This is a genomic window from Aliidiomarina taiwanensis, assembly GCF_003987015.1.
In the GTDB taxonomy this organism is placed as follows: Bacteria; Pseudomonadota; Gammaproteobacteria; order Enterobacterales; family Alteromonadaceae; genus Aliidiomarina; species Aliidiomarina taiwanensis.
The window spans coordinates 346,028-461,370 of record NZ_PIPQ01000001.1 but is presented as its reverse complement, the minus strand read 5'-3'; the positions used below and the strand labels follow the sequence as shown (position 1 = coordinate 461,370).

Genomic DNA, 115,343 nt, shown 5'->3' with positions numbered 1-115,343 from the left:
CATCCATTCAATTGTTTCGCGGCGTACAGAATATCGCCCCAAGTATTGGCTTGAGTGGCTAGTGGCATAATTAAGTCGCCCAAGGCGAGCACGGTAATTGGCAACATCACAGCCACAGGACCTGACAGTTGCTGCTCCTGCCATAGGTTTACACTCACAACCGCCGTTAACAGTACCGCAACTTGATGCAACACTTGCATCACACTCTGACAAATATGCATACGCTGTAACCGTTGCTGGCGTACCTGATGGAATAATTTTTGCTGGGCTAAAAGCCGCTCTTGGTACTGCTGGCCTAAACCCCAAGCAACCAACTCAGGAAGGCCGTCAACAAAGTCCAGCGCAATATGCCGCGTCATTTCATCGGCATGTTGCTCTTTTTGGGCATAACGTAACGACACACGTAACGGCAGTACCACGCCAAATAGCCCGATAAGTAGCAACAAGAACACTAAGCCAAGCGCCAGCATTGGTGTCCAAATAGCAACAAATATAACCACCGCCGAAGTCAGTAATACTGCAGAAGCTAAGGGAGTGAGGAAACGTAACCAAAGCATATCGAGAACATCTAGGTTACGAGTTAGCCGATGAATCAGCAGACTTGTTTGCTGGCCATGTAACCAACGTACATCTCGTTGACTCAGTTGGCTAAATAGTTTCACCCGCCATAATGTTTGTATTTTTAGCACGGCATCGTGTTGTATTAATCGTTCTAGGTAACGCCCAACTGTACGTGTGACTGCAAACAACCGTATGCCAGCACCCGGCGTATATATGTTTACTAATACACCAAAACCCAACACACCAGCGAACGCCGATGCAGTAATAAACCAACCACTTAACGCAAGTAAACCGATTCCCGAAAAAGCGGCTAACAGGCTAAATAAAAAGCCCAACACAAGTTTTTTGCGGGCGGGCTGTAAAGCCTGTAACCAGGGTTTAAGCAGCTGCCAACTATGCTTCATGTAGCTGCCCCTCTTTCAATTCAAACGCCTGTGCTGCCCAATCAGCTAACAAGGCATCATGACTGGCCACAATGACAGTACGATTAGCTTCCAATAAACAGTTTATTGCGTGCATAACCTCAAGAGCACTTTCCTCGTCTAAGCCTGCTGTGGGCTCATCTAATAAAACCAATTGCGCCTTACTCAGCAACACTCGTGCTATCGCAACTCGGCGACCCTCACCACCTGACAAAGCCGTACCTTGCGTGCCAACAAATGTGCCTAAACCCTCCGGCAACTCTTGTAACAAATAGTTTAAACCCACTTGGTTTAACACATCTTCTAGTTGACTATCGGTTGCTTGAGGTGCCGCTAGCCTTAAATTATCAGCCAAACGTTGATTCCCTATAAAAGGGGTTTGCGCTAAATAAGCAACGGCTTGCTCTGTCATCATTCGACCACGGAACTGTAGGTCACGAGTCAATTCTGCTTCTACTTCTAGCAAACCAGCCAAGCTTTTAAGTAGCGTAGACTTGCCCGCACCGGACGCACCTGAAATCCAAATAAGCTGGCCTGGCTTTGCCGTGAAGCTCACATTCTTTAAAACGATCCCACGCCCCTCATACCGGACCGTAAGCTCTGTGACGACCAGTTGACCATCCACTTGCAGAGGGCGAAGCTCCTGCTTGCTGTCGACTTCATTTAGTTGCAGCCCAAAACGAGCAAGCTCTGCGGCAGCGCCAACAGCCGCTGCTCGATCATGATAATAAGAGGACAGCGTACGAAGTGGCTGAAAGAACTCGGGGGCAAGCATGAGTACCGTTAAACCAGTAAACCAGGTCATACGGCTAGCAGGACCTATTTGGTAATAGCCAAGAAGGGCGAAGCCGACGTAAATTGCCACAGCCGCAATAGCAACCGCAGTAAAAAACTCCAGTACAGCAGACGACAAAAAAGCGACACGAAGGGTCTTCATATTTAACTGGTGCGACTTTTCACTAGCCCGCCGTACTTCATCTTGGGCTTGTTCTGTTTGATTGAACAGCTTGAGTACAGTTACATTTCGAAGCCTATCAATAAATAAGCCTGAAATACGTCGCATTAATGCAAAGTGCTGTTGATTCACACGATCCGCTCCCATGCCAACTAATGCCATAAACACAGGGATAAGAGGAGCTGATAGTAATAAAAACGTGCCGGCTATCCAGTCGAGGTAAAAAACAACGGATAAAATAATAAGAGGGACAATAACAGCGAGGCTTAATTGGGGTCTGTAGCGAGAAAAGTATGGGCCAAGCACTTGCATTGGTTCACCTACGAGGCTGGCTTGATCACGTACAACCCCTCGCCCAGCAGCATATTGCCAGCCTTGCGCTAACCAACTTAAGGCTTGCTGCTCACTTTTCAGCGCTAGCTGCAGAGCGCATTTTTCTTGTTGGTAAAAGCTAAGTCCCCTCACAACCAATGTCGCTATCAGTCCGAAAGCAAGCCAGATTAATTCAGATGGAGTAGCCGCCGAGCCTATAGTTGAACTGAGTAAGGCTGCTAGTAACACCACATAAGTAACCGTCATCAAGCCTTGCAGTAACGCCCAGAAGGTCACCCGACGCACATCTTTCTTTAAAACAAATAGCAAGCGCGCCAATAATAGGCGCGCTTGCTCTCTTTCTACTTCTACTTGTTTCAAAATAACTCAACTTATTTGATTAATGGTAGCCTTCGCCTTTTTTTACTTTACCTCGGAACACCCAGTAGGTCCAAGCTGTATACATCAGCACAAAAGGAATCACAAAGAGCAAGCCGAGCAACAAGAACAACTGGCTTTCGTGTGCAGACGCGGCATCCCAGAGAGTATATGTCGGTGGCACCACATAAGGAAACTTAGAGGCAAGCAAACCAAAATAGGTCATAACAAACAAACCGAGCGTCGCTACAAAAGGTTTGCCGTCTTGCTGCTTACGGACTGCGTTAAATAGCCACCAGGCAAAGCCCAAAGTAATCACCGGCAGCAACCAAAGTGGTGTTACACCGCCAAACCAGCGCTGGTATACAAAGTCGTCCACAAAGGGGGTCCACACACCGATCAGCCCAAACACAACAAGTACAGCCATTAGCAGTACGAGAGACACTTTATAAGCCCACGCTTGCAGCTCGCCTTGCGACTTCAAAATAAGCCAAGTTGAACCCAGCAGCCCATAACCGGCGACAATGCCTAACCCGGTTAGTACCGAAAAAGGGGTTAGCCAGTCAAAGGCTCCGCCCGCGTATACGCCATCGACCACATGAAAACCCTGAATATAACTGCCTACCACAGCTCCTTGGGCAAAAGCCACCACAATGGAACCAATCGAAAAGGCCCAGTTCCACAAATAACGCGAGCGTTTCGCTTTAAAGCGGAATTCAAAGGCAACACCGCGGAAAATAAAGCCTGCTAGCATAAGAAACACGCCAATATACAAGGCGGGCAGCAAAATGGTATACACCCGCGGGAAAGCAGCTAACAGCCCTGCGCCCCCGAGAATCAGCCAGGTGCCGTTGCCGTCCCATACAGGAGCTACGGAGTTCATCATAACGTCACGAGACTCGTCGTTTGGAGCAAACATAAACAAAATACCTTGCCCTAATACAAACCCGTCCATCATGACATACATAATAACACCAAAGGCAATAATCATGGCCCAGATAATAGTTAAGTCAAATACAGGTTCCATCATTATTTAGCCTCCTCTATTTCCCAGCTGGCTTCCGCAGCTGACATAGGTCGTTTTGCCTTGCGGTTAAGTTGTTCACGCTCCACAGCTTCATTACTTGGTGCTCCTGTGTAAAGCACACGCATGAGGTAATACACGCCCGCAGTAAAAATAATGCCGTATACAATGACGTAACCTATTAAAGTGAATAACGCCATTCCTCCAGTAAGAGAAGGTGTAACGCCTTGTGCCTGTGTCATTTGTCCATACACAAGCCAAGGTGAACGACCAATTTCGGTGACAAACCAACCTGCTAGTACCGCGATAAAGGGAGACAGGCTCATCCACCTTAGGCCATGCAGGAATGGTTTTGAAGTAGCAAAGGCACTATTGCGGCGGAGAACAAGACCAGCAATAGCAAACAGGACCATTAACACACCTATTCCAACCATAATGCGAAACGACCAAAATACAATTGCTACAGGTGGTTGTTCATCCACAGGAACGTCTTTCAAGCCAGGTACTTCACCATCCATATCGTGCGTTAGAATTAAACTGGCTAACTTAGGTATACCTATTTCAAAGTGGTTTGTCTGATTCTTTTGATCAGGAATAGCAAATAAAAGGAGAGGAACCCCCTTACTTCGCTCCCAGTTTCCTTCCATCGCTGCAACTTTTGTTGGCTGGTGTTCCAATGTATTCAGGCCATGGAAGTCACCAACAACGACTTGTGCTGGGGCAGCGAATAAAATAAGCCATAAGGACATGGACAAGGTTTTTTTATGTAGTGCAGTATCTTTTTTGCGCAATAAAAACCAAGCACTAACGCCTGAAACAACAAAAGCTCCCGTTAAAAAAGAAGCTAGTATCATGTGCAAAAAGCGGTATTGCAGTGAAGCGTTAAAGATAGCTTCACTCCAGCTTTTCACATAGTAAAGCCCTTCATTCATTTCCACGCCAGCCGGGGTTTGCATCCAGCTATTGGCGGAGAGAATCCAAAATGCTGAAATAAAGGTTCCTACCGCAACCATAACAGCAGACATAAAATGAATACCTTGTGGTACTCGGTCGCGGCCAAATAAAAGCACACCTAAAAATGCAGCTTCAAGGAAAAAAGCAGTAATGACTTCATAGCTTAGTATAGGTCCTAAGAAGTTTGAGGTAACCATTGAAAAGTTACTCCAGTTTGTTCCAAACTGGAATGCCATTACAATGCCAGACACCACGCCCATACCAAACACTACAGCGAATACTTGAATCCAAAAACGCGATAACCTTTCCCACGCGGGGTTACCGGTTTTAAGAGACAAGCCTTCAAGTACTGCTATAAAAGAAGCAAGACCAATAGTGAACACTGGAAAAATAGCGTGAAATGAGACAACAAATGCGAACTGTAGTCGCGATATGAGTACAGGATCGAACTCCATAAGACTCTCCTATATTATTGATACCTAATATAGAGTAGCTCAAATTACTCAACGTTACTTAATTTTGATCAATCTTTTATAAAAAAAGCCTACATTATAAAAATAAACTGTAGGCTTTCCTTTACACGTGCATAAAATGCACGCTTTTAATCCATTGGGTTTAACTCTGAAATATGCAACGTAGCAGGAACTATGTCGCCACTACCGTACACACCCACCCAAATGTCATACTGGCCGCCGTCTGGCTGCTCAAAAATAATCATAGGGTTCAGGCCCATGGCATCATCATTACAATGCCAACGACCGTCTGGCCCACTCACTACGAGAGTTGTGTCTTCATTTGAAGTCACATATAAGTGCAAGTCGAGTATGCTGCCACCTTCATAGATTAAGGTCACATCTGGTGCGCTGTTATTAATATAACCAGAACACTCATCGCCCAAGCGCGTTGCTTGGTTTTGTCCACCGGCTTGTAAGTCATAGGACCAAGGGTCTGGCGTAAAGCCTTCGCTTAGGGTGACCGTTTCAAACAAAGCATCGGCCCGCCAGTTCGGCTGGCTCGACGCTACTCGGGTTTGGCTAAATGCCGCACCACTTACCAACACCCCGGCCAAGACAAGCGAGAATGCTGTTTGATTAAACTTAGTCATGTTGTTCTCCATGCTAATTTTTGAAGTTGGAATGACACATCGTTTTCTCAGTAAACAACATTTCGCAAGAATCAGATGCCTTTTATATTTGTATGGTATTTATCACTTTTTTTCCAGTGCTTTTTAACCAAAACTCCAAACCTGTTTCATCACACGCGTGCTTGCGAGGGCAATATTCGCAGTCCTTCATCACCTTCTCTGGCCAGGTGCTTTTATCGGCTTGAGTAAAACCTAAGCGAACAAAGAACCGGGGCTGGCGGGTTAGAACAATCACTCGCTGTATGCCAAGTTGCCGTGCTTGGTTCAGTGAAAACTGGACAAGCTCTGCGCCTAGTCCCTTACCCGTTTGCTCTGGCTTTAATCCAAGCGAACGGATCTCAGCTAGGCCTGTACCGTACACGTACAAAGCACCGCAACCAACCACTTCACCGTCACATTCGGCCACAGCAAAGGTGTGTATGGCCTGCATAATGTCTTCCGTTTTACGGGGTAAATGCTCTCCTTTGTCAGCCCAATAACGGATCAAGTCCACAATGGCAGGCACATCACTTAAATTTGCTTGCCGAACACAAGTAAAGCCTGCACGTTTCCCCTGAAAACGTAACTTTGCTTGACGTAAAGCTTCGCTAACTTGTTTTGGTGCTGTGCCCCCAAGTACATTTCGACGGGCCAAGGATGCTTCTAAGCTGAGGGCTTGGTACACGTCTTCTTGAATGAGTTGGCTCCCTTTTTGTAGCTTCTCGAGGCTTAGTTCCTCCAAAGCCACGCCTTCTTGAATGGCGGCCATCACCAGTTGACCACTTACTTCATGAGCATCACGAAAAGCCATTCCACGGTCTACTAGGTAGTCGGCTAAATCAGTGGCATTGCTATACCCTAAGCGGGCTGCGCTTTCTGCCTTAGCAGCGTCCACAGAAAGCTCAGGGATAACGTAGGCAAGAATGCTTAAACATTGGTGCCACTCCTGCAATGCGTCAAAAAAACCTTCTTTGTCCTCTTGCATATCTTTGTTGTACGCAAGCGGTAACCCCTTCAGCGTTATGAGCATAGCTTGTAAATGACCAATAACCCGTCCACATTTACCGCGAACCAGCTCAAACACATCGGGGTTTTTCTTTTGGGGCATCAAAGACGAGCCGCTAGCAACCGCGTCGCTGACAGTAAAAAACCCCGCCTCGCCAGAGGCATAAAAAATAACGTCTTCCGATATGCGCGACAAATGCACCATGGAAAGGCTGGCAACACTGAGCAGCTCCACCACAAAGTCGCGGTCTGAAACGGCGTCTAAGCTGTTGCGGCAGGCCCGTGAAAAACCGAGCGCATGCGCTAACTCTGTGCGGTTAATAGCAATACCCGAGCCGGCCAAAGCCCCGCTCCCTAACGGCGAAATATTCATGCGCGTGCTGGCTTCTTGCAGCCGCTGGAAGTCACGCTCCAACATTTCCACGTAGGCAAGAGCCCAATGGGCAACCAAAACCGGCTGCGCCCGTTGTAAATGCGTATAACCCGGCATCACCTGATGTTCATAACGCTCAGCAAAGTGCAGCAGCGACTCTATCACACCGAGCAGGGCCGTCCCTGCCTGCAGCGAAGCCGACAAGGCATATAAACGCAAGTCGGTGGCCACCAAGTCGTTACGGCTACGGCCCGTGTGGAGTTTCCTTGCTACTAAGCCAATCCGTTGTTCCAAAATAGACTCAACCCAGCCGTGAATATCTTCTGCACCCAAAGCCAGTGGCAGCTCAGGATTTGCCGCAATATCTGTTTGCAGCTGGGCCAACCCTTGATGTAACAATTCCATCTCATCGACGCTCAGTACCTGCTGTTCATGCAACACGTCTACCCAGGCCTGACAACACTGCAACTCGAAAGGCGCTAGCTTATAGTCGAAGCGCAGCGAGTCATTAAAGTTGCGGAATTCTTGCGCGGTCACGCCCGAAAACCGCCCTCCCCACATGGTCATATTAGTCTCCTTGTGTGAGTGCGCGAATCCGCGACGGCAGACTAAATAACCGAATGAAGCCTGCGGCGTCTTTCTGGTCGTACACATCGTCGGCCTCGAATGTTGCAAAGGCTTCTGAGTACAAGCTAAATGGCGACTGACGACCTTCGACACTCACCTGGCCTTTGTAAAGCTTTAAGCGCACTTCGCCTGTCATGACGGTGGCTAAGCTTTGCACACCCGCTAGCATCGCCGCGCGTACGGGTGTAAACCACTGGCCGTCATACAACAAGTCGGCCAACTTCACACCCAGCTCTTGCCGAAAACGCAAAGAGGCGCGGTCTAAAACCAGCTGCTCAAGCCCCCGCAAGGCGGTATACCAAATGGTGCCTCCCGGTGTTTCATAGCAACCGCGAGATTTCATGCCAACTAAGCGGTTTTCCACAATATCGATACGGCCAACCCCATGTTTGCTACCCAGTGCATTGAGTTGTTCTAAGGCTGCCACCGCAGACATCTCTTCACCGTCAACATGGGTTAAAGATCCGCCCTGAAAGCCTAAGGTAACCCATTCGGCAGCATCCGGCGCTTGCTCCGGGGCTGTACTCATTGTCCATACCTGATCGCTCGGAGCTTGCCACGGATCTTCCAGTTCCCCCCCTTCATGGGAAATATGCCACACGTTCGCATCGCGGCTATAAATTTTAGTCAAAGACGCCGTTGTCGGGACGTTTTTACTGGCTAAGTAATTTAATAAATCCTCTCGCGAATGCATATCCCACTCACGCCAAGGAGCAATAATCGTTAATTCGGGTGCAAGTGCAGCCACGGTACTTTCAAAACGCACCTGGTCGTTGCCTTTCCCCGTGCAACCATGGGCAATCGCATCAGCTCCTAGTTTCATAGCGAGTTCCACTTGCGCTTTGGCAATCACAGGGCGTGCTAAGGCCGTACCCATTAAGTATTCGCCCTCATACAAGACACCTGCTTGCATGGCTGGGGTAATGACGTCGTTCACCATTTCTTCTTGTAGGTCCACCACATAGCAAGCAGAAGCACCCGACTGAATGGCTTTTTCTTCAACGCCCTCAAGCTCTTCAGCGCCTTGCCCAACATCGGCCACGAACGCGATGACTTCGCAGTCATAGTTGTCTTTTAGCCAAGGCACAATGGCCGAGGTGTCAAGGCCACCGGAGTAAGCCAAAACGACTTTATTGATAGAGGTATTCTTTGGCTGGCTCATTGGTTTTTCTCCTTGAACATGGTGTGTAAAACGGCCTTTTGTACATATAATCTATTTTCTGCTTGTTGCAAGACGGTACTTATTGGACCATCGAGCACTTCGTCTGTTACTTCATGGTTTCTGTGTGCTGGTAGGCAGTGCAGCACTGTTGTGGCCTGCAGCCGCTCGACTAACGCTTGATTTACCTGGTACGGCATAAATATTTCGAGGGTTTCTGCTTCTGAGCGGGTGTCACCCATTGAAATCCATGTGTCTGTGTACACCACGTCCGCATGCTGTACTGCGTCTAAATCAGTACCTAATTGAATACCGTGCTCAGGGTAGTGTTTATTTAGCTCCGCCATAAATTCTGCACGTGGCGCAAACCCCGGGGGGGTTATCACCGTGAGTTTAAGGCCTAAAGCAGCCGCTCCAACCATCAGGCTTTGGCATACATTATTTCCTTCGCCCAAATACAAAATATCAACTACACGCAAGTCAACCGGGTAACGTTCTTGAATGGTGAGCAGGTCCGCTAAGGACTGACACGGGTGGTGCTGGTCACACAGTGCGTTAACCACAGGCAAGTTCGCCGCCGTCAGTTGCTTTAAGGTGTTGTGCTTAAACACCCGGGCAACAATAGCGTCGGTCCAGCAACTTAAATTACGAGCAATATCTTCGACACTTTCACGCTGGCCTGGCTCGATCATCTGGGCGTCTAAGTAAATGGCTTGGCCACCGAGCTGTTGAATACCTACTTCAAAACTAACGCGTGTACGTAAGCTTGGTTTTTCAAAAACCATAGCCACTGACCGCCCTTTTAAGCATTCAGTGTAGCCTTCAGGGTGTGCTTTTATTGCACTGGCCGTTTTCAGCAGCTGTTTTATTTGCGCTGCGGATACATCAAATAACGACAATAAATTCATGGTTTTACCTAATTAAGAAAGAATACGGGTTCCAATTGACTGACCTTGTAATAAAGCGACCACTTGTTGCGGGTTTTCCCAGCTGGTGATCGCGGTGGTTCGTCGACAACGGGAAGCCGCTTCTAGCGCAGCCTGTAGCTTGATGTACATGCCACCTTGGACAAAGTCTTGGGCGAGTAAGGCGTGGCCCTGGCTATAAGTAATATCTCCGATGGGCTGGCCCTCAGCATCTAACACAGCGGCTACATCACTCAATAAAACCAGCTCTGCTTCCAACACAAAGGCAATAGCCGCGGCAGCTAAGTCCGCATTGACATTGACTAACTGGCCATCGGCTAAACCACCTATCGAACTCACGACAGGCGTTAATTTCCCGGCAAGTAGAACTTGCAAACGCTGCGCATACATGGCTTGTTGATCAGCTATTTTTTGCCAATCAGGAGTCCCTACTTGACCCAGTTCATGCACGGGTAACAGTGGCACACAGGCAGCGTCGAGCAAGCTTAAACCAAGAGCGTCGATTCCCGCTGTTTGCGCGACACTTACCAGTGCTTTATTGCTGTATCCGGCCAATGCACCAGTCACGACAGGCATTTGTTCTGCGGGTGTGACCCGTTGCCCATGGCGTTTCTCGGTGGAGCAGCCCATATTGCATAACCATTCATCCACCAAGGCACCGCCACCATGCACTAGTACCCAGGGCCGCTGCCCTAAGGCTGCCTGTACCTGCTCCAACAAGCTCAGCAAGGTGCTTGGTTGTGCAAGAGCAGCACCACCTAACTTAATAACAGTAGGCTTTTCTTGCGCTTTGTTCATGGCAGTAGCCCTGCATAAGCATTCAAACCAAACACTTGGTTTGCAGCCTGCATAGCTTGCCCTGCTGCCCCCATCACTAAATTATCGATGGCTACGGTAATGACGGCTGTCGATTCTTTTTGGGCCACATGGAGATGGGCAAAAGGTGTATGCGCAACATGGTTCACAGCAGGTGGTGCAGGCACAACTTGCACCAACACATGCTCAGCGTATTGAGCTTGAAAATGGGCCTGTAAGTTTGTTACTGCGCCCTGCTCTGTAAGGGTTACCGTGCAGACCGCCAAAATACCCCGGGCATAGGGCCCAAGCACAGGCGTAAAGACAACGTCGCAACCCAGTTGCTGGCTTATTTCCGGCTGATGCCGGTGCTGCAACACACCATAAGCTTTCATGCTCACTTCACAAAAAGACGTAGCAGGGTTAGCACCTCTGCCTGCACCACTCACGCCACTAATGGCTGTGATTACAGGAGTGCCTTGAATAAAGCCCGCATCTACGAGTGGTTTCAACGCTAATAAAGACGCAGTGGGATAACACCCTGGAATGGCATACACAGAGTGTTCTGCTTGCGCGCTATACCAGGGCATCAGCATGTATTGAGCTTGGGCTAAAAGCGTTGGCGCAGGGTGTTCAAAGCCATAAGCTTGCGCAAAGTCACACGCATTGTGGAAACGAAAAGCCCCCGAAAGGTCGAATACCTGGATACCACGGGCAAGTAAGGCAGGCGCAATGTCTGCGCTTGCAGCATGAGGTAATGCTAGGAAAGCAGCCTGCACCGACACATGGTCCAGCTGGGCCATGTCCCAAGGCTCTATCATTAAAGAGGAATGTGCAGCTAGCTGTGGTGCAAGTTCGCGCCAGCGAATAGCTTCACGTTCAGCCGAGCCAAACGCTTTCACTACAGAGAAATGTGGATTTTTATGCAAAAGCGCTAATAACTCAGAGCCTGCATAACCGGTTGCACCAAGTACAACACATTGAATAACACCTGAACTCACAAAAACAGCCTTTCGTTACCTTTACTGGAATAAGCAAAGAATAACGAAAAGCTGGAATCACCGCAATAGAAAAATGCGTATTTATGCGATTATTTTGAATTATTAAATAACCCGTTAGTCAGCGTAGCCCCAAGGTGTTGGTGGAGTAGCTACCGGCTTCGTTAAGTCGAACTCCACGCGAAACTCACGCCCTTCACGAATAAGACGGTAGGTAAACACCTCGGGATAGATATACATTTGCCACACATTTGTATTAGACACAGCTAAGCCCAACTCAACAAAGTGTTCCTTTGAATAGGCATCGGCCGGGAAGGACTGCACGCGATCGTAACCAGCATCCACCGTATGCCCGCCGTACATCGTCAGCGCGTCATAGGTTCCATCAGCATTTCTATGGTCGTGCTTTAAGCTAATACCCGAACCCGTTTTGGTTAAAATCCAGGTGCGTGAGTGGTTATCTCCCACATGAAATGGAATTTGTAGCTCCGTTTCTGAACACTTGCGCACGTGCATAATCAAAGGCCCTTCAAAGCCAGACGAAGCTGGGTTGTTCATCGCAACCTTACCTTCGTAAGACTTTCCGCAGTGCGCCCGCAGGTGATCAAAGAAAGCGTCGTGGGTTTTAATAGAAACCTGTGGTGCAGGTAGCACAACACTAGCCTGTACAGGCGCTGTCGCACCTGCCATGAAAGCAAGCGTTCCCGCTACCAATACAACTGCCTTTTTCATTTTTACTCTCCTCATCTGCACGCCTCAGTGCATTGTTATAAAGTAATGCTCTCTAGTTTAGCTTCTCGTTCTCGCCAGTCTGGGAGCATTTTTTCTACCCAAGTGTAAAAACGCTTATTGTGATAGCGCTCATGTAGGTGCACCAGCTCATGCACTACCACATACTCTAAAAGCGCATCATCTAAAGCGCCCAACACTAAATTTAAGTTTATTCGGCCCGTTTTGATATTACAGCTGCCCCACCGAGTTTTCATTTTTCGCACTCGCCAGCCCGTGCAAACCACCCCTAACTGCGTTTGCCAATATGCAATGAGTGCAGGCACGCGTGTAGTTAAAATGGCACGGCAAGCGGCTTCATCTATTTCCAAAGGTGGGGGTAATTGTTCTATACGAGCTTGCTGCTGGCACACCCAGTCGGCCTTGTCGGCAACAAAGGCCTCGATAAAATGCAACGGCACCCCGTGGGGTGCCGACACTTTTACTACGCCATGGGGCGGAACCACCCGCAAACGAATCGACTTCATGCGTTTACGGGTTAATTCAAACCGAACAGCTGTCATAACGTGCTAATTTATTCAGTGGTCAGCTGGTTATAGCCCATGTTGTAGAGGCTAAAGCTGAGAATATCGGCGGCTCTGTCTATAAGCATAGACGTAGGCATACCGGCACCATGTCCCGCATTCACATCAATCCGAATAAGCTGTGGGTGAACGCCTGCGTCTTTGGCCTGGAGCTCCGCAGCAAACTTGAAAGAATGTGCTGGTACCACTCGGTCATCGTGGTCTGCTGTGGTTATCATGGTGGCTGGGTAAGCCACGCCCTCTTTCACATTATGAACCGGCGAGTAGTTTAGTAAGTATTTAAACATATCTTCACTTTGTTCCGAGGTGCCGTAGTCAAAGGCCCAGCCTGCACCGGCAGTAAAGGTGTGGTAACGCAGCATATCCAGCACCCCTACAGCAGGTAAAGCAACGCGAGCTAAGTCTGGTCGCTGGGTCATCACAGCACCCACCAGCAAGCCACCGTTGGAGCCACCACGCAGGGCCAACTTGTCACTGCTGGTATACCCTTCGGCAATCAGGTATTCACCTGCTGCAATAAAGTCGTCAAACACATTTTGCTTGTTCTGCTGTGTCCCTGCTTCGTGCCAAGCGCGACCATATTCGCCACCGCCACGAATATTAGGCACCGCATACACCCCTCCAAGTTCCATCCAAACCGCATTCACGACACTGAAGGAAGGCGTTAAACTCACGTTAAAGCCACCGTAACCATATAAAATAGTCGGGTTCGAGCCGTCGCGCTCAAGCCCTTTTTTGTAGCTGATAATCATGGGCACTTGGGTGCCGTCTTTTGAGGTGTAAAAAACCTGCTCTGAAACGAAGTCGTCGGCATTAAACTGCGCACCCGACTTAAAGTATAAGCTCGACTCGCCCGCGTCTGGGTCGAACGCATAAATGCTCGACGCATTAATGTAGTTGGTAAAAGAGAAGTATAAGGTGTCTGCGTCTTTCTTACCGCTAAAGCCACTGACAGTCCCTACCCCTGGTAGCTCAATATCACGCACTAATTCGCCTGCGTAACTGTATTGCTTCACTTGCGAGATAGCGTCTTTCATATAGCGAGCAAATAAGTAGCCAGCACCATAGCTTACGTTTAGAACCTGTTCTGTTTCCGCAATCACGTCTTTCCAGTTCTCTGGCTGCGGAGCTGCTGCATCCACTTGAATTAAGCGGCGATTCGGCGCATCCAGGTTAGTGGCTAACAATAAGGTGCTACCTTGATTGGTTACCGGCGTAGTGGACGAGTCTTCATTGTCGACTATTGCTACAAAGGAGCTGTCGCTTACGGTTAAGTCTTTTATGAATAGCTTATTACCAGAGGTTGTGTTCGCAGCTGAAACAAACAAATACTTGTCGTCATCTGACACGCCAGCACCCACATAGCGATGCTTTTCACCTTCTGCAAGGCCAAACACCACCTGGTCTTCCGACTGCGGAGTTTCTAGCTTGTGGTAATACAGCTTATGTTGATCTGTCATTTCCGAGAGGTAGCTACCGTCTGGTCGGTCATAGCTGGAGTAATAAAAACCTTCGTTTTTATACCAGGAAATGCCACTAAACTTCACGTCGACCAAAGGCTCTCCAATCAGAGCTTTGGTTTCTACATCCATCACATACACAGTGCGCCAGTCGCTACCGCCTGTAGACGTTGCATAGGCCGCTAAGGAGCCATCTCGTGAAAAGCTGAGTGTTGCTAACGAGGTCGTGCCGTCGTCACTAAAAGTATTCGGATCTAAAAACACCTCAGGCTCGCCACCGTCTTTTTGTCGGTACACCACAAACTGGTTTTGTAGGCCATCGTTTTTATAAAAGTAGGTGTACTCTCCCTCCACAAAAGGAGCGCCTACCCGTTCAAAGTTCCAAGCTTGGGCAAGCTTTTCACGGATGTCCGCACGAAATGGTATTTGCTCTAAAAAGTCAAAGGTCACTTTATTTTGCGCTTGAACCCAAGCCGCTGTTTCTTGACTCGTGTCGTCTTCTAGCCAGCGGTATGGGTCCGCCACCTGTGTACCAAAGTAGGTGTCTACCTGGGTACCCTGTTTTGTTTCTGGGTAACTCACTTGTTCTCCATAGTGGGCTGTTTGGGCTGTTGTTGTGGGTTCGCTACTGCACGCTGTTACAAGCGCAAGTGCGGCAAGGGGTACTAAAACACGCATGCTTGCTTCCTTTGTTATTTTTTGAGATACAACCTGAAAAATACGAACTGCTAAGATACCGTTAAAATAGGTACTGCACAAACAAACTAGGCATTACACATTTTTATTGTGCTTCCCTGCGGGGTGCGGAGCACGTCAATTCGTTGTGGTAAACGCTCTTTTAACTCCCGCACATGGGAGATAATGCCAATGGTGCGGCCCGAGTCACGCAAGTGGGTCAGCACTTCAATGGCCGAGTCCAAGGCGTCTTCGTCAAGGCTACCGAAGCCTTCGTCAATAAACAGTGTGTCTAAACGAATCCCCCCGGCGTAACTTTGCACTACCTCCGACATGCCCAGCGCTAAAGCCATGGCAGCCATAAAGCTTTCACCTCCGGATAGTGTGTTTACAGGCCTTGAGCGCCCCGTATAGCTGTCATCAACCACGAGATCAAGCCCACCTGTTGCGCGTAAGTTGCTTTGCTCTTCCGCTCGACGCAGATTAAAGCGACTGCCTGACATTTTAACTAAACGATGAGAAGCCTCTTGCAGTACATCCTCTAACAACACACTGAGAACAAAGCGGTGCAAGCTCATACGCAACGGGTTGTCGCCTCGCACTGCGCTCGTTAAAGTACCCAGGGTTTTATGGCGCGTTAACACAGCTTCGCTTTGCTGGCTCATGTCGGTGATTTGTTGATGCGTGCTACGTAACGCTTCATATTCAGTGGTGAGCTTTTGCAGCTGCGCTAGGGCTTCATCTTCTGCTTTTTTAGCGAACGCCTCCGCTTCCTCTAGTGCCGCTAAGTCTGGCCGCACCTGCTCCTTTAGCTCAGCCTGCAGTGCTGTCCGTTGCTCTTGTACATGATGACACTCCGTTTCGTACTGCTGAACCTCTTGCTGCCAGTTTGGCAGCTGCTCGCCATTGGATGAGTCCACCAAAAAGTCTGCTTCCGTCGCAAAAGAGCTTTGTCGCAAACGTTGCTGCCACTCGTTGTCAGCACCTTGCAAGTCTTCTTGTGTCTGAGCCAGTTGAGCTTGCAACCCTTGTGCCTGCTCCTCCGCACGCGACACTCGCACATAGGCCGCTTGCATTGTCTCTTGGGCGGCCTTCAAATCGTCTTGGGCTTTCTGATAGTCAGTCTGTAGCGCTTTGTACTGGGCTGTAAGGGCTTCGACATCCGCCGGTTGCCCTGCTAGCTCACGTTGTTGCCGCTGCAGCGCTGCTTCGGCTACAGCCACTTGTTCTCGTATCGCACTGAAGGTCGCAAGTCGTTTTTGCTCCTGCTCTTGCAGCCCTTCCTGCTCTGTTTGCGCTTGTGTGTACTCTCGACGTAACTTTGTGAGCTGCTGCCGTTGCAGCTCCTGCTGATTTTGCTCCGCCGTTAGTTTGGCCAGTTGCGCTGTTATATCGGCTACGGTCCATGCCGCGGCTTCTGCTAACTCGCTTTGAAGATCTTGTACCTGGCTTTGAGTATACGCCAATGCCTGTTGCGCCTTCTGATATGCTACTTTTGCGTCTTGCTGGTTACTACGCAGTTTTTCTAGGTTATCTTCGGCAGCGGCTATTTCGTTATCACTCACAATGTCAAAATGGCCAGCTAAGTGAGCCGGCGCTGGGTGTTCTTTACTCCCACACACAACACAAGGCTGCTGCTCTTCTAGCTCTTGAGACAGCCGGTAGGCTTGCCCTAAATGCCACTGTTTGCGTAGCGCTTTAAAGGCTGTTTCTGCCTGCACATACTCGTCAACAGTGTGCTCTAACCGTTGCTTCTCCTTAGCTTCTTGCTCCTTTTGCACTTCCAACTGAGCGGTCAATTCTTCTACTTGTTGCAGCAGGCGTAATTGATTTTTCCGCGTAAAAAGAACTTGTTCCAGCGACTGGAAAGCATCCACTTGCTGTTGCAGTTGGTCAATTACTTTTGCCAGCTGTTGGGTCTTTGCCGTCGTGGCTTGAACACTGGTTTGTGCCTGTTCATAGGCTTGTTGGGCTTGCACTTGCTTCGTTTGTAATTGGTCGAACTGCCGTTGCTGTTGCTGTAATTCAGTAGCGGTTTTAATGGCATGCTCTAGTTTTGTCAGTTGCGCGGGCGCATCAGCGAAGCGGGTATGTGTTTGCTGGGCTTGGATTAAAGTTGCTTGGGCTTCATCACTCAAACGTTTATGCTCTGCAAGAGTCTTCTGAGCCTGTTCAAGCTGACCTTTAAGCTGTTCTGCCTGCTTTTGTAAACGTTTTCTTTCACGGAAGATTGGTGCTATAGCCATGGCTTCTTGCACGGAAACAATACGCTGTTTTAATGTAGCAATATGCTCTTCAGAAGCCTGTAACTGCTGCTGCTTTTGCTCGTAGGTAGCCAGCTGAGAAAACTTCTGCTGTACGTGTTTTCCCTGCGCACACGCAAGACTTGCTTGCTCCGCCCTTACACGGCTATGTTCATGTGCTTGCTTAGCTTCAGCAAGTGGCTCTTGCCGTTCCGCCATGGCCGAAGCCAACGCTTCTTCTGAGTCCAGCTGAACACGAGCCAGCGCGTCTGTAATGCGTTGCTGCAGCTGCTTGTAGCTCTGCTCCAAAGCTCTGTTTTGCTCTTTCAGCTTGTCTTCAATCAACTGATATCTTTCTGTTTTAAACAGGCTGGCCAGCACCTCTTCCCGCTCGTTTGACTTCGCTGTGAGCACGTCCCGGAACTTCCCCTGGGGTAGAACCACCACTTGTCGAAACTGTTTGTCATCTAGACCTATGAGGTGGCGAATGTAGGTGCTGATTTCTGAAACTCGGCGGGCTTCTATCAGTTTTTGGGGCCAGTCAACTGCAGGGACCCCCGCCTCTTTCGTTAACTCCCAGAGCTCACCCGTGGCTTGGCGTTTTACTAGGCCCTCGCCCCGTGCTTTCGCATTGAGCTGTGTCGGTAAGCGCAAAACACGATAATACCGCCCGGCCAATTCAAAGATAAATTCGACCTCTGTTTTGGTGTCTGGGTCTGCATGATCACAGCGCATACTTTCTGCGCCCCTATCCCCGGTTGTTTCCCCGTATAAAGCGAAACTGATGGCGTCAAGTAAGGTTGTTTTTCCTGCTCCAGTTGGCCCATTAATAAGAAATAACGGGTCTTGACCAAAAGCCGTGAAGTCCACTTTTTGTTCATCAGCAAAAGGACCAAAAGCTTGCATTCGAAGGTAAATAGGCTTCACTGTTGCTCCTCCTGATGGTTTAACTCAGATATCACTTGAAGAGCAATGTCACGTTGTTCTGTGGTTAATTCTTCCCCTGTCACTTGCTGGTAAAAGTCACTTAGCATATCAACTGGGGTGCGTTCTAAATGCTCGCGAGCGTTGGGCTTGTTTGCTCGCTCCTGGCTTTGAAAGCGCGCTTTATTAAGGTCCATCAAGTTTGGGTATACTTGCCGCAAACGGGCGAATGCATCAAGCACAGCTTCTGTGTTTGTGAGCTCCGCCATAATATAGTCATGGGCGGCTGGGTCTTGTTTACCTGCGGCCAATAGTTCTTGCATGGAGCCTGTCACCACCCGTACATTGCGCTTGGCCTGCAATGGCACCAAGCGAACACCCGCATAGCCCTTTTGATCAAGCTCCACTATGGTGACACTTTTCTTTTGTTGATGTTCAGAAAAGCTATATTTCAAAATCGAACCACTGTATCGAATCCACTCCTCTCCCTTATATTGCGGTTGATGCAAATGGCCAAGGGCAACATAATCAAAGGCACGAAACGTCATCGGGTCGACTTTGTCTGCCCCACCAATGGACAAGGGCCGCTCGGAGTCTGACTCAGCACCACCGTCTAAATAGCAATGGCTAACTAACACATGGCGCGCTTGCTCCAAACCTAGGGCCTGTTGTTGCTCTTGAATATCTTGCACCAAGCGCTCATGAGCGGTTTGGTAGTCTTTAATCGCTTCTCCATAAAAGTCTGCTACCTGAGCTGGGTCGTTATAAGGCATACACCAGATAGCTACAGGCCCATGCTGGTCTTCAAAAAGCACAGGCGTTTGCATTTGCTCGAACGAGGACACTATGGTTAAGCCTGCATTACGGAGCTGACGCGCCCCAAAACCCAGCCGTTCGGCACCATCATGATTACCAGAAATCATAATCACCGGAATACCATGTTCGCTTAGTAGCGTGTGAAGTGTTTCGTCCAATAAGCGCACGGCATCGGCAGGAGGAACCGAGCGGTCATAGACATCTCCGGCAACCACAATAGCATTGACCTGTTCGGCTGCCGCCGTCGCCACAATTTGCTTTAGAACATGCGCTTGATCAGGCAGTAATGAGTGCTGATGAAAATATCGGCCTAAATGCCAGTCGGATGTATGCAATAACTTCATAGCCGCCACTCCAAAATAAAAATAGTGCGCCAAGTATAACCATAGGGTGCGACAATAACTGTCGCACCCTATGGCGGATCTAATTGTTTAAAGGCTTTTAAGGAAGGTCGTTAAAGCGGCGTTAAACAGGTCGCTTTGCTCTAAATGAGGCGTATGTCCAGCCCCTTCAAATACCACAAAGTTCTGTTCGGACACATGAGCGTCGCGGCGCACAGCTTCATTTTGACTAAACGGAACTGTGGTGTCGGCGGTTCCCCATGCCAACCACACGGGCACCCCTGCGGCTGCAACTTCGCGGTAATACTGCGGGTGATTATCCGGGCTGAAGTGATACAAACTTGAAGTCAGAGCGCGGGTAAACCCACGAATTTGTTTCTGTTGCTGATAACTTTCTTGCAGGGCCTGCTTAGTACTCTCCGCAAAGTTATTTTCTTCCAAGGACTTAGCAATGGCCGGCACATAAAATGCTGAAAGCATATAGTAACCAAGGCCAGCTGGAATGCCTAAAGGAGGAATGGGTTGATGCAAAGGGGCCACGAGGCTTAAGCTATGAAACCGTTCCGGGTGATGGGCAACGGTTCGAGCAGCCACCGCCCCTCCCATAGACAAGCCAACCAAATGCACAGGCTGCTGTATGGATAAAGCGTCCAGTAGCTCTATGAGCTGTCCTTCAAATAAGGAACCAATATAAGGGACGTCCGGCCGCGCGGAATAACCACGCCCAAATAAATCGTATTGAATGACATAAAAACCTTCGGCTGCTAGGTAAGCGCCTGTTTCACCCCAAACGCTGGCGGGTATACTAAAACCATGCACTAACACCACCACAGGTGCACCTGGGCTGCCAAAGGCTTGGTAATGGGTTAAGCCTGCTTCAAGCTCCACATAGTGCCCAGGGGCTTGCGCTTGGACCTGCTCCGTTAGGCTGGTGTTTTCATCAAAGGAACTCCAATGCAACACGAGCACCCACAACATCACCCCAACCAGTAGGGTAAAAAGAATAATTGCTATCCAGCGAATTGCTTTCATTTATACCTAATCCTTAACCTTTAGTGCTCATCACTAGCCTAGTTTCATCACCACTTTCAGTGGCAAACGCTTCATTAAAAACCCCATTATAGTCCATGGCCAGCTTGGCACATAGGCTTGTGGCTTTTCCTTTTCTATGGCCCGCACCATAGCTTGTACACCTGGCACTGTGTCCACCATAAAAGGCGTGTTTTTTACTTTTTCATTCAATTCGGAACGGATAAACCCGGGCATAATGCAACTGACCTTAATGGGGCTTTTCGCCCGCAACAAGTCGGCTCGAATACCTTCCGTTAAATTCACCAAGCCCGCTTTACTGGCAGCATAAGCTGTCATAGCTCGGGGCATACCGCGCAGAGCACTCATGGAGGAGATGGTCACTAAATGCCCGCTCTGCTGTGCTCGGAAAATTTCTAAAGCCGCTTCACATTGAGCAAGCGCAGCCACCAAGTTGGTTTCTATGGTTGCCTTGTTGTATTGAAACAGCCCCGTGCCCAAAGAGCCTCCTTTACCCATGCCTGCGTTCACTATTACTCTGTCTAGGTGTTCAAACTCTTCTTTAAACGCTGCAAAGACACGAAATACAGCGTCGCTGTCCGTCACGTCTAAGGCCTTTAGGGTTACTTTTACGCTTGGGTTGCTGGCTTGAATATCACGCTTTAACTCTTCTAAACGTTCAACACGGCGCGCGCATAAGGCCAAGTTATACCCTTTTGCGGCAAATTGACGGGCCATCTCAGCACCTAGTCCAGAACTGGCTCCCGTAATTAAAATTGTCTTTGCCATCTTTCCTCCTTTCTTCAGGACCTTAAATATAACTCAGTAAATGCTCGTACTTACCGGCTAAGTGGCCATGCTCATTAAAGCTTAACAGCTGTCGTTGCTCTTGGTGTAAAGCAAAGCGCGTTATACTGGTGTTCACCACTTTTTGATTCAGTTGAATAAGCTGTTCTGCCCGGCAGTCGAGTGCCCGCATCACGGAAAGTGAAATAGGACCACCCGATGTAAACACCCACACCTTTCTATGCTGTGCTGTGAGCTTTGCTAATGTTTCCCAAGCAGCCTGCACTCGAGCAGAAAAACCAGCCCAGTTCTCATGGTAAAAAGAAGCATCTGCATGGGTTTGCCAGTAACGGACAGCTTTCACAAACACCGGCAAGAGCCGCTTCGGCTCTTTCGACAAGACATCCTCCAGAAACTCTGGGTACAGTGCCACAAACTGCTGTAAAACATCCCGATGATCAAACTCATTCCATTGGGCATCGGCAACCCGCTGTGGTTGTGTACCCAACCCCTGTGTAAAGGCGTCGAGGGACTGGATATGGCGTTTCAAGGTACCATGCACAACACAGTCAAGCTGCTCTTCCCGAGCCTGCACCAATTCACCCAATGCTTGCGCTTGCTGCGCGCCCAAGGGCGAGAGCTGGTCGTAGTCGTCGGCCGCAAAGGAAGCTTGGCCATGGCGTACTAAAGTGATCAGTGCCATTCATCGGGCCCCTTGCTTTATGCGGCGATTCGCCCGCCACTGTAAATAACGCACCACAAACCAAAAGTTCTTAAAAGCTGGGTTGCGGGTTTGCTTGTGGTAATAGCGATAGTAAATTTGTTGGGCAATGACCGACAAACGGAACAAACCAAATACCTCATAGAAGGTCATGTCCACATGGTCTTGTCCAGTTTTATCACAGTAATAATCAATCACCTGCTGCCGCGTAAGCATTCCCTTCAGGTGTGTTGGCTGGCGGCGTGTAGCACGGGCTATGCGGTCGTCATCGGCTTGTACCCAATAAGCCAACATGTTTCCGACTTCCATTAGGGGGTCGCCTATAGTCGCCAGTTCCCAATCGAGCACCGCCAGAATGTTTGTCGGGTCCTTTGGATCGAGAATGAGGTTATCAAAGCGAAAGTCATTATGAGTCATGCAAAGACTTTCTTGGCTTGGCATATGGTCTTCAAGCCAGTGCATTAAGCGCGTCGCCCGCGGTACATTCCACGTGCGTGATTGTTGGTAACGCTGATTCCACCCCGTCACTTGTCGGGCAACAAACCCGCTGCCTTTGCCTAAATGAGCCAGGTTTGCAGCCTCAATGTCCACTTGGTGCAATTGAATTAGGGTGTCCAGCATGTTTTCACACAGCCTGTGCACCTGGTTTTCAGCGAGCGTAACAGGGCGAGGAAAGTTTTTTCGAGGAATGATGCCAGCAATACGCTCCATGACATAAAAGTCTGTACCTATGAATGAAGTATCAGAACAATAGTCTACCATGGGTGGGATCGGGCTAAACTGAGGTTTCAGGGCTTGTTGAATACGAAATTCACGTTCCATATTGTGGGCCGACTTGGCTTTCGTGCCAAGCGGCGGGCGCCGCAGAATATAGTCTCCGTTGCTATAGGCTAAACGGTAGGTCCAGTTGGACGCACCCCCCGTAAATTGAGTCACCTCCGGGCTGCCTATTAACTCAGGATGACGCGCTTTGAGCCAAGTGTCTACCGCCGCTTCATCGAAACTCTCTGCTTCCCGAACAGGCTCACCAAGATCAATCCCCTGTGCTTTCCCTGCGGTCACACAGCACCTCCAGTGTACTTTCGGAGTTCTTGACGCAATACCGTGGCTTCATGCACTTCGTCTGGGCCATCGGCTAAACGAAGCGCCCGAGCAAGTGCAAACAACCCCGTAAGCGGGTGGTCGTTACTTAAGCCCGCTCCACCATGTATCTGTATTGCATCGTCTACCACTGCTTGCAACACATTCGGCACCACCACTTTAATACCGGCTATTTCACTGGCGGCACCCCGGGCCCCCGCCTCATCAATAAGGGCAGCAGTATGCAAGGTATACAAGCGAGCTTGATCAATCGCCATACGGTGTCGCGCAATCCGAGAACCGTTGTCGCCTAACTGCAAGAGCGGTTGGCCAAAGGCAATTCGCTCTTGGCTGCGTTGAATCAGAAGTTCCAAGGCCAACTCAGCGGCTCCAAGCGCGCGCATGCAATGATGCACACGCCCGGGTCCAAGTCGCCCTTGAGCAATGGCAAAGCCTGCACCTAAAGCTTGAATGACATTCTCTTTCGGTACCCGCACCTGGTCAAAACGAACTTGCCCGTGCCCATAGGGAGCATCGTACTCTGAAAACACCGGCAACATTCGCTCAATCGTCACCCCAGGGGTGTCTAAGGGCACCAGCACCATGGAGTGCCGCTCGTGCCGAGGGGCTTCTGGGTCCGATAAACCCATCACAATCGCCACCTGGGCTTCGGGGTGACCAAGACCTGTCGTCCACCACTTGCAACCATCAATCACCACGTCGTCACCGTCCGCTACAATGCGCGTTTCCATATTGGTTGCATCGGAGCTTGCCACGGCTGGCTCAGTCATAGCGAACACCGAGCGAATACGGCCTTCAAGCAAGGGCACAAGCCACTTCTTTTTTTGCTTATCGCTACCAAAGTAATGCAACACTTCCATATTGCCTGTGTCTGGCGCATTGCAGTTAAATATTTCTGGTGCGAGGAAGCTGCGTCCCATCTGCTCGGCTAGATGCGCATAAGCCGAGGTAGAAAGCCCTTTACCAAAGGTTTCATCGGGCAAAAAAAAGTTCCACAGACCTTCTGCTTTTGCCTGTTGCTTCAGTTCGGCAACATGGGGGTGTATTTGCCAAGACTGCCAGTTTTCATGGTGGTTCGTTTTACGATTCCATTGCTGGTACTCTGCTTCAAAGGGGGTAATATGCTCACGCATGAAGTGTTTAACACGCTCAAGCCAATGGCTCGCTCTTTCGGAAGGCTTCCACATATCAGTTACTCTTTATGGTTATTATTGTCAGTAGCTTCTTGGCCCGACGCCTCGGACGCTTCCCGTTCATTGCGTTTTGCCAAGCTCAGCTTGTGTTTTACCAAGTCTAAATTTAGCTGTTCAACGCGCTGTTGCAGGCCTTCTATCATTTTGTCTTTCACTAACTCGCGGGCATAAATGGGTAAGCGGCGAAACGTGTCTGCCGTAATACGCATGACAATTAGGTCGCTTGTTGCTAACACCGAGGCGGTTCGTTCTTCTCGGGTGACAAAAGCGACCTCGCCGACAAATTGGCCTGGCCCTACTTCACCTACCAAAATATCGTCTTTATACACGCGCGCTTGGCCACTCATAATGATGTAGATGCTATACTCAGGCTCCCCTTGCTCAATAAACAAGGTTCCTTCCCGAACCAAATGGAATAAGCCACGAACACGAGCAAACACGCCTTTGTCGTCGGTACTAAGAGATTTAAACAAAGGGACACGGCTTAGTAGCTCTACGGCTCTGAGCTCTGAAATTGAATTGATTGCTTGTGTTTTAGCCACTCTGTACCTCAGCTTGCTACTTGGTATAGGAGTTAACCTACGAACAGGTCTCCCCTCAAAACCATAACACAAGTTTTTAACAAGTACATACGCGCTAGAAGGAAAGGGCTATGCTTACCACCACGCCCAAAATAAGCCTGCTATTAATAACAGCAGAAACGCATGGATAAAAACAACGTTCAAACCCAAATAAGGCGTGAGCTTGAGAACGCTTCCTTTGTTTTTATAAATACCTGGCAAAAGCAGATATAGCAAAGGTGCACACAGAAATACCAATGTACTTTGCAGTGGGAGCCAGCTTAATAGTACCGCCACGCCAACCAATATGAAGCAGAGCACATAATGGAACGCTAATAGCACGGTGCAGCGCGCTTTCCCCCAAACAATAGGGAGCGTGCGACGACCTACTTTGAAGTCTGCATCTGCGTCTGGAAACTGGTTCAGCAAGAGCAAATTGTTCACCAGCAGGGCCACCACAGCGCCAAGCAACCAAGCACCGGGTGTCAACTGTTGGTAGAACACCCATATAGCACCTAAGGTCATAAAGAAGCCAAAGCCGATACCTGGAGCCATTAAACAAACAATGGGTAACCTATTTATATGCTGAGTATAGGTGTAGATAATCAGAACACCTGGCACCCCAATGAGTAACAAAGGCCACCCCATAATAGCTGTGAGCGCTAAGCCAGAGCAAACAACAACCAGCAAGCTCAGCCAAGCAAAAACATAGGCTATGCGTGCTTTTTCGGGCGCTTTTACTAGGGTCCCACTGCCACCGCTGAAGGGGGTTTTAGGCGTTATTTTGTCCAGCCCTGAACGAAAGTCGAAATACTCATTAAAGGCGTTTACACTCATATGAGCTCCAAAAGCCACCAAGCACACGAAGAGCAGTGGTAACAAGGCTACGCTGGCCCCTTGCTGTATGGCATAAGCCATCGCTAACAGTACACACAGTAAAGTGAGGGTGAGAAAGTTTAAGCGTGCAACACCCTTCATGGTTTTTAACACAAGAGAACCTCGTTAATGGAACGGTGGGCCTAATCGTCCACCGTTATAAACTTACCGATAATATCAAACAGGCCGAACTTAAAGCGGCCAATGCGCACGAGACAGCGCCACCCTAAGTAAGCCGCCAAGGCTGACTTCCAAAGTAGGTTAGCGTTCACATAAATAACGGTCACTACTTGCGCCCATTGAAAGCTTGTAACCAGAGCAGTAAAGTTCGGGTTGAAATCGAACATCACCGTGCCCGATAACGCCAAGACAACCCCAAAAAGAACGGCTTCTACAATCACAATATATAAAAACTTCGGGAAGGTACCAAAGCGCTCTATATCAATATTGAGGGAGCTATGCTTAAACTGGAATGCAAACTGTTTGAGCCGCGTAAATGTACGCCATGTTGCAAAAAGCACCACCCCTAGTTTAACAACAAGCGGTGCCGAAGCCCAAACTTGGCTAAGCATACCGACAAGTTGCAAGCCAGTCACTAACTCAAAGAATGGCGAGTTAAACCCAAGTAAGAAGCCCCCCAACAGGGTTAAGCCAATAAACGCGATGATCAACTCAACGGCCGCTACGTAGGCAATGCGTAATGGCAGTGGCCACAGGTGTTCTTTATTAAATGTAAATCGAAATAAAGGTTGTAGCTGCGCATGAGCCCACGTCTGTTGAAAGGCCTCGCTGTGACGCCAGCTAGCAGCACTCGGGTATTCTATAGTCTGCTCACCTTGGTGGTCGTTAATATTAAATACTTGGTCCCAGCCATACAGTACGTAACTTGCAGCATGTTTCACCAGCACAAAAAGCAACGGCAACACAATAAGAATAATTGCTAAGTACAATGGCAGTGTGTGCTTAAACAACGTGAAGGTCAGCGCAGAAAAGACCACTACAGCCACATAGTAAGCTGGAGACTTAGCCCCTGGTTTTATTTGGCGTATCCACACATTTTGAGTCTCTGCCTTGCTAGACCGACTCGCCCCAGGCGCAAACCGCTTGTCTCTGTCCCCTATTGCCTCAGAACAAAAAGCGAAAATAAAGTAACACAAGACAAACGTAAGGCCGGCGAGCACACTTGAGCCTTCAAAGGCCGCCACTATATTTGCAAATGTTAGTAAATTAACCAGGATCAACAAAACCTTTTCGGCCGGGCTAACCCCAGACCCTTGTGCCCATTCACTGAACCCAAGTTCACTGACATGACTCACTTGCGTCAGCAGCGAAATGACAAGTCCTACTAAAACAATATTGAGATAGTATTTTTTGAAAAAGCCCGTTAATTCATAACTAAAGTGTTCAGGCCGCACCTCACCGTCATACACATAAAGCATGAACCGGTTCAGTAACAATTGAACCACAGCTAATAAAAAGAAGGGCCAAGCGAGAAAAGAAAGGAAGTCTGTTATCCGAATACTAAGAAACTGCAACCAACCTGTGGTTTCGGGAATCAATGAAACGTAATGATTCTCTATCCAGAAAAAAAACAACACCCCACATACCAGTAAAATACGCCGGTTCAAGTGCGCTAAATATAAACGATATACATCCATCGTTCCCGCCTTTTTGCTATGTTAAGAAGTAGTAAAGAGCACACCTTTATACTCTGCTAAGCAACTGATTTCAAATTAAATAAAAAAGGCTCCCGAAGGAGCCTTTGTTGAAAATAAGCTGTACTTACCAGCCTGTCTTCTCACGTAATGCTTTGCCAATGTCAGCAAGGCTACGTACTGTTTTAACACCTGCGTCTTCAAGGGCTGCAAACTTCTCGTCCGCTGTACCTTGACCGCCAGAGATAATAGCACCGGCGTGGCCCATGCGCTTACCTGGAGGAGCAGTAACACCTGCAATGTAAGAAACAACCGGCTTGGTTACATTGTGTTTAATGTACTCAGCGGCTTCTTCTTCTGCAGTTCCACCAATTTCACCAATCATAACAATGGCTTCTGTTGCTGGGTCTTTTTCAAACAGCTCTAAAATATCAATAAAGCTTGAACCTGGAATTGGGTCGCCACCAATACCTACACAGGTCGACTGGCCAAAACCTTCGTCTGTGGTTTGCTTCACGGCTTCATAGGTCAAGGTACCTGAGCGCGAAACAATACCGACTTTACCCGGCTTATGAATATGACCAGGCATAATACCAATCTTACACTCACCCGGAGTAATAACACCTGGGCAGTTTGGACCAATCATGCGTACGCCTTTGTGCTCTAGGTATTCTTTCACAAAGAGCATGTCCATTGTTGGAATGCCTTCTGTGATACAAACGATAAGCTCAATACCCGCGTCTGCAGCTTCTACGATAGAGTCTTTACAGAAAGGTGCTGGCACGTAGATAACAGACGCTGTCGCACCTGTTGCTTCTACTGCTTCACGTACTGTGTTGAATACAGGCAAACCTAAATGCGTTTGGCCACCTTTACCTGGCGTTACACCGCCAACCATTTGTGTACCATACTCAATGGCTTGCTCTGAGTGGAACGTACCTTGACCGCCAGTAAAGCCCTGGCAGATTACTTTGGTGTTTTTATCGATCAAGATAGACATTATTGACCTCCTGCCGCAGCAACCACTTTATCAGCAGCGTCAGACAAGCTTTCTGCTGCAATAATGTTTAGGTCGCTTTCTTCTAGTTTCTGACGTCCTAGCTCTGCGTTGTTACCTTCGAGGCGCACAACCACAGGCACATTCACGCCAACTTCTTCAACTGCGCCGATAATACCTTCCGCAATCATGTCACAACGCACGATACCACCGAAGATATTCACTAAAACGGCTTTAACAGCAGTGTCAGACAAGATAATTTTAAATGCTTCCGTTACACGTTCTTTCGTAGCACCGCCACCAACGTCTAGGAAGTTTGCAGGGTCGCCACCGTGAAGTTTCACAATGTCCATGGTACCCATAGCTAAACCAGCACCATTCACCATGCAACCAATGTTACCGTCAAGAGCAACATAGTTTAGTTCAAACTGAGCAGCTTCAGCTTCACGCGCGTCTTCTTGTGACGGGTCGTGCATTTCTCTGATTTTTGGCTGACGGTATAGTGCGTTGCTGTCGATGTTGATCTTTCCATCAAGGCAGTGCAATTTACCTTCGTCCGTAATAACAAGCGGGTTGATTTCTAGTAGAGCGAAATCATACTGCTCAAACATGTTAGCTAAACCTAAGAAAATCTTAGTAAACTCTTTAACTTGAGTTGGGTTTAGACCAAGTTTGAACGCAAGCTCACGACCTTGGTATGGCTGAGGGCCAACCGTTGGGTCAATGATCGCTTTTAAAATTTTCTCTGGTGTTTCTTCAGCAACTTGCTCAATTTCAACACCACCTTCAGTGGACGCCATGAACACAATTTTACGTGTCGCACGGTCAACAACAGCACCTAGGTAAAGTTCTTGGGCAATGTCTGTGCAGCTTTCAACTAAAATTTTAGCAACCGGCTGGCCTTTTTCATCTGTTTGGTACGTGACTAAGTTTTTACCAACCCAGTTGTCTGCAAATGCACGTACTTCGTCTAGGCTCGAGACGAGCTTAACGCCACCAGCTTTACCGCGGCCACCTGCGTGTACCTGACATTTAACGACCCATTTGTCGCCACCAATTTTTTTAGCTGCTTCTACAGCCTCGTCAGCTGTGTCGACTGCGTATCCATCAGATACAGGCAGGCCGAACTCTCTGAAAAGCTGCTTTGCTTGATACTCATGCAAATTCATTATGCTTGTTCCATCTGTTCATTCAAAATGAAAGCAACCGTGGCTTTACACCCTAGCTACTTACCCGAATTTCGAGGCACATTATACGTTTTTATGCCTGAAAATGACAGCGGCAGACGAAATGCTGCCGCTGTACAAGTGCTGTTAGATATCCAACAACAAACGTTGTGGATCTTCGAGCAGGTTTTTCACGGTGACAAGGAAGCCAACCGATTCTTTTCCATCAATAATTCTATGGTCGTACGATAACGCCAAGTACATCATTGGTAGAACTTCAACCTTGCCATCAACAACCATGGCGCGGTCTTGGATTTTGTGCATACCTAAAATAGCACTTTGTGGTGGGTTCAAAATAGGCGTTGAAAGCAACGAACCAAAAACACCACCGTTGGTGATAGTAAAGTTACCACCTAACATTTCGTCTAAGGTTAACTTGCCGTCACGGCCTTTCAGTGCAAGCTCTTTAATGCCTGACTCAATTTCTGCAAGGCTTAGTGTGTCAGCGTCGCGCAGTACAGGTGTAACAAGACCACGCGGGGTTGAAACAGCAATACTCACGTCGAAATAGTTGTGATACACAATGTCGTCGCCGTCAATGGATGCATTGACTTCAGGGAAGCGTTTCAGGGCTTCAACAACGGCTTTCACGTAGAAGGACATAAAGCCTAAGCGTGTGCCATGACGCTCTTCAAATTCTTTTTGGTACGTTTTACGAAGATCCATAATAGGCTTCATGTTCACTTCGTTAAACGTCGTTAACATGGCCGTTGAGTTCTTCGCTTCAAGGAGACGTGTGGCAATTGTTTTACGTAATCGCGTCATAGGAACACGTTTTTGTGTACGGTTACCACTTACCGTTTGTGGCGCAGCAGCTGCTTCAGGAGCTGCCTTGCTTTGACCTGCAGACTTCACATGCTTCTCCACATCTTCTTTCGTAATACGACCGTCTTTACCTGTACCCTTCACATCACTTGCGTTAAGGCCATGCTCGGCAAGCAAACGACGCACAGAAGGAGAAACCGCGTCTGAGCTTTCTTTTTCTGCTGATTCAGTCGCTTCGCTTTCAGCAGCCTTCGCTGGTGCACTTGCACCTTTCACAAGCTTACCGATAACGTCGTGACCAACCACGTTGGCACCTTCGTCGTGAATAATTTCACCAAGCACACCATCCGCTTCGGCGACGACTTCAAGTACTACTTTATCGGTTTCTATGTCCACCAAGTTTTGGTCGCGGCTGACTGCTTCACCCGCTTTTACATGCCAAGTGGCAACCGTAGCTTCCGCAACCGACTCAGGCAGCTCTGGAACTTTTACGTCCACCTCTTCGCCACCCGATGTAGCGTCAGCTTCTTCACTTGCTGGTGCGTCGTCTTTTTCAGAGGACGCCTCTGCTGGCTTGCTTTCGCCTTTAGCGCCTGCTTCAAGCGTACCAATCACTTGTTGGCCTTCTACTGTGTCGCCTTCAGCTGCACTAATTTTACCAATCACACCATCAGCTTCTGCTACAACCTCTAAAACAACTTTATCGGTTTCAATATCCACCAGGTTTTGGTCGCGGCTTACAGTGTCGCCTTCTTTTACGTGCCAGGTCGCAACTGTGCCGTCGGCAACAGACTCTGGTAATTCAGGTACTTTAATTTCAATCGCCATGTGTTTTCTCACCTGTTAAATGCTTAGTGCTTCGTTGACAAGTTTATCTTGCTGTTCTTTATGAACCGATGCATATCCTACTGCTGGGGATGAAGACGCAGCACGGCCCGCATATGTCAAACGAGCACCGCTAGGAATTGCTTCTCGGAAATGGTGTTGGCTCGAATACCAAGCACCTTGGTTTTGTGGCTCTTCTTGACACCAAACAAAGTCTTCAACATGTTGATATTCTTTCAGAACCTCTGCCATTTCCGCATGTGGGAATGGGTACAGCTGTTCAACACGAACTATAGCAACATTGTCTTGTTTTGCTTTTCTGCGTGCAGCGACTAAGTCGTAGTACACCTTACCGCTACAAAATACAACGCGCTTCACCTTCTTCGAGTCAAGTGCGTCCGTTTCGCCGATGACATTATGGAACACCCCTTCTGCTAAATCTTCCAGAGAAGAAACAGCTTCAGGATGACGCAGCAATGACTTCGGTGTCATCACAATCAAAGGTCTGCGAACAGGACGTAATTGCTGACGACGAATCATATTAAATACTTGCGCCGGTGTGGTCGGAATACAGACTGACCAGTTATGGTCGGCTGAAAGCTGTAAAAAACGTTCCAGACGTGCTGAGCTGTGTTCTGGACCTTGCCCTTCATAACCATGAGGTAGCAATAGCGTTAAACCACAGAGGCGGCCCCACTTTTGCTCTCCCGAGCTTAGGAACTGGTCAATAACAACCTGAGCACCGTTGGCAAAGTCACCAAACTGAGCTTCCCACATCACCAAAGTGTGCGGTTCAGCGGTGGCATAACCATATTCAAACGCCATGACAGCTGCTTCAGAAAGCACTGAGTCATAAATTTCAGCGGGAGCTTGGTCGTCTGCAACATGTTGCAGCGGCGTGTAGGTTTCTGCATCTGTTTGGTTGTGCAGTACCGCATGACGGTGGAAGAATGTTCCTCGACCACAGTCTTGACCGGTTAAGCGAATGGCTTGGCCTGCCTTTACTAACGAAGCATACGCTAAGGTTTCACCCATACCCCAGTCGAGGTCGCGCTCGCCAGCCGCCATTTTAACTCGCTCGTCGTAAGCACGGTTCACACGACTATTCAGTTTAAAACCTTCCGGCAAGGTAGTCACTTTCTTGCCTAGTTCCTTTAGTTCATCAACTGTAATCGATGCGTCGTACTCTGCGTCCCAGTCTTTATCAATAAAAGAAGCCCAGTCCGAAGAATGAGACTCCATCGGACGCCACTCATCGACAACGCACTCACCTACATCAAGTGCGTCACGGTAATGACTGACCAGTTCTTTTACGTCGCTTTCTTTTACAATGTTTTGTGAAATCAAGCGCTGTGCATAAATTTCACGCGGCACCGGGTGCTTCTTGATTTTCTGATACATTAACGGTTGCGTTGCATTCGGCTCGTCTGCTTCGTTATGTCCGTGACGACGGTAACAAACAAGGTCAATCACAACGTCACGCTTAAAGGTATTGCGGTAGTCCACCGCAAGTTGTGCAACAAACAGAACGGCTTCAGGATCATCAGCGTTCACGTGGAAAATAGGCGCTTGGACCATTTTCGCAATGTCAGTACAGTACTGTGTAGAGCGCGCATCTTCTTGCTTAGACGTCGTAAAGCCAACTTGGTTATTGACTACCACACGCACACTACCGCCTACACCGTAAGCGCGAGTTTGAGACAAGTTAAATGTTTCTTGAACAATACCCTGGCCGGCAATGGCTGCGTCACCATGAATGGTAATGGGTAAGGCTAAGCTACCATCTTTACAACCACGGCGGTCCATGCGCGCGCGCACAGAGCCCATCACCACGGGGTTTACAATTTCTAAATGCGACGGGTTAAAAGCCAATGCTAAGTGCACATTGCCACCGTCGGTTTCAAAGTCTGACGAGAAGCCCATATGGTACTTCACATCACCCGCTTTGTCCGTGGAGCTCTTTCCTGCGAACTCGTCGAACAGCTCTTTCGGCTGTTTACCCAGCACGTTAACCAGCACGTTCAAACGACCACGGTGCGCCATACCAATCACGACTTCTTTCGAGCCCGCTTCACCAGCACGGCGAATAAGCGACTTCAAAAGTGGCACTAAGGCGTCGCCGCCTTCAAGTGAGAACCGCTTCGCACCTGGGAACTTAGAGCCTAAGTACTTTTCAAGGCCATCTGCAGCTACAAGCTCTTTTAACGCACGCTTACGCTCCTCGGCGCTAAAGCTTGGCTTTCCAAGTTGCGTTTCAAGACGTTGCTGAATCCAACGCTTCTCTTTGGTGGAAACAATATGCATATACTCTGCACCAATTGAACCGCAGTAAATGGACTCAAGGGCAGCATGGATTTCACTTAACTTGGCCGTTTCTTTGCCAATTTGCAGTGAACCCACATTAAATTCTTTGTCGAGGTCTTCTTTGCCTAAGTTATGGTGACTTAAAGACAAGTCCGCAACTGTTTCTTGCTTCCATAAACCAAGCGGGTCAAGGTTTGCATGCTGATGACCACGGAAACGATAGGCGTTAATAAGCTGCAGAACACGCACTTGCTTTTCTGCTTCTTCAGAAGTGAGCTCGCCACCACCGACCTGCTTATATTTTGCTTTGGCTGCAGCACGAAACTGTTCGCGAATTTCACTATGCTTTACGTCCGCGTCTTCACTAGCAGGCAGCTGTTGGAATAGTTCACGCCATTCGGCTGGAACAGAGTTAGGGTCATCAAGGAAAAGCTCAAACAGCTCTTCGACATAGGCCGCGTTACCTCCGGCCAGAGGAGAGGATTCAATCCAGGCTTGCATCGCGCCTTCTTGCATTGTATTTCCTTTCTTCACGTGAACTTAGATAGACAACCAGTGACTATAATGTTCATTTAGCAAAAATAGCCGTCCCCAAGAGGACAGCTATTTTTAACATATTAGTCACAACTATTGATGAGTTGCACGATCATTCTTTATACCGCACGACTCAATAACATTGACTTAATTTGTCCAATCGCTTTGGTTGGGTTCAGTCCTTTTGGACATACCTGAACACAGTTCATAATGCCGTGGCAGCGGAATACGCTAAAGGCATCATCGAGGTCTGCTAGACGCTCTTCCGTTGCTGTGTCACGGCTGTCTGCTAGGAACCGGTACGCATTCAGAAGACCTGCCGGACCAATAAACTTGTCTGGGTTCCACCAGAACGAAGGACATGACGTTGAACAGCATGCACACAGTATACACTCATAAAGACCATCTAGTTTTGCGCGGTCTTCCGGGCTTTGTAGACGTTCACGTGCAGGCGGCTGCTTGTCGTCGTTCATTAAGTATGGCTTCACTTTTTCGTATTGTTCAAAGAACTGAGCCATATCAACAATTAAGTCACGAATAACTGGCAAACCCGGTAATGGGCGAATCACTACTTTCTTGCCTTTTAATGAAGACAAAGGCGTAATACAAGCCAGTCCATTCGTACCGTTCATATTTAAACCATCCGAGCCACATACTCCTTCACGACACGAACGGCGGAACGCTAATGTAGGGTCTTGCTCTTTTAAGAGTAGCAGAGCATCGAGAACCATCATATCGCGTTCTTTATCAACTTCTAGCGTGTATTCCTGCATACGTGGTTTCGTGTCCACTTCAGGATTATAACGATAGATTGAAAAGTTAATTTTTTTCATCGCTTTAAGACCCTCTTAATAAGTACGTGCAACGGGCGGGAACGCGTCACGCTCTTTCGGTGACATATTCACGTCGCGCGTACTCATTGATTCGTCTGTTGGGTTATACACAGTATGCACTAACCAGTTTTCGTCATCACGCTCTGGGAAGTCTGCACGGCTATGTGCACCACGGCTTTCCGTACGATAGTTAGCAGCTACTGCTGTGGAATACGCTGTTTCCATCAGGTTGTCTAACTCTAAGCACTCAATGCGCTGCGTGTTAAAGTCACTGCTGGTATCTGTTAAGCGTGCATTCTTCAGACGCTCACGTATTTCACTTAGCTCTTTCAGCCCTTCAGCCATCGCTTCACCTTCACGGAATACCGAGAAGTTTAACTGCATGCACTGTTGTAGGTCTTTACGAATTTGTACTGGGTCTTCACCTTTTTGTGTAGTGTTCCAGCGGTTTAGACGTGTCAACGCTGCTTCTAGGTCTGAATCGCTGGCTTGACGGGCTTCAAAGTTACCATCAAGGGTTTCGCCTAGCTGCTTACCAACAGCGCGACCAAACACAACCAGGTCAAGCAATGAGTTACCACCTAAGCGGTTGGCACCGTGTACCGACACGTTCGCAATTTCACCACAAGCGAATAATCCTGGAATTGGTTTGGTTTCGCCTTTTGCGTCAACATAGATAGCCTGACCTGTAACATCTGTTGGTACCCCACCCATCATATAGTGACACGTTGGGATAACTGGAATCGGCTCTTCTGCTGGGTCTACATGAGCAAAGGTTTTTGCTAAATCACATACACCGGGTAGGCGGCTTTCAAGTACTTCACGGCCTAAGTGGTCTAGTTTTAATAGACAGTGCGGGCCTAATGGGCCGTCTAAGCCACGGCCTTCACGTATTTCTGTCATCATGGAACGGGCGACCACGTCACGGGACGCTAAGTCTTTCGCATTTGGAGCATATCGCTCCATGAAACGCTCGCCGTCTTTATTTAGTAGGTAACCACCTTCACCGCGGCACCCTTCTGTTACAAGCGTACCTGCACCAGCAATACCCGTTGGGTGGAACTGCCACATTTCCATGTCCTGTAGCGGTACGCCTGCACGTAGCGCCATACCAATACCGTCACCTGTGTTAATGTGAGCGTTCGTGGTCGAGGCATAAATACGCCCTGCTCCACCCGTCGCTAACACCACAGCTTTCGACTTGATGTACGCGGTTTCACCGGTTTCAATGTCAATAGCGGTCACACCAACAATGGCGCCGTCTTGGTTTTTCACTAAGTCGAGTACAAACCACTCAGAGAAAATTGTGGTTTTGTTCTTCACGTTTTGTTGGTACAGCAAGTGAAGCATAGCGTGACCTGTACGGTCTGCTGCTGCGGCCGTACGAGCCGCTTGCTCACCGCCAAACTCTTTGGATTGACCACCAAACGGACGCTGGTACACTTTTCCGTTTTCAAAACGCGAGAAAGGTAAACCCATGTTTTCTAGTTCTAAAATAGCCTCAGGGCCACTCTTACACATGTATTCGATCGCGTCTTGGTCACCGATATAGTCGGAACCTTTGACCGTATCGAACATGTGCCACTGCCAATCGTCCTCGTGTGCATTACCAAGTGCAACGGTAATACCACCCTGCGCCGACACTGTATGCGAGCGAGTTGGGAAAACTTTGGACATCAGCGCACAGGTCATACCCTGTTGCGAAATCTGTAATGCTGCGCGCATTCCTGCGCCACCAGCGCCAATAACTACGGCGTCAAATTCAAGTACTTTCATGCTGCTCACTTAGACACCCCACAATACGAATAAGCCGGTGAACCAATAAACCCCTAGAGCAAGCACAACTATGTATTGTAAAAGCACACGTAAACGTGAACATTTAACGTAGTCGGTTAACACCTGCCAAATTCCAATCCAGCCATGCATGAGCAAGCCTGTTAGGGTTAACAAAGTAAAAACTTTCATGCCAAGGCCGCTGTATAATGCCACCCAACCGGCGTAATCAACACCTGGGTTGCAGGCAAGCCATGCCACTAAAAAAATTGCATACGCAGCCATAACTAATGCGCTGGCACGTATTAAAATAAAGTCGTGTGAACCACTACGACCTAAAGTTGCTGCTGCGTTTACCATAACCACACTCCTGCTACGATGGCCCACACTACACCAAGCACAATACTTAGACGCCCGGTTAGTTGGCCCGTTCCTTTTGTCACGCCAAATCCTAGGTCCATTATTAAATGGCGAACGCCAGCAATAATGTGATAACCCAGCGCCGTTAGGAAGCCCCATATGACGAAACGTGCCACAGGGTGAGCCATAACAGACTTAGCTTCAGCGAAACCTTCTGGTCCAGACAGAGATGTAGCTAACAACCAAACCATGAACCCAATGAGAACAAGCATAATAACGCCTGAAACACGGTGCAAAATGGAGGCAGTAGCCGCGGGTGGTAAACTGATAGTACTCAGTTCTAAATTTACAGGTCTTTGTTTTTTCACCACTGTTGCCTTCTTAAAACGCAATGGATGTCGGTGCCGTAAGTATATCGGCCGAAACAGCCAAATACAATGCAGAAAAGGGGGTTTACCCCCCACCAACTTAAGTAGAACCGCTCGTTGTCGGTTAATTATTCGTCAGACTCGGCTAAATAAGTCACCAAGTGCTAATACTTTAGCTTAAAAATATAAGCTTAAGTACAAACCCCATAGAAAATATAACGCTTAGGGCCATATGTCCACCCTCAATATGGCAATATACCCCCAGAATTCTCGTAAAACACAGCGAATACCCCTTACGTAAAATTGACAAACACTGGTCGGATCAAGTACAACTAGCGCACATTTAATTCACCCGAGATGCAACGAAAGCAAGGAGAATCTATGGCTGACCGAAAGGCCACTTTGCAAGTCGATGGCAATTCAATTGAGCTGCCAATACTTACAGGTACGGCAGGATACGATGTAATTGACGTCCGGACACTGGGCAAACACGGTTATTTCACGTTTGACCCTGGTTTCCTCGCCACTGGCTCTTGTGAGTCGAAAATCACCTATATTGACGGTGACAAGGGCGTTTTATTACACCGTGGCTACCCTATTGAACAGCTTGCAACCGATGCAGACTACCTTGAAGTTTGCTACATGCTTATTCATGGTGAAGCACCTACTAAAGAAGAGTATGAGTCTTTCCGTAGTACCATTACAAACCATACTATGGTGCATCAGGGGCTACATAATTTCTTCAATGGTTTCCGTCGTGACTCTCACCCGATGGCCATGCTTTGTGCTGTTACTGGCGCCTTGTCCTCTTTTTACCATGACGACCTAGACATTAATGTTCCAGAACAGCGTGTTCGCAGCGCGTACCGCTTAATTGCGAAAATGCCCACCATAGCGGCCATGTGCTACAAGCACAGTATTGGCCAGCCTTTCGTGTACCCACGTAACAACTTAAGCTACTCAGAAAACTTCTTAAATATGATGTTCTCTGTACCGGCTGAAGACTATGTGGTGAACCCGACAGTGGCAAAAGCCATGGACCGCATTTTCACATTGCACGCAGACCACGAGCAAAACGCTTCCACATCGACAGTCCGCCTAGCGGGTTCATCGGGTGCGAACCCTTACGCTTGTATTGCTGCTGGTGTTGCTTCCCTGTGGGGACCTGCACATGGTGGCGCAAACGAAGCCTGCTTGAAAATGCTAGCTGAAATTGGTTCAGTCGACCGTATTCCTGAATATATCGCCAAAGCGAAAGACAAAAACGACTCGTTCCGCCTCATGGGCTTTGGTCACCGGGTTTATAAAAACTTCGACCCACGAGCCACCGTCATGCGTGAAACCTGCCATGAAGTTCTAAAAGAACTAAACGTGAAGGACCCACTACTTGATGTCGCTATGGAGCTTGAGCGAATTGCCTTAGAAGACGACTACTTCATTGAGCGTAAGCTTTACCCGAACGTGGACTTCTACTCAGGTATTATTCTGAAAGCCATTGGCATTCCAACCAGTATGTTCACGGTTATTTTTGCCATGTCGCGTACCGTTGGTTGGATTTCACATTGGCATGAAATGCTGAGTGAAGAGAGTCAGCGTATTGGCCGTCCGCGCCAGCTATACACAGGTGAGTCTCAGCGCGATTTCACACCTATTAAAAAGTAAGCTCATTCCTTTGTAGCTTCTTCCCAAACCAAAAGGCCGCTCCACAAGAGCGGCCTTTTCTTTACCTCAACTTGGTGTCATTCGGCATAAAGCCGCGCACCCTTCCCCTCAATTCTTTTATACCTTGAACTTCAAACTAATACACAGGTCCATTAATTGTTAGCGTAATGCACTAATAAATAGTGTGAAAATGAATTGTTACACTTAAGAAATAGCATCTTGACATAAATATATTAAAATATAATCAGTATGTTACACCTCTTTTCTAATATTGGCATAGTAGCTGCATAACTCTGCGCAGAATAAAACATTATATTGAGGCTCTTATGAAACAACCAACAAGCACCCACTTTATTGTCACCTCTGCGATAGCAGCTATGCTTATCATCCTCACCGGTTGCGGGAATATGGACCCGAACCGAGCGGAAACAGCACAAGCAGAAAACGACGAGCCTGGCGTTCCTGTTGAAACACTCTTAGTAGAGCAAGGCAACATACGCGCTTCATTCAATGCCAGTGCAATACTCGAAGCCGAGGAAAGCACCGATGTAGTTCCTCGTGTAAACGGCATTATTGAAGAAATTTTTGTTGAAGAAGGCGACTTTGTCAGCAAAGGGCAAGTATTAGCTAAACTTGAGTCCAGTCGCTACGCATTAGCCGTAAGCCAAATAGAAGCCGAATTACGCAACGTACGCCAAGAGTTGGAACGAAACCAACAGCTGGCCGCCAGTCAGCTCGTCAGTGCCGACGCTGTGAGCCGCCTCCAGTCGCAACTTGACAGTTTAACAGCACGTCTTGAACTTGCTAAAATTGATTTAGACGAGACCACTGTTCGCGCACCGATTAGCGGCCATATCTCTCGCCGTTACGCCCGCACAGGTCGCTTAATCCAAGCCTGGCAGCCTGAAAGCATGTTCCATATTGTGGACAGTTCTCTGCTACGCGCCACGGTTCATTTACCCGAACACGCACTTACCTATATTCGCCCGGGCCTGCCTGCTGACCTGCAGTTGCAAGCACTACCTGGCGAGCAAATCACAGCAACCGTTACCCGTGTCAGCCCTGTCATAGACTCAGGCTCTGGTACTTTCCGTACTGTCCTTTCTATTGAAAACGACGACTTCAAGCTTCGCGCTGGTATGTTCGCCCGCATTCAAGTGCATTATGCAGAGCGTAGTCAGGTGGTTCGCATTCCGCAAGATGCGCTGATACGTATCGACAACCAGTCGCATGTATTTGTGGTGAGTGAAAACGAAGCAAAACGCGTCGAAGTGGTAACCGGTTTACAAGACGGAAACTGGTTTGAAGTGGTCGCTGGACTCGAGCGTGGTGACGAGCTCATCATTACCGGTCAAAATAACTTACGTGATGGTGCTAAAGTGGAGGCAATTACCCAATGAAACTTCCACAGATAGCAGTTAACCGCCCTGTTACTATTGTGATGTTCACCCTTGCCATCGTGCTCTTTGGCATGGTGGCCTTAGGCCGTTTGCCCGTTACTTTATTGCCAGACTTAAGCTATCCAAGCCTGACCATTCGAACCGCTTACCCTGGCGCCGCTCCAGCGGAAGTCGAGCAACTGATCAACCGACCCATTGAAGAGTCCCTTGGTACCGTCCGTGGCATTCGAGAAATTACTTCCTATGCCCGTGCCAACCAATCCGATATTGTGATGGAATTCGCATGGGGTACCAATATGGATATGGCCGCCATTGAAGTCCGTGAAAAACTCGACATGGTGCCTATTCCCCTCGATATAGAAAAACCTATTATTCTGCGCTTCAACCCCAATATGGAGCCCATGATGCGATTCGCAGTAAGCGGTGACGAGAACCTTCAACGCTTGCGTCGCTACGCTGATGAGGAGTTAAAACGGAGCTTTGAAAGTATTGAAGGTGTCGCGGCTGTCCGTACCGGCGGTGGCTTAGAAGATGAAGTACATATTTTAATTGACGAAGCCCTAACCAGTCAGCTCAATATTAGCCCAGAGCTTATTGTGCAACGATTACGCGCTGAGAACATCAATCAGGCGGGTGGCCGTGTACAAAGTGGTCGCCTCGAATTCTTAGTGCGTACTATCAACCAGTTTAAAAGCTTAGAGGATATGCGCAATATTTATATCACCAGTATTAATGGCAACCCCATTCAACTAGGTGACTTGGCTGAAGTGCGCATGGGCTTTAAAGACCGTACGTCCATTAGTCGTGTGAATGGTGAGGAAGCTATTGAGCTGAACCTCTACCGGGAAGGAGACGCAAACACAGTCGCCGTTGCCGACACTGTCTATGCGCAATTACAACGCATTCGTAGTCAATTGCCTGAAGGTTATGAAATTGGCTTACTCAGCGACCAGTCTCAATTCATTCGCAATGCCATCGGCTCGGTTAAAAGCAATGCGGTCATAGGTGGGTTTTTAGCCATGCTGGTTATTTTGTTATTTCTCCGCCAGTTAAAGCCCACGCTTATTATTTCCATTGCCATACCAATTTCTGTAGTCGCCACTTTCTTCCTCATGTATTCAGCTAATTTAAGCTTGAATATTATGTCGCTAGGGGGCGTTGCACTGGCTGTTGGTTTACTTGTTGACAACGCCATTGTGGTGCTGGAAAACATTGCGCGGCGCCAAGACCAAGGAGATGGCACGAAAACGGCTGCGGTCGAAGGTACCCGTGAAGTCGCAAGCGCTGTAACAGCCTCAACCCTCACCACGCTTGCTGTTTTCATTCCTCTCGTGTTTGTTAGCGGCCTTGCTGGTCAGTTGTTTGTCGACCAAGCCCTCACGGTCACCTTTGCGCTGATAGCCTCTTTATTAGTCGCTCTCACATTGATCCCCATGCTGGCATCGCGAGGTGCTAACAAAAAGCAAAGCACTGAAATTATCACTTACACAGCACCTAAAGCAGGCAAAGGCTGGCGTAAACTATTCTGGCCATTTGCGTTACTTCGCTACACCCTTTTGGTGTGGATCCCAAGTGGTATCATCCGCACGTTGCGCATGCTTGGCCGGGTTATTACTGCCGTTACTGTCTTTTTAACCCGTCCTATTTTAAACGGATTTAACCACCTTCTTGAAGGCATACGCAAACTACACGCAACCAGCTTGAAGCGGATGCAGCTGAAGCCCCGCCGCTTTTTCTTTCTTTTCGTACTCATTACTGGCGCTTCATTTTGGCTTGCCCCTGCTCTTAAAACTCAGCTAATACCGACCATGGAACAACAAGAGTTCTATGTGGACGTTGAAATGCCTCGGGGGACCCATATCACCAATACAGATGCGACTCTCGCAGCTATTGCACGTACTTTTCTAGACGACGAGCGGGTAGAAAGAACGTACTCGGTGGCCGGCATTGGTAGCTTGATGCAAATTTCCGCCAGCCAAGGTGGCGACTACTGGGGTCGGTTGCATATTATTACGAAAAAGTCGCTCAGTACCGAAGAGCGGCAAAACGTCATAGAAGCTGCTCGAATGCGTATGGCACAAAGCCCGGGAGTTGAAAGCCGTATTGACTACCCCACACTGATTAATATTGACATGCCTTTGCTTATTGAAGTGCAAGGACACGACTTAGTGCGCGTTCGCGAAACGGTGCAACACATTGTTGGCATTCTCGAAAATGAGCCCAACTTTGTTGATGTGCGTGCCGGCATTGCCAGTGGACAACCCGAATTAAGCATTCGTTTTGATCATGCGCGTCTTGCCTTTGCTGGCCTAACAGCTCCTGACGTGGCGCAGGTTATTTCCACAAAGATAGGTGGACAAGTAGCAAGTAAATACAACCTTGAAGACCGCCAAATTGATATAAGGGTGCGCTTACCGGACATCCGCCGACAGGACCCTCAGTCTATTGCCGACCTCATTGTTAACCCGGGCGCGGAACACGAATTACCCTTGTCAGCCGTGGCCAGCATACAAATGCAAACAGGCCCAGGCGAAATTACCCGCATGAGCCAACAGCGAGTCGCCTTAGTCTCTATGACGGTGGCCGACGGTAACATTCGTGAAGCAGGTGAACACTTAACGCAACTACTCGAGCCCATACAAGTTCCACCCGGTGTAGACATGCGTATTGGCGGACAAAGTGAGATGCTCGACGACTCCTTCCGTTCGCTGCTGTTTGCACTAATGCTTGCCGTATTCTTGGTGTACCTTGTCATGGCCTCGCAATTTGAAAGCTTTGGTCACCCATTGTTGATCATGTTTTCAGTACCGCTGGCTGCATCTGGCTCGGTACTAGGGTTATATTTAACGCAAACACCGCTGAGTGTAGTGGTGTTTATCGGTTTAATTATGCTCAGTGGTATTGTCGTGAATAACGCCATTGTTCTACTCGACCGTATTAATCAGCTGCGCACAGAAGGCGTTGACAAACTAACCGCCATTCAAGAAGCCTCCTCTCAGCGGCTGCGTCCTATTTTAATGACGACTCTGACGACGGTTCTTGGGCTGGTGCCTCTTGCGCTCGGCATAGGTGAAGGTGCCGAGCTAACAAGCCCCATGGCTGTCACGGTTATTAGCGGCTTGTTATTTGCCACGCTGCTGACCCTATTGTTTATCCCCTTGGTGTACCAATTGTTTGACCGGAAAAAATTTGAGCAGGTAAGCAGCCATGAGTAATTTACAGCATTCCCATGATGCGCCGAAGTATTCGGCGCCCTTTGCTCGCTTTGCTTTACGTCGCCCTGTCACCATTTGGATGATGTTCTGTGCCATGCTGGTGCTTGGACTGGCTTCTTCAAAGTTACTGCCGCTCGAGAAGTTTCCCGGTATTGACATACCCCAGTTGGTGGTGAGTGCGCCCTACCCGAATGCTACGCCTGCAGAGGTAGAACGCTTGATTGTGCGTCCCCTTGAGGAAGCCTTAGCGACTGTTTCCGGCATTAAAGAAATACGCTCTTCTTCACGCTCCAACGAAGGTGTCGTCGTGCTGATGTTCGACTGGGAAGAAGACATTGGCTCCAGAAGTATTGAAATTCGAGAGCAGGTTGAAAGTATCCGACATACGTTACCTAGCGATTTAGAGCGCATTTACGTCATGCATTTCAATACGGACGATATGCCCGTATTGCAAATCCGCATTTCCAGTGAACGCGACCTCAAAATGTCTTGGGACCTGCTCAACAAACAACTAAAGCAGCCGCTAGAACGCGCCGAAGGCGTGTCCAAAGTGGATTTATATGGCGTCGACCCGCGTGAAATCATGATCCGTTTAAACCCAGAAGCTATTATTGCTTCAGGCTTAAGCGACCGTGATGTACTCAATACACTGCGAACAGCTAACTTCACACTCTCAGCAGGGTATATGGAAACGGATCGAGCGCGAGTTCGCTTGGTTGCCTCCGACGAATTTCGTAATTTAGCGGATATTGAAACCCTACCCATTACCCCTTATCTAACCATTGCTGATGTGGCTGAGGTGTCCTACGAATTACCCCGTCGCCGTGATGGTCGTCACTTTAACCAACGTTATGCCATTGGCTTAAGTATTTTCAAAGACTCGAGCGCCAACCTAGTAGAGGTTGCACGCAATGTCGTGAGTATTATTGAAGAAGCAGCACAAACACCTGAGTTTAATGATATAGAACTCATGATGATGGATAACCTAGCAGAAAGTGTTACCGACTCATTACGCGACTTACTGCTGGCTGGGTTAATTGGTGCATTTCTCTCGGTCACGGTGCTCTACTTGTTTCTCAGGGAATGGCGACTTACCTTGGTTATTGTGCTGTCGGTTCCAGCAGCTATCTGCCTTACTCTCGGCGCCATGTACCTACTTGGTTATAGTTTAAACGTATTGTCCATGATGGGACTAATGCTTGCTGTTGGTATGCTTATCGACAATGCGGTGGTTGTCAGTGAAAGTGTGCGACAAGAGCAGGAACTTGCCATTGCTGAAAACAAGCCTATTAACGAGACGACGGTGGAGCTTGGGGCCGCTCGGGTTTCCTTGGCTATTATTGCCGGTACCTTGACTACAGCCATTGTTTTCTTACCTAACATTTTTGGCAAGAAAGAGATGATGACCGTGTTCCTCGAGCATGTGGCCATTGCCATTTGTATTTCTTTGCTGGCCTCTTTGCTGATTGCTCAAACCCTTATTCCTTTGCTATTGAGCAAACTAAAAGTGACCACGAAAAAGAAAGTCAAAGCCTCTTCACGGGTGAAGCAAACCTACTTGCGTTCCTTACGTTGGAGCCACCACCACCCGCGGACAACCACCTTTTTTGTGCTACTTTTATTAGCCAGCACTGCCCTGCCTTTTTCACAGCTCGGGAGCAATGGGTCTGACACCGCTTTTAACGACCGCTTGTATATGAATTACAACTTAAAGGGCCAGTACGCACTAGAGGAAGTTGAGGCTGAAGTCACCCGCCTTGAAAACTATTTATACGCCCATGAGGATGAATTTGAGTTAGAAAACGTTTATAGCTATTACACCACAAACTTTGCTAGCTCTACCTTGCTGCTTAAACCAAAACGACAACTTTCGGTGCCTGAAATTCAAGAGCGCATTCGCAGCAATATGCCGGCCTTAGCCCGTAGTAATGTGCAGTTTGGGTTCCAGGGCGGCGACAATGAGGGGGTACAAATCACCCTCAGTGGCCGTTCGACCGACCGCCTGCAAGAACTTGCAAGGGACATTATTCCGTTACTGAGCCGCATAGAAGGTTTAACCGATGTGCAAACGGACACGGGTGAAGCAGGCGATGAAATGCAAATGCATATTTCGCGTACCCAGGCGGAACGCTATGGATTAACCACACAAGCTTTAGCTAGCCAAGTGTCCACGGCCCTACGGGGGAGCAATTTACGGTCATTCCGACATAACCCAGAAGGCGATGTGCGTATTCGTGCTGCTTACCCTGAGCCGTATGAACTCGACTTTAACTTATTGCAGAATGTCGTTGTTGCTCGGGACGACAGCGCTTTAATTCGGCTCGATCAAGTGGCTCAATTTGAACGCCAGCCAAACTTGTCGCAAATTCGTCGCTTTAATCGCCAAACGGCCATTCGTATCAATGCGAACTTGCATGACATGGACCTGAGCGAAGCACGTAAAGCATTAGAGCAAACCCTCAATAAAATAGAGTTGCCGCCTGGTTACAATTGGTCTCTCGACGGCGGCTTCCGCCAACAACAAGAGCAAAATAAAGCCATGGCTGTGAATATGCTGCTTGCCCTCTGCTTGGTTTATATGGTGATGGCAGCCTTGTTCGAGTCTCTCCTGCTTCCAACCGCAGTTATTGGCTCACTGATTCTGGCTATCACAGGTGGTTTCTGGGGGCTTTGGTTAACAGGTAACAGCATAGAACTGATGGCCATGATAGGCATGCTTATTCTTATGGGGGTTGTGGTCAACAACGGCATTGTTTTAGTCGACCAAGTAAACCAACTGCGTGAAGAAGGGTTTGGCATTGAAGAGGCCATTATAGAAGGCACTTCCCGTCGCTTACGCCCTATCCTTATGACAGTCGCAACAACCATGCTAGGGCTGCTGCCTCTTGCTCTTGGTAGTACACAAGTCGGTGGCGATGGACCTTCCTACTCACCTATGGCAATTACCATTATTTCCGGCTTGTTGTTTTCAACAGTGACCAGCTTGTACTTTGTCCCTCATGCCTACAGCCGCTTACTGCATTGGCATAGCCATTGGGTCAGTGTTGCTCAGCGAAGCAACAAAAAAGCCATCGTATGATGGCTTTTTTGTTTCCGGCTTTTACTGAATTAGTCTTGTAAAAAATTCAGCTTTTCTTGGCCCCAACCAATGAGCTCGCCGCCTTTAAATACCAGTGGAGTACACTCATCTTTCGTAGTTAAGCCGTCTTTATGTACCCGTTGTGTACGATAGTAAAGCACACGATAATGAACGCCCTCTTTACTTAGACTTTCATCAAAGTCAGGTGTGCCCATAAGTGACAACACACTGGCAGGTTGGCTGCCCAAAGAAAGGCCAGCTATTGTTGCGCGATTGGTTTTTTCTCGTTCACTTGAGGACATTTCAGTAGATACTTTTTTATCTCCATCGACCACCACCACACAGCCACTCAACAAGCTCGTGCTAAGTGTTGCTGTAAGAATAAGCGCCCCGCATAATGCCACGGGTGTTAAGCGCTTCTTTGTAGACTGACGTGTTGTTATACTCATAGTGTAAACCTTATATACGTTGTTATCGGTTGATTGTGTTGGATGATACCCATGAACATAAGCAAATTCTTTGCCAACTTATCAACCCCTTATTATTCAACAGCTTACCAGCATGCCTTGCCTGGCGCATTGTGAGAACCCCTAAATACTATTATATTTCACTACTTTGTTCACAGAAAAGGATTCCCCCATGCCCCTATTAATTCTCGTTACCCTTGTTTGGGCATTCAGTTTTTCTCTTATTGGTGAGTTTCTTGCCGCACAGGTAGACGCCTATATTGCAGTATTTATACGCATGCTATTAGCATTTGTGGCACTCTCTCCTTTTCTTCGAATACGCCAAACCAGCAAACCAATGCGCTTTTATATGATGGCCATAGGTGGGGTGCAAATCGGCCTGATGTACATTTTGCTTTATCATGCATTTTTATTTTTAAATGTTGCCGAAGTGCTTTTGTTTACTATTTTTACTCCCTTGTATATCGCCCTTATCGACGAGCGGCTGTTAAATAATAAGCAACTTCCCAGCCGCTGGTGGCTTGCAGCAACCCTCTCTGTTCTTGGTGCAGGTATCATTCGCTATAAAGGCATCGACAGCCAGTTCCTCACCGGCTTTCTTTTAATCCAAGGAGCAAACCTCTGTTTTGCTGCTGGGCAAGTGGCATACAAACGGCTGCAACTCCACACCGCGAAGGCTCAAGTGGAACATTATGCTTTGTTCTTTTTAGGTGCTGCTCTGGTAAGTGGTTTGGGCATGCTTTTCTTTGCTGACTTTACTCGTTTACCAAGCTCAAGCACCCACTGGGCGGTGCTTATATGGCTTGGTTTAGGTGCTTCAGGAGGCGGGTATTTATTATGGAGCATGGCCAGCAAGCAAGTGAATATTGGCCAACTGGCCACCATGAATAATGCCTTGGTTCCTGCCGGGTTGCTGGTCAACTTCCTTATTTGGGGGCAAAACGTGCCATGGGGCCAACTCTGGGTTGGAGGGCTTATTATTCTATACGCTGTATGGCTTTGCCGCCCGAAAAGTCAACCATATTAAGAAGGCGATGGCGTCGCTTGTGGGTACACAACAACTTTATTTCGCCCTTCCCGTTTCCCCACATACAGCATTTCGTCGGCCCGGGTAATCAGTAGTTCTAAGTCTTCATCTTCAATGCTCGCTTCGGTCAGACCTATGGTCACCGTTATGCCTAATGCATTCAGCTCCTCCGTGAACTGGACTGCGGCAATACTCTCTTTCAAGCGTTGAGCAACTAGTGCAGCATACTCTGCACTGGTATCAGGCAGTGCTATCACAAATTCTTCACCACCATACCGGCCCACGAGGTCTTCAGGGCGCAATGAGGCGTGGCACACCTCCGCCACTTTGGCTAGCACTTGATCACCTCGTACATGGCCCAGGTGTCATTAATTTTCTTGAAGTGGTCCACATCAAGCATGACCAAACAAAAAGGCTGATTATTAAAGTGAGCACGTTGCAATAGTGCGTTCGCCCGCTGCATAAAGTAGCTTCGACTTAAAACCCCTGTGAGCGAATCTCGCTCCGCAATTCTTCTCAATTTACGCTCAAGAGACTTGCGATGATTTATCTCACTCGTTAACTGCACATTTTGGTCACGTTCTTCATGCAATAATGCAAACTGTTTGCGCTGCAATACCTCTAAACGCAGCAACGCTGTATAGCCAACTAGGTTTGTCATAATAAGTAAGAGGCTAAGGCGAATAATGTCTGCTGTTGATATGCCAGCATATACTACGGCGGCGATAACAAAACCAACACTTAGGTATGCACTTGCGTAGGCAGCAACTTTCAATAGATTAGGAATTAACAGATAGAACGCCATAATAGAGACAACAACAGCGGTAATTTGCGTCAGGAGACTGTCGGGTCGCATAGGAACAATCAGTATTATACCTGTTGCCAAAATCCATAATGGCAACGCGTGCAACCAGGCTCGTCGTGTCAGGTTGCCGTACTGGCCTATTGCCCAAGCCAGCACAAGGCAACTTGCAACCACTGTTACACGCATGGCAAGCATAATCTGGTATTCAGGGCTCCAGCCTAAAAGGTTATAGTCGGTTATATTGAACATGGCGAAAATAACCGACACCACAAAGAGTGCCGTGCGTGAACTAGAGCGCACTCCTACTTCACTGGACATTCTGAATCTCATTTCACTCGTGGGATTCACGAATTTCCCAGTGAGCGCATGGATTTTTTGCTCTTCTTTTTCTGTTTGCTGTGCTTGTTGTGCTGACAAGTGCTTTTTTCCACGTGTTTATTGTATTTAGAGTCGTCTTATACGGCTAAGTGTACGCAGGGTTTAAAAAGCACACAAGATGAGCTTGATGTTTATTTAACCAAGTTTTGCTCTCTGGCCATGGCGAAAGCAGCTTTTGGTCCCGCCCATAAAGACGGCAACAAAATAAAAGAAACGGGCGTAGCGGTAATTACTATAAACTGCTGCAGCACTCCTATTTGGCCTTCCCCCATATACAAAAGAATGCCCGCCATAATAGCCATAGCACCACCCCAAAACGCTCGAATTAAGAAGTGCGGTGCGTCATGTCCAGCGCCAACCACTGCAATAGAGTAGCTCATAGAGTCACCTGTGGTGGCGACAAAAATGGTGGTGAGAAGCAACACAGCTGCTGCCATCCATGTACCGCCAGGTAAGGCTTGTGCAACAGCGAGTGTCGCCACATCAAAGGAAAAGTTTTCAAGACTTGTAGCTAAGTCCACGACCCCCGTAAGCTCAAAGTAAATACCTGAGCCACCAATAAGCGTAAACCAAACAGTCGTTGCAATAGGCGCCAGCACCGCAACAGCTGTAATCATTTCCCGTATTGTGCGGCCACGAGAAATGCGTGCTACAAAAATAGCCATTAAAGGCGCGTAACCAATAAACCAGGCAAAAAAGAACACCGTCCACCACTGCATCCACCAGTCTGGCGCTGTTTCCGAGGTCATGGTTGCCATTTCAAAAAAAGACGAGGTGTATTCTCCTAGCGACTGCAGGTACACATTGATTAGAAACTGGGTTGGCCCGAAGAGGAATATAACCGCACCAATGGCTAAAGCAAGAAACACATTAAAGCGGCTTAGCACTTGAATGCCCTTATGAATGCCTGTCATGGCAGACACTATATACACGGTTGCCAATAGCATAAGTATACATAGCTGAGTAGTGAACCCATTCGACAGCCCAAACAGCACATGAAGGCCGTAGCTCATTTGGGTCGCTAAGAAACCAATAGGCCCAACAGTACCTGCTACTATAGCTATCACGCATAATGCGTCTACGACTGAGCCGACCCAACTGGTCAGTATTTTTTCACCAAACACTGGGTAAAGAAGTGTGCGAGGTTGTAATGGCTTTCCTTTATTATAGTGGGCATAGGCCAATACAATGGCCGTTAGCGAGCCTAACACAGCCCAAGCTAAGAACCCCCAATGCATGAACGACTGAGCCAACGCAGGGGCAACAGCCTCAGCTGTACCACTTTCCACATCGAAGGCTGGTGGGGTCACCACAAAGTGATAGATAGGCTCGCCTGCGGCGAAAAACACCCCTCCACCGGCTAGCAAAGTACACATCACCATCGACAACCACCGAAACGTGCTTATTTCTGGCTTCTCAAGATTGCCAATTTTCGCCTGACCCGCACGTGACAAAGCCACCCCTATCGCTATAAAAAAGGTCGCCAGTAACATCAACTGAAAAAAAGACCCCATATATTCCGCTGTCCAACCAAAGCCACGTCCAATGAAGGCAGTTAGCTGTGTCGTGTCATATATGGCAGAACCAATGAACAAAGCAATAAAGCCCATACTGATCGTGAGTATAATGGGGTCACCAATGCGATTTGATAGTGTATGAAGGGCAGGTTCAGGGCTTACAGATTGAGATTCTTTTGCAGAGTGCGGCATGCGTTCCAACATTTTTGAAAAATAGGCCGCGCATTGTACAGAGAAGCAACCTCGATGTAAAAAGCGCTTCTCTGTTAATAGGGTTGCCTGTTATTTTTCTTTGGCACTTTCTTGAGCTGATAGTGTTTGCTCACGGAAGTCTTCAATACCCTGCTTAATTAAATCGTATGTTTCATTGGCATCGCTTTCCACTTGACCTTTAAAAACTTGCAACCCAGTGAGCAAGTCTTTCGCTTCTGCGAAGCCTCTGTCTACCCCACTCATTATTTCATTAATAAAGCTCGTCAGGGTTTCCTCATCTGTCTCACCCGGGTTTGCTTCTTTATATAGCTCATAAAAGTTGGTAGCGAAAGAAACAATACGCTCTGCGGTCGCTTCCGGCGATGTGTCCACGTTCGAGTCAAACACCTTCTGCGCCGCATTTTTCCCCATGGTCGGTTCTAATACTTCATTAATGCCTTCTATAGCGGCTTTGTAAAGTAACTTCAACGACTCGTTGTCGCTGTTAAGAGACACCTTTTCATGGGCCTGCAAAATAGCCATATTTTGAGCTTGCTTTGCTTCTTCTTTATTCGTTGTAGCGGGTTGTTTCGTTTCAATTTTCGTTGCGTTTTGCTTCGATAGATCTGTGTTTGTATAGCCTGGAATCGTCGACATTATCATGCTCCTACATAACCGTATGTAAAGTACAAATGGTTTACCTCTTAACTATGTATCGACCGGTTCTGAGTAAAATTTAATCACTTTTATTTGGGTGACAGTTCAGCTTTTGAATATCATGTAACCAACCCTCTATTACTTCCCGCTCTAATGGCAAAATCTCAGCCAACTCACCAGCAAATGTTTGCCATGCGTCAAGGTACTTTTCACTCACCAAAGTGAGTACGGGTATACCCGCGCTTATTAATTCTGCAAACTCACTGCTTAAGCCCTTCCCTTGTGTTTCACCATGACCAAAGCGATTAATAAAGACTAAGTCGGGCACACTGCCGTTTTCAGCATCATTCAAGACATTGCGCAGTACTTTGCCTGCTTCGGAAAGCCCACCTAAGTCGAGGCTACACCCACGGGCGTCGCGGCCTCGGTACTGAGAAATAACAAACACTTCACCGCTTTGTATGTCCCGCAAAGCCATGGGCTTCTTGCTGGTCATATCTTTGCCTTGTTCTGTTAGTAAACCTTGTATACACCAGCCTTGCTGTTGGTACTGCTGAATAATACTGGCTAAAAGAGCATCGCCCTCGCCGTCGCCCTTATGCAAAACTGCCGCTGCAGGTAGCACCATGTCCATACTCCTTACACTTCTGAACATACCATTTATAGCGAGCATCATGACGCATAAATCCACTGTACATCAATACACAAAAGGGGTTAGCTTGCTTATTTATTAGAAACATGGCTACTATCTAACCACTATGCATAACCTAAAACGAGTCAATATTTTATGCCGGAAGACTTAACACTGTACCAAGCCATTATGTTGCTTTCTCTTTGTGAAGAGAAAGGAACCATGAACGGCATGTATGTAGAATATGCAACAGCCGGAGCGCTCGCCGCCGAGCTGCTGTTGCTTGGTCGCATTCAAGTTCAGGAAGACAATAAAAATAGGGTAGCAGTCGTAACAGAGTCTTCTACGGGTGACGCCCTACTCGACGAGGCGCTTGCGCTTATTGCAAAAAGCAAACGACCCAAAAAGTTAAAAGACTGGATTTTCAAGCTAGGTGGTATCAAAGACTTAAAACATAAAGTCGCCAACTCGTTGGCCGAGTCAGGCATTGTGTCTGCCGACAAGGAAAAAATTCTATGGCTGTTTGAACGCCGAGTTTATCCTGAAATCAACCCAATACCCGAACAACAGCTGCGACAAGCTATGCGCCAATTGGTGCTTGATGAAAACCAAGAAGTCGACTCCCGCACAGCTATCGTTACCGCTTTGGCCAATAGTGCCAAGCTATTACCTCAAGTATTTAGCAAACAAGAGTTAAGGCAACATAAGAAGCGCATACAACAGCTTGAACGCGGAGAGTTAGTGTCGCAAGCCGCTAAGGAAACGGTGCAGGCAATTCAAGCGGCTATTATGATTACAGTCATGCTGCCTGCTATAACAGCAGCAACAACAAGCAGCACCACTTCGAGTTCCTGCTAAGTTATAAACAAACCCTGTCTCGGCCCTGCTCTTTTGCTTGGTACATCGCATCATCAGCACGGGCCAGCAGGCTTTCAATGGTATCACCTGGTTCAAGCTTGGCTATGCCTGCGCTGAGCGTTAAGCGAATAGGCTCTTTGTCAGCAACCTCAACTTGCACGTCTGCTAACCGCTCCCGTAGCCTATTCCCAAACTCTTGGGCCGCGGCCTTATCTGCTCCCGGCAAAACAAACACAAATTCTTCACCACCAATACGGCCGCAAAAGTCCACTTTACGCCCCACCTGATTGGCTACTCGGGCAAAGGCAACCAAAGCTAAGTCGCCCCCTGCATGTCCCCAGGTGTCGTTAATATTTTTGAAGTGATCAATATCAATAGAAAGAACACTCAAAGGCAAACCTGTACGACTTGCTTGTTCTATATTTTCAGTTAAGCGCTCCCAGGTAGCGCGGCGGTTTGGTAAGCCTGTTAGTTCATCGATCCGCGCTAACGCAGCCATTTCCTCTTCAGCAAGTTTTTTAAACAGCAAGTAGCTCACCGTATCTGCCAGTAACTCAATTAAAATATAATCGTCTTTATTAAACGGCTCTACCGGCGAAGGACTGGAGAAGTTAAGCGTCCCGTATACCTTGTCGTCAAACATAATAGGGCAGCCAATATACGACTCAAGCTGGAAGTTTTGATAGCATGGGTGGTCTTTAATCTCACTTTCTCGCACATAATGAAAGCCCACCGGCTTTCCCTCTGTCAGCGTATGTACGCAGTAAGTGCCGCTTAAATCAAAAACAGTTAAAGGCTCTAGCTGCTCGTTATAATCAACACAGCTGTCTACCGTGTACTTGGAGTCTTCAATATGCGAAACAATGCCTATTTCTAAGCCAAAGTGGTTCAATCCAACGCGCAATAAAGCATCGAGCTTTTCTTCGTGGCTTAGTTTTACATTCGCTGTAATAGTATTCACTTTTTGCAGTGCATCGAGTGACTGCTCTGCTGAACGAGCGGGCCGAATAACCCCCATAAAACCGCTCACCTGATCGTCCATGTTACGCATAACAGCGCCTGTTGTTTTCCCTAAGAACTCCCTGCCGTCAGCTCTACGGTAAACGATTCGGTAGTTTTCTGGGCCTTTTCTACTGTCCACATTAAACCGTTTATTTCCTTGTTCTGCATAGTCCCTTTCTTCAGCGTAAAGTACCTTGGTTTCCTTCCCGTATAAGTCTTCCTTGTTATATCCAAACAGGTTTTCTACGGCAGAGTTTACGTATACGATACGCCGATTCACATCCGCCACGACGACGGCCTCTTCATAGCTTTGAAATATTTCAGCTAATAAAACGGGAGATACTGCCTGCTGGCCACTCTCGCCGGCTAAAGCTATCTCTATATTTTTCTGGTTAGGCGTGCTCATATATTTACCTTCTGCTTCGCATGCTAACTGCCACATCTTCCATTGAAGATAAAACGGTTGCCAGCAATAGGCAAGACATACCTCATACTAACTCTTTGGTTTTTGTGCCAATAAAGTCGCAAACTGCAATTGTGCGCCATTATGCATAGTGCCAAGGTCTTCGTTATATTTAATTAGCTCCCAGCCAGCGTAGGCTTCCTTTAATTCCTTTTCTTCAAAGGTGAAGGGAAAAGGCATAGGGCACGGGTGTTGCGAAGTGTTCATAGCGCACACAATTAAGTTATAGCCACCTTCAAAAGTACTGTCTTGCATGTTACGAATGACCGCCTGGACCCGGTTTGGGTTAAGAAACATCAGGGTTACAGTGCACACAACAAAGCCAAAAGGCCCTTTTAACTGCGCCTCATGAAGGTCGTAAACCTCTGTCTGAATCGTGCTTATTTGTTCTTCTTGGATAATTTGTTCAAGCATATTTACCGCGCTTGGGTTGTTATCCACGGCAGTTACCTGGAAACCTTGTTGGCTCAGGTAAAGGGCGTTACGCCCGTTAGAGCAGCCCATGTCGAGCGCGTGGCATGGTTCAATGTGTGAGCAAGCGTCTACCACTTCACTGTGGGCGGGGTTTAAGCCATAACGGCTATTTAAATCGAAGGTCATAAAAGCCACTGTTTTATTTAACGGTTTCATTGTGGCTCTAGTTTACTACGTCTCATGCATTGGCGAGGGGCTAACTGCCAGTCTTTTAGGGCTACTCCTTTTAGGGTAGCCCTGTTGTTTCAGACGGTTAGTTTACTTTATACAACCACTCGTCCGTTAAATACTTTTCCTCTACAAGGCGCTTTCCTGCAGCTAGCTCTTCTGGTAAATAGTCGCCCGCTTGGCTTGTATATGTACTCGAAAAGTACGCAATAAAAGCGTCTATAATGGCCTCTCGAGACAGGCCTGTTTGACTTCGCATCGGGTCTACGCGCTTGTTCGCACTTTTAGTGCCTTTGTCAGACAGTTTTTCCCGACCTATACGAAGTACCTGTAACATTTTATCGGCGTCTATGTCATAAGCCATCGTGGCATGATGAACCAAGACGCCATTGGCAAAGCGCTTCTGGGCTGCTCCCCCTATTTTTCCCTGTTCCGAGCTAATGTCGTTCAGGGGTTTGTAGTGGGCTTTTATTCCCACCTCACCAAGCGCAGCAAGCACCCATGCGTCCAAGAACTGATAGGACTGTTCAATGCTCATGCCATCCACTATCGAGGTAGGCACAGTGAGTGAATAGGTTATACAGTTGCCAGGTTGCATAAACATAGCGCCACCACCGGTTGCACGACGCACCACTTGCACCCCTTCTTGTGCCGCAGCCTCCATATCCACCTCGTTTCGTACCGACTGGAAGCAGCCAATAACAACAACCGAGTCGTCCCAGTCCCAAAAGCGTAAGGTGGGTCCGCGCACCCCCTGTGCAACCGAGTTTGCTATCACCTCGTCTAACGCTGCATGCTGAGCTGCTGGTAAAGTGACAGGCGGAATAACCGTAAATTCATGATCAAGCCAGCTACTGGCTTGCCCCAACGCTCGGCGTACTGCTGTTGCCACTGCTTCTGCTGAAAAACCAAACATCATCACGTCGTCGCCAAGGGCTTCTTGAATTGCGGTACTTAAGGTTTTATGGCTGGCGGACACAGGCAAACCATTCAAGGCTTCATTAATGTGTGTTAAAGCCGAGTCAGGCTCTAGGAAGAAGTCTCCCGAAATACTGACATTCTGCAAGATTCCTTGGTGTACTTCCATATCAGCTACAACCAGCTTACCACCTGGTACTTTATACTCACCGTGCATTATTTCATGCTTCATCGTTACACCCTGCCCTCAAACCTCAAAAATAATGAGTCTCATTCTATGAGTCGAACCAAAGGCAATCAAGCGGAATACTGCTTAATAAGCTTTGCCTTCATGTTCATTTTAAGTAACATGAAATTCACACTTTCCAAGACAGGGAGCTAACCCCATGCGTGCTCATATTGTCGTATTTTGTATGATAGGTTTCTTTCATTCGTCCCTTTTTGCTTCAGAGTCTGATGAACTTCAACGGGCAGTCACCCAAATTCGCATTCACCAGGTGTCTCTACAGCAAATTGACGAAGCATGCGGAAGCCATATAGCCTTGAGTGAGTCCAAACTACAGGAGCTCGACCGATTAAGCATCGCCAAAACACACATGAGTTACCGTGAACTAACAGAACGATACACAAACCCAGACAATATTCGTGCAAAGGCGAACCTTTCCACGCAAGGACTGATTGACAGCGATTGTAACCCTGACTACCTAGACTATTTACACATGGTTATAACAGAAAGCCTGGCTGAACACCTAGAAGCACTGCGGCAATAACAGCGATGGGCCCATACACAAACCAAACTTCTCTACCGAATAGCACTGGCCAAATCCCACGTTTTCACTAAGTGCGACTTGTATTGTCGCACCTATTTGCTTTAATGGGCGCCACACCAACTATAAGGATGTTCTATGGCCTCGACACTTGCCCCATTGCAACCTGGGTTTATGCTTTTACAAGGCAACCGGCTTGAAGATCTCCGCGATCTGTTAAGCCATTGGATTGTTAGCCACCCTCTGCGTCCTCTAGAGCACGAGTGCATTCTGGTGCAAAGTAACGGGATAGCACAGTGGCTAAAAATGGCGCTCGCCCGCGACAAAGGGGGTTGCGGGATTGCCGCCGCCATGAATGTGGACCTACCGGGCCGCTTTTTATGGCAGGTGTATCGAAGCGTCTTTGATGAACTTCCAACTATTTCCCCCTACGACAAAGGGCCCCTCACGTGGCGCATATATCAATTATTACAAAACTGGGAAGGGCTTGAGGCACGTTTACAAGTTAGTGGTGAGTCCATCGAAGCACTCGAACCACTGCAAAGCTTTCTAGCGCAAGACGACGACCCGCGGCGGTTACACCAACTGGCTGCGAACCTAGCGGACTTATATGACCAATACCAGGTGTATCGAGCCGACTGGCTTGCTGCCTGGGAGCAACATGAAGACGTCATCATAACGGCTCAAATGCAACAGTTGCCTCTTGAACAAGCTGACCGCTGGCAAGCCATTGTGTGGCGCTTGCTCGTTACCGATGTGCAAAACGACCCGCACTTGGCAGAGTCGGAGTCTCCATGGGCACGGGCCAGCCGAGCAAGCATCCATCAAGCTGTTCTGGAAGCCTGCACCAATTTTTCTCCAGAGCACAGACCAAGTGGCTTGCCCCGCCGGGTGCTGGTGTTTGGTATTTCTTCATTACCACGGCAAACCCTCGACTTATTACATGCCATAGCACCCTTTACACAAGTGCTCGTGTTTGCCAGTAACCCGTGCCAGCATTACTGGGGCGATATTGTGGAAGGCAAAGAATTATTACGCCAAGAGTACAAGCGTATTCGTGCACGTAAAGTACCCGCCGACTTAAACCCAGAAGACTTACATTTAGCCGGGCACCCACTGCTTGCTTCCTGGGGAAAACAAGGCCGTGACTATTTACATTTACTGGACGAACAGGACACACCCGAAGAGTACCGAGAGCACCTTGCTGCATTACAAAAAAGTATTGATATCTATCGCGATCCTTTAGAAGACAACACCAGTCTCTTAGCTCAATTACAGTCTGATATATTCGACCTCCGGCCTTTGCAAGAACGAAAGGACATGGGCTGCACCATAGACCCTGAACAAGACCAAAGCTTGCAATTTATTGTCGCCCACAGTGCCCAGCGCGAGGTGGAAATTCTGCATGACCAACTGCTCAAAGAATTCGAACAAGCCCATGCACAAGGTGAGTCATTACCACCACGAGATGTGCTGGTTATGGTTCCCGACATTAATGATTATGCGCCTCATATTCAGGCTGTCTTCGGCCGTTATGCTGGCAGTGGCGACCAGCGGGACTCCCGCTTTTTACCTTTCCACATTGCCGACCAAGGCCAGCGAGGCCAAAATACCTTGCTTATCGCCTTTGAAAGCATTTTGGGCTTGCCCCACTCGCGCTTTATGGTCAGCGAACTATTAGACCTTCTTGATACGCCTGCGCTACGAGAGCGTTACCAACTTGCTGAGGCAGACTTGCCGCGACTCACTGAATGGATTCGTGGGGCCAATATACGCTGGGGGCTCGACGCCAAACAACGAGCTGAATTAGGCCTACCTGAAGAAGAGCAAAACACCTGGTTATTCGGCATGCGTCGCTTACTACTTGGTTTTGCCAGTGGCGCCAGCGGCCCTTGGTTAGGCATTGAACCTCACGATGAAGTTGCTGGTCTTGAAGCCGCTTTGCTTGGCCCCTTAACCCAGCTGCTAAACGACTTAGCGCATACGCGAGAACAATTACAAGCCCTGCATACGCCTAAAGTCTGGTTAGACATCATGCAGGAGATTACACAACGCTTTTTCTCGGAAGTAAGCCAAGCCGACAGCTGGGCCCTTTCAACGATAGAAACTCAATTTGAACAGCTTGAAACCACATGGCAGCACGGCGGTTTGGCAGAGCAAGCACTGCCCCTTCAAGTTGTGTCTGAAGAATTATTAAGTGCCTTAGACCAACCCACTCTCACGCAAAAATTTTTGGGTGGAGCCATAAATTTCGCAACGTTAATGCCCATGCGAGCCATCCCCTTTCAACAAGTGTGGTTACTGGGGATGAACGACGGTGACTACCCTCGCAGTGTCCGCCCAGCAGACTTTGACTTAATGTCAAAACACTACCGTCCAGGTGACCGTGGCCGCCGTGAAGACGACCGTTACCTGTTTTTGGAAGCCCTTTTGTCGGCACGGAAAAAGCTGGTTATTAGCTGGGTGGGACGAAGTATTCGTGACAACACAGAACGCCCACCGTCGGTTTTGGTGGGGCAATTACGAGACCATATTCAGGCGGGTTGGACGTTAACTAATAGTGACGAAAGCATATTAGCCGCGCTAACGACGGAGCACCCCCTACAAGCTTTTAGTCCAAGATACTTTGTAGAGCCAAACCCTGAAAGCAAAGAATACGCCAACGACAAGCGCCTACATACATTCGTTCACGAATGGCAGTCCATACTGCAGCAACCCCCTACAGAACAACTGCCCGTGGCAGAGTGGCCGCAGCTACCACCTTGGTACCCCGAAAGCACCTTGAGCTTGCGTCAGCTCAACGACTTTTTACGCTGTCCCACCGAGGCGCTTTATAAAGAACGTTTTCATGTGCATGCCCCCCATGAAGCAGACATCCCCCTTGATGTGGAAAGCTTTGAATTCAACGGCTTAGAAGCATGGAGTCTCAAGGACACGCTTATTTTAGACACCTTTCAGCTGGGGCTGTCATCTCAAGACTATGCGGCCAAGCTAGAGCAAGCTATTGCCACATTGGTGCGCCAAGGTACGCTCATTGAGGGGGCTTTAGGGGCACTCCAGGCCGATGATATGTCACAACTGTTACCCGACTTGTTTCGCGCCTGGCAGGGTATTTGCGAGGACTTCACCCCATTAAGCATGCCTGAAAGCCGAACGCATACAGTGAAAGTTCAAGGTCATGCACTCGCCATTGAATTAAACAGCCCATATTTAATGCGACATAATGAAAGCCACCAATACCAACAGGTGATTGTGCAAACAAGCGATATTGTAAAAGGTAAGAAATATACTTGGCGCAACTTAACGCGCCCTTGGCTGCAACACTTATTGACCCAGGTTCTCAAGGAACAGCCTGTGCCGACCCATGTGCTGTCGCCTAAGGGCACCATATGCATGCCCGGATTAACCTTGGCAACAGCACAAGAATTACTTGCACAGTTAGTTACTTGGTGGTGGCAAGGCATGCAAGCCCCCTTACCAACAGCCTTAAACCTTGGTATTCAATGGGTGGAAGCGAAAGCGGAAGGCAAGCCAGATAACGTTGCACTCGATAAAGCCCAAAAAGACTACAGCAGAGACGCCCAATACGCAGAACACTTTGCTGCCATCTATTCCGACTTTGACGCATTGGAAGCGCACCCAGACTTTATAGCGGTCACGGAAGCGCTTTACACTCCTCTGTACCACGCCATTAAAGTGGAGGCATCCGAATGAGCCAAGTATTAAGCCCGCTTCACTACCCATTGCAGGGCTCTGCATTGATAGAGGCCAGTGCGGGTACTGGTAAAACCTATACTCTGGCCATGCTGTATGTGCGCTTCGTGTTGCAGCAAGGGGGCAGCCTTGCGTATAAACAAGCTTTATTACCACCCAATATTCTAGTGGTCACTTTTACTCGGGCTGCAACTAAGGAACTACGAGAACGCATTCGGCAACGTTTGGTTGAAACTGCCATGCTTTTTCGCGCCGACCTCACCACCTTAAAAAGCCCAGACCCATTATTGGTGCAACTGCGCGACGCCGTGATTCAAGAAGGTTTAGCCGCAGGCCATACAGACCAACACACGCTTCTTATGAGCGCTGCCTATAAACTCGATATGGCAGCACAGTGGATGGATGAAGCGTCTATATCCACCATTCATGGCTGGTGCTACCGCATGTTAAAAGAGCATGCGTTTGACAGTGGGAACTTATTTCAACAAGAGTTAATTGAAAGTGAAACGGACCTGTTGCAGCAAGCGGCCGAAGACTATTGGCGACATTTTTATATGCACTTACCGTCAGAGGAATTAGAGCACGTACTGTCCTTTTTCCATTCGCCCCGGGACACGCACAAACAAGTATTGAACCTGCTAGAGCAACGTCATTTATTATCGAAGCCTACGCAGGCTCCTGCTGAGCTTATAGCAGCAACGAAGCAGCAAAAAGAAGCTGTGCTGACACCATTAAAAGAAGCATGGCGAAGTCAGTATTTACCAGCACTCCAAGCTGCCTTTGAGCAAGCGAACAAGGCAAAAGCTTATAAAGCTACGTCATTAAATAAACGCCATATTGGTGGGGTTGTGGACAAGCTCTTAGAGTGGACTGCAAACGAAGAGGATGCGCCGGATCTCGACTTTGACAAAAGCGCCTCTTTTAAACGCCTCGCTTTACTCGACACCAGTATATGGACCGATGAAACGGCTATCCCTTGGGCAAATGAAGGCTGTAAAGCACTGGCCGAGTTGCCACAGCAACTTGCGAGCTTACCCTGCCCTTTGAGTGACTTGCTAAGCCATGCCACGCATTGGATAGCTGCACGACTTGCTTTATTGAAAAAGCAACAAAGCATGATAAGCAACCAAGACTTACTCGATGCCTTGGACAAGGCACTCCACAGTGAACGTGGTGAGCGCTTAGCTGCTGCCATTCGGGAACAGTTTCCAGTCGCACTGGTCGATGAGTTCCAAGACACTGACCCCGTGCAATACCGTATTTTCAACCGTATTTATAATATTGCGGAGTCGAGCCCTGACCACGCATTTTTTATGATTGGCGATCCGAAGCAAGCTATTTATGCGTTTCGCGGGGCCGATATCTATACCTATTTAGAGGCCAAAAAAGCAACCGCTGGTCGCCATTATACGCTCGACCATAATTACCGTTCTGCACCGGCACTTATTCAGTCGGTGAACACTCTATTTGCACAAGCAGATAAACATGATCAAGGCGCTTTTCTGTTTAAACAAGGCAACGAAAATCCCATTCCTTTTGTGCAAGTCAAACCAGGGAAAAGTAATCACCTCTGGTTAGAACTTGACGGCACGCCCTATGCCCCCATGCTCGCTTGGGTCATGCCAGCGGCAGACGAAGGCACACTCACGAAAGGCGCTTTTGAAGAGACTATAAGCGAAGCGACCGCCACAGAAATAACCAAACTGCTGATTGCAGCCCAAGAAAAGCGGGCTTGGTTGGTGGAAGCCTGCCCTGAGGGCGAAGTGAAAGAGCGTCAGCAACTTGCACCCGCGGATATTGCCGTGCTTGTAAACAACCGTGGGGAAGCAGACAAGGTTCGCCAAGCCCTTCAAGACAAAGGGGTTGCAAGTGTTTACTTGTCAGAAAAAAACAGTGTGTTTCAGTCCGACGCTGCGACTCTTTTGCTGCATTTATTGCGTGCCGTCGCCGAGCCATATAACGACACCTTATTGCGCAAAGCCCTTTCGCTGCCAGCACTTGGCTTAGACCTACAGCAATTAGACGCCTTAAACCGCGATGAGTTGGTTTGGGAACGCCGTGTGCAACAATTTGTGCAGTACCATTGGGACTGGCAACAAAAAGGCAGCCTCGCAGTGGTTCACCTTTTTATTAAAGACTTCAAGCTGGCCGAACGTTTATTGCAACAGCCCGGTGGTGAGCGCCAAATGTCTGATTTGCTCCATTTAGCGGAATTACTGCAAAAGGCATCGGCTGAACTCGACGGCGAACAAGCACTCATTCGTTATTTACAAGAGCAGCAAGAAAGTCCTGACGAAAACAACGAGGCTCAGCAACTTCGTTTGGAAAGTGACAGCCAACTGGTACAAGTGGTCACCGTGCATAAATCGAAAGGGCTCGAATATCCCTTGGTGTTTTTGCCCTTCGCCACCCACTGCAGAGTGACTAAAAAGAACGATGTGCCCTTAAAAGTACATAACGAAGCTGGCGAGCTTAGCCTGTATTTGCAGGCGACCCCTGAACGGCTAAAGCAAGCAGATCACGAACGTTTAGCGGAAGACATTCGTAAACTCTACGTTGCTTTAACCCGGGCCAGCCATTGCCAGTGGGTTGGTATAGGCGCCTATAAGGACTATGACCTCAGTGCTATGGGCTATTTATTAAATGTCGCTAAGACGAACAACCTGGAAAAACAAGTTACCCAGGCCGGCTTTACCTTGGCTGAACCCACAAGTAGTGACCTTGTGTTTGAAAAGGTAATATCCACCACCTTCAAGCCAGTGGAGTTGCCACAGCTTGGCAACTTAACCAACTGGTGGATAGCCAGTTACTCGGCGATCCAGTTTGAGTCCGTAGCGGAAAGCTCACAACTGCCTATGGCCACGAACACAGCCACACCGGACCGAGACACCAGTAGCCCACGCGACGAACAACGCGAAGAGGAAGTGAAAGTTGGTGCCGTCGAGCCCGAGCTCATACCACAGCCATTGGCAACCAACACACAGCCCCTTTCGAAGTTGAATGTTATGCATCACTTCCCTGCAGGGGCCACCTGGGGAACCTTGTTGCATACTCTCTTGGAGTGGGCCGCGGTGCAAGAGTTTAGGCAGGAAGACACACTCGTCACCAAAGGCTTTGCGGCCATTGTGGCGGAGAATGAAAAAAGCAAAGCTAACTTCTTCACGTTTTGCCAACGTCGCCATATTGATGAATATGCAGAAGCCTTATGGGGGTGGTTACTCGACTTTGTCCAAATAGAATGGTCTTTAGCGAGTGAGCAGCATTCCGACAGTCTGCGTCTAAGCGCTTTATCGCCGGAGCAAGTGGCTGTGGAGCTTGAGTTCATGCTGGAAAGCCATCAGGTCAGCACACAAAGCCTTGACCAGCTAGTGCGTCGCCATACGCTAAATCAGGTTGCACGTCCCGTAGCCCAAGCCAATAGCTTAAACGGCTTGCTCAAAGGCTTTATTGACTTAGTAGCCGAACACAATGGTCGCTATTATGTGATTGACTGGAAGTCTAACCGGCTTGGCAACAATGACTTAGACTACACCCAAGAAGCTATGCTGCAACAAGTGCTGATGCATAGGTACGATATGCAGTACGTTCTATACCTGGTGGCATTACATCGTCTGCTTAAAGCACGGCTACCAAATTACAACTACGACACGCATGTGGGTGGGGCTGTGTATGTGTTTTTGCGTGGTATGCATGGCCATTTAACAAGTGGTTTGTTCTATGACAAACCACCCAAACAGCTTATCGAACAACTGGACGCCCTATTGCAAGGAACTGCTCTATGAATGATGTATTAAACCAATTAGAGAGCTGGGCAGCACGAGGCGCATTACGCAGCTTGGACATAGCTCTGACTCGTTTTATAGCTGAGCATGCTGGCAGTCCAAGTCCTGAGCTCTTGCTTGCCACGGCCTTATTAAGCGAGCGCAATGGCCATGGTCATGTCTGTCTTGACTTGGCTAGTGTGTTAGCCGATCCGGCAGCCCTACTGAGTGAAGACGAGGCGCAACAGGCACTCCCGCAACACAACGAATGTCCAGTTGCCGAAGAACTCAGCAACTGCCTGCAAGGCTGGCAACTGCAGCAATGGGTTGCTGCTCTCTTAGCGAGCAATGCGGTGACGGACGCACGTCATGGCCAGTCTCCAAGTGACAGTTCAAGCCCCTTGGTTTTAGCCGGGAGCGAACAAACGCCTTTGCTGTATTTACGCCGCTATTGGGTATACGAGCAACAAATCCAAACGGGTATACAGCAACGTTTACAGAACCAACACGAATGGTCGAAAGAAGACACGGCCCGTATTTTAACCCAGCTTTTCCCTCCTAAAAATGTCACTGCTGAAGAGCCCGCAAACGACTGGCAAAAAATAGCATGCGCCTTAGCGTCGCGAACCGGGTTTGGCATTATTACGGGCGGTCCTGGCACAGGGAAAACGACAACCGTCATACGCCTGTTAGCGCTTCTCCAAGGACTACAGCAATCACAGAAACGACCCCCTTTAAACATTCGTCTGGCCGCACCAACAGGAAAAGCAGCAGCCAGGCTCAGTGAGTCATTAACCAAAGGAATTGAGCAGGTCAAATTGAGCGGTGACTTGGCCGACTGTCGCCAGGATATTCCAACCGATGTCACCACCCTGCACCGCTTACTTGGCAGTCGTCCTGGCTCGCGTCATTTTCGCCATCATGCAAAGCAACCTTTACCTGCTGACTTGGTGGTCATTGACGAAGCTTCTATGGTTGACGTGGAAATGCTGGCCAAACTATTTGACGCCCTCATGCCCCATACGCGATTGATCTTACTAGGTGACAAGGACCAGCTTGCCTCCGTAGAGGCGGGCTCAGTACTAGGTGACTTCTGCCGTAGCGCAGCCCAAGGAAACTATACATCGGCAACACTTCAGTGGTTACAGCAGGTCACTCAACAAAGCATTCCCGAAGGAATGCTCAATGCTTCAGGCTCTTCCTTAGCACAAGCCACCACCATGTTGCGCCACAGCTATCGCTTTGCTAAATACCCTGGTATTGGTGCTTTAGCGGACAGTGTGAACTCGGGGACAGCAACGCCCGCAGACATACAAGCTATCTGTACACAGTATGCCCGTACTGGCTCTGCTGTCAGCCCTCAGCACAACTTAGAACTCATTCGCCTGCAAAAACCCGAATTTCAATCGTCAAAAGCGGCGGCTGAAGGCCCTTTCAGCCCGTTAAAGAACTTAGTAAAACAAGGCTACCAAACCTATTTGACCGAGCTTATCAAACTGCGCCCAAGCACAGATGCCCGGGAGTCACTTGACCCATGGGCCTTGGCTGTATTCAAAGCCCATAGCCAATTTCAATTACTGACACCTGTCCGTACGGGACCTTGGGGGGTGGACGCACTCAATATACTGGTGTTGAATGCGCTTAAAACTATCCCCTCCTTGCGTGGCCTCTTGCCCCAGGGCAACCCCGCATGGTACCCAGGTCGCCCTGTATTAGTTACCCGCAACGACTACAGTTTAAAACTGATGAACGGGGACATTGGAATATGCTTTGAGTGGCCTGAGTCGCAAGTGCTGCGTGTCGCTTTCCCTGACGGTCAGGGGGGCATCCGTTGGGTGCTACCAAGTCGCTTGCAAGGCGTGGAAACTGTGTTTGCGATGACAGTGCACAAGTCCCAAGGCTCCGAGTTTACGCACACAGCCTTAGTGCTTCCTAGTCACGACACGCCGGTGTTAACCAAAGAACTACTGTATACGGGCATCACCCGCTCCAGTGAGGCTTTTACCCTGTTGTATAGCGATACGCAGGTTCTGGCCAACACCCTTACCCGACGCGTACAGCGCGCCAGTGGCTTGCAAAATTAAATCCGTCGTATATTGGACAGAAAATGCTTGCTCTTATAACCCTATGTATGTTTTTATGAGGGCAAGCAATGACCAATATCAGGTTCATATATGACGCTAAACCAGACCGCCGTACATCATCACCACCATTCACCGGAATAACCTGTCAGGTTTTTCGCTGAGAGGTTATTCCTAAACGGAACCTCTGGCGAGTCAACATCTTCTTTCTTTTCCGCCCTGAGGCTCCGCTCAGGTTTTTACACAATTGGAAAAGGACAGTTTTATGAAGTGTTACCCCTTAACCCTTCCCTTGCTTTATAAGACACGCGGGGGAACTTATGCTTGCGATAATTAATACCGGTTGCGCCAATATTAATTCTGTGCGCTTTGCCTTCGAGCGACTAGGACAGAGCCCAGCTGTCATCACTGCACCAGAACAATTAGCTCGTTACGACCGGGCCATTCTGCCGGGTGTTGGCCATGCGGCTATAGCGATAGAAAGACTACAAGCCTTAGGTTGGCAGCAAACCCTCTTAGATTATGAACGCCCTCTCTTAGGGATTTGTTTAGGAATGCAGCTTTTATGTGAACACTCTGCAGAAGGTCAGGTGTCTTGCTTGGGTAAAATTCCAGGTCAAGTTCAAGCCCTCGACGTCGGTCCACTTCCCTCGCCTCATATGGGTTGGAATACCATTCAGTTGCAACAAGAACACCCCCTAACCCAAGGGCTACGCCCCCAAGAACACCTGTATTTTGTTCATAGCTTTGCGCACTCAACCAATACAGCAACACTGGCTCAGTGTCACTATGGTGAGCGCTTTTCTGCCATTGTGGCCAAAGATAATGTTGCGGGGATGCAGTTTCACCCAGAGCGAAGCGCACACGTGGGTGCGCGCTTATTGCAAAACTTCATTAACTGGCAACCATAATCGAGGTGTACATCCATGCTAACCAAACGAATTATTCCCTGTTTAGACGTTAAGAATGGTCAGGTCGTAAAAGGTGTCCAATTTAAAGGCCATGAGGTTGTAGGCGATATTCTTAGCCTTGCTCAAGCCTATAGCCACGCCGGTGCCGACGAATTGGTTTTTTACGAAATAAGTGCCAGCGTCGAGCAGCGGCTTATTGACACTCAATGGGTTGAGGCGGTTGCCCGGGTTATTGATATTCCTTTCTGTGTTGCTGGAGGCATAGGTTCCGTTGAAGACGCTGCACGCGTGTTGGCAGCAGGTGCAGACAAGGTAAGCATTAACAGTCCTGCTCTAGCACGCCCTGAATTGATAAAGGAGCTCCATGATGCATTTGGAAAACAGTGTGTGGTAGTGGGTATTGACAGTTTTTACGACCCGGACACAAATGAATATGTTGTGTACCAACTTACGGGCGACCCAAGCGCAACCAGCCAAACTCCTTACACCACCCTAGAATGGCTTGAGCAGGTGCAGGCATTAGGTGCCGGCGAAGTTGTGTTGAACTGTATGAACCAAGACGGTGTTCGCAACGGCTACGATATGAAACAACTAAGTCGCATGCGTCAGGCCTGTCAAGTTCCTCTTATCGCTTCAGGTGGCGCTGGCTGTATGCAAGACTTTGTTGATGTCTTCAACCACAGTCAGGTGGATGGCGCTCTTGCTGCCAGTGTGTTTCACAAGCAAACCGTTGACATTCATGCCCTTAAAGAATTTTTAGCAAAACACTCTATTCCTACACGATTAGGCTAAGCTTAATAGAATACCTATAAAACCACGAAGCAAGACGAGGAGTCATCATGTTAAATAAAGAAAACACCGGCCTGATCCTTGTAGATATTCAAGGCAAACTTGCTCGCCTTGTCGACAATAGTGATGCTTTTATTGCAAACTGCGTCAAGCTCGTCAAAGGTGCAAAAGCCTTGAACTTGCCGATTTTGTGGCTTGAACAAACCCCCGACAAACTTGGCGGTACCGTTGAGGAGCTGGCTGAACTCCTAGAAGAGCTTCAACCCATTCCAAAATACACCTTCGACGCCTGTGCCGAGCCTTTATTTACCCAAGCAGTGCAAACTGCCGTACGTCGAAACTGGCTGGTGTGTGGCATTGAAGCCCATATTTGCGTGTACCAAACAGCCGCACACTTAAAAAAGCTTGGCCACAATGTACACTTGGTCGTAGACTGTATTTCTGCACGCGATCCGGCCAACATCCAACTTGCTGTGACTAAATTGCAAAGTTTAGGCGTTACTCTAACCGGCTTAGAAATGTGTCTCTACGAAGTTGTTCATGACAGCCGTGCATCCGAGTTTAAAGACATACTAGGGCTGATAAAATAGCAGTCCACAAGATAACAACTGCAGAAAAGTGCGTTCTGCGCTATCATGCCCTCTACATTTTGTATTCCCTCATTGAAGAGTACCGCGTTACCGATGAAATTTTCCGAATTAGGCTTAAGCGATTTAATTTTAAACGCCCTTGAAACAGCAGGGTACACATCACCAACTCCCATTCAAGCACAAGCAATTCCCCCTGTTCTCGCTGGCAAAGATGTGATGGCCGCAGCTCAAACAGGTACAGGCAAAACCGCAGGTTTCACCTTACCTATTCTAGAAAAGCTAGCGAAAGGTAAACGCGCTGAAGCGAATACGGCTCGGGTACTTATCTTAACACCGACACGGGAACTGGCAGCCCAGGTTGCAGAAAGTGTCGCACAGTACAGCACCAATCTGCCTTTATCCCATGCGGTTGTTTTCGGTGGTGTCAAAATTAATCCACAAATGATGCGACTTCGTAAAGGCGTTGATATTTTAGTGGCCACCCCAGGCCGCTTACTCGACCTTTATCAGCAAAATGCTATCCGTTTTCCACGGTTAGAAATGTTAGTACTTGATGAAGCAGACCGTATGCTGGACATGGGTTTTATTCACGACATTAAGAAAATTATTCGGTTACTGCCGGCTAAGCGCCAAACCTTAATGTTCTCTGCCACTTTCTCTAAAGACATTCGAGAGCTTGCGAAAGGGTTAATGCAAAACCCAGTAGAAATTTCTGTGGCGCCAGCGAACACCACCGCCGAGCGGATTGAACAGGTCGTATATACAGCCGAGCGCACCAAGAAGCCACGTATGCTGATGAAAATACTGCGTCAACTTGAAATACCGCAAGTGCTTGTTTTCTCACGCACCAAACATGGTGCCAACCGCCTTGTACGGCAATTAAGCCAAGAAGGCTTCTTAGCAGCTGCTATTCACGGGAATAAAAGCCAAGGAGCTCGTACCAAGGCGTTGGCCGACTTCAAGAACAAACAAGTGCAAGTGCTCGTGGCCACCGACATAGCAGCACGCGGACTTGATATTGAAAAGCTCCCCTATGTAGTGAACTTTGATCTGCCCCATGTGGCGGAAGACTATGTGCACCGAATTGGTCGTACCGGCCGAGCCGGCGAAGTGGGCCATGCGATTTCCTTAGTTACCGACGAAGAAACCAAGCTATTATGGGCTGTGGAAAAACTGATTGGCGAGAAAATCCCACGGGCTGAACTCGAAGGCTTTGCTCCCGTAGAGCTAACAGGCAAAGTGTCTTTACCCCCACCAGGACAAAACCGTCCGAAACGCCGCCCTCGTCCAGACCAACGATCTGGCGAACAAAAGCAAGGCAGCCGGAGCCGCCGTCGCGGGTAAACGCAATAGTAGAACCAACAAGCCCTGATACTGCTTTTTAGTATCAGGGCTTTTTTTATAGTGCATACACGTAAAAAAAACACATCCGTATGACTTTACAGTTATAAATGTTGATTTTAAGTAACACCTATGTAACCTGAATGTTTCATCTTAGTGAAAAAAGGAACGTAGGCAATGAAAATAAACCTCAAGTTATCACTTAGTATGCTAGCTGTTTCTGCTGCACTAGCTGCCCCTTATACGCAGGCACAGGATCAGCAGGAGTCTGCCACCACTAAGCGCGTAGAGCGCATTCAAGTAACAGGATCACGCATTAATCGCACCAGTATGGAAGGTGCTTCCCAGGTTGAAGTCATTGATCGTGACCGCATTGAAGCTTCGGGTTTCAATAACCTCCAGCAAATATTAGAACGATTACCCGCAGCCGGTGTGGGTACTTTTTCAACCCAAGGAAATAGCCAAGACACCACAGCTAATGGTGCTGCAGCCATTAGTTTACGTGGCTTTGGCGCTGACTCTACCCTTGTTCTTTTAAACGGTCGTCGCATTGCCGTGTCATCTTTCGCTGAAGGGGTTGCGAATACCTTTGTGGATATTAACTCCATACCAGTCGCTGCCATTGAGCGTATTGATATTCTTAAAGACGGTGCTTCTGCGATCTACGGCTCTGATGCTGTAGCCGGTGTCGTAAATATTATCCTGCGTGATGATTTCGATGGTTTAGATGTTTCAGCAAGCTACGGTGGTACCACGGGCGACGTGAGTTACGAAGAAACCACCATGAACATGGTCTGGGGCATGAAAGGTGAAAGCAGCTCTACCACAATTATCATGGACTACTGGAAAAACACCTCTATTATGGGCTCTGAAATGGGCCAGTTTGGGAATCCTGACCAAACCGCACAAGGTGGACCCGACCGTCGTTCCTCTCGTGGTTTTCCTGGTAGCTTTATTTTAAATGGCCAAGAGGTGGCCGACCCTGACTGTCCTCCAGATTCACTAAAAGGTACCCGCTGCGTCTTTAACTACGGACCTTTTGCACAGGTGTTTCCAGAAGCTGAGCGTGCTGGTGCATTAATTCTATCCAAGCGCCAACTTACCGACTCTATTGAAGGCTATATTGAAATTGCAGCCCAACATAACCGATCGAAAGCCGGTGGTGCGCCTACGCCACTGGACGCCGATGCAGGTTTATATGTGCCGGCTGATCACCCAAACAACCCTTGGAATGAGCGGGTCGATATCAACTTCTTCCGCACGGTCGACGCCGGCCCCCGTATTTGGGATATTGAGTCGGACACCATACGGTTTGTAGCCGGTCTTCGGGGCGACTGGAATCAGTGGCAGTGGGACACTTCATTCCAAAAAGGACGCAGCTCCAGTATGCAAACGGGTAACCGTAGTCAGGGCTGGGTTCGTACCGACTTTTTACAAGAGCAAATCAACGCCGGAAATTACAACCCCTTCGGTGGGCACGTAAACAGCCCAGAAGTAATTGATGCCATTACTACCACCTTGGTACGCCAAGGTCAGTCTCACTTAACCGCTTGGGATGCCAACATCACAGGTGAGCTGTTCGAATTTGGTGACCATTTCATTTCTATGGCTGCTGGTCTTGAGTACCGAGAAGAAGATGTATTTGACCAACCCGACGACCAATTCCAACGCGGGCTTATTTTTGGGACTGAGTCGGTGCAAGCTCAAGCCGCTCGCGATCAATGGGCAGCCTATGCTGAGTTCCTAGTGCCTATCACATACGACTTAGAGTTAACCGTGGCAGGCCGGTACGACAAATACAGTGACTTCGGTTCAACCTTTAACCCTCAGGCAAAATTACTGTGGCGTGCAACGGACGACCTCACCTTCCGCGCTTCCTATGGTGAAGGGTTCCGCGCACCGTCCTTAGCACAAATTGGCTTAGGTCCTTCACAAGTGTCCACTTTCTTTGTTGACACCTACCGCTGTCAGGAGTCGGGGAATGGCTGTGATCAGCTCGATTACACGATTATCTTTAGTGGTTCAGACAGCTTAGAAGCGGAAGAATCGTCGAACTACAACCTAGGTGTCGTATGGCAGGCAACGGAAGCTTTTGACGTATCCTTTGATTATTGGTCTATCACGCAAGACAATAAGATTGATCAAAACGATTACGAAAACGTATATGCCGCTGAGTGTAATGACCCGAACAGCACTGTTTGTGTACGCCATGACCCTCTTCCGGGTGAAACCCTGGGTGGCTTAGCAGAGCTTCACAACAGTTATATTAACTTTGCTTCGCAAAAAGCAACGGGGCTAGATGTCTCAGCGAACTATAAAATGAACCTCGACAGCTTGGGCGACTTACGCTTTGGCGTAGATTGGTCATACTTGCAGAAGTTTGAAAAGAATGGCATCGACTACACGGGTGAGTATGAGTACCCGGCACACCGCTGGACAGCCCGTACCGAATGGTCCCGTGAAGCCATGGGTGTTAGTTTAAGCTTTAACTACATTGGTGAGTTTGAAGACTACCAAGCGCCGAATGAGGTGGAAGCATCAAAAACTCGCATGGTCGACGCGCAACTGTTAGTCGACTTACAAATGCGCTACGCCCTAACGCCTAACATGCAGTTGGCTTTTGGCGCTTCTAACTTGCTTGACGAAAAACCACCTGTGGCCCTTAACAGCGCCACCTATGGCTATGCTTCTTCAGTGCACAACCCACGTGGCCGCTTTGTTTACAGCAAAGTAAGCTACTCGTTTTAATAAGCGTAATCATTAAAAAAGGCTCGCTTCAAATTGATGAAGCGAGCCTTTTTATTTGGGCTCTGTGCTGCTTAGTATTTCGCTGCTTCACCCTCTGCTGGCAATGAATTTAAAATAAACTCACGTAAATGTTCATTGGAAAGACGTAAGTCTTCATGACGTAAGTACATCATGTGTCCACTCCGGTAGCCCTTGAAGGACAAGCGATCACGCATTTTCCCGCTTGGATCTAGTTGCCACATATTATATTTGGCATCAAAATAGTTGGTTGCTCCATCATAATATCCCGACTGAATCATCACATTCATATAGGGATTCTGAGCCATCGCTAAACGCAATTGCTCACCTGTATTATTGTTGCTTCTATCCCACGGATGAACAGGACCAAACATGTTGTATTTAAGATCGGTTTTCAGGCCTAGCTCTTCACGTAAATAGTGGTTAATGGCCGGTGTAAACGAATGCAACCACGAGGTAAGCTCCGAGTTAAAGTCAGGACGAGCGCCCACATCGTTTCTATCAATCCCCTTATAACGCGAGTCTAATCGTCCAACCGTATACCCTTCGTCACGCAGCAGTTCCTTCCAAAAGAAGGAGGTGCTGATGTCTAAATTACTTTGCAACACAACTTCTTCACTTAAGCCTGAGTAACGTGCAACTTGACGCGCCACATCAGCACGCTCTTGCTCGTCTAACCATGCTCCTTTAGCTAATGCTGGCAAGTAAGTGTCAAGGGTGAACGCTTCTACTTCTGGCAGAACCTCGTACAAGTCTTTCTCTTGCAAGTCGCTTGGTAATTGACCGTGATACCAAGCAGCAGCGGCAAAGTACGGTAAACGGTTTGCAGCCTTCACTGGGCCATTCCGCTCAATACCAATGTCTGTTGGTGAAACTAGCACCACGCCATTAATATACATCCACTGTCTGTTTTGCAGCGCGTGGGCAAGCCCGGCTACTCGGGTGGTTCCATAGCTTTCACCGATCAAGAATTTCGGAGAGCGCCAGCGGTTATAACGTGTGGTAAACGTATCAAGCCAATCAGCTAGGTACTTTACGTCTGCATTCACCCCAAAAAAGGTTTCGCGCTGCCAATCCCGCGACGGCATTTTCCCGTCTGGCCCCGGCAACACGCGGCTAAAACCTGTATTGACTGGGTTAATAAAGACAATGTCTGTTGTGTCGAGCACCGAATAAGGGTTGTCTTTCACGCCATAGGGCTGAATAGGAAAGCCTTCATCGTCAACGCGAAGCGCTTTCGGACCAGAATAAGCTATTTGCATCCAAACCGATGCTGAGCCTGGGCCACCATTAAACGAAAACATAATAGGCCGCTTTTCTTGCTCGCGCACACCTTGGCGTTCGTAATAGGTGTAATGCAAGGTTGCAATGGGGTGCCCTTCTTCATTCCATACGGGCAAAAAACCATTGTAAGCTTTGTAGGTTATTCGCTCCCCATTAATACGGGTTCTATGCTCGGTTACAACCACAGACTCTGCTTCAACGGTACGGCGAAAGTCTGTGCTTTGATCATGTGCAAACACAGGCGCATGAACACTACCTAGTGTGAGTGTGCAGGCTACAGCTGCACCCAAAAGCCACTTATTCATTATTATATCCTTGGTTCTGAAAGTACATGAATTGCTGGTACACAGTTCATTGAATATCAAGTAAATGCAAGCCGAACAAGATAAGTTTCATAGTTTATAGGGTGTCTGTCCACTACTCTCAGCCATGGCCGTCACGATATACTCTACAACCTTATATAAGGAGGTTTTTCATGCACTGGTTTTATATGGTGTTGGCCGTAGTGTTTGAAGTCATTGGCACCACTGTGATGAAGTGGTTCGTTAATCAGGGTCACATGTTGTTTGGTACCTTGTTTGTCGCATTCATGGTGGGGTTAGCATATCTTTCACTCAGCCAGGCAACCAGCCGTATTCCTGTTGCTTTAGCCAACGCTTTTTGGGAAGGCTTAGGCATGCTTTTAATTGCTTTGGTTTCTTTTGTTTTTCTCGGTGAGAGTATTTCCTTAGGTCAGGCAGGCGCCTTGATTTTAGCCATTCTCGGCATTGTGGTGATTAACTACGGTTCCTATGTGCAAAACCAGAAAAAGCAAGAGGCGACCCTGTGATTTACTGGCTGTTTATTAGCGGCTCCGTCGTAACCGATATTGCAGCAAATGTGTTTTTAGAGAAGTCACAAGGTTTTCGCCGCAAGCGTTTTGGCTTTCTAGCCATTGCCTTTATTATGCTCGCTTTCGGACTACTGAGCTTTGCCGTGCAAGGCATTCCTTTGTTTATTGCCTACGCTGTATGGGGTGCCCTGTCTATTAGCGGTACCGCGTTAGCAACCCTGGTCCTGTTCGGCCATACCCTCAACTGGATTAGCTGCTTAGGGCTGGGCATTCTCATTCTTTCCATTGTGACCATGCAAGTAGTGAGCTAAGCACAAAAAAGCGTTACCACAAGCTATTGCGGTAACGCTTTTGCAGGTTAAACCGGTGAATTAAAGAACTTCAACAGCCATAGCAACGGCTTCACCACCACCAATACAAAGTGACGTCACTCCCTTTTGTTTTCCTTGCTGTTTTAAAGCATGCAATAAGGTCACGAGCAAGCGCGCACCTGAAGCACCAATTGGGTGGCCTAATGCACAAGCGCCGCCATGCACGTTCACTTTTGCAGGGTCAAGCGCCATGTCCTTTATGGCAACCATAGTCACCATGGCGAAGGCTTCGTTAATTTCCCAAAGTTCGACATCATTTGCAGCCCACCCGGCCTTGTCGAGTACCTTCTTCATAGCGCCTACAGGGGCAACCGTGAATTCCGCTGGTTTCTGTGAGTGGGTTGCATGTGCAGCAATACGAGCCAAAGGAGTTAAGCCACGTGCTTTTGCTTCTGACTCACGCATTACCACAAGTGCTGCCGCACCGTCGGAAATAGAACTGGAATTCGCCGCTGTTACGGTTCCATCTTTGGTAAAAGCAGGACGTAAAGTAGGAATCTTGTCAATACGCGCTTTGCCTGGCTGTTCGTCAAAGCGAACGCTGACTTCACCTTTACGTGTACGGTAAGTTACAGGCACCACTTCTTGTTCAAAATGGCCTTGCTTTATCGCATTTTGAGCACGCTCTAAGGACTGAATGGCAAAAGCATCCATATCTTCACGGCTAAAGCCGTAGCTGTCTGCGGTTGCTTGTGCATAGTTCCCCATGGGTAAGCCTTCATACGCATCTTGTAGGCCGTCTAACATCATGTGGTCAAGTACTTGACCATGCCCCATACGGTAACCACTTCGCGCTTTATCAAGTAAGTAAGGCGCATTGGACATGCTTTCCATGCCACCTGCTACAACCACACGAGCGCTACCTGCTGCAATCAAGTCATGGGCCATCATCACTGTTTTCAAGCCAGAGCCACATACTTTGTTCACTGTGGTAGCCCCTGCGCTGTATGGCAAGCCGGCACCTAAGCTAGCTTGACGCGCCGGCGCTTGTTTCGTGCCCGCCGGTAAAACACAGCCCATTAGCACTTCGTCAACGTCATCGGCTGCAAGTTTGGCTCGCTCAACGGCAGCCTGAATGGCTGTCGCACCTAACTCGGGTGCACTGACAGGGCTTAACTCTCCTTGAAAACCCCCCATTGGGGTGCGTGCGGCGGCCACAATTACAATTGCATCTGAACTCATATCTAACTCCTTGGAATTTTTTCTGTGCGCATTTTGGCACACCTCAGCAATAAAACAAACGAAACTACCTACTACTTAAGTTACAAACAAACATGGCAAGCGTTAATTTTTCGATACAAAAAGGCATTCCCCCCTTGCAAGCGCCCCTTTACGTTAACGTCAACTTCATCTAAGCTTACACGGAATTTCAACATTTATTGAGGTTAAAGAGGCTTCAGCATGACAAACACGTTTGCGACGAATCCAGAGCGCGTCCGTCGCACCCAAGACAGTTTTAGCATTAGCGACTTAGCTCGTGAGTTTGATATCACCACGCGCAGCATTCGCTTTTATGAAGACCGTGGTTTGCTTGCTCCTGAGCGCCGAGGTCAAACGCGGGTGTATTACCAAAAAGACCGCGTTCGCCTCAAGCTTATTCTTCGCGGTAAACGATTAGGCTTTACCCTGGCTGAAACGAAAACGTTATTTGACATGTATGAGCGCGATGGCAGTAGCGCAAACCAATTACAAACCATGTTGCAGCTTATTGAAGACAAGAAAGCCGCCCTGAACCAACAACTCGACGATATTAAAGTGGTACTCCACGAACTCAACGCAGTTGAAGCCGGATGCCGTGCAGAGCTCGAAGAAAAATTAACTTAGGAATACGTTTATGATCAGTCAATTTAAGTCTCTTAATTTCGATCTCGGTGAAACAGCCGATATGTTACGTGAAGCTGTGAATGCCTTTGCCCGTGAAGAAATTGCACCCCGCGCTGCGGCCATTGATGAAGCAAATGAGTTTCCAGCTGACCTTTGGCAAAAGTTTGGTGACATGGGCTTATTAGGTATTACTGTACCAGAAGAGTTTGGGGGTGCCGGCATGGGCTACCTCGAGCACGTTATTGCGATGGAAGAAATCAGCCGCGCCTCGGCTTCAGTGGGCTTAAGTTACGGCGCCCACTCCAACCTATGCGTCAACCAAATTAATATTAACGGAACTCAGGCACAAAAAGAGAAATACTTACCCAAGCTTATTTCTGGTGAGCATGTGGGCGCCCTAGCCATGAGCGAGCCAAACGCAGGCTCGGATGTGGTGAGCATGAAACTCCACGCCAAAAAAGACGGCGACCACTACATATTAAATGGTAATAAAATGTGGATCACCAATGGTCCTGATGCACACACCTTAGTGGTCTACGCTAAAACAGAGCCAAGCGCAGGTGCCAAAGGCATTACGGCATTTATTATTGAACGCGACAACACACCAGGCTTTAGCACCGCACAAAAACTAGACAAACTAGGTATGCGTGGCTCTAACACCTGCGAACTGGTGTTTGAAGACGCTCGCGTACCTGCCGAGAACATCTTAGGTGGGTTAAACGAAGGCGTTCGAGTTCTTATGAGTGGCCTTGATTACGAGCGTGCTGTGCTGGCCGCAGGCCCACTCGGCATTATGCAGGCCTGTATGGACATTGTGGTGCCCTACATTCACGAGCGCACTCAGTTTGGAAAGGAAATTGGCCAGTTCCAGCTGGTGCAAGGCAAAATTGCTGATATGTACACGCAAATGAACGCCGCGCGAGCTTACGTTTACACTGTCGCTAAGTCCTGCGACCGTGGCGAAACAACACGTAAAGACGCTGCTGGTGCTATTCTTTATGCAGCCGAGCTAGCCACGAAAATGGCCCTCGACGCCATCCAGCTCCTCGGTGGTAACGGCTATATCAATGAATACGCAACAGGTCGCCTACTTCGCGACGCCAAGCTGTACGAAATTGGTGCCGGCACTTCAGAAATTCGACGCATGCTGATTGGTCGCGAATTATTTAACGAATCGAAGTAAGGAGTGGCACTGTGGCAATTTTAACCAGTAAAGTGAACCCGCGGGACGAAACCTTTATTGCAAATGACAAAGCAATGCGCGCTTTAGTGGCGGACGTTCACGACAAGGTCGAACAAATAAAGCAAGGCGGCGGTAAAAGCTACCAAGAGCGCCACGTTTCCCGGGGTAAACTGCTGGTGCGCGACCGCATTCAACGTTTGCTCGACCCTGGCTCGCCTTTTCTTGAAATTGGTCAGTTTGCAGCCTGGGACGTATACGACGACTACGTGCCCGCTGCCGGTATTGTTGCCGGCATTGGCCATGTCAATGGCGTAGAGTGCATGATAGTAGCGAACGACGCCACCGTAAAAGGCGGCACCTACTATCCGCTGACGGTTAAAAAACACCTACGGGCCCAAGAAATTGCTGAGCGCTGCCACCTTCCTTGTATTTACCTCGTGGACTCTGGAGGGGCTAACCTGCCTCGCCAAGAAGATGTGTTTGCCGACCGTGACCACTTTGGTCGTATTTTCTTTAACCAAGCCACCATGTCGGCGAAAGGCATTCCGCAAATTGCAGTGGTGATGGGCTTATGCACCGCAGGTGGTGCCTATGTACCGGCTATGGCCGACGAGTCCATTATTGTCAAAGAGCAAGGCACTATTTTCTTAGCGGGACCGCCGTTAGTGAAGGCTGCAACCGGTGAAGAAGTATCCGCAGAAGAGCTCGGGGGTGCCGACGTGCACACCCGTATTTCAGGTGTAGCCGACCACTTTGCTGTGAACGACGAACATGCTCTCGCTATTGCACGTCGTTCAGTCGCGCGCTTAAATCGTGGAGAAAAAACCCGCTTACACGAAGCGCCTGTGAAACCGCCTCGTTACCCTGAAGAAGAAATTTACGGCATTGTTGGTACCGACTTACGCAAGCCATATGATGCCCGTGAAGTAATAGCTCGAGTGGTGGACGACTCGGACTTTGACGAGTTTAAACAAAACTACGGCAACACCTTAGTGACTGGGTTTGCACGTATTCACGGTTACCCTGTCGGCATTATTGCCAACAATGGTATTTTGTTTTCCGAGTCCGCTCAAAAAGGAGCTCACTTTATTGAGCTCTGTGCTCAGCGCAAAATCCCCTTAGTGTTTTTACAAAACATTACGGGCTTTATGGTTGGGAAAAAGTACGAAGCGGAAGGTATTGCCAAGCATGGTGCGAAAATGGTGACCGCTGTTAGCTGCGCTAAGGTACCAAAATTCACCGTTTTGATTGGCGGTAGTTATGGCGCAGGCAACTACGGTATGTGTGGTCGTGCCTACGACCCAACCTTTATGTTTATGTGGCCCAACGCCCGAATTTCAGTGATGGGCGGTGAGCAGGCAGCGGGAGTTATGGCACAAGTAACCCGCGACAATAAAGAACGCAAAGGTGAAAAATGGAGCAGCGAAGATGAAGCGGCCTTTAAACAGCCCATCATCGACACCTATGAGCGCCAGGGCCACCCTTACTTTGCCTCTGGCCGTTTATGGGATGACGGCATTATTGACCCGAAAGAAACCCGCAACGTTCTTGGTTTAAGTATTGCTGCGGCCCTAAACGCCCCCATTGAGGACACACGCTTTGGCGTGTTCCGCATGTAAGGAGTTTGTATGAACTATGTTTCTTTAGCGGTCAATGATTTAGGTGTCGCCACGTTAACCATGGCCCGTCCAGAGGTGCACAATGCCTTCGACGACACCATGATAGCCGAGCTGCGTTCTGCCTTAGCCAGCTTAAAAGAGAATGCCAAAGCCCGCGTGCTTGTCCTACGCGGCGACGGCCGCCATTTTTCTGCTGGTGCTGACTTGAACTGGATGCGCGGCATGGCGCAGAAGAACCTGCAAGAAAACTTGCAGGACGCTGGTGAGTTAGGTGCCCTGATGTGGGAGCTAGACCATCACCCACTGCCAACCATTGCGCTTGTACAAGGCGCGGCCTTTGGCGGAGCTGTGGGCTTAGTTGCTTGTTGTGATATCGCTATAGCCACGGAACGAGCTAGCTTTTGCTTGTCTGAAACACGCATTGGCCTGATTCCTGCGGTTATTAGCCCCTATGTAGTTCGCGCTATGGGTCATGCCGCTTCACGTCGCTACATGCTGACAGCTGAGCGTTTTAGTGCAACGACTGCCGCACACTTTGGGCTTGTTCATGAAGTTTTTGCCGAACTTCCTGAGGCAGAAGCGAAGGTTACAGAGTTAGTCAATACCTTACTGAACAATAGCCCTGCTGCGGTTACGGCAGCAAAAGAACTTATTGAACATGTAAGCAATGCCCCTCTCGACCAAGACTTAGTGACAGAAACGGCACGTCGCATCGCCCATATTCGTGTTTCTCACGAAGGCCAAGAAGGGCTGAGTGCTTTTTTAGAGAAACGGACGGCCAACTGGGTACCCACTGCCCCACACACGAACGAGGCACAAGATGATAAATAAAGTATTAATTGCGAACCGGGGCGAAATAGCCTGCCGTGTTATTCATTCCGCCCGCAAAATGGGCATACAAACGGTGGCGGTTTATTCCGATGCAGACCACAATGCCCAACACGTTTTATTAGCCGATGAAGCCGTGCACATTGGTCCAGCGCCAAGCAACGAGTCGTACTTATGCATAGATAAAATTATTGCTGCTGCACAGCGCACTGGGGCGCAAGCAGTGCACCCTGGCTATGGGTTTTTAGCTGAAAACGAAGCGTTTGCCGAAGCGCTTGCACAAGCAGGCCTTATTTTTGTTGGACCACCGACCACCGCTATTCAAGCTATGGGCTCTAAAAGCGCGGCGAAAACCATTATGGCAGACGCCAAGGTGCCTTTAGTCCCTGGCTACCACGGAGAAGACCAAAGCGACGCCCTGTTGCGCAGTGAAAGCGACAACATGGGCTACCCTGTGCTGTTAAAAGCGGCCTATGGCGGTGGCGGTAAAGGCATGCGTATTGTTCATAGTAGCAGCGAGTTCGACGAAGCTCTGGCTTCTGCTCGCCGCGAAGCAAAGGCCGCTTTCGACAACGACAAAATGCTAGTGGAAAAGTACATCACCCAGCCCCGTCACGTGGAAATTCAAGTCTTCTGCGACCAGCACGGCAACGCCATTTACCTAGCCGAGCGAGACTGTTCGGTGCAGCGTCGTCACCAAAAAGTCATTGAAGAAGCGCCAGCGCCTGGCTTAACCGAAGAAACCCGCCGCGCCATGGGCGAAGCAGCAGTGCGTGCCGCACAAGCCATTCAGTACGAAGGTGCGGGAACCGTTGAGTTCCTGCTCGACAGCGATGGTCGTTTCTACTTTATGGAAATGAACACCCGCTTGCAGGTGGAACACCCCATTACTGAAATGATCACCGGGGTCGACCTAGTCGAGTGGCAACTGCGTGTAGCTGCCGGGGAAAAACTCCCCATGGAACAGGCTGATCTACAACTCAACGGCCATGCTTTTGAAGCGCGCATTTATGCCGAAAATGCCGACGACAACTTTATGCCCAGTACTGGTGTGCTGGAACATTTGCGTTTCGCTCCTACTTCTCAACATGTGCGTATCGACTCGGGCGTTGTCCAAGGTGACGAAGTGTCCGCCTATTACGACCCAATGATAGCCAAGTTGATTGTTTGGGACAAAGACAGAGCCTCGGCTTTACGCCGATTACAACTGGCACTGCGAGAAACACATATTGCCGGTGTGACCACCAATACCGACTACTTACACCGTATTGCCAGTCACAAGGAATTTGTAAAAGGAAATGTGAGCACCCACTTTATTGACGACTACCAAACAGACTTAGAACTAAGGAGTAATCCTGAAGCGGAAACCGACGCCCTTGCTGTGATAGCTGTGCGTGCTGCGTTGCTGAAAAACAAACCAGCTGATAGCCCTTGGACCCGGCTACAAGGCTGGCAAATGAACGGGCCGAGCCAACAACAGGTACAGCTGCATGTGGGTCAAGACTTTCAAAACTTAACCGTTGAGCAAACAACAGAAGGCTACTACCTACCAAGCCTTGGTCGCACCGTCGTGTTAATCGATGACACTCAGGTAAGCGTAAACGGATTACGCTTCAGTGCCCACTTTGCCCAGACCAGTAAGGGGTATACACTCTTTACGGCGGCTGGTCGCTTTGACGCTGCGCCATACGATGCCCTTGCGGAACTTGCTCATGAAGAAGAAGCAGGTACCATGACCGCTCCCATGAATGGCACCATCGTTGCTGTTTATGTTGCTCCTGGCGACACCGTGGAAGAAGACCAAGCGCTGGTAATTATGGAAGCGATGAAAATGGAATACACGATTCGCGCCCCATTCCATGGCGTGGTCGAACAGGTGTTCTTCCAAGCAGGTGAGTTGGTGAGCGATGGCGCCGAGCTGGTCAGTTTAGCGGAAACCGAATAAGGACCTTAATATGGCGATGCCTAAGCACGTACGCATTGTAGAAGTAGGCCCACGAGATGGACTACAAAACGAACAAGCTGTCAGTACCGAGGCAAAGGTTCAATTAATTAATGCTCTGTCCGCTTCTGGGTTAGTTACCATTGAAGCGGGTAGCTTTGTCAGCCCCAAATGGGTGCCGCAAATGGCTGACAGCCACCAGGTGATGACCCAAATAACGCGCAAGCCGGGCGTCACTTACTCGGCGTTAACTCCGAACCTGAAGGGGTTTGAACTCGCCCTTGCGGCGGGCGCAGACGAAGTGGCTGTGTTTGGTGCTGCCTCTGAAGCGTTTAGCCAGAAAAACATTAACTGTTCTATTGCTGAGTCTTTACAGCGCTTCGAGCCAGTAATGGAGGCTGCTAAAGCTGCTCAAATCCCGGTTCGTGGCTATGTGTCGTGTGTCCTTGGCTGTCCGTACCAAGGCGACGTACCTATTAGCGAGGTCGTGCGTGTTGCTCAGGCGCTTCATGCTATGGGTTGCTACGAAATATCCCTCGGCGACACCATAGGCACGGGCACCCCACTCCACGCTCAACGCATGCTCAGTGCTGTCGCCGAGCATGTGCCAATGGAACAACTTGCCTTACACTTTCACAACACTTACGGGCAAGCACTTGCCAACCTGAGTGCCTGCTTACCTTTAGGGGTACAGGTCATTGATAGTGCAGTCGCAGGCTTAGGCGGCTGCCCCTATGCCAAAGGAGCCAGCGGCAATGTAGCCACAGAAGATGTGCTGTATATGCTACAGGGCATGGGCATTGAAACAGGCGTTGACCTCGACACTATTATTAACGCAGGACACGACATTTGTAATTCATTGCAGCAGGCACCTCGTTCTTTGGTAAGCCAAGCTGCCTTAGCAAACAAAGGGTGACATGATGAGCCAACACGAACAGCCTATGTGGCAACCCAGTGCCAGCGAAATCGAACGTGCACATATGACTCGTTTTATGGAGTTTGTAGAGGAGCACACCCAGCTTGACGTCCCCTTTGGTGGTGACTACCAGCGCTTACACGCTTGGTCCGTGCAACACAAGGAAATATTCTGGTCTTTGCTGTGGGACTTTTTTGCGGTCATCGGCCACAAAGGCGAACAAACTCTTCTCGATGGCGACAAAATGCCTGGTGCCCAGTGGTTTCCTGAGGCCTCACTTAACTTTGCTGAAAACCTACTCCGTTACCGCGACGACCGTGTTGCCCTTGTCTTCACCAATGAACAGGGCCAACGCCAGCAACTCACATACAATGAGTTGTACCATCAGGTGGCGGCAGTAGCGGCACGCCTAAAGTCTTTGGGTGTTCGTGCCGGTGACCGAGTCGCCGGCATGCTACCGAACTGCATTGAAACCATAGTGGCTATGTTGGCCACCACCAGCTTAGGTGCTGTTTGGTCAAGCTGTTCACCCGACTTTGGCGTGCAAGGCGTACAAGACCGCTTTGGCCAAATAGAGCCAAAAGTTATGTTCGCTGTCGATGGCTACTTCTATAATGGCAAAACTCTCGATGTAAGCGACAAAGTAGCAGCCATCCGCAATGCTATTCCGAGCATAGAAACTCTGGTGGTCATTCCCTTTGCAGGCCTAAACAGCGCAGTGCCAAATACCATTTTATGGCACGATTTTATGGATAGTACAGCTCGGGACATTGAGTTTGTACCGCGGGCATTTAACGACCCGCTCTATATCATGTTTAGCTCAGGCACAACAGGAGTGCCTAAGTGCATTGTACATGGTATTGGTGGCACCTTACTGCAACACATGAAAGAGCATGTGCTGCATACAGATCTTGACCGCCACGACAACTTATTCTTTTTTACCACCTGTGGCTGGATGATGTGGAACTGGCTGGTGTCAGGCCTAGCCGTTGGATCGCGCTTATCTTTATTTGATGGTTCGCCCTTCTATCCAAGCCCTGAAGCCATGTTCAACCTCATCGACAAAGAGCATATTACCGTATTTGGAACCAGCGCTAAGTTCCTATCAGCACTGGAAAAAGCTGGAGTAAAACCACGTGAAACTCATTCGCTGAAGTCCTTGCGTAGCATTTTAACCACAGGCTCTGTGCTGACTCCTGAAAGCTTTGACTTTGTTTATCGGGATATAAAGCAAGATCTGTGCTTATCGTCCATTTCTGGCGGTACCGACATTATCAGCTGCTTTGCCTTGGGCAACCCTATTTTACCTGTGTACCGTGGCCAGTTGCAAAGCCCTGGGCTCGGCTTGGCTGTGAATGTATACAGCGAACAAGGCCAGGCTTTAAAAGGTGAAAAAGGTGAACTTGTTTGCGAGCAGTCTTTCCCTTGTATGCCAACAGGCTTTTGGAACGACCCTGACGGCACAAACTACCACAAAGCCTATTTTGAACGCTTTGACAATATTTGGGCCCATGGTGACTACGCAGAAATCACTCCTCAGTTCGGGCTCGTTATTTATGGCCGCTCCGACACAGTGTTAAACCCCGGTGGCGTGCGTATTGGCACCGCCGAAATTTATCGTCAGGTGGAAAAAGTTGAAGAGGTACTCGAGTCTATTGCCGTCGGCCAACGCTGGAACGACGACGAGCGGGTGGTTCTATTCGTGCGCCTAAGGGAAGGCATAGTGCTCGATGAAAGCCTACGAGATAAGATAAAGCGCAGTATTCGTGCCAATGCGACTCCGCGACATGTACCTGCTGTCATAGCACAAGTTTATGATATACCTCGTACTATTAGTGGTAAAATTGTCGAATTAGCTGTGCGTCAAGTGATTCATGGCGAAACCGTCAAAAATACAGACGCTTTGGCTAATCCTGAAGCTTTAGATGAATTTAAAGAACGGAAAGAGCTCGCTCGATAGTTGGTTTAAGGTTGCTAAAATCCGCTGTTTAGGTAATCATCGTATTACTTTTATTAACAGCGGATTAACAGGACTCGAATGCATTACTTCTCTCACTTCCGCCAAGCTATTGCCGCAGGTGTTATTGGATTTTTATTAACGCTCATAGCGTCTTCTGTGCTGTGGTATATAGACAACCAGAAAGTACGCGCTAGCTTGCAAAACGAGCTCATGTCGCTGCAACGCGAAGTAGGTAAGGAAGTGCGCGCCCATGTTTTTGGTCTCACTTGGATTGCCCGACAACATGCCGACACTCCGAACCGTACAGGCGACTCCTGGCTGAACGAAGGCGAGATTATTCAAACTTATTACCCAAATTTTTCCGCTTTACTGTGGGTTAACGAGCGAGGCACCATTGAGGCTGCCTACCCCTCAGATTTAGCCAAAGACATTGTTGGGACTAGCTTTGCTGATCAAACCGGCCAGTCCCTTGAAAGCATACGCCATAATAGCCGCCATTTAATTCAAGCTGGGGCTATTAAGAATAATCCTCTCGATATTCTCATTATTACGCCTCACTTAGCGACGCAGCCTAAAGGTTACTATGTTGCGATTCTTAACTCTGAACAGCTGCTACACGCCACGCTGGCCACGTATTTAGCCGATGGCTCCATGTTTCAAATTCGTAGCAGTGACAACAAGGTGCTATTTGACTTCGCAGGACAAAATAAGCATTACGACGCCTGGCGTGCCACATCAACAGTTCACTCGTTTGAACAAGAGCTGCACTTTGAACTATGGCCTTCACCCGAACGCTTAAGTGAAATGCGCAGTCATTTACCCCTGTTGGTGTTATTGGCTGGGCTAAGCGCGACTGGTTTAATGACAGCGTCTTTGTATGTGCTTGGGGTAAGCCGCGTACGTGCACAAGAGCTTGCCGACACGAATATCGACTTATACATAGAAATTGAAGAGCGCGAGCGTGTAGAAAAGCGCATGGCTTATTTGGCTTCCCACGACTTACTAACCGGCCTAGCCAACCGTCACGCCTTGAACGAACACTTAGAAAAAGCACTCAAAGGCTGTAACTGTTCCGATAAGCGCGTCGGCGCCCTCATTATCGACCTCGATAACTTTAAAGACGTAAACGATGCCTTAGGCCATACGCTCGGCGACGAGCTTTTAAAGTCCGTAGCTAAACGTTTAGCTGAATTACAGCCCGAGTCGGGTTTATTAGCGCGTCTCGGCGGCGACGAGTTTGCCATGACAGTGGTCAACATTCCTTCTGTCTCTGCCTTAGAACATTTAGCCGAAAACGTACTAGAAGCCTTAAACAAGCAATTTTATATTGAAGATTACGAATTGTTCGTCAGCGGTAGCATTGGTTTAGCCATTAACCAAGCTAGCGACGAAGAGCCCGACGACTTAATGCGTAATGCCGACACCGCCCTATACAGAGCCAAAGAGCTTGGCCGCTCTGTTTACCATGTTTATAGCCACAAACTGCATGAAGAACTTAATGCACGAATTGAACTGGTAAAACGCTTGCGTGAAGCCGTTGAAAATGAGCATTTATCGGTTTATTACCAACCGAAAATAGATATGGCTAGTCGCCGTATTGTCGGGCTTGAAGCTCTTGTCCGTTGGATTGACGAAGACGGCAGCATTATTGGCCCGGACGAATTTATCCCTGTGGCGGAAGACACGGGGTTAATCATTCCTATTTCAAACTTTGTTTTAAAAACTGCCTGTACCCAATTAAAGCGCTGGCACGATATGGGCATGTCCGACCTACAACTGTCGGTCAACTTATCTGGGAAGCAACTACAGTCACCAGACTTAATGGACTATATTTTAAGTGTTATCGACGAAACCGGTATTCCGAGTCACTTACTAGAACTTGAGCTAACCGAACAAGTGTTTATCGAGAACATCAAGTCGCATACAAACTTTATGCACGCCTTGCGTGAAGAAGGGGTGACCTTAGCGATAGACGACTTCGGTGTGGGTTATTCCTCGCTTTCTTATTTAAAACACTTCCCGGTGAATGTGTTGAAAATCGATCGTTCTTTCGTGCAAGATCTACCGGACGACAAAGACGATGCAACCATTACTCAAACCATTATTAATTTAGCCAATAGTTTAGACTTAGAACTCGTTGCTGAAGGTGTTGAAACGGAAGAGCAAGTGAGCTTCCTAACGGAGCGGGGCTGTATCATTGGGCAAGGTTTCCTATTTAGCCGCCCTATCCCTAGCTCTGAAATGACCGAGTTACTAACGCGCTATGAAGGCTTAGTTCCAATTCAAATTATTTCGTAATAGCTTTAAGGAGTAGCCATGCAACGCGAAAGTATGGAATTTGATGTGCTTATTGTTGGCGGTGGCCCAGCGGGCCTGAGCGCCGCATGCCAACTAGGACAACTGGCACAAAAAGAAGAGAAAGAGCTACAAATTTGCGTAATCGAAAAGGGCTCAGAAATTGGCGCCCATATTCTTTCTGGTGCTGTCTTTGAACCGCGTGCACTAGCAGAACTTTTCCCCGACTGGAAAGAGCGCGGTGCCCCCCTCAACACCCCCGTGACAGGCGACGATATTTTCCTTTTTGCTAGCCAACAAAAAGCCAGCAAGTTGCCCAACTTCATGGTACCTAAAACCTTCCACAATACAGGTAACTATATTACCAGTATGGGTAATATGTGTCGCTGGCTCGCCGAACAAGCAGAGGCTTTAGGTGTTGAAGTCTTCCCAGGGTTTAGCGCCGCCGAGGTCATTTATGACGAGTCAGGTGCCGTTGAAGGTGTTATTACCGGAGATATGGGCGTTTCAGCCACAGGTGAGCAAAAAGACAGCTACATGCCGGGTATGGAGCTACGTGCCCGTTACACCGTTTTTGCTGAAGGTAGCCGTGGCCACCTTGGGAAAGAGCTGATAGCTAAATATGAGCTCAACAAAGACAAGTCGCCGCAGCATTATGCGATTGGTTTTAAAGAGATTTGGGACATCCCTGCTGAACAACACCAAGAAGGTTTGGTTGTGCATAGCACGGGCTGGCCACTTGAAGGCCATGCCAGCGGCGGTGGTTACCTCTACCATGCGGAAAACAACCAAGTGTTTGTTGGCCTTATTGTCGACTTAAACTACACCAACCCCCATGTGAACCCTTTTGCCGAGTTCCAGCGTTTTAAACACCATGCCAACATTGAAAATGTGCTGAAAGGCGGGAAACGTGTCAGCTATGGTGCTCGTGCAATAACCAAAGGTGGTTTCCATAGTTTGCCGAAAATGACCATGCCTGGTGCTATTTTAGCCGGCTGTGAAGCAGGCACACTCAACTTTGCAAAAATCAAAGGTAACCATACTGCAATGAAAAGCGGTATGCTGGCTGCGGAAAGCATTTTTGCTGCCCTGCAAACGGACCAAGCCCACACAGACCTCGTGGAGCACGAGGAACGCTTTAAGGCTTCTTGGCTATACGACGAGCTTTACCGCTCGCGTAACTTTGGACCTGCCGTGCATAAATTCGGCACCTTTATGGGCGGCGCTTATAATACCATCGACCAAAATTGGTTTGGTGGTAAGTTGCCTTTCACCATTAAAGACAACCGCCCAGACCACGAAGGCATGGAGTTAGCGGACCAAGCTAAACCTATTCAGTACGACAAGCCGGACAATACCATCAGCTTCGATCGTAACAGTTCCGTGTACCTTTCCAACACAAACCATGAAGAAGACCAACCCTGTCATTTACAGCTAAAAGACGCCAGCATTCCTATTAGCGTGAACTTGGTGAAATACGCCGAGCCCGCACAGCGCTATTGCCCTGCAGGTGTATACGAAGTGGTAGAGCAGGATAATGGGGAAAAAGTCTTCCAAATAAATGCGCAAAACTGCATTCATTGTAAAACCTGTGATATTAAAGACCCAAGCCAAAATATCCGCTGGGTAACGCCAGAAGGAACAGGTGGCCCGAACTATCCGAATATGTAACGGCTAGGAAGCAAAAGACATTGGCGCACTCAACCGGTGCGCCTTTCTTATTGCAGCATTCGCTAACTGCAAGGTCTAAGGTAGTTGAATCTCTGCCTGCATGTAATCGGCAGCATTGCCAACCAGCATAACCCTGTCGCCCCTTATTTCACAGCGAAGAGTTCCAGAGCGTTTCGAAAGCTGCCGTGCTATTAATGTATTTTTGCCCAAGCGCTCGGCCCACAAGGGAGCAAGTTCACAATGGGCTGAACCGGTTACAGGGTCTTCATTTACCCGCAGTTTCGGGAAAAAACAACGGCTAACAAAGTCCGCCTCTTTGCCCGGAGCTGTTGCCACCACGCCACGTAAGCCTATGTTTTGCAACTTAGTGAAGTCAGGCGTTAACGCCTGTATTTCTTCTTCTGTGCTATATACGGCCACGTAGTCAAAGCCAGCCAAGAGTTCATTTGGAGTATGTCCAAGGCCTGCGATCAGTGCGTCGGGTGCGACACAAGCAGCGACAGGCGCGGCTGGGAAGTTCATGCTATAGCCTACCTCGTGTTTACGCACAACCAGTTCCCCACTGCGCGTCAGAAAGGTTAACTGAGACTTTTCGTAGCGCATGTGCTTAAAAAGTACATGCGCTGCTGCTAAGGTAGCATGTCCACACAAGTCCACTTCCTCCACTGGCGTAAACCAGCGGAGTTCAAAAGCATCGCCTGCGGGTATAAAAAAAGCTGTTTCTGACACGTTATTTTCTTCGGCTATTGCTTGCAAAACACAATCATCAAGCCAGCAGTCTAACGGGCAAACTGCAGCCGGGTTTCCTTCAAATACTTGCTCTGCAAAAGCATCGACCTGGTACATAGTTAATTTCATAGGGTTTCTCTCTTGCTTTCACGCTTAGCAGGTGGTGTATGCCCCCTACTTGTCATCATACTGCCACCAGTCTCTCGCTTCACAATGAAGGGCACAAACCGGTTGGTTACTTTAGTATGAAGACTTAGCCTAATGAAGGAAAGGGCAAAACAATCCAGCCCAAGAGTATGCTATAAATACTCAAACTCATTCTATTCACAAAGGAGCTATTCGAATGGAACCAGCAACCTTGATTCAATGGGCTGTTTATATTGGCATCGCTTTTGTCGTGTTTACAGCTATTACAGGGCTCGATGACATTATCTCCAAGTTTACGAGCGGTTCTCCCACGAAAAAAGAGTTGTCTGAGCGGATAAATGCATTAGAAGTCCGTATTAAAGAATTAGAGTCCAACGCTCAATCTCGTTAGTGCATCTAAAAGCCAAGCTTACTATGCTAGTCCACATCGCATATCGAGTGTGTCTATTTTGTAATCTTTTTCTTAATTAGAGATTTCCTTTCAAATTTTATTTGTTTATTACTCTCGTTATAGTTTAAGGTATTATTACAAATTAAGTCTTTTAGGCTTTATCTTGTTATGAATTATTATGTACTCGTGGCTATATAAATGAATATCCACCTGCTAGGCTTTATTTAAACTACACCAAAGCCTGCCAACCATTCTTTATTAACCACCGCAACTTACTTTATACAGGAACACTTATGTCAACATTTATCGATATACTGACACATGCTCGTCGCCTTAATGCTGCTACTAAAGACCTTTCCGTAGCAGAGCTAAAAGAAGTTGCAGTTAAACTAGACGGTGTTATTGCCCAGCGCGAGGAAGAAGAAGCTGAGCAAATGCGTATTGAACAAGAGAAACAAGTTCATATTGAGCGCATTCGCCGTGAAATGGAAGCCGCTGGTTTAGATGCAGAAGACATTCTTGGGCAAGCAATTGCTAATGCGGGCACTAAGCCTGCACGTAAACGTGCCCCGCGCCCACCTAAGTATGAATATATCGACGACAATGGCGAGCGTAAAACATGGACAGGTCAAGGCCGTAATCCGCGACCTATTCAGCGAGCTATTGACGCGGGCGGCAGCAAAGACGACTTTTTAATTAAGTCTTAGTAAACCACCTAAACTAAAATAGCCCGGCTTATTCCCGGGCTATTTTAGTTATACCCTCTCAATCAGTGGATATAACCGTGAACTACTCTATTGAGCCTCTTGGTATTATTGAATCACCCTACCGTGAAAAGTTTGCAATACCTCGACAACCTGGCCTAGTAAACAGTGCTCGAGGTGCTATTGTTATGCACACACCCTATTCGCAGCCTGAGCTTTTTCGTGGCATCGAAAATTACACCCATTTATGGCTTCAATTTGTATTCCATCAAAACGTGGAAAAGGGGTGGCAGCCTTTAGTGCGCCCTCCACGTTTAGGCGGAAATAAGAAAATGGGCGTATTTGCAACACGCTCCACTTTTCGTCCAAATGGGCTAGGACTGTCTGTCGTACAATTGCTCGACGTCAGACATACCAAGCAGGAAACTCGGCTTGAAATTGCAGGGCTCGACTTATTACACGGCACCCCCATTATCGACATAAAGCCCTATATCCCCTACGCTGATGCTTTACCCCATGCGTCTGCAGGTATTGCGCAAGAGCCACCTAAAAATGCATTGCAAGTGGAATTCACAGAGGCAGCCCAACTGACTTTGGCCCACTATAAAAGTAGCTACCCTTATTTACAGCCACTGATTATTGAAGTTTTACAGCAGGACCCACGCCCTGCCTATAAAGCACAAGCCGAAAGCGACCGTATTTATGGCATGGTGTTATACGATTTCAATATAAAATGGCAGGTTCAAGGCGCTTGTTGCCATGTTCTTTCAGTTCAGCCTGTCTAAAAGCTAAAAAACTTTCTGCCCCTGCATGAGCCTGTTAGAATTGAACTTCATTATCACTTAAGCGTGATCAGCATCATTTGCGAATAACGAGATTATAAACATGCGTACTACCCAGTATCTTCTTGGCACGTTAAAGGAAAACCCTGCAAACGCAGAGGTTGTGAGTCACCAGTTAATGCTTCGTGCCGGCATGGTGCGCCGCGTTGCAGCAGGTCTTTATACGTGGACACCAACAGGTTTAAAAGTGCTCCGCAAGGTCGAACAAATTGTTCGTGAAGAAATGGCCGCCGCCGGCGCCCTAGAGATTCTAATGCCTATGGTGCAACCCGCGGACTTATGGCAAGAGTCCGGTCGTTGGGAAGACTACGGGCCTGAGTTATTACGCTTGAAAGACCGCCACCAACGTGAATTTGTGCTGGGACCAACCCATGAAGAAGTGATTAGTGAGTTGGTGCGAAAAGAGATTAGTAGCTATAAACAGCTGCCCATGAATTTATTCCAAATTCAAACCAAGTTCCGCGATGAAATTCGTCCGCGCTTTGGTGTCATGCGCTCGCGTGAGTTTATTATGAAGGACGCTTATTCCTTCCACACCTCTGATGCTTGCTTAGAGAAAACTTACCAGGCCATGTACGATGCATACACCCGCATTTTTACCCGCTTAGGTTTGAACTTCCGCCCGGTTATTGCAGACACAGGCTCCATCGGCGGCGATATGTCGCATGAGTTCCATGTGTTGGCAAGCTCAGGTGAAGACGCCATTGCCTTCAGCACCGAATCCGATTACGCCGCCAACGTGGAGCTTGCCGAAGCTGTGGCACCTAGCACACCGCGCGATGAAGCTACACAAGAGCTAAATAAACAAGCAACGCCGAATGTAAAAACCATTGACGACCTAGTGAGCCAATTTAATGTGGCCATTGAGCAAACCGTGAAGACCTTAATTGTGCACGGTACAGACGACCATGGGGAGCCGACGCTCGTCGCGCTTGTTATTCGAGGCGACCATAGCTTAAACGAAATTAAAGCAGCAAAAATAAAAGGCGTACTTTCACCTCTTGTGTTTGCCACCGAAGAAGAAATTCAGGCAGCCGTAGGGGCGGGCCCTGGCTCACTTGGCCCGGTGGGGCTGAAGTTACGCACCATTGTCGACCGCAGTGCAGCTGTATTAAGCGACTTTGTGACCGGCGCAAACGACGACGGTTATCATTATTTTGGTGTCAATTGGGAACGTGACGCTGCCTGCACCGAGGTAGAAGACTTACGCGATGTCGTGGAAGGTGACCCAAGCCCTTGTGGTAAAGGCACTGTGCGTATTGCCCGCGGCATTGAAGTGGGTCATATATTTCAGCTAGGCACAACCTACAGTGACGCCATGAAGGTCAGTGTGCTCAATGAAAGCGGCAAAAGCCAAAATCTAGCGATGGGCTGCTACGGTATTGGTGTTTCACGCATTGTGGCTGCAGCCATCGAACAGCACCACGACGACAAAGGCATTATTTGGCCTGAGGCGACGGCCCCTTTCCAAGTCTGTATTTTGCCAATGAACATGCACAAGTCGGTACGGGTAAAAGAAGTAGCCGAAAACCTGTACTCTGAACTTCAGGCGGCAGGCTTCGACGTCCTGTTTGACGACCGCAAAGAGCGGCCTGGTGTGATGTTCGCCGACATGGAGCTCGTCGGTGTTCCACACACCATTGTGATTGGTGAGCGTAACCTTGACGAAAAAGCCGTTGAATACACTGCACGCAATAGCAGTGAAAAAGTAAAAATGCCTATCGAGGATGTCGTCAGCTATTTAAAAGGCCTTTAATTCGCCTATAAAAAGAAGCCCAAAAGCGCATAGCAACACTTTGGGGCTTCTTTTCTCTTATCTAAAGCAAACGCCTTACTCAGTATAAAAGGCTTCCACCGCTCCTTTTAGCTTAATCAATAAAGGCTGTCCTCGACGGTCTAACGCCTTTGGCGCCGCAACCTTCACCCAGCCTTCACTAATACAGTACTCTTCAACGTCGTTACGCTCTTTCCCGTTAAGTTTTATTCCAACATTATGCTTGAACACTTCTTCTACATAATGCGGGCTGCGTGGGTGAATCGATAAATGATCGGGTAACTCAGGGCGTGTTTGAGAATCTGTCATGGGAACTCCTGCAGAAGTAAAAAAGTGCCGTATTGTAGGCAATCTCGACCGAGCGCTCAAGAACTCAATCTGATGCTGCATGAATTTCACGCAAAGCATCCATGAAGGTCACTGGCTCCTGCGCACCTGACATTTTATATTTATTATTGATAATAAATGCTGACACAGAGGTAACCCCCGCTTGCTCGTACTAGGTTGCCTCTTGTCGTACTTGCGTGGCATATTGCTCCGCTGATTAAAGAAACTCGCGGTTGATGTTCAGTATACGCCCGTCAATAGTGCGTACCAACTTGTCTTCTATTTGACTGCATTGGGACTCGACGTCACGTCGTGCGCCTGCCACAACCACAAACGACCACTCGCTGGCGTCATGCCTGTCGCGCCCACCACTTTCGCAGACAGCCACCGAAGGGCTTCGCCCAAACCGTTCATGCAAGCCCCCTAAACGCTGTCGCTTTTCTTTTAATGAACCACAGCCAGGCAAGGTTATTGAAACCGTCAATATTCCTATGTGCAATGTACACTCCCACCTTTTCTGTCCATACTTACTCTTACAAGGCTGATAGCATATCAAAACAAATCAGATAAATACGTACACCTATGGAGTGACTTCCCATGACTGAGCACGACCTGGCTTATTTGCAACGTTGTATTGAATTAGCCGAAATAGCCCTGGAGCGTGGCGATGAGCCTTTCGGCTCTGTACTCGTAGATGCGACTGGCAAAGTACGTTTTGAAGATCACAACCGAGTAGGCTCTGGTGATAAGACACGCCACCCGGAGTTTGAAATTGCTCGTTGGGCCGCTAACAACCTAACACCAACGGAGCGAGCTGCAGCCACTGTATATACCTCGACCGAGCATTGCCCTATGTGTGCTGCGGCACATGGCTGGGTTGGACTGGGCAACATAGTATATATTAGCTCTTCAGCGCAACTCGCGGCCTGGCTGAACGAGTTTGGCCTGCCAAGTGCCCCGGTCAACACCTTACCAATCTCAGACATTGTGCCTGGCATCGTCGCTACAGGTCCAGTGCCTAGCCTATTAGACCAAGTTTATGCGTTGCATCAGCGCTTTCACACCTAGTCAGTAAAGGGGACTATTATGAAAATTGGTTGTTTCTCGGTGAGCTTAGCGGTTAAGGATTTAGCCGTTTCACAGGCTTTTTATAAAAAATTAGGTTTCGAGGTGTATGCAGGAAACCCAGAGCATCACTTTGTCATTATGAAAAATGGTGATACCAACATAGGGCTTTTTCAAGGTATGTTTGAAGACAATATTCTGACCTTCAACCCGGGTTGGGACCAAGGGGCAAACCCGCTTTCAGACTTTGACGACATAAGAGCATTGCATCAAACGTTCAAGGCTCAAGGAATGAAAACGGTCCAAGAAAACCTTCAAGGTGACGCTGGCCCGGGCAGCTTCGCAGTGCTTGACCCCGACGGCAATGCTATTTTATTTGACCAGCATGTATAAAAGCGAAGTACAAAGGACAGCCTAAACAGGCCGTCCTTTGTCGTTTTGCTTGCCATTAAGTTTCTGCGCCAGCAATAGGGTCAATGTAATGCAAGTGCATATCCCAAGGGAAGTGTATCCACGTATCTTGCTCTATATCGGCTATATGCTCATCCACGTAGGGTAAGCCGGCAGGCTTGGCATATACAGTGACAAACTTAGCTTTCGGTAAACGCTCACGGAGAAACTTCAGGGTATTGCCTGTATCCACTAAATCGTCCACGACCAAAAAGCCTTCACCGTCTTCTGTGGCTTGGGTGTCTTTCAGCATAGTCGGTTCTTTCTTTTGAGTTTGAAATTCATAGGAACTGACACATACGGAGTCCACCACACGTAGGTTTAACTCCCGTGCCATAATAGCTCCAGGCACCAAGCCTCCCCGACTAACAGCTATAATGCCGCGCCATTGTTCAACAGGTAACTGCCGACGAGCCAGCTCCCGTGTTGCCCGATGTAACTCTTCCCAGGACACAAAGTATTCGCGGTGTTCAAGTTGAGACATGATTTCTCCTTCCCTTACGGCTGCTAGAACAGCTCCACTATGGTAAAATAACATGTCTTAATCATAGCACTTCAGTACAGCTGAAACATTAGCGAACTTTTATAAAGGAAATAAAATGCCTAAAGCAGTATTTATCGAAGCCAATGGTGGCGAATATGAAGTTGAAGTCAGTGTTGGCCAAAGCCTCATGGAAGCTGCCACGGACAACATGATCGACGGTGTTGTCGGTGAATGCGGCGGTGTTAGCTCGTGTGCTACCTGTCATGTGTATGTAGATGAAGCTTGGTTTGATAAACTGCCACCCGCAGACGACCTAGAAGAAAGTATGATCGACGTGGCCCGTGATCCAATGGACAACAGCCGCCTGAGTTGCCAAATCAAAATGACCGAAGAACTCGACGGCATCATTCTCCGTTTACCTGTTTCACAGTTTTAACTGCTTAGTCTAACGACGCAATACGCATCATGGTTTTGTCGTGGTAACCCGTGGTTACTGCGATAAAACCAGCCAATTCCTGATCGAGCTCACTATCTCCTGTGTCCACAATCAGTGGACGCCCATTCAACGCTGTCAGTTTCTCTTTGGTTGCCACCACAATCATATTGTCTCTCGGAATAGCGCGAATAACTGCCGGCGACAGCTGCTGGTTACCGCGGCCAAATATGTGCCCTTGGCCACCAATCAAGGTCACCACAAGGTACGCGCTTGGGTAGTCTGCAAGTGCCGCTTCAATGTCCTTAGCCGTGGCGTCCTGGTGTATAAGTTCACCACCCGCAACTAAGTCGACACCGAGTAAGGTGTTTTCTAAGCCAAGCTCGTCCATTATAACAGCGACTGTTGAACCCGATCCCATAATGTAAAGCGCATCATCGTCCATGCCCTCCACTACATCTGCGGCAATTTCGTCAAGAACCAGTTCGCTGCTTTCTTGCCCACCTATTTTTACCGCCTGCATATACTCAAGCTCACCGGGTACATTTAATTCGCCAAATCGACGAGCACGGACGACGCCTTCACGAAATGCTGTTTCATCAATGTCCATCACGTCAGCAGCGCGCAGTGTGGTGAGCTCACCTGTCATCATTTGCTTTAATACATGCCCTGCAGCCTTCGGGGTAATTGCATACACACCCGAGTGAATTTTCACCCCTGCAGGAATACCAACTACGGGTGTTGTGTTCTCTCCCATAACGGCATACACATCTCTTGCGGTACCGTCGCCTCCAGCAAAAATAAGCACATCAACACCTTCTTCAAGAAGCACCTGAATAGCGGCTTGGGTGTCGCTTGCTTCCGTTTGGGCTTGTTTCGGCTGATAGCAAACTTGCGGAGTATAACCAAGCTCAGTCAATACTTTTTCACCCATGTCGCCACCCGCGGTAAGCCAGTCTATTTGTCCTGCCAGCGCCTGAAGCTCTTGCAATGCTTTGGAGGTGCGCTTTGCCGATTTCTGCTCTGCTCCTCGAGCAAGGGCTTCCTGGCGAATTTCAGCGCCGTCGCTGCCCTTTAAAGCCACCGAGCCGCCAATGCCGGCATAAGGGTTAACAACTAAGCCAAAACGAAATCGTTGCATGGTAATACTCCTTTAAACTGATGCACTGCCCGCTTAGGGTCAATTCTATCCAACAGACGCCGCCCTTCTTGCACCACACGTTGACGCGTAAGAGCAGGCTGATGGTACTTCTTCTGCAGCTGTTGGCAAAAGGTTGCTAGCCTATCGGGTAGCTGTGCGCTTTCATCTGAGAACAATGTCAGGGTTTGTAGAATCACTTTTTCAGTGAACGCAAACCGGTCAGGTACCGCGGTGCCACTCAGATTATCTAAACTCACTTCAAATGGGTGCCCTGCACTTAAACTCAATAGCCACTCATAACTTTGCGGCTTTACTTCAACTGCCTCGAATGCTTCTTGCTGAGCTTGGTCACGGCCATCTGGAAAGTACCAGTAGCCATAATCTAATAACTGCCGACGTACCTTTCCGGCCACGCACCAATGGGCTATTTCATGCAGCGCGGAGCGAAAGTAGTCTTGGGTAAAGCAAATGCGATGATGGGGGTACTTATTCGTGGCAGGTAAATACACAGGCTCTGAGTAGCCACCGCAAAGAATGGTGTTTTCTGTAGGAAGAAAAGCGGCGTTAAATAACGCCGCTAAGTCACTCACGTGATACGTTGTGGTCATTCGATTCAAGTAAAAAACTCACTTATTCGTAAACCTGAAACTCCAGCCCGTCTGTCCACCACTGAGGGGCTTCTGCGCCTTTCAAGTAGTGGTCGAAGAACTCGAGCATTTTCAGTGTGTAGTCAACTTTATTTGCATACTTTTGTAGATGATGCGGTTCACCTTCGTATTGTAACATAACCACAGGTTTATCTTGTCGACGCAGCGCTAGGTAGTATTCAATGCCCTGCTCCCAAGGAACTGCACCATCCTTGTCACCAAATTGAATCAGCATAGGTGTATTAATTTTATCGGCAAAGAAAACCGGCGAGTTCTTAATGTATGCATCTAAATTCTCAACCAGGCTTTCGCCAATTCGGCTTTGCCCACGCTCATATTGGAACTGACGCGCCAAACCACTTTGCCAGCGAATTCCACTGTAGGCACTGGTCATATTCGAAACAGGCGCACCAGAAACAGCAGCGGCAAACATATCGGTTTCTGTTACCACAAAAGCGGTTTGATAGCCCGACCAGCTGTGCCCATGCAAACCAATTGCCTTCGGGTCTGCAATGCCCTGCTCAATCAACATTTCCATGGCGGGTACCAGCGACTCGGTAGCACTTGGACCTGGTGCACCTAAGCGGAAATGAATGTCTGGCAGAAATACAAGGTAATCTTGCCCTAAATAAAAAGGGAAGTTCGGACGGTGGTTCACCTTCATTTGGTTGTACTGATATACCCGCTGTGAGAACTTCTCATAATAGTACACCACCATTGGGTAGGCCCGGTTTGGATCATAGTTATCCGGCTTCAGAAGTACCCCTTGTAAGGTTTCCCCAACTTGGCTCTCCCACTCGACCAACTCAGCCGTTCCCCATATAAACTCGCTTTGCTGTGGGTTTACATCGGTTACTTGCACAGGTGCCGTTAAGTTTGTGTCGGCCACTAACATGTTCGGGAACTGGCGGAAGTCTTGCTCTGTAAAGTACACCCGCTGACTTGCAGGGAACTGTTTTGCTAATCGGTAGGTTTTCTTGCCAGCGCGCAAGTTTTCAAGCTCACCCATTACTGCGTTTAAACGGTGAAAGCCCGACGTTTTTAAGCGATCGTGAAAGCTTTTTACGAGTAAGGGCTCGCCTGCTCGGTAATGTCCTTCTGCTTTCTTTTCAATACGGTACGAAGTTTGGTTAGCTCGCCCCTGACCTAAGGTAATATTGAGTGCTGTGTCTAGGGGAGTCACCAACCAAATATCATATCGATCGTAGGCATAAAAGCCCGTGCTGTCGGCCAACCAACCACCAAAGCCATAGGCTGAAGCTTCACTTGGACGATCTTGCAACTCGTCGACCCACACGGTGTCAACTTTGCTTGCGACCTGACGTGAAGAGCCTGTTGCACTGTCAAATACGTGCAGCTTTTCGTTGTTAACATAGGCAACATAGCGACCATTCGGCGACACACTGCCTTGTGCCCACGAATAGGGTAAACGACTTGCTACTTTTTGTTTTTCACCCGTTTTTAAATTGACATGGTATAGGTCGAGGTACGACCCATTCCAAGTGTATTCACGCAGGTATGGGGTAGCATCGAACAACAAGGCCGACGTATTTTCGGCATCTATACGAACACTGTATTCTGTGTTGTCGCTAATACGCACCATGCGGTCTTCTTCAATCCAGTAAACAACGTCGGCTGTTGCCCGAGCCAAACGCTTTTGCAATACCCGCTGTTGAGGCATAATGCGGTCGTCTTCTCCATGCCATACTTGCAAGGTACGGTCACTCAGAATGCGCTCTAAGCTGTACAAGTCGTCTTCTGTTTCTGGTTTGCCAAGTTCAGTTGTCGCAGCTTCTGCCATTGGACGAGTTCCAAACACGAAGGCCGCATCATCTAAAATCCAGCGTAGTGACGTATGCTCTGAAACCTGCCAACCCGCTTCATTTAAAGGACGTTGCTGTAAACCTTCACCATACTGCCACAAGGAAAGTATACGGCTGCTGGCGTCTTTCTCGCTGTCAGCGGCTCCAGTCGCCATTGCTAAGCGCGTTCCCTTGCTATCGAAAGCAAACACTGCCTTTGCATGACCAACATTTTCATGCAGTACTAATTGCGAATGGTTTTGTGTGTTTCGAACCAGCACTTGGCCTGGTGTGTTGTCGCTCGCTTGCGTTAGCAAAGCAATACGAGGGCCTTGCTCAGCCACTTGGTACTGGGCAATATTAGGAACATGGCGCTGCGCTCCACTGGTTAAGTTCACATAAATAAGGCGTTGGCCTGCGTCGTCATCGGCATCTGAACTTTTCTTTTCAAGGAGAACAAGGCTGGCATCGTCACCGGTAAAGTCAAATGACTCAATATTTTCAAATACTCTTTGCTCACCCGTCTGGGTATTCACTAAGACCGCGTGCTGAGCTAAAGCCCGGCGTTCTTTTGGCGAACTTGCCTGCTCTCGGGCAAGCAACGTTGGCTGTTGAAGAAAGGCAACAAAACCACCATTTTTGGTGATTTTTGCGCGTGTACCGCGCACCACCGTAAATTCCTTGGCTGGCGTATTATCTGTGTCATTTAAACGCACAACATACCCTGTTGCGTCACCCCGGTCTGGCACTGCGCTATAAGCATACACGTGCCCGGACTCACTCCAGACCTGCTGCTTAATTTCACGGAATTTCATGATATCTGTCACAGTTAATGGACGCGGTGAAACCTGCGTTTCTGCCCATGCCTGCGAGCCAACAAAGCTTGTTGTAGTGAGAAGCACCCAAACAAGCAAGTGAAGTACAAAATGAACTGGATGTCGCATTCAGTTGCCCCAAGTTGATTGATTAAAATTATTCTATGTTTTGATTATCTTAAATTTAATGGATAACTACTAGCGCAGGTCAGCCCGCCGACCGCACACTTAGGTCGGATAATCTCATTGCTCTGCTTTTTCTCGCGCAATCCCAAACGCGCAGAACATGCCGATAAGTGCTGCCACTGCAGCAAGCGTGTAGGTAAAAGAGGCGCCAGCACCTTCTTGCCAGGTAATGCCGGACACCCAAGCACCAATGGCCGCGCCACCGCCCCAAGCAACGCTAATATAAATAGCTTGCCCGCGGCCCTGCTGCGACTTCGGAAAGTGGCGATGCAAGAATTTCATGGCGGCACTATGCTGCAGTGCAAAACTAAAGGCATGCAACAATTGCGACAGGGCCAAGACCCACCACACCATGGCAAGGTCGGCCACCAACCACCAACGTAATGCGGTTAAACCAAGGCACACTGCGAGCACTCTCGATGACCGAAAACGTACCAGTAATTTGCTTGCGACAATGAACATGACCACTTCTGCTACAACCCCCAGTGCCAAAATAGTCCCTATGGTGAAAGGAGCGTAGCCGAGCTGAGTTAGGTACAAGGCGAAAAACGCATAAAAAGGCGCAAAGCTCAGCTGCAAAAGAATATTCGCTGCCATAAATGCAAGGAATTGTCGCTTTAAAATGTTGTGCATTATTTTTGAAGTTGGCCCCGTTTTGGCTTGCTGAGGCTCTTGCACCTGCTCTCGAAGGCGCACAACTGAAATGGCCAAGGGCAACATCAACGCTGCAGCGAGCAATGGAAAACTGGTTTTCCCACCCCAATCAATGAGCCACGCAGCCACAACTGCGACCACAATAAACCCTAAGCTACCACTCGCTCGTATGCCGCTGTACTTGTGTTGCTCTTGGCCTAGGGTATTCAATGTGACCGCTTCAAGCTGAGGCAGAATAGCCGACCAAAACAGACTTATAAGCGCCATAATAAGCGCCACGCCAGCAAAGCTGGTGACCTGGCTTAACGCTAAAAAAAGCCCCAGGGTGACAAACACTCCCAACCGAATAGCAGGTAGTCGCTTGCCCTTTAAGTCACAGTACATGGCCCATGCGGGGGGACCAACAATCCGCAGCATAGTGGCAATAGCTATAAGCTCGCCAATTTCACGAGAGGTAAAGTTTAACGCATCCAGAAACACCGCCAAATAAGGCATAATCATGGCTAACACTGCAAAGTAGCCAAAATACGCCCAACGTAAACGCATTGTTTCTTGCTTCGTTATACCTGTTGTTGTCATGGTATTTGATAGCCTATCGGTTGCACCTCTGCGTTTTGTGCTCGCTGGCGTAATAGGTGGTCCATCAGCACTAAAGCCACCATGGCTTCAGCAATCGGTACTGCTCGTATGCCAACACAGGGGTCGTGCCGTCCCTTGGTGCTTACCTGCTGTGCTTCACCCGCCCTATTAATGGTATTGCCTGGAATGGTAATGCTAGAAGTTGGCTTTAAGGCCAAGTCGGCTATCAGCTCTTGCCCAGAACTAATGCCGCCCAGTACACCACCTGCGTGGTTACTGCTAAAGCCCGTTGGCGTCATCGCGTCGCGATGGGTGCTGCCTCGTTGCGCCGCCACATCAAAACCATCGCCCATGCTCACAGCTTTGACCGCATTAATACTCATTAATGCTTTGGCAATGTCTGCATCGAGGCGATCAAAGACGGGCTCGCCTAACCCTGCAGGCACACCTGAAGCCACCACGCGAATGCGCGCTCCAACCGAGTCCCCTGCTTTTAAAAGCTCCCGAATAGACGCGTCTAATTGGTCTAACTTACTACTGTCGGTAAAGAAAAAAGCGTTATTTTGGGCTGCTGCAAAGTCATACTGCTCAGCAATAATGGTTCCCATTTGGGTCATACCCGCTTGTATTCGAATACCCTGTTTCGCTAAATATTTTCTTGCAATGGCGCCAGCCGCCACACGCATGGCAGTCTCTCGTGCAGACGCCCTGCCACCGCCTCGGTAATCGCGCACACCATATTTTTGATCATAGGTGTAGTCGGCGTGGCCAGGCCGATATAGGTCTTTAATGTTGGAGTAGTCGCGACTTCGTTGGTCCGTATTACGGATGAGTAAAGCAATCGGCGTGCCTGTTGTTTTGCCTTCAAATACGCCTGAAAGTATTTCTACCTCATCGGCCTCTCGGCGTGCCGTGGTGTAGCGACTTTGTCCTGGTTTTCTGCGATCAAGCTCCGCTTGTAAGTCTGCTGTGGTAAGTTCAATACCTGGTGGACACCCGTCGATGATCGCAGTTAATCCAGGTCCGTGGCTTTCACCACTTGTGGTGACAGTAAATAGGGTGCCAAAGGTGTTTCCGGCCATAACTTCCCCCTAAAGGTTAAAAGAGTATGCAGGCCCTTATGCAGTGAATGCGGCTTGCCAAGTAATTAAATCGTCCCGAGTGATAGCAAATACACCATCACCACCACGTTCAAAGGACAGCCAAACAAAAGGCACTTCAGGCCACAGCTCAGCCATGTGCACCCAGCTATTACCAACTTCACAAATCAGCACACCATTTGGTGTTAAATAGTCTGGGCTCGTGCGTAGAATGTCCCGTACTAAATCAAGTCCATCGTCACCGGCGGCAAGACCTAGCTCAGGTTCGAAGTGGTACTCCTCAGGCAAGTCAGCCATGTCTTCGGCATCCACATAGGGCGGGTTTGTGACTATCAAGTCGTACTGGGTTTCTGGTAGGCGTTTAAAACCATCGGACTCGAACAAAGCCACCTGCTCTTCAAGCCCATGATGAGCTACATTTATTTCTGCTACCGCAAGCGCATCGGTGGAAATATCACTGGCATGGACGATGGCGCTTGGAAAGGCGTGAGCACAAGCAATCGCGATGCAGGCGGAGCCTGTACATAAATCTAGAATTTGTTGAGGCTGCTCTTTCAACCAAGGTGAAAACTTATTCTCAATTAACTCAGCAATAGGCGAGCGTGGTACCAAGACGCGATCATCCACATAAAAAGGCAGTCCAGCAAACCAAGCTCTATTGACCAAGTAGGCCGCAGGAATACGCTTTTCCAAGCGCAGTGTTAACCACTCTGCCAGTTGTTGTCGCTCATGCTGAGCTAAACGGCAGGCCAGGTAAGATGAAAGTTCACTATGATGAATATGCGTTAGCTCTGAAAGCAACAAATCAGCTTCCTCCCAGCCATTCATTGCGCCATGGCCAAACCAAATCTCAGCTTGGTGTAACTGCGACGCAATATACCTTTGCCAGTCGCCTATGGTGCGTAGGTTCTCTATTTTGTCTTTGCTTTCACTGCTCATGGATGAACTCTCTTAATGCTCTGATTCGCGATAAAATGTTTCTAAAAACCCACTCATAGCTAAGGGTTCTAAGTCCAGCACTGCAATGCCTGCTGTTGGAAATAAAGGAGGCTGAATACGCGTGTCTAAATAGCTCACTAAATAGCAAACAAAGGGCATGTGCGACACGACTAAAATAGACTCCGCCGGCTCAATTTGCAGTCGAGCTAACAGCACACCGGCAAATTCTTCTGCATCACTTTCGGGGGTGACATCGTTGCTTTCTTCAATAACTTCAATTGGCATCGCGTTCGCCACATGGGAAAAGGTTTCCTGGGCACGCACATAAGGGCTCACTATGGCTAGGTCTATTTTGCGTTCATGGGTTTGTAGCCATTCTGTGGCTTTCCGAGCTTCCTCGTGGCCCGCTTCAGACAAGACGCGTGCTGCATCTGCACCGGGCATGCCAAAGCCTCCCTGAGGTGGTATTGCTTCTCCGTGACGCATTACATACAACTTCATGACTCACTTCCTCTGCGCTCTGGCCGTCCACCGGTTACTTGGTCTGCTCTGCCTTCTTGTTTCGCTCGCTCAGCACGTCGGCGCCGGTTTTCTTTAGGGTCCGCAATAAGTGGGCGGTAAATTTCAATGCGATCATTATTCTTCACCGTGTCGGTTAGCTTGCACGTGCGATTCCAAATGCCCACACGATTTTTTTCCACTTTCATTTCAGGAAAGTAGCGCTGCATACCGGAAAGCTCTATGGCTTCTGCCACCGTTGTTTCTGGCGGCACGTGAATACTCAGTATTTTTTGCCGCTCAGGGGTGCCATACACCACTTCAATACTAATATTATTTTGACTCATGACCGTATACCTGCCGTGCCCGCTGTGCGAAAGCGTCAACCATACGCGTTGTTAGTTCATTGAACACTTTACCAAAAGCAAACTGTAACAGCTTACTAGAGAACTCAAAGTCAAGGCGCAAGGTTACTTTGCAAGCATCGTCGGCCAGTGACTTAAATTCCCAATAACCCGTTAGGCGCTTAAATGGGCCATTCACAAGCTCAAGCTGGACTTGGTGTGGCTCGTGAAGTGTGTTGCGCGTAGTAAACGCATGACTAATACCCGCTTTACTAATTGAAAGCTCAGCAACAATTTCTTTTTCTGTGGCACTTATTACCCGCGATGCTTCACAATTTGGAACAAACTCTGGGTAACGTGCAACGTCATTCACTAACTGAAACATTTGATGAGCGCTGTAAGGCACAAGTGCGCTCCGTTCAATTCGAGACATGGTACAGTCCTAAATCTACAACTTTACAAAGGAAGCAAGCATTCTACCTTGAGCTAAGCATACTTTATACCATTGAAAGTATTCTTTTCCCCTTTTCTGTTACGCAGCAAAAGGTATAATGGGTGCATGAAATCAAAAAAATCACCTCCTAGTACCATAGCCTTGAATAAAAAGGCTCGCCACGAGTACTTCTTAGAAGACAAGTTTGAAGCGGGTCTTGAGTTACAAGGGTGGGAAGTTAAAAGTATACGGCAAGGCAAAGTTAATATTGCTGACAGTTACGTGATCTTAAAAGACGGCGAAGCCTTCTTGCTTGGTTCACGTATTCAACCTTTGCATAGCGCTTCTTCGCACGTTATTAACGATCCAGAGCGCACCCGTCGCTTGCTGTTAAAGAAACGCGAGCTCAATACACTCATTGGCAAGTCCGAGCGAGAAGGCTATTCCATTGTTGCTACTGCAATGTACTGGAAAAAATGCTGGGTCAAGCTTGAGATTCACCTTGCCAAAGGTAAGAAGGCACACGATAAACGAGACGCCATTAAAGACCGTGACTGGGCTCGTGAAAAAGAGCGCATGCTCAAACATAAAGTATAAATAAAGGGCGCTCAGCCCTTTATTTATATTACCAGTCGCGACAAATGCAGCTGGCTTGAATGTCTTGCCAAGCTCCATAACGTGAGCAAAAGGCTGCCATATCGCAAAACATCAGCTGATTATTTGCAGTGTTGTTGCATGGATACTCAATATTCCCATACCATGCGTACGTTTCGCCACCTGGAAAAGTTGGAAGCGTCAACGTATAAGTAGCGGGTGGCCACCGCTCTAAAATAGTGACGCTGACGTCTTTAGCTTCACATTCCGTTGCTAATAACTGCCACTGGACTGCTTTCGCCTGTTGTAAGTATACCGACGGGTTCTTCATGCTATACAACTGGGCTTGTACCACAAAGCTATACTCTGAGGCGTCTATTAAATTACCCGACACCTCACAGCGTAGCTTACCCGACCCACCAGCAGGTATGCTTGCTTTTGGACAATGAGCCTCAATATTGTTCGGCACCTGTAGGCGAATACCACAGCCATGCCTGCAATTACTTACTTCATACTCCAGTACCGACAAAAAATACTCAGCATATTGTTGCGACTGACAATTCTGACAGTCTACCCTATGCAAAGTCGGCTTTATGGGTGCTAAACACCATTTACTTTCATGTAAACAATAGTAAATGGCCTGTTCCAAGGTGCTCAAACTCTCTTGAAACTGGGTGATTCCAAGCTGCTCTTGCCCAGTCAGTGAGAGAACACCTAAGACGTTCATTTTTTTCGCTTTCGTGTGTGCGACCACGCCTGTGTTTATTTGCATCAGGGGCACATGAGCCTTCTGCACAACCATGTTCTGCGCTTGCAGTTGAGCCATTGTTGCTTCGTCAAAGCTAGTTTGAGACACAAGTAGCTGCTGGCTATCAATTCCTTGAGCTACCACCTTTATTGCAGTGTTGAGCGAATGGCTGGTGACCTGCTGTATATTGGCACTGTCGCTTTGGCTTTGCTTGGCGTGTAGCAATTCAGACTGCACCGTTTGTGCGACTAAGCCCTTACCCGAAACCTGCTGCGCATTCGATATCAAGCCCCAGGCCCCCCGCAAGTCGGTTGCCATCACTTGTGGAGTGTCTGCTATACGTTGAATGCTTTGTGCCTGGGTATCTTGTGGTTGCTGTTCCGGTACGTTTAAATGAAGCTCACTGCCTTGCGCCACGCTTTTAACCAAGCGGTTACTTAGCATGTGCGCACGCTTGTCTGAGTGAAGCTCCACAACTAAACGCAGCGGATGAACTTCTATTTTAGCCTGTAGGCCTTGCTGCTTGAGTGACTCAAGCCAAGTTAGCCTATCTGGATGGGTTTGCCAGTTTAACCAGGTGTCAGCTGGCTCTTTTTCTATGGCCTGCCAAAACAGTTGAACACGGGCTGTATGCAATTGCTGCTGTAAATGCGCAAGTGCTCGCTCGTGTTCATGGTAAGCGGCAGTGACTTGTACTAGCCAGAGCGCTGTTGCACCTGCCATTAACAAGCCAACAAAAACCACGAGTATAAAGCCAGACTGATGCTTCATAGCGCATGTACATCAACGGGTTGCCCTGTTTGTAATTCCAGCAACCAAAGTAACAAAGGCAAGGGTTGGTCTCGCTCCCCATGCGTGTCTGCTTCAATCAGTGCTTCTGTAGCTAAACGCAAATGACTTAACGCTAGCTGGTACCAAGCACTGGCATGGTCAGGCGCTAGTTCTGTCGCCACTTGATAAGCATAATGAGCAGCGCTGTAATCGTGGCTGCGCATCAGTACCTCACCGAGCATCAACCAAGCCGTGAAGTCGCTTTTCTGGCCTTTCAGTTTTCGTCGCAATAGTGCTTCGGTTGTGGCCAAGTCGCCCCTTTTATAAGCTTGGTTTATACGGGAATCCATCACTTGCAATTCATAGTCGGATACCGCCCGGTGACTACACCCAACACATAGACTGACAATAAAAACAAATACCATTAACCTCATGGTGCACCTCCTTGTGTTACTAGCCTTATTGAATTCACTTTTGCTGGCACTACGCCTGCTGGTAGCTCAATCACACTGAACGCAGAGCTACAGCGACTCAGCCGATAAGGCGTTACCTGGCGATCCAGTCGAGCTAATGTGAGGTCTGCCGTCAGCCACAGTAAATCAAGAGGTATTCGCATTCCAAAAGTGTGAATGGAGCGGCACGGAAGCAACCACATACCATGACACGAGCCGCGCACGCGCCAGCCTAATAACCGTTGCCGAAAAGTATTCGCTACCCGGAGTCGGAACAGCAGTTGCTCGTTTACTGCAACCTGCACTTCCTTGTGCTTTGCCTGTCTCATAAGCCGTTCGACACCTTCATAACAATGACCCCAATAAAAGGAAGAATCGTTGCTGGAAAAATACATAGCGCGAGGGGACCAAGTAATCGAACCGGAGCTTCTTGTGCATATTGCTCTAGGTCCGCTGTCGTCACTTCACGCCTCACCTTGGCCTGCTGCTCAAGCAAAGGCGCTAAGCTATTTCCCTGCTGGCTCGACTGCAATAACAGATTTGCGAATAAGCGTATTTCCGGCCGCGGCAAACGCTGACAAAGCCCTTCTAGCGCTTGTGCTAGGCTGGTTCCCATGCGTATATCCTGTAAAACCACTTGTAGCTCTTCTTGTAGCGCATGGCTTTTATGTTGACTCATACTCCGCTGCAAAGCAGAAACAAGCGGTACCCCCGTTACCAATAACATGGCTAAACCGTCCATAACGACAGGCAATGCATACACAGCTTCTTGTTGCCTTCGTTTTGCGTGACGGCCTGCATTTAAATAGGGTAACCACACATATATCAACAAAGCAGCGCCACCAAGCTGTAGAGGGAAAGATGAGAAAGCCACAATGATTCCCCCTCCAAGCAGCGTGGTTACGACGACCCGTCCAAACCAGCTTTCCACTTGTTTGCTTGAATAGCCCGCTAGTATTAACGGCTGACGCAACGTGTTTGCTACGGGTTGAGGCACCCAGCGAAAGAAATAAGCACACCACATAGGCCACCATTTCCTGTGGCCTTCCGGTTGCGTTACCCAGTAAATCACAGCGGCCGACACGCTCCAAACACTGATGCTAACCGCGACAAGGTACATACTCATAAGGGCACCTCAATGCGTACCGTTTTATAAATTAGCCAATGCCCGATGCTAATAAGCAGCAACATGCTGCCAAGCAAAACCCAGCCAAACAGAGAGTGCATTAACTGTCTCATAGCTGCAGGCTCAAGAAACCACAGTGCAGCCGATAAGAAAAAAGGCAGCGCTGACATAACGTTACCCTGCAGCCTACCTTGGGCCGACAAGCTTTGTACCCGCCGTGATAGTTGAGCACGGGCGCGTAAGCTAGCGGCTATCTTTTCTAATAAGCGCGCCTGTTGACCACCGGAGTCTTGCCCTAATAGTAACCCTGTGACGACGCGCTCAAGTTCATCGGATGGCAAACGCTGGTACAGGCTTGCTAAGGCTTCACTTAGACTGGCGCCTAAGCGCAAGCTGCGAGCTAAAATACTAAACTCTTGGGAAAGGGGGGCTGCTGCATGTGTGCGAACAAAAAATAGAGCATTGCTTATACTGCTGCCTGTGCGCAGCGCGTTCGCGATGAGCATGCAGGCGTCGGGCAACTGCGCCACAAAACGCTGTCGGCGTCGACGGACTAAGTGCCGATAGCCAAGAGGTGGCAGCGCCAAAGTAGCCAGCAAGCAGCACATACTAACAAACACGCTGCGTTGCAGCACTATCATGGCTAGCAACATAAACAACAAGGCACACAGCCACAACACCAATAACTGCCGAGCAGATAAAAACATAAACAACTCGGTGAGCCCTTTTTGTAACCGCACTTCATATTTGTGCTCAACGTGCGCCACTAAGCGTTTAAACAACACCCAAGCACCGCCCATAAGGATGCTGCTTAGCAGCCAGATAGACAGGATGATAAGCCAAGCCATGCTATGTAAGCTCCGCTAAGCACGCCATAAGCTGCGGGCGCAGTCGGTCAGGTGCTCCAGTGAAAAACAAAGGCACTTCACCACAAGCAAGATGACGCCCCACTTGCTGTTCCCATTTATATATTTCTGAAAGGCATACCACATCCCCTTCCATGCCTTGCACTTCACAAACCGACGTAATACGCCGTTGCCCTTCTGCATTTCGTGTTATTTGTACAATCAGCTGAACAGCGCTTGCTATTTGCTGACGGACCGCTAACAAGGGCAATTCAAACCCAGCCATAAGAACCATAGTTTCTAAGCGTCTTAAAGCGTCTCGAGGGCTATTCGCGTGCAGAGTGGTCATGGAGCCATCATGTCCCGTATTCATCGCCTGCAACATATCTAAACTTTCACCACCGCGACACTCGCCTACGATAATGCGATCAGGGCGCATCCGTAAGGCATTTATAACCAGCTGCCGGATGCTTATCTGCCCTTCTCCCTCTTGGTTTGCAGGACGAGACTCTAAACGCACCAGGTTGTCTTTATGCAAGGAAAGCTCTGCCGCATCCTCAATGGTAATAATACGCTCGTTCGTCGGAATGGCATCGGCAAGTACGTTTAACAAGGTTGTTTTACCGCTACCTGTCCCCCCACTAATAAGAATGTTTTGCTTCAGCCCTACGGCAAATTTTAAAAATTCAGCGATAGGTTCACTGCAGCTCCCATTTTGCACTAAGTCATTTAAGCGCAGACGCGTTTGTGAGAACTTTCGAATTGTGATGGAGCTACCATCTATAGCAAGCGGCGGAATAACCGCATTGACACGAGAGCCACACGCTAAGCGTGCATCTACCATTGGTGAGCTTTCATCAATGCGTCGCCCAAGCGGCGTCACAATACGTTCGATGGTACGGCGAACGCTGGCCTCATCTGCAAAGGTCACTGAACTGCGAGTGAGCTGCCCAGCTCGCTCAATAAATACAGTATCAAAGCGATTGACCATAATTTCTGATATGCCTGCATCGCGCAGCAAGACTTCAAGCGGGCCAAGCCCTAGCAAGTCGTCTAACACTTGAGCAATTAATTGTTCCTGCTGAGGCTCTGCATGGTATGCAGGTACTTGCTCTGCTGCATGTCGAATAATACCAGCAAGGTATTCTCGCACTTCCGCATCGGACAGGTGATCTATTTTCGCCCTATGCACATCGAGCAGCCCAAGGGCTTGTTGCTTTAACTGTTGAAACACGTCCATGTGCTCTCCTTATTTCTTAATTGCCCATATCCTTGAGTCCTCGGCAGCCCGCACGCATTAGATGCCGACGATAGCCCTCAGTGCGTGCTTGACGCTCTTGCTCCTGTGCTTCTTCGTCAGCCACTAAGCGTGGCGTTAAAAACACCAGTAGTTCTGTTTCTTTGCGTGCACTCTCGTAAGCCGAGCCTAACTGCATAAGCCCTTGCCAGAGGCCCCGATGCCCAGGTAAGCCACTTCGTTGTTGCTGATCCTCCGAGCTTTTCAAGCCTGACAAAACAATCGTTTCCCGGGGCGGGAGTACCACCTCCGAACGGCTCCGCCGAGTCAGTAAGCCAGGTACCCCTTGAATTGCAACAGCATGGTCGATACGACTTAACTCCGCTTCTATTTCGGTACGGATAAAGCCATTATTAAGACGTACAGCGGTGGTGTTTATTTTTATGCCATAAGGGTGAAACGTGACATCCATAGCGCCGTCTTTATTAAGTTGTGGCAAAGGCAACTCACCACCCGCTAAGAATTCAGCCGACGCGCCTGACTCGAGCCGTAACTTTGGCGTGGCTAAAATGCGCGCTTCGCCCCGCTCTTCGAGCAACCTAAGAGTAGAAGACAGTTGTGTATGTAAACCTAAATAAGCATAAAGTCCTTGCCACGACTGAGCTCCTAATTCATTGACAGAAGGCTGCCATGCGTCGCTTGTATCGTGAAATAAACGAAACCGACGCCCTCCTAGCCAGTCACTGAGTAAACCAAAAGAAGGGCCTTGGGCTGATGGGTTCCAGCTCAGTCCCTGCTGTTTTAAAAAGCGCCGATTAAACTCCACCACGTGCACTTCCATTTCTATCATCTGTGGGTCAGCAGCTAGCTGTTCAAGTTGCGACACATCCAGTTCTTCAAAGCTAGCGGCCAAAGAACTTAACTGTGCTGCTTCTACACGTGTTGCTTGACCGCTCAACCACACTCGCTCTGGAGTCGAGTGTCGTTGAATACGAGCATGTTGCAAAAACAAGTCTAAAAACTGATTTAGCATATAGCGCTGTTCTGAGTACACATTCACATGAAACTGCTGTCGAGGCTGATTCTCGTACCACAAGGTGATTTGACTCGTTCCTGGCTGCAACGCAAAAATAAGGAGGTCCTGGTCACTGCTGTGAACAGCAACAACTTCAGGATTTGAAACACTTACCCGTGACAATGAGGTTTCACCTGCTTGCTGGCCTTCATTCAACACATGAGACTGCTTCACCGTCAGGTCTATCATATTGAGCGGGTTCGCTTCGGACACCCCGAAGGTCAGAAACAACAAAGCAAGTATGAACTGGTTGGCTTTGCCGCGTTTCATCGACGTTCCTCCTCTGAATATGCGCTTACGCCATCTGGGTGAATAATCTCGGTGACCTTAGGAAGTGCCAAACGATCAGGCGATCCCTGAGAGTGGATGCTTTGTATAACAGGGACTAACAACCTTTGTTGTTGTAACGTATAAAGCTGCGCATAAGCGGTTATTGGCACTTCGAAAATGCCGTGGGTAGCACGCTGCTGTATGCCCATTGCACGCTCTGCTGCTGAGGGCTGTGGCACGAAGTCCATCAATTGAATATTGCTTAATAGCTTTTCCCACCCCCTCGACTGAACTGCATAAAAGTCAAAGGTGTCACCAGGTTGGACACTGTGTCCATGGGTCCACTCTGCCACGAGGGGCAAGGTAAACGCGGTATAACCTGAACGTATACGCTCTCTCAACACCAGCGTACTCTCCGCCATTAAATGCAAGCGTTGAATAGGCTTTCCTTGCCTTACTTCGCTTGTCACCACATGACCCATAAGCTCCTCTACCTGCTCGGCAAAGAACACGTCGTCTGGTAGTGCTTTGGCTGGCAAGGACCGCGCTGCCAGCAAATCTAGGCTCAGCGTGTCACCTGGGGTTAAAGTCTGCCTTGGAACCACCACATGTAACTCTTCCACGGGCAAAGGCGGCAGACGCGGGCGCTCAGAAACTTTTAACTCTATATAGTTTTCGATAGCCCACCAGCTAATGAATGCGGTGACAACACCTAATACTGCTGGCAACCAAATAACAATAGGAAAGCCCTTCCTCATTTGCTGTTTATTTGTCATGGTTGCCGATTCCGCTCCACACGCAATAAGTGGCTAATTCCCTCTTCGTCTTGCCACCCGGTTACCGTTATATCCAGACCTCGTTGCCACCAAGCCCATACAAAAGCCTTTTGAAACTGCTGGTTTAAATAAACCTGCGCCCCCTCCGACCGAGCCTGTTGACGTGTCTGGTGATATAACTGATACAAAGGCGTACGATTGACATCCACACTCATATGAACCCCGTTCCAGCTAATATGCTGTTGCGTTTGCTCCTCAAGGCGCCGGCTTTCGCTCCATATACTCGGCTGCACTGAGTAGTCCCATGTATACATCACCTCGTTGGTTAAGCATTGCCAGCTTGTCGTTGACGTGACAGGCAAAACGAGACAGTCCGCTTGCACTAACTGCTGTTGCACCCTGTCAGAGGGTTCATACACAAACCAGCTTTGCACACTTAACCCTGCTATTTGCACTGGTTCTCCTAGAGGCTCTCGACTTATTAAAGTGGGCCACACGGCAAGCATTAATAGGTTAATCATGACACGCCTGCCCCTCACATAAGGCGCCCTCAGGCACCACATCTTCATTTACATAACCAAATATCAGTTGGTCAGGGTGGAGTTCTTTTGCCATAGGTAACTTCGCAGTCACCGCTTGTAGAGTCGCAATATCAATACCTTCTAAAAGGCTTGTGGTGGTGAGCCGACGAGGCCGTCCTGTCAGGTCCTCTGGTTGTGAAGGGGACCAGTCGTCAGCTAAACGTACGAAGTTCATCCAGGCTATTTCTTGCTCAGGTTGGCTCAGCGTTAAGCTGTACATGTTACGTAAAGGCATAGTCAGTCCGTCGGCCAGCTTTAATGTTTCCCAGAGGGAAGCGACCTTGCTGCCTAAGCCATAATCATCTGTAATAGACAGTTGGCTGCTGGGCACTGCCCGGCTTTGATACTGGTACCTTTGCTGGACCATTTCTAAGTCCAACTGTTCCATGCCTAAACTGTCTCTCCAGGGCGCTTGCCGAAGTATAATTTGTGCTTGCTCTTGTATTTCTGCACGCGCCACTAATTGTTCGTGTAGTAAAGGCACCCCCCATATAACAAACAACCCAAAAAGTGAAAGGGCAAGGGAAAGCTCAACGAGGGCTTGTCCTTTTATATTTTTAGAGTAAGTAAAGCGGCAGATAATCTTCATATTTGCAGCCCCAACAATTCCAACTCCACCGGGTGAACTGGGGCTTTTTGGCGGCGCCAGAAGGCATTGAACAAGTTCGGTTTCTCATATGCTTGATCAGCCCGAGGCCACCATTTTGCTGGACGGGAGTACACCAGCTCCGTGCGC

98 protein-coding genes and 1 pseudogene (2 of these 99 running past the window's edge) are annotated in these 115,343 nt (G+C 48.6%); 34 read left to right on the top strand and 65 right to left on the bottom strand.

Going from position 1 to position 115,343, the window contains the following annotated elements; all coding sequences use genetic code 11:
* The 31 genes from cydC to sdhC all read right to left on the bottom strand — a co-directional run.
* Positions 1-965, bottom strand: partial view of a thiol reductant ABC exporter subunit CydC gene (cydC, locus tag CWE15_RS02100; RefSeq protein WP_126756395.1) — the 5' portion only. It extends 769 nt beyond the left edge of the window; 965 of the gene's 1,734 nt are visible here — the first part of the coding sequence; its start codon is at positions 963-965; its stop codon lies beyond the left edge, outside the window.
* Positions 955-2,631 carry a thiol reductant ABC exporter subunit CydD gene (cydD, locus tag CWE15_RS02095; RefSeq protein WP_126756394.1) on the bottom strand — a complete coding sequence of 559 codons (1,677 nt, stop codon included), beginning with the start codon at positions 2,629-2,631 and terminating at the stop codon, positions 955-957. The genes cydC and cydD overlap by 11 nt, the downstream gene beginning before the upstream one ends.
* 19 nt (positions 2,632-2,650) lie before the next feature.
* A complete protein-coding gene (cydB, locus tag CWE15_RS02090; RefSeq protein ID WP_126756843.1) occupies positions 2,651-3,655 on the bottom strand; it encodes a cytochrome d ubiquinol oxidase subunit II in 1,005 nt (334 codons plus the stop codon).
* Between the two features lie 2 nt (positions 3,656-3,657).
* On the bottom strand, positions 3,658-5,061 hold the full coding sequence (locus CWE15_RS02085; protein WP_126756393.1) for a cytochrome ubiquinol oxidase subunit I: 1,404 nt from the start codon (positions 5,059-5,061) through the stop codon (positions 3,658-3,660).
* A gap of 146 nt (positions 5,062-5,207) precedes the next feature.
* On the bottom strand, positions 5,208-5,711 hold the full coding sequence (locus CWE15_RS02080) for a peptidase S1 (protein ID WP_126756392.1): 504 nt from the start codon (positions 5,709-5,711) through the stop codon (positions 5,208-5,210).
* A gap of 82 nt (positions 5,712-5,793) precedes the next feature.
* Positions 5,794-7,674 carry an argininosuccinate lyase gene (gene argH / locus CWE15_RS02075; RefSeq protein ID WP_126756391.1) on the bottom strand — a complete coding sequence of 627 codons (1,881 nt, stop codon included), beginning with the start codon at positions 7,672-7,674 and terminating at the stop codon, positions 5,794-5,796.
* Position 7,675: 1 nt separating this feature from the next.
* On the bottom strand, positions 7,676-8,896 hold the full coding sequence (locus CWE15_RS02070; RefSeq protein ID WP_126756390.1) for an argininosuccinate synthase: 1,221 nt from the start codon (positions 8,894-8,896) through the stop codon (positions 7,676-7,678).
* A complete protein-coding gene (gene argF, locus CWE15_RS02065) occupies positions 8,893-9,801 on the bottom strand; it encodes an ornithine carbamoyltransferase (protein WP_126756389.1) in 909 nt (302 codons plus the stop codon). Before argF ends, CWE15_RS02070 begins: the two co-directional genes overlap by 4 nt.
* A gap of 12 nt (positions 9,802-9,813) precedes the next feature.
* Positions 9,814-10,617 carry an acetylglutamate kinase gene (gene argB, locus CWE15_RS02060; protein WP_126756388.1) on the bottom strand — a complete coding sequence of 268 codons (804 nt, stop codon included), beginning with the start codon at positions 10,615-10,617 and terminating at the stop codon, positions 9,814-9,816.
* Positions 10,614-11,615, bottom strand: a complete 1,002-nt coding sequence (argC, locus tag CWE15_RS02055) for an N-acetyl-gamma-glutamyl-phosphate reductase (RefSeq protein ID WP_126756387.1) — start codon at positions 11,613-11,615, stop codon at positions 10,614-10,616. Before argC ends, argB begins: the two co-directional genes overlap by 4 nt.
* 114 nt (positions 11,616-11,729) lie before the next feature.
* A complete protein-coding gene (locus CWE15_RS02050) occupies positions 11,730-12,302 on the bottom strand; it encodes a hypothetical protein (protein ID WP_126756842.1) in 573 nt (190 codons plus the stop codon).
* Between the two features lie 77 nt (positions 12,303-12,379).
* Positions 12,380-12,904 (bottom strand): M48 family metallopeptidase, encoded by a 525-nt coding sequence (locus CWE15_RS02045; RefSeq protein WP_126756386.1) that lies wholly within the window; start codon positions 12,902-12,904, stop codon positions 12,380-12,382.
* A gap of 11 nt (positions 12,905-12,915) precedes the next feature.
* Positions 12,916-15,063, bottom strand: a complete 2,148-nt coding sequence (locus CWE15_RS02040; protein ID WP_126756385.1) for a prolyl oligopeptidase family serine peptidase — start codon at positions 15,061-15,063, stop codon at positions 12,916-12,918.
* Positions 15,064-15,149: 86 nt separating this feature from the next.
* Complete coding sequence (locus tag CWE15_RS02035) at positions 15,150-18,230, bottom strand: AAA family ATPase (protein ID WP_126756384.1); 3,081 nt, start codon at positions 18,228-18,230, stop codon at positions 15,150-15,152.
* A complete protein-coding gene (locus CWE15_RS02030; protein WP_126756383.1) occupies positions 18,227-19,387 on the bottom strand; it encodes an exonuclease SbcCD subunit D in 1,161 nt (386 codons plus the stop codon). The genes CWE15_RS02035 and CWE15_RS02030 overlap by 4 nt, the downstream gene beginning before the upstream one ends.
* A gap of 87 nt (positions 19,388-19,474) precedes the next feature.
* Complete coding sequence (locus CWE15_RS02025; RefSeq protein WP_126756382.1) at positions 19,475-20,416, bottom strand: alpha/beta fold hydrolase; 942 nt, start codon at positions 20,414-20,416, stop codon at positions 19,475-19,477.
* A 33-nt stretch (positions 20,417-20,449) separates the two neighbouring features.
* Positions 20,450-21,202: an SDR family oxidoreductase gene (locus CWE15_RS02020; protein WP_126756381.1), complete on the bottom strand. Its 753-nt coding sequence runs from the start codon at positions 21,200-21,202 to the stop codon at positions 20,450-20,452.
* Between the two features lie 22 nt (positions 21,203-21,224).
* Positions 21,225-21,902: a histidine phosphatase family protein gene (locus CWE15_RS02015; protein ID WP_126756380.1), complete on the bottom strand. Its 678-nt coding sequence runs from the start codon at positions 21,900-21,902 to the stop codon at positions 21,225-21,227.
* A complete protein-coding gene (locus CWE15_RS02010) occupies positions 21,903-22,982 on the bottom strand; it encodes a phosphotransferase family protein (protein ID WP_126756379.1) in 1,080 nt (359 codons plus the stop codon).
* Entirely contained in the window at positions 22,979-24,208 is a 1,230-nt protein-coding gene (locus tag CWE15_RS02005; protein WP_126756378.1) for an acyl-CoA dehydrogenase family protein, read from the bottom strand. The genes CWE15_RS02010 and CWE15_RS02005 overlap by 4 nt, the downstream gene beginning before the upstream one ends.
* 5 nt (positions 24,209-24,213) lie before the next feature.
* Positions 24,214-24,756: a cyclic nucleotide-binding domain-containing protein gene (locus tag CWE15_RS02000; protein ID WP_157980696.1), complete on the bottom strand. Its 543-nt coding sequence runs from the start codon at positions 24,754-24,756 to the stop codon at positions 24,214-24,216.
* 114 nt (positions 24,757-24,870) lie between these two features.
* A complete protein-coding gene (locus CWE15_RS01995) occupies positions 24,871-25,764 on the bottom strand; it encodes a prenyltransferase (protein WP_126756376.1) in 894 nt (297 codons plus the stop codon).
* Between the two features lie 29 nt (positions 25,765-25,793).
* Positions 25,794-27,308 carry a hypothetical protein gene (locus tag CWE15_RS01990; protein WP_126756375.1) on the bottom strand — a complete coding sequence of 505 codons (1,515 nt, stop codon included), beginning with the start codon at positions 27,306-27,308 and terminating at the stop codon, positions 25,794-25,796.
* Between the two features lie 124 nt (positions 27,309-27,432).
* Positions 27,433-28,305 (bottom strand): succinate--CoA ligase subunit alpha, encoded by an 873-nt coding sequence (gene sucD, locus CWE15_RS01985; RefSeq protein WP_126756374.1) that lies wholly within the window; start codon positions 28,303-28,305, stop codon positions 27,433-27,435.
* Positions 28,305-29,471 carry an ADP-forming succinate--CoA ligase subunit beta gene (gene sucC / locus CWE15_RS01980; RefSeq protein WP_126756373.1) on the bottom strand — a complete coding sequence of 389 codons (1,167 nt, stop codon included), beginning with the start codon at positions 29,469-29,471 and terminating at the stop codon, positions 28,305-28,307. The genes sucD and sucC overlap by 1 nt, the downstream gene beginning before the upstream one ends.
* A 144-nt stretch (positions 29,472-29,615) precedes the next feature.
* On the bottom strand, positions 29,616-31,121 hold the full coding sequence (odhB, locus tag CWE15_RS01975) for a 2-oxoglutarate dehydrogenase complex dihydrolipoyllysine-residue succinyltransferase (RefSeq protein WP_126756372.1): 1,506 nt from the start codon (positions 31,119-31,121) through the stop codon (positions 29,616-29,618).
* 15 nt (positions 31,122-31,136) lie between these two features.
* Positions 31,137-33,938 (bottom strand): 2-oxoglutarate dehydrogenase E1 component, encoded by a 2,802-nt coding sequence (locus CWE15_RS01970; RefSeq protein ID WP_126756371.1) that lies wholly within the window; start codon positions 33,936-33,938, stop codon positions 31,137-31,139.
* A gap of 137 nt (positions 33,939-34,075) precedes the next feature.
* Positions 34,076-34,789, bottom strand: a complete 714-nt coding sequence (locus CWE15_RS01965; protein ID WP_126756370.1) for a succinate dehydrogenase iron-sulfur subunit — start codon at positions 34,787-34,789, stop codon at positions 34,076-34,078.
* Between the two features lie 15 nt (positions 34,790-34,804).
* Positions 34,805-36,565 (bottom strand): succinate dehydrogenase flavoprotein subunit, encoded by a 1,761-nt coding sequence (gene sdhA / locus CWE15_RS01960; protein WP_126756369.1) that lies wholly within the window; start codon positions 36,563-36,565, stop codon positions 34,805-34,807.
* Between the two features lie 9 nt (positions 36,566-36,574).
* Positions 36,575-36,922, bottom strand: a complete 348-nt coding sequence (sdhD, locus tag CWE15_RS01955) for a succinate dehydrogenase, hydrophobic membrane anchor protein (protein WP_126756368.1) — start codon at positions 36,920-36,922, stop codon at positions 36,575-36,577.
* On the bottom strand, positions 36,916-37,290 hold the full coding sequence (gene sdhC / locus CWE15_RS01950) for a succinate dehydrogenase, cytochrome b556 subunit (protein ID WP_126756367.1): 375 nt from the start codon (positions 37,288-37,290) through the stop codon (positions 36,916-36,918). Before sdhC ends, sdhD begins: the two co-directional genes overlap by 7 nt.
* 381 nt (positions 37,291-37,671) lie before the next feature.
* Here sdhC and CWE15_RS01945 point away from each other — a divergent pair, with 381 nt between their 5' ends.
* The 4 genes from CWE15_RS01945 to CWE15_RS01930 all read left to right on the top strand — a co-directional run bounded on the left by CWE15_RS01945 (position 37,672) and on the right by CWE15_RS01930 (position 46,646).
* Positions 37,672-38,952, top strand: coding sequence for a citrate synthase (locus CWE15_RS01945; protein ID WP_126756366.1), 1,281 nt, complete (start codon positions 37,672-37,674; stop codon positions 38,950-38,952).
* A gap of 326 nt (positions 38,953-39,278) precedes the next feature.
* Positions 39,279-40,352, top strand: a complete 1,074-nt coding sequence (locus CWE15_RS01940; RefSeq protein WP_126756365.1) for an efflux RND transporter periplasmic adaptor subunit — start codon at positions 39,279-39,281, stop codon at positions 40,350-40,352.
* Positions 40,349-43,567 carry an efflux RND transporter permease subunit gene (locus CWE15_RS01935; protein ID WP_126756364.1) on the top strand — a complete coding sequence of 1,073 codons (3,219 nt, stop codon included), beginning with the start codon at positions 40,349-40,351 and terminating at the stop codon, positions 43,565-43,567. The genes CWE15_RS01940 and CWE15_RS01935 overlap by 4 nt, the downstream gene beginning before the upstream one ends.
* A complete protein-coding gene (locus CWE15_RS01930; protein WP_126756363.1) occupies positions 43,560-46,646 on the top strand; it encodes an efflux RND transporter permease subunit in 3,087 nt (1,028 codons plus the stop codon). The genes CWE15_RS01935 and CWE15_RS01930 overlap by 8 nt, the downstream gene beginning before the upstream one ends.
* A 29-nt stretch (positions 46,647-46,675) precedes the next feature.
* Here the strand turns inward: CWE15_RS01930 and CWE15_RS01925 are convergent, their stop codons facing one another.
* Positions 46,676-47,095, bottom strand: coding sequence for a DUF3192 domain-containing protein (locus CWE15_RS01925; protein ID WP_126756362.1), 420 nt, complete (start codon positions 47,093-47,095; stop codon positions 46,676-46,678).
* Positions 47,096-47,285: 190 nt separating this feature from the next.
* On the opposite strand from CWE15_RS01925, the gene CWE15_RS01920 reads away from it, so the two are divergent.
* The gene (locus CWE15_RS01920; RefSeq protein ID WP_126756361.1) at positions 47,286-48,140 is read left to right on the top strand and encodes an EamA family transporter; all 855 of its coding nucleotides are present in this window, start codon (positions 47,286-47,288) and stop codon (positions 48,138-48,140) included.
* Here the strand turns inward: CWE15_RS01920 and CWE15_RS11995 are convergent.
* The 4 genes and pseudogenes from CWE15_RS11995 to CWE15_RS01900 all read right to left on the bottom strand — a co-directional run bounded on the left by CWE15_RS11995 (position 48,137) and on the right by CWE15_RS01900 (position 52,317).
* Positions 48,137-48,603: pseudogene (locus tag CWE15_RS11995) on the bottom strand (GGDEF domain-containing protein). The gene CWE15_RS01920 and the pseudogene CWE15_RS11995 overlap by 4 nt on opposite strands.
* Positions 48,604-49,454: 851 nt before the next feature.
* On the bottom strand, positions 49,455-51,032 hold the full coding sequence (locus tag CWE15_RS01910; protein ID WP_198674957.1) for a BCCT family transporter: 1,578 nt from the start codon (positions 51,030-51,032) through the stop codon (positions 49,455-49,457).
* 90 nt (positions 51,033-51,122) lie between these two features.
* Positions 51,123-51,689, bottom strand: coding sequence for a DUF5610 domain-containing protein (locus CWE15_RS01905; RefSeq protein WP_126756359.1), 567 nt, complete (start codon positions 51,687-51,689; stop codon positions 51,123-51,125).
* A 79-nt stretch (positions 51,690-51,768) separates the two neighbouring features.
* Entirely contained in the window at positions 51,769-52,317 is a 549-nt protein-coding gene (locus CWE15_RS01900; protein WP_157980694.1) for a DUF2478 domain-containing protein, read from the bottom strand.
* A 159-nt stretch (positions 52,318-52,476) separates the two neighbouring features.
* Here CWE15_RS01900 and CWE15_RS01895 point away from each other — a divergent pair, with 159 nt between their 5' ends.
* Positions 52,477-53,178, top strand: coding sequence for a GOLPH3/VPS74 family protein (locus CWE15_RS01895; RefSeq protein ID WP_126756357.1), 702 nt, complete (start codon positions 52,477-52,479; stop codon positions 53,176-53,178).
* 1 nt (position 53,179) lies between these two features.
* On the opposite strand, the gene CWE15_RS01890 is transcribed toward CWE15_RS01895, so the two are convergent.
* The 3 genes from CWE15_RS01890 to CWE15_RS01880 form a co-directional block, all read right to left on the bottom strand.
* Positions 53,180-54,586 (bottom strand): bifunctional diguanylate cyclase/phosphodiesterase, encoded by a 1,407-nt coding sequence (locus tag CWE15_RS01890; protein WP_126756356.1) that lies wholly within the window; start codon positions 54,584-54,586, stop codon positions 53,180-53,182.
* Positions 54,587-54,673: 87 nt separating this feature from the next.
* Positions 54,674-55,273: a tellurite resistance methyltransferase TehB gene (gene tehB, locus CWE15_RS01885; protein ID WP_241971829.1), complete on the bottom strand. Its 600-nt coding sequence runs from the start codon at positions 55,271-55,273 to the stop codon at positions 54,674-54,676.
* A gap of 97 nt (positions 55,274-55,370) precedes the next feature.
* Entirely contained in the window at positions 55,371-56,435 is a 1,065-nt protein-coding gene (locus CWE15_RS01880; protein WP_241971828.1) for a lipoate-protein ligase LplAB, read from the bottom strand.
* A gap of 154 nt (positions 56,436-56,589) precedes the next feature.
* Between CWE15_RS01880 and CWE15_RS01875 the strand changes: the two genes are divergently transcribed.
* The 9 genes from CWE15_RS01875 to CWE15_RS01835 all read left to right on the top strand — a co-directional run bounded on the left by CWE15_RS01875 (position 56,590) and on the right by CWE15_RS01835 (position 72,905).
* Complete coding sequence (locus CWE15_RS01875; protein ID WP_126756355.1) at positions 56,590-56,973, top strand: hypothetical protein; 384 nt, start codon at positions 56,590-56,592, stop codon at positions 56,971-56,973.
* 135 nt (positions 56,974-57,108) lie between these two features.
* On the top strand, positions 57,109-60,684 hold the full coding sequence (gene recC, locus CWE15_RS01870; RefSeq protein WP_126756354.1) for an exodeoxyribonuclease V subunit gamma: 3,576 nt from the start codon (positions 57,109-57,111) through the stop codon (positions 60,682-60,684).
* A complete protein-coding gene (gene recB, locus CWE15_RS01865; RefSeq protein ID WP_126756353.1) occupies positions 60,681-64,466 on the top strand; it encodes an exodeoxyribonuclease V subunit beta in 3,786 nt (1,261 codons plus the stop codon). Before recC ends, recB begins: the two co-directional genes overlap by 4 nt.
* Positions 64,463-66,529, top strand: coding sequence for an exodeoxyribonuclease V subunit alpha (gene recD, locus CWE15_RS01860; RefSeq protein WP_126756352.1), 2,067 nt, complete (start codon positions 64,463-64,465; stop codon positions 66,527-66,529). Before recB ends, recD begins: the two co-directional genes overlap by 4 nt.
* A 317-nt stretch (positions 66,530-66,846) precedes the next feature.
* The gene (gene hisH, locus CWE15_RS01855; protein ID WP_126756351.1) at positions 66,847-67,437 is read left to right on the top strand and encodes an imidazole glycerol phosphate synthase subunit HisH; all 591 of its coding nucleotides are present in this window, start codon (positions 66,847-66,849) and stop codon (positions 67,435-67,437) included.
* Positions 67,438-67,452: 15 nt separating this feature from the next.
* Positions 67,453-68,229, top strand: a complete 777-nt coding sequence (gene hisF, locus CWE15_RS01850; RefSeq protein WP_126756350.1) for an imidazole glycerol phosphate synthase subunit HisF — start codon at positions 67,453-67,455, stop codon at positions 68,227-68,229.
* Between the two features lie 47 nt (positions 68,230-68,276).
* On the top strand, positions 68,277-68,816 hold the full coding sequence (locus tag CWE15_RS01845) for an isochorismatase family protein (RefSeq protein WP_126756349.1): 540 nt from the start codon (positions 68,277-68,279) through the stop codon (positions 68,814-68,816).
* Positions 68,817-68,909: 93 nt separating this feature from the next.
* Positions 68,910-70,160 carry a DEAD/DEAH box helicase gene (locus tag CWE15_RS01840; RefSeq protein ID WP_126756348.1) on the top strand — a complete coding sequence of 417 codons (1,251 nt, stop codon included), beginning with the start codon at positions 68,910-68,912 and terminating at the stop codon, positions 70,158-70,160.
* Positions 70,161-70,334: 174 nt separating this feature from the next.
* Positions 70,335-72,905 (top strand): TonB-dependent receptor, encoded by a 2,571-nt coding sequence (locus CWE15_RS01835; RefSeq protein ID WP_126756347.1) that lies wholly within the window; start codon positions 70,335-70,337, stop codon positions 72,903-72,905.
* Positions 72,906-72,976: 71 nt separating this feature from the next.
* On the opposite strand, the gene CWE15_RS01830 is transcribed toward CWE15_RS01835, so the two are convergent.
* A complete protein-coding gene (locus tag CWE15_RS01830; protein ID WP_126756346.1) occupies positions 72,977-74,512 on the bottom strand; it encodes a S10 family peptidase in 1,536 nt (511 codons plus the stop codon).
* A 170-nt stretch (positions 74,513-74,682) separates the two neighbouring features.
* Here CWE15_RS01830 and CWE15_RS01825 point away from each other — a divergent pair, with 170 nt between their 5' ends.
* Both CWE15_RS01825 and CWE15_RS01820 read left to right on the top strand, forming a co-directional pair.
* Positions 74,683-75,036 (top strand): DMT family transporter, encoded by a 354-nt coding sequence (locus tag CWE15_RS01825; protein WP_126756345.1) that lies wholly within the window; start codon positions 74,683-74,685, stop codon positions 75,034-75,036.
* Positions 75,033-75,350, top strand: coding sequence for an SMR family transporter (locus CWE15_RS01820; RefSeq protein WP_126756344.1), 318 nt, complete (start codon positions 75,033-75,035; stop codon positions 75,348-75,350). The genes CWE15_RS01825 and CWE15_RS01820 overlap by 4 nt, the downstream gene beginning before the upstream one ends.
* Before the next feature lie 60 nt (positions 75,351-75,410).
* Here the strand turns inward: CWE15_RS01820 and CWE15_RS01815 are convergent, their stop codons facing one another.
* Positions 75,411-76,592: a thiolase family protein gene (locus CWE15_RS01815; RefSeq protein ID WP_126756343.1), complete on the bottom strand. Its 1,182-nt coding sequence runs from the start codon at positions 76,590-76,592 to the stop codon at positions 75,411-75,413.
* Between the two features lie 219 nt (positions 76,593-76,811).
* Between CWE15_RS01815 and CWE15_RS01810 the strand changes: the two genes are divergently transcribed.
* The 9 genes from CWE15_RS01810 (at position 76,812) to CWE15_RS01770 (ending at position 89,648) form a co-directional block, all read left to right on the top strand.
* Positions 76,812-77,234 (top strand): MerR family transcriptional regulator, encoded by a 423-nt coding sequence (locus CWE15_RS01810; protein ID WP_126756342.1) that lies wholly within the window; start codon positions 76,812-76,814, stop codon positions 77,232-77,234.
* 10 nt (positions 77,235-77,244) lie between these two features.
* Positions 77,245-78,417 carry an isovaleryl-CoA dehydrogenase gene (locus CWE15_RS01805; RefSeq protein ID WP_126756341.1) on the top strand — a complete coding sequence of 391 codons (1,173 nt, stop codon included), beginning with the start codon at positions 77,245-77,247 and terminating at the stop codon, positions 78,415-78,417.
* 11 nt (positions 78,418-78,428) lie between these two features.
* The gene (locus CWE15_RS01800; RefSeq protein ID WP_126756340.1) at positions 78,429-80,036 is read left to right on the top strand and encodes a carboxyl transferase domain-containing protein; all 1,608 of its coding nucleotides are present in this window, start codon (positions 78,429-78,431) and stop codon (positions 80,034-80,036) included.
* Positions 80,037-80,045: 9 nt separating this feature from the next.
* Positions 80,046-80,867 (top strand): enoyl-CoA hydratase-related protein, encoded by an 822-nt coding sequence (locus CWE15_RS01795; protein WP_126756339.1) that lies wholly within the window; start codon positions 80,046-80,048, stop codon positions 80,865-80,867.
* On the top strand, positions 80,857-82,809 hold the full coding sequence (locus tag CWE15_RS01790) for an acetyl/propionyl/methylcrotonyl-CoA carboxylase subunit alpha (RefSeq protein ID WP_126756338.1): 1,953 nt from the start codon (positions 80,857-80,859) through the stop codon (positions 82,807-82,809). Before CWE15_RS01795 ends, CWE15_RS01790 begins: the two co-directional genes overlap by 11 nt.
* A 10-nt stretch (positions 82,810-82,819) precedes the next feature.
* A complete protein-coding gene (locus CWE15_RS01785) occupies positions 82,820-83,722 on the top strand; it encodes a hydroxymethylglutaryl-CoA lyase (RefSeq protein WP_126756337.1) in 903 nt (300 codons plus the stop codon).
* 1 nt (position 83,723) lies between these two features.
* Entirely contained in the window at positions 83,724-85,682 is a 1,959-nt protein-coding gene (locus CWE15_RS01780) for an acetoacetate--CoA ligase (protein WP_198674956.1), read from the top strand.
* Positions 85,683-85,760: 78 nt separating this feature from the next.
* Positions 85,761-87,980 (top strand): putative bifunctional diguanylate cyclase/phosphodiesterase, encoded by a 2,220-nt coding sequence (locus tag CWE15_RS01775; protein ID WP_126756336.1) that lies wholly within the window; start codon positions 85,761-85,763, stop codon positions 87,978-87,980.
* Positions 87,981-87,998: 18 nt separating this feature from the next.
* Positions 87,999-89,648 (top strand): electron transfer flavoprotein-ubiquinone oxidoreductase, encoded by a 1,650-nt coding sequence (locus tag CWE15_RS01770; RefSeq protein ID WP_126756335.1) that lies wholly within the window; start codon positions 87,999-88,001, stop codon positions 89,646-89,648.
* A gap of 75 nt (positions 89,649-89,723) precedes the next feature.
* Here the strand turns inward: CWE15_RS01770 and CWE15_RS01765 are convergent, their stop codons facing one another.
* Complete coding sequence (locus CWE15_RS01765; protein WP_126756334.1) at positions 89,724-90,506, bottom strand: PhzF family phenazine biosynthesis protein; 783 nt, start codon at positions 90,504-90,506, stop codon at positions 89,724-89,726.
* 214 nt (positions 90,507-90,720) lie between these two features.
* Here CWE15_RS01765 and CWE15_RS01760 point away from each other — a divergent pair, with 214 nt between their 5' ends.
* From CWE15_RS01760 to CWE15_RS01745, 4 genes are all read left to right on the top strand, one after another.
* Positions 90,721-90,915, top strand: coding sequence for a hypothetical protein (locus tag CWE15_RS01760; RefSeq protein WP_126756333.1), 195 nt, complete (start codon positions 90,721-90,723; stop codon positions 90,913-90,915).
* A gap of 293 nt (positions 90,916-91,208) precedes the next feature.
* Entirely contained in the window at positions 91,209-91,622 is a 414-nt protein-coding gene (locus CWE15_RS01755; RefSeq protein ID WP_126756332.1) for an H-NS family histone-like protein, read from the top strand.
* Positions 91,623-91,699: 77 nt separating this feature from the next.
* A complete protein-coding gene (tsaA, locus tag CWE15_RS01750) occupies positions 91,700-92,404 on the top strand; it encodes a tRNA (N6-threonylcarbamoyladenosine(37)-N6)-methyltransferase TrmO (protein WP_126756331.1) in 705 nt (234 codons plus the stop codon).
* A 100-nt stretch (positions 92,405-92,504) separates the two neighbouring features.
* A complete protein-coding gene (locus CWE15_RS01745; protein WP_126756330.1) occupies positions 92,505-94,217 on the top strand; it encodes a proline--tRNA ligase in 1,713 nt (570 codons plus the stop codon).
* 75 nt (positions 94,218-94,292) lie between these two features.
* Here CWE15_RS01745 and CWE15_RS01740 read toward each other — a convergent pair whose 3' ends face one another.
* Complete coding sequence (locus tag CWE15_RS01740; protein WP_126756329.1) at positions 94,293-94,544, bottom strand: DUF3297 family protein; 252 nt, start codon at positions 94,542-94,544, stop codon at positions 94,293-94,295.
* A 235-nt stretch (positions 94,545-94,779) separates the two neighbouring features.
* Complete coding sequence (locus CWE15_RS01735; protein ID WP_126756328.1) at positions 94,780-95,061, bottom strand: DUF503 domain-containing protein; 282 nt, start codon at positions 95,059-95,061, stop codon at positions 94,780-94,782.
* 98 nt (positions 95,062-95,159) lie between these two features.
* On the opposite strand from CWE15_RS01735, the gene CWE15_RS01730 reads away from it, so the two are divergent.
* Both CWE15_RS01730 and CWE15_RS01725 read left to right on the top strand, forming a co-directional pair.
* Positions 95,160-95,630 carry a nucleoside deaminase gene (locus CWE15_RS01730; protein ID WP_126756327.1) on the top strand — a complete coding sequence of 157 codons (471 nt, stop codon included), beginning with the start codon at positions 95,160-95,162 and terminating at the stop codon, positions 95,628-95,630.
* A gap of 18 nt (positions 95,631-95,648) precedes the next feature.
* Positions 95,649-96,020 (top strand): VOC family protein, encoded by a 372-nt coding sequence (locus CWE15_RS01725; protein ID WP_126756326.1) that lies wholly within the window; start codon positions 95,649-95,651, stop codon positions 96,018-96,020.
* A 55-nt stretch (positions 96,021-96,075) separates the two neighbouring features.
* Here the strand turns inward: CWE15_RS01725 and gpt are convergent, their stop codons facing one another.
* Entirely contained in the window at positions 96,076-96,561 is a 486-nt protein-coding gene (gpt, locus tag CWE15_RS01720) for a xanthine phosphoribosyltransferase (protein ID WP_126756325.1), read from the bottom strand.
* Between the two features lie 115 nt (positions 96,562-96,676).
* On the opposite strand from gpt, the gene CWE15_RS01715 reads away from it, so the two are divergent.
* Positions 96,677-96,997 (top strand): 2Fe-2S iron-sulfur cluster-binding protein, encoded by a 321-nt coding sequence (locus CWE15_RS01715; protein ID WP_126756324.1) that lies wholly within the window; start codon positions 96,677-96,679, stop codon positions 96,995-96,997.
* A 4-nt stretch (positions 96,998-97,001) separates the two neighbouring features.
* Here CWE15_RS01715 and CWE15_RS01710 read toward each other — a convergent pair whose 3' ends face one another.
* From CWE15_RS01710 to CWE15_RS01670, 9 genes are all read right to left on the bottom strand, one after another.
* Positions 97,002-98,135, bottom strand: coding sequence for an ATP-NAD kinase family protein (locus tag CWE15_RS01710; protein ID WP_126756323.1), 1,134 nt, complete (start codon positions 98,133-98,135; stop codon positions 97,002-97,004).
* A complete protein-coding gene (locus CWE15_RS01705) occupies positions 98,111-98,743 on the bottom strand; it encodes an elongation factor P hydroxylase (protein WP_126756322.1) in 633 nt (210 codons plus the stop codon). The genes CWE15_RS01710 and CWE15_RS01705 overlap by 25 nt, the downstream gene beginning before the upstream one ends.
* 22 nt (positions 98,744-98,765) lie before the next feature.
* The gene (locus CWE15_RS01700) at positions 98,766-101,528 is read right to left on the bottom strand and encodes an alpha/beta hydrolase family protein (RefSeq protein WP_126756321.1); all 2,763 of its coding nucleotides are present in this window, start codon (positions 101,526-101,528) and stop codon (positions 98,766-98,768) included.
* Between the two features lie 114 nt (positions 101,529-101,642).
* Positions 101,643-102,785 carry an MFS transporter gene (locus CWE15_RS01695; RefSeq protein WP_206750088.1) on the bottom strand — a complete coding sequence of 381 codons (1,143 nt, stop codon included), beginning with the start codon at positions 102,783-102,785 and terminating at the stop codon, positions 101,643-101,645.
* Positions 102,786-102,814: 29 nt separating this feature from the next.
* On the bottom strand, positions 102,815-103,900 hold the full coding sequence (aroC, locus tag CWE15_RS01690; RefSeq protein ID WP_126756319.1) for a chorismate synthase: 1,086 nt from the start codon (positions 103,898-103,900) through the stop codon (positions 102,815-102,817).
* Positions 103,901-103,936: 36 nt separating this feature from the next.
* Positions 103,937-104,857 (bottom strand): 50S ribosomal protein L3 N(5)-glutamine methyltransferase, encoded by a 921-nt coding sequence (gene prmB / locus CWE15_RS01685; RefSeq protein ID WP_126756318.1) that lies wholly within the window; start codon positions 104,855-104,857, stop codon positions 103,937-103,939.
* A gap of 12 nt (positions 104,858-104,869) precedes the next feature.
* Entirely contained in the window at positions 104,870-105,358 is a 489-nt protein-coding gene (sixA, locus tag CWE15_RS01680; protein WP_126756317.1) for a phosphohistidine phosphatase SixA, read from the bottom strand.
* Positions 105,355-105,702 carry an RnfH family protein gene (locus CWE15_RS01675; protein ID WP_126756316.1) on the bottom strand — a complete coding sequence of 116 codons (348 nt, stop codon included), beginning with the start codon at positions 105,700-105,702 and terminating at the stop codon, positions 105,355-105,357. The genes sixA and CWE15_RS01675 overlap by 4 nt, the downstream gene beginning before the upstream one ends.
* Positions 105,689-106,132, bottom strand: a complete 444-nt coding sequence (locus CWE15_RS01670) for a type II toxin-antitoxin system RatA family toxin (RefSeq protein WP_126756315.1) — start codon at positions 106,130-106,132, stop codon at positions 105,689-105,691. Before CWE15_RS01670 ends, CWE15_RS01675 begins: the two co-directional genes overlap by 14 nt.
* Before the next feature lie 126 nt (positions 106,133-106,258).
* On the opposite strand from CWE15_RS01670, the gene smpB reads away from it, so the two are divergent.
* On the top strand, positions 106,259-106,729 hold the full coding sequence (gene smpB, locus CWE15_RS01665) for an SsrA-binding protein SmpB (protein WP_126756314.1): 471 nt from the start codon (positions 106,259-106,261) through the stop codon (positions 106,727-106,729).
* A 28-nt stretch (positions 106,730-106,757) separates the two neighbouring features.
* Here smpB and CWE15_RS01660 read toward each other — a convergent pair whose 3' ends face one another.
* The 11 genes in view from CWE15_RS01660 to CWE15_RS01610 are tightly spaced (at most 16 nt apart) and all read right to left on the bottom strand, a layout consistent with a single transcriptional unit that may run on beyond the window.
* A complete protein-coding gene (locus CWE15_RS01660) occupies positions 106,758-108,245 on the bottom strand; it encodes a hypothetical protein (RefSeq protein ID WP_126756313.1) in 1,488 nt (495 codons plus the stop codon).
* On the bottom strand, positions 108,242-108,679 hold the full coding sequence (locus tag CWE15_RS01655; protein ID WP_126756312.1) for a tetratricopeptide repeat protein: 438 nt from the start codon (positions 108,677-108,679) through the stop codon (positions 108,242-108,244). Before CWE15_RS01655 ends, CWE15_RS01660 begins: the two co-directional genes overlap by 4 nt.
* The gene (locus tag CWE15_RS01650) at positions 108,676-109,026 is read right to left on the bottom strand and encodes a DUF192 domain-containing protein (RefSeq protein ID WP_157980693.1); all 351 of its coding nucleotides are present in this window, start codon (positions 109,024-109,026) and stop codon (positions 108,676-108,678) included. The genes CWE15_RS01655 and CWE15_RS01650 overlap by 4 nt, the downstream gene beginning before the upstream one ends.
* On the bottom strand, positions 109,023-109,823 hold the full coding sequence (locus tag CWE15_RS01645; protein ID WP_126756310.1) for a type II secretion system F family protein: 801 nt from the start codon (positions 109,821-109,823) through the stop codon (positions 109,023-109,025). Before CWE15_RS01645 ends, CWE15_RS01650 begins: the two co-directional genes overlap by 4 nt.
* The gene (locus tag CWE15_RS01640) at positions 109,820-110,671 is read right to left on the bottom strand and encodes a type II secretion system F family protein (RefSeq protein WP_126756309.1); all 852 of its coding nucleotides are present in this window, start codon (positions 110,669-110,671) and stop codon (positions 109,820-109,822) included. Before CWE15_RS01640 ends, CWE15_RS01645 begins: the two co-directional genes overlap by 4 nt.
* A 1-nt stretch (position 110,672) precedes the next feature.
* Entirely contained in the window at positions 110,673-111,908 is a 1,236-nt protein-coding gene (locus tag CWE15_RS01635) for a TadA family conjugal transfer-associated ATPase (protein WP_126756308.1), read from the bottom strand.
* 16 nt (positions 111,909-111,924) lie between these two features.
* Positions 111,925-113,250 carry a type II and III secretion system protein family protein gene (locus CWE15_RS01630; RefSeq protein ID WP_126756307.1) on the bottom strand — a complete coding sequence of 442 codons (1,326 nt, stop codon included), beginning with the start codon at positions 113,248-113,250 and terminating at the stop codon, positions 111,925-111,927.
* Positions 113,247-114,026: an SAF domain-containing protein gene (locus CWE15_RS01625; RefSeq protein WP_126756306.1), complete on the bottom strand. Its 780-nt coding sequence runs from the start codon at positions 114,024-114,026 to the stop codon at positions 113,247-113,249. The genes CWE15_RS01630 and CWE15_RS01625 overlap by 4 nt, the downstream gene beginning before the upstream one ends.
* Complete coding sequence (locus CWE15_RS01620) at positions 114,023-114,547, bottom strand: hypothetical protein (RefSeq protein WP_126756305.1); 525 nt, start codon at positions 114,545-114,547, stop codon at positions 114,023-114,025. The genes CWE15_RS01625 and CWE15_RS01620 overlap by 4 nt, the downstream gene beginning before the upstream one ends.
* Positions 114,540-115,196: a hypothetical protein gene (locus tag CWE15_RS01615; protein ID WP_126756304.1), complete on the bottom strand. Its 657-nt coding sequence runs from the start codon at positions 115,194-115,196 to the stop codon at positions 114,540-114,542. The genes CWE15_RS01620 and CWE15_RS01615 overlap by 8 nt, the downstream gene beginning before the upstream one ends.
* A protein-coding gene (locus CWE15_RS01610) for a hypothetical protein (RefSeq protein ID WP_126756303.1) crosses the window boundary here: on the bottom strand, positions 115,193-115,343 show its final stretch. 1,079 nt of this gene lie beyond the right edge of the window; only the last 151 of its 1,230 coding nucleotides appear in the window; its start codon lies off the right edge, out of view — the gene reads right to left on this strand; its stop codon occupies positions 115,193-115,195. The genes CWE15_RS01615 and CWE15_RS01610 overlap by 4 nt, the downstream gene beginning before the upstream one ends.

Excerpts from the sequence above, each read along its gene's own strand:
- CWE15_RS01810 (WP_126756342.1), top strand. The coding sequence starts at position 76,812 with ATGACAAACACGTTTGCGACGAATCCAGAGCGCGTCCGTCGCACCCAA.
- CWE15_RS01740 (WP_126756329.1), bottom strand. The coding sequence starts at position 94,544 with ATGACAGATTCTCAAACACGCCCTGAGTTACCCGATCATTTATCGATT.
- CWE15_RS01760 (WP_126756333.1), top strand. The coding sequence starts at position 90,721 with ATGGAACCAGCAACCTTGATTCAATGGGCTGTTTATATTGGCATCGCT.
- CWE15_RS01935 (WP_126756364.1), top strand. The coding sequence starts at position 40,349 with ATGAAACTTCCACAGATAGCAGTTAACCGCCCTGTTACTATTGTGATG.
- CWE15_RS01785 (WP_126756337.1), top strand. The coding sequence starts at position 82,820 with ATGGCGATGCCTAAGCACGTACGCATTGTAGAAGTAGGCCCACGAGAT.
- CWE15_RS01905 (WP_126756359.1), bottom strand. The coding sequence starts at position 51,689 with ATGTCGACGATTCCAGGCTATACAAACACAGATCTATCGAAGCAAAAC.
- CWE15_RS01780 (WP_198674956.1), top strand. The coding sequence starts at position 83,724 with ATGATGAGCCAACACGAACAGCCTATGTGGCAACCCAGTGCCAGCGAA.
- CWE15_RS01695 (WP_206750088.1), bottom strand. The coding sequence starts at position 102,785 with ATGCGTTTACGTTGGGCGTATTTTGGCTACTTTGCAGTGTTAGCCATG.
- CWE15_RS01730 (WP_126756327.1), top strand. The coding sequence starts at position 95,160 with ATGACTGAGCACGACCTGGCTTATTTGCAACGTTGTATTGAATTAGCC.
- CWE15_RS01910 (WP_198674957.1), bottom strand. The coding sequence starts at position 51,032 with ATGCCGCACTCTGCAAAAGAATCTCAATCTGTAAGCCCTGAACCTGCC.
- CWE15_RS01650 (WP_157980693.1), bottom strand. The coding sequence starts at position 109,026 with ATGAGACAGGCAAAGCACAAGGAAGTGCAGGTTGCAGTAAACGAGCAA.
- CWE15_RS01805 (WP_126756341.1), top strand. The coding sequence starts at position 77,245 with ATGATCAGTCAATTTAAGTCTCTTAATTTCGATCTCGGTGAAACAGCC.
- CWE15_RS01700 (WP_126756321.1), bottom strand. The coding sequence starts at position 101,528 with ATGCGACATCCAGTTCATTTTGTACTTCACTTGCTTGTTTGGGTGCTT.
- tehB (WP_241971829.1), bottom strand. The coding sequence starts at position 55,273 with ATGAAACCGTTAAATAAAACAGTGGCTTTTATGACCTTCGATTTAAAT.
- CWE15_RS01875 (WP_126756355.1), top strand. The coding sequence starts at position 56,590 with ATGCGTGCTCATATTGTCGTATTTTGTATGATAGGTTTCTTTCATTCG.
- argH (WP_126756391.1), bottom strand. The coding sequence starts at position 7,674 with ATGACCATGTGGGGAGGGCGGTTTTCGGGCGTGACCGCGCAAGAATTC.
- CWE15_RS02040 (WP_126756385.1), bottom strand. The coding sequence starts at position 15,063 with ATGCGTGTTTTAGTACCCCTTGCCGCACTTGCGCTTGTAACAGCGTGC.
- sucC (WP_126756373.1), bottom strand. The coding sequence starts at position 29,471 with ATGAATTTGCATGAGTATCAAGCAAAGCAGCTTTTCAGAGAGTTCGGC.
- CWE15_RS02080 (WP_126756392.1), bottom strand. The coding sequence starts at position 5,711 with ATGACTAAGTTTAATCAAACAGCATTCTCGCTTGTCTTGGCCGGGGTG.
- CWE15_RS01940 (WP_126756365.1), top strand. The coding sequence starts at position 39,279 with ATGAAACAACCAACAAGCACCCACTTTATTGTCACCTCTGCGATAGCA.
- recD (WP_126756352.1), top strand. The coding sequence starts at position 64,463 with ATGAATGATGTATTAAACCAATTAGAGAGCTGGGCAGCACGAGGCGCA.
- CWE15_RS01930 (WP_126756363.1), top strand. The coding sequence starts at position 43,560 with ATGAGTAATTTACAGCATTCCCATGATGCGCCGAAGTATTCGGCGCCC.
- CWE15_RS01895 (WP_126756357.1), top strand. The coding sequence starts at position 52,477 with ATGCCGGAAGACTTAACACTGTACCAAGCCATTATGTTGCTTTCTCTT.
- CWE15_RS01620 (WP_126756305.1), bottom strand. The coding sequence starts at position 114,547 with ATGATTAACCTATTAATGCTTGCCGTGTGGCCCACTTTAATAAGTCGA.
- CWE15_RS01765 (WP_126756334.1), bottom strand. The coding sequence starts at position 90,506 with ATGAAATTAACTATGTACCAGGTCGATGCTTTTGCAGAGCAAGTATTT.
- CWE15_RS01920 (WP_126756361.1), top strand. The coding sequence starts at position 47,286 with ATGCCCCTATTAATTCTCGTTACCCTTGTTTGGGCATTCAGTTTTTCT.
- CWE15_RS01890 (WP_126756356.1), bottom strand. The coding sequence starts at position 54,586 with ATGAGCACGCCTAACCAGAAAAATATAGAGATAGCTTTAGCCGGCGAG.
- CWE15_RS01990 (WP_126756375.1), bottom strand. The coding sequence starts at position 27,308 with ATGGATGTATATCGTTTATATTTAGCGCACTTGAACCGGCGTATTTTA.
- CWE15_RS01725 (WP_126756326.1), top strand. The coding sequence starts at position 95,649 with ATGAAAATTGGTTGTTTCTCGGTGAGCTTAGCGGTTAAGGATTTAGCC.
- CWE15_RS01880 (WP_241971828.1), bottom strand. The coding sequence starts at position 56,435 with ATGAAGCATGAAATAATGCACGGTGAGTATAAAGTACCAGGTGGTAAG.
- CWE15_RS01790 (WP_126756338.1), top strand. The coding sequence starts at position 80,857 with ATGATAAATAAAGTATTAATTGCGAACCGGGGCGAAATAGCCTGCCGT.
- CWE15_RS01840 (WP_126756348.1), top strand. The coding sequence starts at position 68,910 with ATGAAATTTTCCGAATTAGGCTTAAGCGATTTAATTTTAAACGCCCTT.
- sixA (WP_126756317.1), bottom strand. The coding sequence starts at position 105,358 with ATGAAGTTGTATGTAATGCGTCACGGAGAAGCAATACCACCTCAGGGA.
- CWE15_RS01830 (WP_126756346.1), bottom strand. The coding sequence starts at position 74,512 with ATGAATAAGTGGCTTTTGGGTGCAGCTGTAGCCTGCACACTCACACTA.
- CWE15_RS01845 (WP_126756349.1), top strand. The coding sequence starts at position 68,277 with ATGTTAAATAAAGAAAACACCGGCCTGATCCTTGTAGATATTCAAGGC.
- sdhD (WP_126756368.1), bottom strand. The coding sequence starts at position 36,922 with ATGGTAAACGCAGCAGCAACTTTAGGTCGTAGTGGTTCACACGACTTT.
- CWE15_RS01670 (WP_126756315.1), bottom strand. The coding sequence starts at position 106,132 with ATGTCTCGAATTGAACGGAGCGCACTTGTGCCTTACAGCGCTCATCAA.
- CWE15_RS02025 (WP_126756382.1), bottom strand. The coding sequence starts at position 20,416 with ATGAAAGCAATTCGCTGGATAGCAATTATTCTTTTTACCCTACTGGTT.
- CWE15_RS02030 (WP_126756383.1), bottom strand. The coding sequence starts at position 19,387 with ATGAAGTTATTGCATACATCCGACTGGCATTTAGGCCGATATTTTCAT.
- CWE15_RS01710 (WP_126756323.1), bottom strand. The coding sequence starts at position 98,135 with ATGCAACGATTTCGTTTTGGCTTAGTTGTTAACCCTTATGCCGGCATT.
- aroC (WP_126756319.1), bottom strand. The coding sequence starts at position 103,900 with ATGGCCGGAAACACCTTTGGCACCCTATTTACTGTCACCACAAGTGGT.
- CWE15_RS01705 (WP_126756322.1), bottom strand. The coding sequence starts at position 98,743 with ATGACCACAACGTATCACGTGAGTGACTTAGCGGCGTTATTTAACGCC.
- CWE15_RS01770 (WP_126756335.1), top strand. The coding sequence starts at position 87,999 with ATGCAACGCGAAAGTATGGAATTTGATGTGCTTATTGTTGGCGGTGGC.
- CWE15_RS01815 (WP_126756343.1), bottom strand. The coding sequence starts at position 76,592 with ATGAGTTCAGATGCAATTGTAATTGTGGCCGCCGCACGCACCCCAATG.
- smpB (WP_126756314.1), top strand. The coding sequence starts at position 106,259 with ATGAAATCAAAAAAATCACCTCCTAGTACCATAGCCTTGAATAAAAAG.
- CWE15_RS01675 (WP_126756316.1), bottom strand. The coding sequence starts at position 105,702 with ATGAGTCAAAATAATATTAGTATTGAAGTGGTGTATGGCACCCCTGAG.
- sucD (WP_126756374.1), bottom strand. The coding sequence starts at position 28,305 with ATGTCTATCTTGATCGATAAAAACACCAAAGTAATCTGCCAGGGCTTT.
- CWE15_RS01615 (WP_126756304.1), bottom strand. The coding sequence starts at position 115,196 with ATGAAGATTATCTGCCGCTTTACTTACTCTAAAAATATAAAAGGACAA.
- argF (WP_126756389.1), bottom strand. The coding sequence starts at position 9,801 with ATGAATTTATTGTCGTTATTTGATGTATCCGCAGCGCAAATAAAACAG.
- CWE15_RS01795 (WP_126756339.1), top strand. The coding sequence starts at position 80,046 with ATGAACTATGTTTCTTTAGCGGTCAATGATTTAGGTGTCGCCACGTTA.
- CWE15_RS01715 (WP_126756324.1), top strand. The coding sequence starts at position 96,677 with ATGCCTAAAGCAGTATTTATCGAAGCCAATGGTGGCGAATATGAAGTT.
- CWE15_RS01745 (WP_126756330.1), top strand. The coding sequence starts at position 92,505 with ATGCGTACTACCCAGTATCTTCTTGGCACGTTAAAGGAAAACCCTGCA.
- prmB (WP_126756318.1), bottom strand. The coding sequence starts at position 104,857 with ATGAGCAGTGAAAGCAAAGACAAAATAGAGAACCTACGCACCATAGGC.
- sdhA (WP_126756369.1), bottom strand. The coding sequence starts at position 36,565 with ATGAAAGTACTTGAATTTGACGCCGTAGTTATTGGCGCTGGTGGCGCA.
- cydB (WP_126756843.1), bottom strand. The coding sequence starts at position 3,655 with ATGGAACCTGTATTTGACTTAACTATTATCTGGGCCATGATTATTGCC.
- argB (WP_126756388.1), bottom strand. The coding sequence starts at position 10,617 with ATGAACAAAGCGCAAGAAAAGCCTACTGTTATTAAGTTAGGTGGTGCT.
- CWE15_RS01645 (WP_126756310.1), bottom strand. The coding sequence starts at position 109,823 with ATGAGTATGTACCTTGTCGCGGTTAGCATCAGTGTTTGGAGCGTGTCG.
- CWE15_RS01660 (WP_126756313.1), bottom strand. The coding sequence starts at position 108,245 with ATGAAGCATCAGTCTGGCTTTATACTCGTGGTTTTTGTTGGCTTGTTA.
- hisF (WP_126756350.1), top strand. The coding sequence starts at position 67,453 with ATGCTAACCAAACGAATTATTCCCTGTTTAGACGTTAAGAATGGTCAG.
- recB (WP_126756353.1), top strand. The coding sequence starts at position 60,681 with ATGAGCCAAGTATTAAGCCCGCTTCACTACCCATTGCAGGGCTCTGCA.
- CWE15_RS02045 (WP_126756386.1), bottom strand. The coding sequence starts at position 12,904 with ATGACAGCTGTTCGGTTTGAATTAACCCGTAAACGCATGAAGTCGATT.
- CWE15_RS01640 (WP_126756309.1), bottom strand. The coding sequence starts at position 110,671 with ATGGCTTGGCTTATCATCCTGTCTATCTGGCTGCTAAGCAGCATCCTT.
- CWE15_RS02070 (WP_126756390.1), bottom strand. The coding sequence starts at position 8,896 with ATGAGCCAGCCAAAGAATACCTCTATCAATAAAGTCGTTTTGGCTTAC.
- CWE15_RS02050 (WP_126756842.1), bottom strand. The coding sequence starts at position 12,302 with ATGGCAGGTGCGACAGCGCCTGTACAGGCTAGTGTTGTGCTACCTGCA.
- CWE15_RS01900 (WP_157980694.1), bottom strand. The coding sequence starts at position 52,317 with ATGGTGCTACCTGCAGCGGCAGTTTTGCATAAGGGCGACGGCGAGGGC.
- CWE15_RS01625 (WP_126756306.1), bottom strand. The coding sequence starts at position 114,026 with ATGACAAATAAACAGCAAATGAGGAAGGGCTTTCCTATTGTTATTTGG.
- CWE15_RS01655 (WP_126756312.1), bottom strand. The coding sequence starts at position 108,679 with ATGAGGTTAATGGTATTTGTTTTTATTGTCAGTCTATGTGTTGGGTGT.
- gpt (WP_126756325.1), bottom strand. The coding sequence starts at position 96,561 with ATGTCTCAACTTGAACACCGCGAATACTTTGTGTCCTGGGAAGAGTTA.
- CWE15_RS01925 (WP_126756362.1), bottom strand. The coding sequence starts at position 47,095 with ATGAGTATAACAACACGTCAGTCTACAAAGAAGCGCTTAACACCCGTG.
- CWE15_RS02085 (WP_126756393.1), bottom strand. The coding sequence starts at position 5,061 with ATGGAGTTCGATCCTGTACTCATATCGCGACTACAGTTCGCATTTGTT.
- hisH (WP_126756351.1), top strand. The coding sequence starts at position 66,847 with ATGCTTGCGATAATTAATACCGGTTGCGCCAATATTAATTCTGTGCGC.
- recC (WP_126756354.1), top strand. The coding sequence starts at position 57,109 with ATGGCCTCGACACTTGCCCCATTGCAACCTGGGTTTATGCTTTTACAA.
- CWE15_RS01945 (WP_126756366.1), top strand. The coding sequence starts at position 37,672 with ATGGCTGACCGAAAGGCCACTTTGCAAGTCGATGGCAATTCAATTGAG.
- CWE15_RS02005 (WP_126756378.1), bottom strand. The coding sequence starts at position 24,208 with ATGTGGAAGCCTTCCGAAAGAGCGAGCCATTGGCTTGAGCGTGTTAAA.
- CWE15_RS01965 (WP_126756370.1), bottom strand. The coding sequence starts at position 34,789 with ATGAAAAAAATTAACTTTTCAATCTATCGTTATAATCCTGAAGTGGAC.
- CWE15_RS01755 (WP_126756332.1), top strand. The coding sequence starts at position 91,209 with ATGTCAACATTTATCGATATACTGACACATGCTCGTCGCCTTAATGCT.
- CWE15_RS01635 (WP_126756308.1), bottom strand. The coding sequence starts at position 111,908 with ATGGACGTGTTTCAACAGTTAAAGCAACAAGCCCTTGGGCTGCTCGAT.
- CWE15_RS01775 (WP_126756336.1), top strand. The coding sequence starts at position 85,761 with ATGCATTACTTCTCTCACTTCCGCCAAGCTATTGCCGCAGGTGTTATT.
- CWE15_RS02020 (WP_126756381.1), bottom strand. The coding sequence starts at position 21,202 with ATGGCAAAGACAATTTTAATTACGGGAGCCAGTTCTGGACTAGGTGCT.
- CWE15_RS02015 (WP_126756380.1), bottom strand. The coding sequence starts at position 21,902 with ATGGCACTGATCACTTTAGTACGCCATGGCCAAGCTTCCTTTGCGGCC.
- CWE15_RS01835 (WP_126756347.1), top strand. The coding sequence starts at position 70,335 with ATGAAAATAAACCTCAAGTTATCACTTAGTATGCTAGCTGTTTCTGCT.
- odhB (WP_126756372.1), bottom strand. The coding sequence starts at position 31,121 with ATGGCGATTGAAATTAAAGTACCTGAATTACCAGAGTCTGTTGCCGAC.
- CWE15_RS01630 (WP_126756307.1), bottom strand. The coding sequence starts at position 113,250 with ATGAAACGCGGCAAAGCCAACCAGTTCATACTTGCTTTGTTGTTTCTG.
- CWE15_RS01825 (WP_126756345.1), top strand. The coding sequence starts at position 74,683 with ATGCACTGGTTTTATATGGTGTTGGCCGTAGTGTTTGAAGTCATTGGC.
- CWE15_RS01970 (WP_126756371.1), bottom strand. The coding sequence starts at position 33,938 with ATGCAAGAAGGCGCGATGCAAGCCTGGATTGAATCCTCTCCTCTGGCC.